Raw genomic sequence first — 115,343 nt, 5'->3', positions numbered from 1 at the left:
ATCCCCGTCTCCGCGGGGCTGAGCCCCCGCACGAGCTGCCAGTAGAGCGGCAGGACGAACATCGAACCGAAGTAGGCCGCCGTGAACAGCGCCAGCGTCGCCGTCCCTGACGCGACAGCCCGCAGCCGCAACAGCGCAACCTGGACCAGTGGGGCGCGCATCCGAGCGGCCCGGACCACGAACACCACCGCCAGCGCGAGCCCGACCAGCGCCGGCACGAGCACACCTGCCGAGGTCACAGTCCCGCGCCGCCCGCTCTCCGCCAGCCCGTAGACGAACAGCGCCAGCCCCGGCGCGACAAGCGCCAACCCTGGGACGTCGAGCCGCCCGTCAGCACTCTCAAGCGTGCCGCCCCGCTGGACGGCACCCGCGGCCGCGGTGACCGGGCGCAGGACTCGGCTCGCAAGCAGGAGCGCGGCCAGGCCCAGCGGCAGGTTGACCAGGAAGATCCACCGCCAGGAGATGTCGACCAGCCAGCCGCCCAGCGTCGGCCCGATCACCGGCCCGACGAGCACCGGCAGACCCAACAGGCCCATGGCGCGCCCGCGCCGCTCCGGCGGCGTGGCCCGTAGCACAATCGTCATCGCGACCGGGTTGACCAGGCCACCGCCGATCCCCTGCACCACCCGGAAGGCAATGAGCGCGCCGATGTTCCAGGCCAGACCGCAGAGCACCGATCCCAGCACGAACAGACTCAGGGCCGCCATGTAGACACGTCCGGAACCGAACCGTGCCACCAGCCATGCTGTCGTCGGCACGGTCACGGCAAGCGCCAGGGTGTAGCCCGTCGAAACCCACTGGATCACCGGCAGTGAGGCATCGAGATCCGCCGCCAGCGTGCGGATCGCGACATTGATGATCGTGATGTCGAGAATGACGAGCAGGCCACCGAGCACGAGCACCGTGAACACGAGCCCGGTGCGCGGCGGCCCGACCGAGCCGGATGGCGCGGATCGCCCACCCGGCTCCCCTCGGCTCCCTTCCTTTTCCCCCTTCTCTCGCGGCCCCCCTGCCTCCTGCGGTTCCCCTGCCTCTTCCAGACCCGCCAAGCCACCCGGATCACCGCTCACAACCGCGCCCTCCGTCCCACTCGGCTCTGCCGAGAGCACCACCCCGCCACCGACCACCCCACCCTCACACCTAAACCGAAGTAGAGGTCAACCCCAGCCCCTCACCCCCGGCCACACCCTCCAAAAACATGTGTGGCGGGTGAATGAGTCCATGGACTCATTCACCCGCCACACATTCAGTCAAGCGCTGATGCACTCGGGGTTTGAACACGGAGTTGGTTGGATGACCACGGCAGCCTGTGCTCGGTCACCTACCCCTTTAGCGCCCAACACCCGGTGGACGACAGCTTGAGGGATTCCGTGCCTGGACCAGGCGCTGGCCCATTCCGTCTGCCGGCAAATCCACGACTCAGAAACTATGACGTATCGACGCCAGCGACACGGCCGGCTCCTCGAATGTTTTCCTCGGCGTGATATGGGGAATCCGCCGCAGTCTCATCAGCGACCTTGAACCCGTGTGTCGACTCGGGTCGACACGGCCCCGTGTCAGCTGACGCCCGGTCAACGCGACCCCGCGTCAGCCGGCGCCTGGGTCCGCGGCAGTCGTGTCAGATGTGTCAGATGTGTCGGCGGCGTTCGCGTCGTTGCCGGCGGCTGGGTCGGTCTGGCCGCGGCGGGAGTCTCGCATCAGCGGGAACAGGACTACTTCCCGCAGCGTCGGGGCATCGGTGAGCAGGGCGATGAGGCGGTCGATGCCGATGCCGAGCCCGGACATCGGGGGCATCCCGTACTCCATCGCCTCGATGAAGTCCTCTTCCAGCATCATGGTCTCGTCGTCGCCGGCGGCGCGCAGCTCGGCCTGCTCCTCGAGGCGGCGACGCTGCTCGACCGGGTCGACGAGCTCGGAGTAGGCCTTCACCAGCTCCCAGCCGTTCACGACGACCTGGAACATGTCGAGCCGGGACGGGTCCTCGTCGCTGCGCCGGGCCAGCGGGACGAGCTCCGCCGGATGGTGCACCAGGAAACACGGCTGGACGAGGTGCGGGCGGACGGCCTTCTTGTAGAGCAGGTCGACGAGCGCCGCGTAGGAGGCCGCGTCGTCGACCTCGAGCCCCAGCTCGCTGATGCGCGCCCGCAGGGTCGGCAGATCACGGACGACCGTGAGGTCGATGCCTGTCCGCCGGGCGACCTCGGCCCGGTAGTCCAGCTCGGGCCAGTCGGCGCCGAAGTCGAGCTTCACGCCGTCGTAGGTCACCGTCCGGCTGCCGAAGACGTCGTCGAGGACGGCCAGGATCATCTCGCGGACGAAGCGCATGTTGTCGCGGTAGTCCCAGTAGGCCGCGTACCACTCGAGCATCGTGAACTCCTGCAGGTGCGAGGGGTCCATGCCCTCGTTGCGGAAGTTACGGCCGAGCTCGTAGACGCGGTCCAGGGAGCCGACGACGACCCGCTTGAGGAACGTCTCCGGCGAGATACGCAGGTAGAAGTCCTCGCCGAGGGCGTTGTGGTGGGTGACGAAGGGACGGGCGGCCGCGCCCGACGCCGCTTCCTGCAGCATCGGCGTCTCGACCTCGAGGAAGTCGTTGTCGTCGAGGAAGCGGCGGATGCGGGAGATCGTCCGGGCCCTGGTACGGAAGCGCTCCCGGGAGTCGCTGTTCACCAGCAGGTCGAGGTAGCGCCGGCGCAGCCGGGCCTCGATGTTCGACAGGCCCTGCCACTTGTCCGGCAGGGCGCGCACCGTGCGGTTCAGGACGACCAGCTCGGAGGCGCCGACGGTCTTCTCGCCACGGCGGGTGGTGTAGAGGGTTCCGGTGACGCCGACGAAGTCGCCGATCTTGACGGCGCGGGCCCACTCCTGGAAGGTCTCGACCCCGAGCTCGTCCCGGGACAGCGACACCTGGACCCGGCCGGCGCGGTCCTGGATGTGGCCGAAGACCAGCCCGCCCATGCGTCGCCAGAGCACCACCCGGCCGGCGAGGCGGACGGCCGTCCCGTCCGCGGCGGCGGCCGCGGCGGAGGCCACCGAGTCGGTGAGATACCCGGAGCGGGGACCCGCCGTGGACTCGTCCGTCGCCATGCACAACACCCTTTTGCGAGAGGCTTCCGCCCGAGAATCCCAGGCGTCTTGACGGCGCCGCGCACGTCGCAGTTCCCGCGGCCCGCGTGGTCAAGCCTACTGGCCGCCCCCGCCGCCCCCGCCGCCCACGCGCCCGCGAGGGCCCGGCCGCCCGCCCTCCACCGCCCGGACGGCCGGTGCCCCCGGAGACCAGTGCCCGCGCAGACCCGTGCGCTCAGCCGGTCTCGACGACGGCCTGGGCGAACTGGGCCTTGTACAGCCGCGCGTAGGCGCCGTCCGCCTCCAGCAGGGCGTCGTGGTCGCCCTGCTCGACGATCGCGCCGTCCTCCATGACGAGGATCGTGTCGGCGTCCCGGATGGTGGACAGCCGGTGGGCGATCACGAAGGCCGTGCGGCCGGCGCGCAGCCGGGACATCGCCCGCTGGATCAGCACCTCGGTGCGGGTGTCCACCGAGCTCGTCGCCTCGTCCAGGACGAGGATCAGCGGCTCGGCGAGGAACGCGCGCGCGATGGTGATGAGCTGCTTCTCGCCGCCGCTGACCCCGACGCCCTCGTCTTCGAGCACGGTGTCGTAGCCGTCGGGGAGCGTGCGCACGAACCGGTCGACGTGCGCGGCGCGGGCCGCCTCGACGACCTGTTCGCGGGTGGCGCCCTCGGCGCCGTAGGCGATGTTCTCCGCGATGGTGCCGCCGAACAGCCAGGTGTCCTGCAGCACCATCCCGATGGATCGCCGAAGGTCCGCCCGCGACATCTCGGCGATGTCGACGCCGTCCAGGGTGATCCGGCCCTCGGTGACCTCGTAGAAGCGCATCAACAGGTTGATCAGTGTGGTCTTTCCGGCGCCGGTGGGCCCGACGATCGCCACGGTGTGCCCCGGCTCGGCGACCAGCGACAGGTCGTCGATGAGGGGCTTGTCCGGCTCGTAGCGGAACGCGACGTGCTCGAAGGCGACCCGGCCGTGGTCCTGCTCCGGGCGGGCCGGCGCCAGCGGGTCGGGCTCCTGCTCGGGCGCGTCCAGCAGGTCGAACACCCGCTCCGCCGACGCGATCCCGGACTGCACCATGTTCCCCATGCTGGCGAGCTGCGTCAGCGGCTGGCTGAACTGTCGCGAGTACTGGATGAACGCCTGGACGTCGCCGATCGACAGCGCGCCGGAGGCCACCCGAAGGCCACCGACGACGGCCACCAGCACGTAGTTCAGGTTGCCGATGAACATCATCGCCGGCTGCATGAGACCGGAGATGGACTGGGCCCGCCAGCTCGCCTCGTAGAGGCGCTCGTTGTGCTCCCGGAAGATCTCGGCGGACTCCTCCTGCCGGCCGAACGCGCGCACCAGGGCGTGCCCGGTGTACATCTCCTCGATGTGGCCGTTGAGCCGGCCGGTCGTCTTCCACTGGCTGACGAACTGGGGCTGGGCGAACTTGCCGATCCGGGTGGTGATCACGATCGACACCGGCACCGTGACGACGGCGATCAGCGCGAGGATCCAGGAGATCCAGATCATCATGGCCAGCACGCCGATGATGGTCAGCACCGAGGCGATCATCTGGGACAGGCTCTGCTGCAGGTTCTGCCCGAGGTTGTCGATGTCGTTGGTGACCCGGCTGAGCACCTCGCCGCGCTGGCGGCGGTCGAAGTACCGCAGCGGCAGGCGGGTGATCTTCTCCTGCACATCGGCCCGCAGGTCGCTCAGCATCCGTTGCAGGGCCTTGTTCGCCAGCCGGGCCTGCAGCACCGCGCAGAGACCCGCGATGAGGTAGACGATCAGCACCACCAGCAGCACCCGGCCGATCGCGCCGAAGTCCATCCCCTCGCCGGGGGTGAAGTCGACGGAGGACAGCAGGTCGGCCTGGGTGCCGTGGCCCTCGGCACGCAGCCGCGCGACGGCCTCGGCCTTGGTCGTCCCGGCGGGCAGCCGGGAGCTGAGCAGGCCGGCGAACACCAGGTCGGTGGCGTGCCCGAGCAGCCGCGGCCCGGTGACGGTGAGGCCGATGCCGACCACGGCCAGCCCGACCGCGGGGATCAGCAGCGCGCGCTGCCGGCCCAGCAGGCGGAGCACCCGCCGGGTCGAGGCCGCGAAATCCTCGGGCTTCTCGCCCCCGGCGGCGAAGAACCGACCGGGGCCTGCCATGGGGCGGGCCCCGCCCGCGGGTGGGCGGGTCATGCCGCCTCCTCCTCGGTGAGCTGCGAGAAGACGATCTCCCGGTAGGTGTCGTTGCCCGCCAGCAGCTCGCGATGGGTCCCCGTGCCCACGACCTGGCCGTCGTCCAGCACGATGATCTGGTCGGCGTCGCGGATGGTCGCCACCCGCTGGGCGACGATCACCATCGTGGCGCCGGCTGTCTCGCGCGCGAGCGCCGCGCGCAGGGCGGCGTCGGTCGCGTAGTCGAGCGCCGAGAACGAGTCGTCGAACAGGTAGATGTCCGGACGCCGGACCAGCGCCCGGGCGATCGCGAGCCGCTGGCGCTGCCCGCCGGAGACGTTCGTCCCGCCCTGGGCGATCGGGGTGTCCAGCCCGTCGGGCATCGCCTCGACGAAGTCCCTGGCCTGGGCGATGTCCAGGGCGCGCCACAGCTCGGTGTCGGTGGCCTCGGGATCCCCGTAGCGCAGGTTGGACGCGATCGTCCCGGTGAACAGGTACGGCTTCTGCGGGACGAGGGCGACGGTCTCGGCCATCAGCTTCGGGTCGATGTCGCGGACGTCCACCCCGTCGATCAGGACGGCGCCCTCGGAGACGTCGGACAGCCTCGGGACCAGGCCGAGCAGCGTGGACTTGCCGCTGCCGGTGCTCCCGATGATCGCGGTGGTCCGCCCGGGGCGAGCGCGCACGCTGACCCCGCGCAGCACCGCCGCCTCGGCGCCCGGGTAGCTGAACATGACGTCGCGCAGCTCCAGCTCGCCGTGGCGCGGCAGCGTGCGCACCGGGTCGGCGGGCGGGCGCAGCGTCGACTCCGTCCCCAGCACCTCCTGGATGCGCTCCGCGCACACCTCGGCCCGCGGAATCATCGAGAACATGAAGGTGGCCATCATGACCGACATCAGGATCTGCATCAGGTAGCTGAGGAAGGCCGTCAGCGCCCCGATCTCCATCGCACCGTCGTCGATCCGGTGCGCGCCGAACCAGATCACGGCGATGCTCGAGACGTTCACCGCCGCCATCACCAGCGGGAACAGCAGCGCCATGATCCGACCGAAGCGCAGGGAGACGTCCGTGAGGTCGGCGTTGGCGGTGCCGAAACGGCGCTTCTCGTGGTCGTCCCGGACGAAGGCGCGGATCACCCGCAGGCCGGTGATCTGCTCGCGCAGGATGCGGTTGACCTCGTCGAGACGCTCCTGCATCTTCCGGCCCAGCGGCTGCATCCGCCGGACCAGCAGGGTGATCATCGCCGCGAGGAACGGCACGATCGCGACGAGCAGCAGCGAGAGGCCGGCGTCCTGGTGCACCGCCAGCGCGATCCCGCCCAGGCACATGATCGGCGCGGAGATCATCATGGTGAACGCCATCAGCACCAGCATCTGGATCTGCTGGACGTCGTTCGTCGCCCGGGTGATCAGGGACGGCGCGCCGAAGCGGCCGACCTCGCGGGCCGAGAACGACTGGACCTGGTCGAACACCGCGGCCCGGATGTCGCGGCCGACCCCCATCGCGGTGCGCGCACCGAAGAACACCGCCGCGGCCGAGCAGACGGCCTGCAGGAAGGTCACCCCGAGCATGATCCCGCCGAGCCGGACTATGTAACCCGTGTCGCCCGGCACCACACCGTTGTCGATGATGTCGGCATTCAGGGTCGGCAGGTAGAGCATGGCCAGGGTCGCGGTCAGCTGCAGCACGACCAGCAGCGCGATCGGCCGCGAGTAGGGGGGTAGGTGGTTCCGCAACAGCCTGGTCAGCATGTGATCTCCGTCGGCGGGTGACCCGGCCCGCGCCCGGCTCGGCTGATCCGGGTGCTGGGCGGCGCGGGGTCCTCCATTGATCCGGGTGCTGGGTGTGATCCGGTGCTCGGTGCGATCCGGTGCTCGGTGTGATCGGACGCTTGGCGTGATCGGACGCGGGTGGCGTGGGCCGTCCGTTGGCAGGTCGACCGACGCGTCGGGAAGCTGGCGATACAGCGTACCGGGGCGCACCGACCATTCCTGGCGGGCGCCGCACGATGCCCGGACCGTCATGATCGGAGATCACCGTGACTGACAGTGGGAGAGACTGCCGGTGGGAGATCGCCAGCGCCCGGCATGTTCGGCGGCGGTCGCACGCGTACCGGCCCCGGGCTTCCGACGATGGTCGGGGCCCGGGGCCGGGTGGAACTCGCTCGGCGGTGGCCGAGCGCGCATGCGCTCAGCGGCGCTCGAGCGCCCAGGACGCCGCGAAGGCCACGGCAAGTACCACACCGACGATCAGCAGACCGCCGATGATGTAGAAGCCCACCGTCTTCACCAACGCGATGAAGATCGGTAGAGCGGCGGCGAGCAGGAAGAGCCCCCGGCTGCGCACCGGGGCGTTGAACAGCGCGGCGAGCTTGCGCGGCCCGCTCTCCCGCTGGATGTTGAGCTCGTCGACCATCGACGGCATCACCCGGATCGTCGACCAGGTGAGCGCGACGAACGCGATGGCCAGGCCCCACCCGTAGAGGAACCCGACCCCCCGTCCGAACGCGTCGAACGAGGCGCCCGCACCGATCACGGTGATCGCCAACGGGATGTACCAGCCGGTCGTGCGGTCCTGCCGGGCCTGCCCCGCGAACCGGCGCGCCTGCGCGAACCGCTCGCCCCGCCGGCCACCCTCGCCCGGGTTCATGTTGACCATCGTGTTCCTCCCCTCGACGGCCCCCGTCCGTCCTGTCCCGCTGGGACCGGCCGCGTCCCCCAGGCAGCGCGGACCGTTCGCCCTCGACTGCGAGGACGCGTCCACCCAATCGTCCTGTAGGACGGCACGCCGACGCGCGCGTTCCGTCACTTTCGGAGGAACCCGCGAACGAGTGGACTTATTGCCCGTCTTGCCCGATACGGACCGTCCGGCATAGTCCGCCCGGGACGACCGGTCCCACCCGGCCGCCCGGGAGGACCCGGCCCGGCCGCCCACACCGCTGGCGCCGCCGCCTGCGGCGCCGCCGATGCGCCACCGCGTACCGTGCCACCGCGCAACGACCGACACCGCGGAACACGCCGCAAACGAGCGCAACTGCGGCCGAAGGCGCAGCACCGATCACCGAAATGGCACACGCCGGAACGGCGGAGAGAAGGCCGTCCGTGACTGCGATAGGGATTACCGGATCGGGGATGGCGCGGGAAGGGAAACCCACCATGAACCGATCTATCCGCAGAATCCGCCGCATCGTGCTGACCGTCGTCGCGGCGGCATCCCTGGGCATGCTCACGACGGCCGCGGGCTGCCAGCCCCATGAGCCGTGCCCGTATCCGCCGAACCATTACAACCACCGCTGCTGAGCAGGCTTCGGACGGGGTGGGAGGCGGTGCACCAGCATCCCGCGCCCCACCCCGTCGTCGGCGCCTGCCGGTCGGTCAGGACGCCGGGACCACCGCGGGCGGGTTCCAGGTGTTGTCCAGCGCGGCCGCCTTCGCCAGGTAGGCCGGACCATCAGATTGAACGAACCCGCGGGGGCGGGCAGCCAGTCCGTCGGCCGCCCCGCCGGACGGCTCCAGGACGGTGTCCGCCGCCGCCTGGATCTGGGCCTCACCATCCGTGACACCAGCCGCCGGCGGCTGGTCCGCGGCCAGCACCGCGGCCAGTTCGTCGAAGAACGCGGCACCCGCGTCGGACGGTGTCCGCGGATCGGGCTGGTTCGCACAGTCCGGAGCCGGCAGCAGGGGATGGGGTCAGCCCTGGGACACCGGGACTACGACGAGTTCCGCGACGTTCACGTGGGGTGGGGCGGAGGCCGACCAGGCGATGACCTCGGCGACGTCCACGTCACTCAGGGGGTTTGCGACTGACCTGCGCAACTCGGCGAGCGCCTCGCGGGAGCCAGGGAAGACCATGTCGTCGCCCAGTTCGGTCTGCACCAGGCCGGGCTCGACCGTGCGCACCCGCACCCCGCGGGGGCCCAGCTCGACGCGCAGGTGACGGGTCAGATGCTCGATGGCGGCCTTCGTCGCGTCGTAGACCGCGAAGTTCGGGAAGACCTGGTGGCCGCCGACCGAGCCGATGTGGACGAGGTCCGCGCGCCGGCCCTCCGCGGCGGCGGCCAGCAGGTCGTCGATGAACACCCGGCCCGTCCACAGCAGGCCGACCAGATTGGTGTCGATCATGCGGCGCCACTCGTCGACGTCCGCCGCGGCCCAGGGTGCGGCGAGCATCGTCCCGGCGTTGGCGACGACCAGGTCGGCGCGGCCGAGGCGCTCGTGGACCTGGTCGGCGATGCGACGCATCCCGTCCGGGTCGGTCACGTCGCCCGTGACGGGCAGGATCCGCTCGTTCTCGTCGGCCAGGGACCGCAGGCGCGCCTCCCGGCGGCCGACCGCGGCGACCACGGCGCCGTCGGCGGCGAGCCGCCGGGCGGTGGCCGCGCCGATGCCGCTCGTGGCACCGGTGACGACGGCGATCCGTCCCGTGGCGGGCATGCCAGGCAGGCCGAACATGGCGACGTGCCGGGCCGCCTCGGCGTCGTCGGGCCACTGCGGCTCCGGGCCCTGCCCCGGGGCCGCGCCCGGCCGTGAGGGCGCATGGGGGCCAGCGGGCCGGGTCTCGGTCTCGTGCTCGGTCACCAGTCGAGGGTGTCACCTTCCGCCCATGATCGCGCGCCGTGCGTTCATCCGCGAGGGTCCGTCTCCGCGTCGATGCGGTAGATCGAAACGGAACCGATGCAGCGAGGCGTCGGAAACGCGGCAAGCCCGTCGTCTCAACCACGAGGCGCGGTACAACTCTTGCGTCGCACGTTCCGAGACGGACGGATCCGGCACCGACGGAGACGATCGCGCGCGGGGGTTCCGGCTCCACGCGGCGCGAGGGCGATGACCGACGACGCACGGGAGGACACCATGCCCGCCGAACGGCAGCTCCCCTCATCGGAAGCGCGGGAGCTGATCGAGCTCACCGCCACCATGTGCGACCGCGAGCTTGCTCCGAGAGTCACAGAGTACGAGGCCGCCAGCCGCTTCCCGCGCGAGGAGTTCGCGGTGCTCGGCAAGGCCGGGCTGCTGAGCCTGCCGTACCCGGAGAGCTTCGGCGGCGGCGAGCAGCCGTACGAGGTGTACCTACAGGTGCTGGAGGAGATCTCCTACCGCTGGGCGGCCGTGGCGGTCGGGGTGAGCGTGCACGCGCTGTCCTGCTACCCGCTGGCGACCTTCGGCACCCCGGAGCAGCAGGAGGAGCACCTTCCCCGGCTGCTGTCCGGTGACCTGCTCGGCGCCTACTGCCTGTCCGAGGCGCACGCGGGGTCGGACCCGGCGGCGATGCGCGTGACGGCCACCGCCACCGACGACGGCTACCTGCTCAACGGTACGAAGGCGTGGGTGACCCACGGCGGCGCCGCCGACTTCTACACGGTCTTCGCGCGGACGTCGTCCGACACCCGCGGCGGGATCTCCTGCTTCCTCGTCGACGCGGGCACGCCCAACATCAGGTTCCACCCGCCCGAGAAGAAGATGGGGCTGACCGCGTCGCCGACGACGCAGATCAGTTTCGACGACGTCGCGGTCCCGGCGTCGCGCCTCATCGGCAAGGTGGGGCAGGGCCTGTCGATCGCGCTGTCGGCTCTCGACTCGGGCCGGCTGGGGATCGCCGCCACCGCCGTCGGGCTCGGGCAGCGCGCGCTGGACGACGCCGTCGCGTACGCGAAGGAGCGGGAGGCGTTCGGGAAGGCGATCATCGACCATCAGGGGCTCGGCTTCCTGCTGGCCGACATGGCGGCCGCCGTCGAGTCCGCGCGGGCCACCACCCTGGCCGCAGCCCGGCGCCGGGACGCCGGGCTGCAGTACGGGCGCGCCGCGTCCGTCGCAAAGCTCGTCGCAACGGACGCGGCCATGAAGGTCACCGAGGACGCCGTGCAGGTCCTCGGCGGCGCCGGCTACACCAAGGACTTCCCGGTGGAGCGGTACATGCGCGAGGCCAAGGTGATGCAGATCTTCGAGGGGACCAACCAGATCCAGCGCCTCGTCATCAGCCGCCACCTCGCCCGCGGCTGACCGGACGCGGTGGCGGGGATCGGGCAAGGACGGAACCCGCCCAGGACGACGCCTGTTGAGGACTGAGGTCACACAGACCTCACATCTGGCGTCAATACGGTGCGTCCTCGCCCTGGATCCGGAACTCACGGTTGATCGAGGTCCCAGATGCGCCGTCCGCCCCGTCTCGTCCTTGCCCTCGCCGCCGCGCCGTTCGCGGCCGCCCTTGTCGCCGGCTGCACGCAGGGTGGCGGGGCCTCCGGGACGCCCGCCACGACATCCGGGCCGGTCACCGCGTCGGGTGCCGCGCCGACGGCGGTGGCGGTGCCGGGCGACAGCTGGGAGACGGTGGACCCACGCGCGGTCGGTCTGGACCCGGCGAAGCTCGAGGACATCGCGCACGCCGCCGAGCAGGGCAAGTCCAACTGTCTGCTGGTCTCGCGCAACGGCAGGATCGCCGGCGAGTGGTACTTCAAGGGCTTCACCCCGACCACACCGCAGCCGGTCTTCTCCATAACGAAGTCGCTGACGTCCACGCTCGTCGGCATCGCGCAGGGCGACGGTGACCTGCGGCTGGACGATTCCGCCGCCACCTGGGTGCCGCAGTGGAAGGGCACACCGGCGCAGGCCGTGACCGTGCGCGACCTGGTGAGCAACGACTCCGGGCGGCAGTGGAGCACGACGATCGACTACCAGGAGCTGATCGCGGCGCCCGACCAGACCGCGTTCGCGGTCGCGCTGCGCCAGGAGCGGCCGCCCGGCGAGGTCTGGGCCTACAACAACTCGGCCATCCAGACGCTGGAGCAGGTGCTGAGCGGCGCCACCGGGCAGGAGGTCAGCGACTACGCCCGGGAGCGGGTCTTCGAGCCGCTCGGCATGGCCGACAGTCGGATGACGACCGACCGCGCCGGCAACACCCTGACGTTCATGGGCCTGCAGACGACCTGCCGGGACGTCGCCCGTCTCGGCTACCTGATGCTCGCGCACGGGGAGTGGAACGGTCAGCGGGTCGTGTCGAGCGACTGGGTCACCGAGGCCACCGGGCGGTCGTCCACGGAGATGAACGCCGCCTACGGGTACCTGTGGTGGCTCAACCGCGAGGGCGTCCTCGCCCAGCCGCTGGCGGCCTCCGACATCTCCGCGGCCGCCGACCCCACCACCCGCCACGGTCAGCTGGTGCCGACGGCGCCGGCGGACATGTACTGGGCGATCGGGCTCGGCAACCAGATCCTGCAGATCGACCCCGGGTCCGGCACGGTCGTCGTCCGGCTGGGTAGCGGGGAGGCCCGGCCGCAGCCGCCGACGTTCGGTGTCGCGGACGCCAGCCGGGTGGTCACCGAGGCCCTCGTCGCCAACTGAGCCCACCCGCGGTTCCCGGCAGCCGTGCCAGCCGGTCCCTCTGCGGTCCGCGGTCGCCCGTGGCTGTCCATGGCTGTCCATGGCCGGCGCCGGCCGGGCGGGGGCAATTCGCGGCAATCGGCGGGAAAGATCAGAATAGTCCGGAGGATCGCGGACGGACATCCGTCGCCATCCGGGTTCGCCGTTCCTGATCCATCGTGACGGCCAGTGGCCGTCGGCCTGTTTCGGTCGGGTCAGGGAAATCATCTCGACATTGATCGGACGGCCGCCGGGTTGCGACGGCGCGTTGCGACGCAAGCCCCGTTCCGGCTGGTCAAGGCCTGACGCGACGGCGTCCCGATCCTCGGGTTGTGCGGCCTTGCCGCGCATTCGGGTGCCGGGTTTCCTGATGATGCAACGTTTCGCGGCATTACGCCGATGTTCATCCGGTAAAGGGGGAAACAGGTGTGGGAACACATAGCGGGTGGCGTGCCCGCGAGCGGCGCTCACCGGCACGCGAACGGGATGGGCTCAACGTCGGACGTCCGGGCGGACCGGTTCGGGAAGACACACGGTTCGTGACGGCTGACCGTTCCGGACAGGACGAAAACGCCGGCCAGACAGCAAGCATCCACACATCACGGGCACACGGGTCGTATCATGCGCAGCGACCGGAGCGGGGGGTCGGGGAACCCGCCGGTGCCACCGTCCCCCCGTCCGGCGCATCGAGGTCGCGCCGACGAGCGGACCGGAGAGAGGATCTGCGCAGTGCCGCGAACTCGTCCTTCGGCCAGCCTGCCAGTGCAAGTCCGGGTGGTGTGTGGGTGAGCCTCGCGGGGGCGCGCCCCAAAGGGCCGCGAGCCGATTTGAAGGACGGGCCGCAGCGAATCCTCCTTACTCGTTTAAATGAACTTAACAATCCCTATCGGGTCAGCTATGAGATGGTGGCCCGGGCGCTGTGGTCCGACCCCGGTCCCACGAAGATCCAGCGCTCGCGGACGCGTGACCTGAGCCGCCAGTTCCGCGGCGAGAAGGCCATCGAATGGCGGGTGGTCGAGGTCTACGTCAACCTGCTGTTCACCGAAACCGATCCGGCGCGCGCCGCACACCTGGAGAACCTGCGTCAGCTGCACGTCCAGGCGTTCGGCGCGACCGTCGACCCCGACGGCCAGCCCACCCCCGAGCCCGAGCCACCGGCCATCGACCCGGCCTACGTCGCCGAGCTCAAGCGTCAGCTCGAGGAGTCCCGCACCCGCGCCTCGTTCGCGACCGCGCTGCTCGTGATCGTCCAGGCGGAGAACACCGCGCTGCGCGGGCGGGGGGCGTCGTTCGACTGGTTCGGCCCGGCGGCGGCCACCGCCGGCGCCCCCGGCAACGACGGCGCCGCGGCTGACACCGCGGCCGGTGGCAAGGCCGGCGGCGCGAACGGCACCGCGGTCGGCGGCACGGGCGCGCCTGGCGGCGGAGCCGGTGCGGGCGACGGGCGCGACCGGTCCGCTCGGCGAGCCCGGCCCGGATCGGACGGCGGCGGCGGCGTGTACCCGCTCATCGACCCGGCCACCGCTCCCATCGTGCGCCGGCAGGGCCATCGCGCCGGGCAGCGCCGCCGGCCGGGCTCACCGGCCGGCGCGGGTGACTCGCCGGGGCCCGGGGGAAAGACCCCCGTGTACCTCTCCGGGGCGGCGCAGGCCCCGCCGTCGACGCTGACGGCCCTCGCCCGCAACCGGTCGGTCACGGCGGCGTTGTACCGCCTCCCGACGCCCGAGCAGGCCTCCGACGACCTCGGGCTCGACATCCTCGTGGGACGGGAGAAGCGCCGCCGCGGAAGGCCACGCTGAGGGCACGGGGAGCACCTCGTCGGCGGAGCAGCATCACGGAACAGCGCCGCGGAACGGCGTCAAAGCAGTGACAGGCCGGCGGCCTGCTGCTCGAAGGCGAGCAGGTGGCGCTTGCGCTCCAGGCCGCCGCCATAGCCGGTGAGGCTGCCGTTCGCACCGATCACCCGGTGGCACGGGACGATGATGCTGATCGGGTTGCGACCGTTGGCCAGTCCCACCGCGCGTGACGCGCCCGGCTGGCTGAGGCGGCGCGCCAGCTCGCCGTACGAAATCGTCTCCGCGTACGGGATGTCGCACAGTGCCTTCCACACCTTGCGTTGGAAGTCGGTGCCGGTCGGGTTCAGCGGCAGGTCGAAGGACGTCCGGCGGCCCACGAAGTACTCGGCGAGCTGGCCGGCGGCGGCCTGGAGGGCGGCGTCTCCGGGGGCGGCTGCTCCGGAGGTGGTGGTCCCGGGGGCGGTGGTCCCGGGGGCGGCCGGGGCCGGTTCGCCGAACCAGGCCTGGTCCGGCAGGTGGCGCTGGGCGTCCAGGTAGCAGCCGACGAGCGCGCCGCCGCTCGCCACCAGCGTCAGCGGCCCGACCGGGCTCTCCACGACGGCGTGCGTGCGCTCGGCGGCGTCCGGCGGGACGGGTTGGCTGCGGGTCACAGGCGTTCCTCTCGGCGGGCGGTGGCCGGGCCGGGGTGATCCGGCGCGGGCATCCGGTTGACTGGATGGTCGAGCACCGCCCACAGGTGCTGGACGGCATAGGCCCGCCAGGGGCGCCAGGCGGCGGCATGCCGGGACAGCGCGGCGGGGGTGGCCGGCAGACCGAGCCGTTCGGCCCCTCGGCGGACACCGAGATCACCGGGCAGGAAGGCGTCCGGGTCGCCGAGGGCCCGCATCGCGATGGTCTCGAGCGTCCACGGGCCGATGCCGGGCAGGGCCGCCAGCGCGGCGCGGGTCCGTTCCCAGTCTCCGCCCGCACCCAGCTCGATCATGCCGGACGCCAGCCCGCCGACCAGCGCGGCGAAGGTCCGCCGCCGGGCGGCCGGCAGAGCGAGCCCGCGCGGCGCCCCGGCCCGGCAGCCGGCCGGGACGGCGTCCGCGAGGGCGGTGGACTCGGCGTACTCGGCGTACTCGGCGTACTCGGTGTACTCGGCGAGGTCCGCGATCTGTGGCCAGAGGTGGGTGAGGCCGCCTTCCGGATCATGGATCGGCGTGCCGACGGCCGTGACGAGCCGCGCGGCGTGGGTCCGCGCCGCCGCGACGGAGACCTGCTGTCCGAGGACTGCGCGCACCGCTAGCTCGGCCGGGTCGACGGTGCGCGGAACACGCCGGCCCGGTGCCCGCGCGACCAGCGGCGCCAGCGCCGGGTCGGCGGCGAGCTGCCCGTCGACGGCGATCGGGTCCGCGTCGAGGTCGAGCAGCCGGCGGCAGCGGCCGATGACCGGCGCGAGGTCGCGCACGTCGGTGAGGGCGAGCCGGCAGCCGATGTGGTCGGGCAGCGGCCGCAGGGCGACGATCGCGTGCCCGTGCGGCGTGCGCATCGTGCGCCGGTAGGCACCGTCCCGCCACTCCTCGACCCCGGGAACGGCCGTCGCGACGAGGTGCCCGAACAGGTTGTCGGGATACAGCGGGGCCCGGAACGGCAGCCGGACGGTCAACGTCACGGCACCGGTGGCCGCCCTCGGTACCGGCACGACGGACGGGGGCGTCGCCGGGTTGCGACGGCGTCGCAGATCGCTCGGCGCGGCGGCGAAGACCTCGCGCATGGTGTCGTTGAAGGCGCGGATGCTGTTGAAGCCGGCGGCGGTCGCGACGTCGCCCATGCTCAGGTCCGTGGTCTCGAGCAGGAGCCGGGCGGTCTGGGCGCGCTGGGCGCGGGCCAGCGCGAGCGGCCCGGCACCGAGCTCGGCTGACAGGTGCCGCTCCACCTGGCGTGCGCTGTAGCCGAGCTGACCGGCAAGCCCGGGGACACCGTCGCGGTCGACGACGCCGTCCACGATGAGCCGCATCGCGCGCGCCACGACGTCGGCGCGGTGGTTCCACTCCGGCGAGCCGGGACTCGCGTCCGGGCGGCAGCGCTTGCAGGCCCGGAACCCGGCGCGCTGGGCGGACGCGGCGGTCGGGTGGAACCGCATGTTCTCGGCCCTGGGCGGCCGCGCCGGGCAGCTCGGCCGGCAGTAGATGCCGGTGGAGGTCACCGCGACGAAGAACCACCCGTCGAACCGGGCGTCCCGCGACCGCACCACCCGCGCGCACAGCTCGGCGTCGAGATGCGGGCGGGCGGGCGCGGTGATGGGCACCCGTCCAGCATTCGCGCGCGGGAACCGCCAGGTCCAGCGAGAATCCGACACCACGGTCCGCGGCCGGGTCCGGCGGCGGCATCGACCGCGTGGCCCGACGTGGGCCAATCAGCGCGTGTGCCCCCAGCGCGGGCCCGGGTCGGTGGTCACCGCGCGGGCCGGGCGGGGGCTCGGTCAGCTGGCGGCGAAGGCGCGGCTGAGCATGGTCGCGGCGAACTCGTCGGCGGGGACCGGCTCTCCGAACAGGTGGCCCTGGCCCAGGTCCGCGCCGAACGAGCGCAGCGCCGCCGCCTGCTCCGGCTCCTCGACCCCCTCGGCGGTGACCGACAGCCGCAGCCTGCGGGCGAACTCCACGATCGCCTCCACGAGGTGGTCGTCCCGGCCGGGCTCGGTGCCCCGACCGAGCTTCTCGACGAAGAGCCCGGCGAGCTTCAGCCCGCGCACCGGCATGGTCGACAGGTAGACGAAGTTCGACCACCCGGTGCCGAAGTCGTCGATGACGATGCGGACGCCCAGGTCGTTGAGCGCGTGCAGCGCGGTGACCTGGTCGCCGCCGGAGTCCATGAGCACCGTCTCGGTCAGCTCGAGCTGGAGCCGCCGCGGCGGCAGGCCCGTCCGGTCCAGCACCTTCTCGACCGCGCCGACCAGGCCCGGCTCACGGAGCTGGCGGGCGGAGAGGTTCACGCTGATGAACATGTGCGCCGGCCAGTCACGCGCGGTCTCGCAGGCCCGTTCGAGCACCCACAGCCCGAGCTGGACGATGAAGCCGGAGTCCTCCGCGAGGGCGATGAACTCACCCGGACGGGTTGGCCCGAGGCGGGGGTGGTCCCAGCGGAGCAATGCCTCGGCCCCGGCGACCGTGCCGTGCCGGAGGTCGATGATCGGCTGGTAGGCCAGCGAGAACTCGCCTCTGTCCAGGCCCGGGCGCATCGATCGGGACATCAGGCCACGTGCGGCCTCCCGGGTGCCGCGGTCGGGGTCGAAGGCCGTCCACCGGTTCTTGCCGCCGTTCTTCGCCCAGGTCAGCGCGGCGTCGGCCGCCGCGACGAGGTCGGACGGGCTGGTGTCGGCGACCGCCATCTCGACCACACCGATGCTGCACGTCGCGGGCAGGTCGCGGCCGTCGACGCGGGCGGGCTCGCGCAGCGTGTCCAGGACCCGCCGGGCGATGCCGGTCATCTCGTCGAGCCCACCGCAGTCCGGGACGAGAATCATGAACTCGTCACCGCCCATCCGGGCCACGGTGCGCTCCGCCACGGCGATCCCGCCCAGCCGGCGGGCGACCTCGGCGAGGAGCTGGTCGCCCACCTCGTAGCCGAAACCCTCGTTGATCATTTTGAACCGGTCGAGGTCCAGACAGCACAGGCCGACCCGCGCGGACGGCGGCGCGTCCCGGAACACCGCCTGCAGCCGGTCGAGGAACTCGGCCCGGTTCGCGAGTCCGGTCAGCGGGTCGTGCTGGGCATGGAAGCGGAGCTCCTCCTGCAGGCGGCGGCGTTCGGTGATGTCCTCGAGCATCACGACGCCGAACCAGTCACCGGCCACTCCGGGCCAGGTGGTCGAGAGCGTCAGCGCCACCCAGGTCGGCGTCCCGTCGGGCCGCAGGATGCGGCATTCTCCGCGGGACCGGCCGCGCCGGGCCTCACGCCACAGCCAGCGCACCACCTCCCGGTCGGCCGGATGGACGATCTCGGGCAGCGGCCAGGCCAGCGGGGCGGTGTGCCCGCTGAGGCCGAGGATCTCCAGCGCGGCGTCGCTGGCCTCCACTATGCGCCCCGTCCGGTCGGCGACGAGCATGCCGAGGGCGGTGCCGCTGAGCACGGCGTGCAGCCTGGTCTGGGAGATCCGCCGCTCGCGCTCGGCGCGGGCCCGGGCGCCGAGGTCGACGCGACGCGCTGCGGCCTGGCCGTCCCGCGTGCGCTCCCGGAGGGTCTCGGTGTGGCCGCGGACGAGCTCGCCCAGCAGGTCCACGACCCGCTCCGTCGACGCGGCGGACACCCGGCCCGGCAGCGTGTCAGCCCGTGGCGGCCTGCGCAGCAGAGCGCCCTCGCCCGACGGCCCGGCCCCGGGAGCGGCCGCGCCGCTGTTCCCCATCGCGGCGGTCGCCGTACCCGTGGGCACCCGCCCGGCGAGCCCCTTCGCGGCGGTGGCCGTGGCGGCAGGCCCCGTCGCCGCGGGCGCACCGCCGGCGAGCCCCATCGCGGCGGTCGCCGTCGCGGCGCCCGGGTGAGCCGTGCCCGGGTGAGCCGTGCCCGGGTGAGCCGTGCCCGCCGGGCTGGTCCCGGGGCCGTCGGCCGGGCGAGCCCAGCCGCCGGTGTGGTGGGCCAGGTGCCGGCCGAACAGCCGGACGGTCCGTCCGAGGGCCTCACCGGACGTCACGTGGCCGTGGACCAGCCGCGCGCCCACGTCATAGCCGATCTCGGGCCGGAACGGCTCGGCACTCACCGCCCGGACCAGCGCCGCCGCCAGGCGTGCCAGCCAGGCGCGGGCGTCCGCGGCGGCGAGCGGAAGGAGATCGACCGCAGTGATCTCGGCGAACCACCGGTCCACCAGGTCCGCCGTCTCGGTCTCGATCGTCACCGGATACCTCAGTCCCGCCGTGGAGTACCGCTTCCGCATTGCCGGTCATTCACCGGAACTGCTCGCTTACCTCGCGTTATCATTCGGACAAAACGGTCGGATTCTCCCAACCGCCGCAAACCGTACTCCAGTCTGCACGGCCACCGCGGTCTCCAGCCCAAGCGCGCCATGGGCACGATTGCCGTCCCGCCACCGTTTGACCACTCGAGAACCGGGCATCCACCCGTCGCCACCACGCCGGGAAAGCACCATGAGGCCGGATGCCGGCACGGGTCTCCTGTGAGGAGTACCACCCCACCGGTGGCCCGAGATTCCGGTGCCATCCAAGGAAAAGAACGAGAAGGAGACACGAAGGCGCGGCCGGGGGCGGCGACGGAGCGCCTCGCCCGAGCCGAGAAGCGCGGCGTGTGCCGTGCAGGGCCGTGGTAATGCGCCGCGGGCGCCGGACGGCCCGTCCGGGGAGGTCCGTCCGGGGCTGCATATCCGGGCCGGTCCCCAGGTGGACGATGCCGGATGTCCCGGAGCAGGCGGTGGCCCCGGAGCAGCGGACACGCGAAGCAGAAGACACCGCGAAACAGAAGACACAGGGAGCCCCTGAGCGGGCGACAGGGAGGCGACCGCGCAGATGCGCATCGTACTCAACGTGATCTGGCTGGTGCTGTGTGGAGTGTGGCTGGCGATCGGCTACGCCCTCGCCGCCCTCGTCTGTTTTCTTCTCATCATCACGATTCCGTTCGGCATCGCGTCGCTGCGCATGGCGAACTACACCCTGTGGCCGTTCGGACGCCGCGTGGTCGACAAGCCGACCGCGGGAACGGCGTCACTGATCGGCAACGTTCTGTGGATCCTGCTCGCCGGATGGTGGCTGGCGCTCGGCCATCTGACGACGGGCCTCGCGCTGTGCCTGACTGTCATCGGCATCCCGCTCGGACTGGCCAACTTCAAGCTCATCCCGGTGTCCCTGATGCCGCTCGGGAAGGACATCGTCCCGGTCGACAGCCGTGACAGTGACCCCTACCTGGCCGGATACCGGTAGGCCGGCCCGTCGGTATCCGGTAGGTCAGCTGGCCGGTCGCCGGCGGGCGGTGGCGGTGTGCCGCCGAGGGCTGCCCGATGCCCGTCGGCGCGGCGTGTCTGACGACGTGTTCCGCGTCAATCGCGCCGACGCGCGGCTTCGCCCGCGCATTCCCCTTCGGTACCATCTGCGGGCTGGTGCAAGGTGCCGGGTACCAGCTCGGAATCGATCTGGGTGTATCCGAAACAACCGTCGCGGCCATCGAGGCGGGGTGGCCTGCCGTCGTTCCGATCGGCGGCTCCGCGTCCGTGCCGACAATTCCGCACATCGGCGTTCGACCTGGGCTCGGACTGGTTCGAGACCGCCGTCCACACGGCGATGCCGTCCGGGTTCGTCGTCGCGGGCGGCGTGGAACCCGTCCGGACATAGCTGCTCCTTCGGCCCGCGCCGGCGGCATGTGCCGTGTCCGGAAGGCGGACGCGGCACACCGCCGGTAACGTCGTCGCTGGCGGCTACTGGCGGCGATCGGGGCGACATCTCCGGCGAGAGGCGGGCAGATGGACGTGTACGACCATGTCACCGACCTGGTCGGTGACACGCCCCTGGTGCGGCTGACGCCGACGATCGCCGACACGGCGACACCCGTGCTCGGCAAGCTCGAGTACCTCAACCCGGGCGGCTCGGTGAAGGACCGCATCGCCCTGTCGATGGTGGCGGCGGCCGAGCGCGACGGCCGGCTCGCCCCCGGCGGGACCATCGTCGAGCCCACCAGCGGGAACACCGGTGTCGGCCTCGCCATGGTCGCCGCGCGGCGTGGCTACCGCTGCGTCTTCACCATGCCGGACAAGATCAGCGAGGAGAAGCGGGCCGTCCTGCGGGCCTACGGGTCCGAGGTGATCGTCTGCCCGACGGCCGTCGCGCCGGACGATCCCCGCTCCTACTACTCGGTCGCCCGCCGGGTGTGCAGCGAGACCCCCGGTGCCTGGAGCCCCGACCAGTACTCCAACCCCGACAACCCGGCCGCGCACGAGGCCTCCACCGGCCCGGAGATCTGGCGGGCCACCGGCGGGCGGGTGACGCACTTCGTCGCCGGCATCGGCACCGGCGGGACGATCAGCGGGACGGGCCGCCACCTCAAGGCGGTCAGCGGCGGCACCGTGCAGGTGATCGGCGCCGACCCCGAGGGCTCGGTCTACTCCGGTGGCAGCGGACGTCCCTACCTGGTCGAAGGCGTCGGCGAGGACATCTGGCCGGCGACCTACGACAAGGCCGTGGTCGACCGGGTGGAGGCCGTCAGCGACCGCGACTCGTTCCTGATGACGCGCGAGCTGGCGCGCCGGGCCGGAATCCTCGTCGGCGGCTCCTGCGGCCTGGCGGTCGTCGCCGCGCTGCGGGTCGCCCGCGAGCTCGACGCGGCCGGGACGACCGACGCCTGCGTCGTGGTCCTGCTCCCCGACTCCGGCCGCGGCTACCTGTCGAAGATCTTCAACGACGAGTGGATGTACGACAACGGCTTCCTCGACCCGCCGTCCGACGAGCCGACGGTCGCCTCGGTGCTCGCACACAAGGCCGCGCAGACGTCCGGGCCGCCGAACCTCGTCCACGTGCATCCCGACGAGACCGTCGGGGCGGCCATCTCGTACCTGCGGGAGTACGGGGTCTCGCAGATGCCGGTGGTGCGCCACGAGCCGCCGGTGCGGGCCGCGGAGGTGGCGGGCGCCGTGCTGGAGCGCGAGCTGCTCGACGCCGTCTTCGCCGACCGGGGGACGGTGGACGCGCCCGTCGCCGACCACATGTCGCCACCGCTGCCGACGGTCGGCGCCGGCGAGCCCGTCTCGGTGCTGGTGAGCGCGCTCGGCGAGAACCCGGCCGCCCTCGTCCTGGGCGAGGGGAACCCGACGGGGATCCTCACCCGGGCCGACCTGCTGGGGTTCCTCGCCGTCCGGTGAGATCCGGTGAGATCCCGCTCCGCCTCCTGAAGTCGCCGCCTGTTTGAAGTCCGGGCTCGAGTGCGAGGGTTGTGGCCATGGGTGATCGGAACGCGGGATTCGAGACCGTCGCGGTGCACGCGGGCCAGGAGCCCGACCCTGCCACCGGCGCGGTCGTCGTCCCCATCCATCCCGCGTCGACGTTCGCGCAGGACGGCGTCGGCGGGCTGCGGGCCGGCTTCGAGTACGCCCGCTCGGGCAACCCGACCCGCGCCGCGCTGGAGGCCAGCCTGACCGCGCTCGAGCGCGGGGCCGCGGCGCTCGCGTTCGCCTCCGGGCTGGCCGCCTCGGACGCGCTGCTGCGGGCCGTGTGCCGTCCCGGCAGCCACGTGGTGATCCCCGGCGACGCCTACGGCGGCACGTACCGCCTGTTCGCGCGGGTGCTGGCCGAGTGGGGCGTCGAGCACACGGCGGTCGACCTGAGCGACCCGGCCGCCGCCGTGGCCGCGATCCGGCCGGGGGCGACGGCGCTGGTGTGGTGCGAGACGCCGACCAACCCGATGCTCGCGATCGCCGACATCGCCGCGCTCGCCGCCGTCGCGCACCAGGCGGGCGCGCTGCTCGTCGTCGACAACACCTTCGCCTCGCCCTACCTGTGCCAGCCGCTGACGCTCGGCGCGGACGCGGTCGTCCACTCGACCACGAAGTACCTCGGCGGGCACAGCGACGTGGTGGGCGGGGCGGTGGTGACCGCGTCGGCGGAGCTCGCCGAGCGGGTGCGGTTCGTACAGAACGCTGCCGGGGCCGTGCCGGGGCCGTTCGACGCCTGGCTGGTGCTGCGCGGGATCAGGACCCTCGCGGTGCGGATGGACCGGCACTGCGCGAACGCGCGGGAGATCGCCGCGCTGCTCGCCGGCCACACCGCCGTGTCGGCCGTCCACTACCCGGGGCTGGCGAGCCACCCCGGCCACGACGTCGCCGCCAAGCAGATGCGTGACTTCGGCGGGATGGTCTCGTTCCAGGTCCGGGCCGGCGCGGAGGCCGCCCTCGCGGTGTGCGCCGCCACCCGGCTGTTCACCCTCGCCGAGTCGCTGGGCGGGGTGGAGTCGCTGATCGAGCATCCCGCGCGGATGACGCACGCATCGGTGGCGGGCTCACCGCTCGCCGTCCCCGACGACCTCGTACGGCTCTCCGTCGGCATCGAGGCGGCCGACGACCTGGTCGCCGACCTCGAACAGGCACTCGACTCGGCCTGACGCGCGGTTTCCCGCAAACCGCCGCTTGCCGACCCGACCCGACCGACCCGACGCCAACCCGACCCCGGCCCGGCGGTTACCCACCGGGCCGGGCTCATGAGGTGTGGGCGAAGCCAAGCACATTCCGCCGTCGCACGCGCACGGACATGGCACCACATGACGAAGGTCCCGACATTGGACCAGAGTGACGACATAGAGCTTTGTGCTCGCTACCGTCAGAGTAGCTTCTAGATCGTCTCTTTCCGGAGAATAATCATGAGATTACGTCCGGATCATCCGGGCCTCCACCGCCGTAACCGGACAACGACGCTCAGGAGTGCGGGATGGACGAAGCGGCGGACCGGCGGCTGGTCGTTGCCACCTGTGCGACCACAGCCGCACTCGCGCTGGGCGGTTCGCGTCTCATGATCTCGCCGGAGGACCGTGGCCGCGACACACTCGACCGGATCGAGACGGGCCTGCGGACCATGGCCCATCGCTGGGAGACGATGGCTCCCAGCGAGCTGGTCGAACGCCTCGATCTGATCGCCCGGCACACCGAGACGATGGCGGGTAGCCGCCAGTCGGCCGCGGTGCGCCGGGACTGGCGTCGAACGCACAGCAGAGTGCTCGTGATGTCGGCGGTGGCCCAGGGCGACAACGGCATGTCCGGGCGCGCGGTCGTGTCGGCCCGCACCGCGCTCGTGCTCGCCCGGCACGTCGGTGACGCGCCGACCGCGGCACACGCGGGCGTCGTGCTCGCCGAGCTCGCCGCCTACACGTTCGACAGTGTGGACGACGGTCTCGCGCTCGCGCTCGCGGCACGGGCGACGGCACCCAGCTCCCACACCGCGGTACTCGCGATGACCACCGAGGCCAACATCCGCGCCGGGCGCGGCGAGCCGGCCGACCGGGTGATGGCGGTGCTGCGGGAGGCCGAGGATCTCGCCCGCGAGCTGACCCCGGCGACCCAGGGCTACGCCCTCGACGGCCTGCACCCCGGCTACCTGCCGACGTTCGGCGGCGCCGCACTGATCGGCGCGGGAGCCCTCGACGAGGGACGTCAGCGACTGGCGACGGCGGTCGCCCTGTTCGACCGCTCACGCGCGCCCGGAGCGCTCGCCGCGGTGCGGCTCTACCAGGCGTCCGCCGCGGTGCACGCCGACGCGCTGGACGAGGCGCAGACCCTGGCGACCCGGGCGCTGGCGACCTCCGCGGTACGTCCCACGGCCTGGCTGACGAACGGGATCATGTCGCTCGCCGACCGGGCGCGGCGCCGCGGCGCCGACTGGACAGGGCTGGTCAACCAGGCGCGGGAATGGGCACCGGCGGCGGTGTGAGACCGCCACGGGGCAGTGGCGGCGCGCGGTGTCCGCACGGCGCGCGCGTTCCCGCGCGACGCGGACGTCGGCGCGGATGTGACGGCGCGGACCAACCAGGCGACAGCGGCCGCGACCACAGCGACCGCGATGACGACAACCAGCACAGCAAGCACCGCGGTGAACGGCGAACCGGTCAGGACATCGGCCAGCCAGGATCCCCGCGATCCGGAAGTTCCGGGGACGGAGTGTCCATTCATGCGAATGGGCGGGGGCGTCGGCACCGGCACCGCAGCCGGTGCGGAAGGCGGGCCAGCGGAAATCTGCGACAGCGAACTCAAAGACACGGCCGGGACGGTAGCGGATGCCCGACCAGCAGCTTCAGGTGACTTGATCATGTCCACAAAAGTGCAGTGGCGATCACTCAGCTTATTTTCCGCGCAGCCCCGCCTATTACCTTGATAAGTAATATGTACAACCCGTAACACCATGGTCGCACTAAAGGGCTAGTCCGTGGGCTGACTGTATCGAGTATAAACCGCCGCTGTCAGCACCGGACGCACACCATTCGCTCATCTGCTCAGGTTTCGCACACCCCCCGCGGGGCCGGATCCGCCCGAGCCCGGCGAGCGCAGCCCCACGTCGTGCGCCAACACGATCGCCCCGGCCCGGTCCCGCACCTCGAGCTTGCCGAAGATGCTGCCGACGTGCGCCTTGACCGTCCGCTCGCTGACCCGCAGCTCGATCGCTATCTCCCGGTTACTGGCCCCGCGCGCCATCGCCCGCAGCACCTGCAGCTCCCGCTCGGAGAGGCGCTCGAACCGGCGCCGGACCGCGAGATCGGCCACGGCCCCGGTGCGCAGCGCGCCGAGCAGACGTCCGCTCGCCGACGGGTCGATCCACGAGCCTCCCTCGGCGACCAGCCTGATCGCGCGCACGATGTCCTCGGCTGGCCGGTCCTTGAGGATGAAGCCCGCCGCCCCGGCCGCCATGGCGCCCCAGACGACGTCGTCGTCGCTGAACGTGGTGAGCACCAGGGCCGGCGGGTGCTCCCCCAGCCGGGCCAGGGCGCGCAGGGCGTCCACCCCGTCCATCCGGGCCATGCGGATGTCGAGCAGGATGACGTCCGGGCGGACCGCACGCACCGCCGCGACGACCTCGTCGCCGTCCGAGCGCTCGGCGACGATCTCGATACCCGGCTCCCCGCTCAGGACGAGCGCGATGCCCGCGCGGACGAGCTGCTGGTCGTCGACGAGCAGCACCCGCAGCGCGGGCCCGGCGACGCTCACCGGGGGCCACCCCCGACCGGGCCGACGGCCACCGTGGGGATCGTCGCCGTGACCTCCCAGCCGCCGTCCCGGGGTCCCGCGACGACCGACCCACCGAGCGCGTGGACCCGCTCCGCCATCCCGGCCAGGCCCATCCCGCCGCCCGGCCGCGGACCCCTTGCCGCGGGCAGGACGCCGTCACCCGGACCGGGCCGCGCGTTGCGGACGGTGACCCGGACCGAGTCGGCGAGCATCTCGACGGTGATCCACGTCGCCGTGCCGCCGGCGTGGTGCAGCACGTTGGCCAGCGCCTCCCGGACCGTCCGGAACAGCACCGAGCCCGCGGCCTGGTCGAGCCCGCCGAGCCCGCCGGTCACGGTGAGCTCGACCGCGAGCCCGCTGCGCCGGTAGCCGTCGACCAGCGCGGCCAGGTCGTGCGCGTCCGGCAGCGGCCCGCCCGAATCCCGGTCGGCGCGCAGGGAGCCGCCGGTGGCGGGTGTGTCCCCGCCGCCGAGCAGCCCGACGGCCCGGCGGATTCCCGCCAGGCTGTCCCGTCCGACCTGCTCGGCCCGGGCCAGCGCCTCGTCGGCCAGCGCGGGGTCGCGTCGCATCGTGCGCCGGGCCCCGGTGATGTTGAGCAGCGCGACGGCGAGCGAATGCGCCACCAGGTCGTGGACGTCCTGGGCGATACGCCGGCGCTCGTCCGTCGCCGCGGCAGCGACCAGCCGGTGCTGGGCCCGGGCCAGCTCGGCGGCGAGCACCGTCGTCCGGCGCAGCACCACCCCGGTCGCCGTCGCGTACAGGGCGGCGGCGCCCCAGACGATCGAGCCGGAGGAGAGGTAGCCGTCGTGCGGCGCCGCCGGCCGACGGCTGAAGTCCACGTACGACAGGGCCGAGACGGCCGCAATCATGAACAGGTTCAGCGGGGCGGATGCCGAGCGCAACGCCACCCAGGCCGAGAGGGCCACCGCGACGAGGATGGCGGTCTTCGGCGCGTCCAGCAGGATCAGCGCGGTGACCATCGCCAGGCCCAACGGCCCGGCCACCACGGGCGGCACCCGCAGGCCGCACGCTTCGGCGGCCGGCGGCGCGACCGCGAGCGCGATCAGCAACAGCGGCCACGGCTCCAGGCCCACGAGCACCGCCGAGATCAGCGCGGCGACCGCGGTCAGGCCGTAGACCGCATGGTCGGCGAGGCGCACCATCCCGGCGACCGGGTCGGTGCCGGCCTCGCCGGCCGTCACGCGCCCGGCATCCATGCCCACGAGATCCACCGTACGAGCCGCCGGCGCGCGCCGCCTCGTACCCGGGACGGCCCGCGGCCCGATGTGCCCGCCTGTCCCCGATGGCCTACTCGGTGTCATGCATCCCCTCGACGCGGGTGGCGCACCGCCGGTCAGGCCGGGCGGCCTGACCGCCCGCCTGCTCGGCGGCAGGACGGCGGTGCTCGCGCTGGGCGTTCTCGTCGCGGCCCTCGCAGTGCCCATGACAACCGCGACGACCGCGACGGCCCCACCGCCGCGACCCACGACATCGGCGGCGGACGGCGGCTCCGGGCACGAGAGCGGCCTCGCGCTACATCGGATCGTCCTGTGGGGGGACTCGCTCGCCTGGGAGGCGCGGAACTCGTTCTCCCAGGAAATGCGACAGGCCGGCGCAAATGTCATGACCAGGACTTTTGGTGGGACGGCCCCCTGCGACTGGCTGGGTGACATCACCGCCCAGCTCCGGTCGTGGCGGCCGACGGGCGCCGTGCTGGCCTTCTCGGGGAACACCGTCTCGGCCTGCATGCGCGGCCGGGACGTGCTGACCGCCTACCGGGCCGACGTCGCCGCGGCGGTCGACGCGTTGACCGCCGCCGGGGTGGACGTCCACCTCGTCGACGCGCCCGCCCGGCCGGACCAGCCGGTCAACGCGGACGGACTGACCCCGCTGGCCGGGCTGTGGCGGGAGCTCGCCGCGCACCGGGACGGCGGCGTGGCGCACCGGGACGGCGGCGTGGCGGTCGTGCCCGCCGCGCTCGCAGTGACCGCGGGCGGCCACTGGGCCCGGTACCTGCCCTGCGCCCCCGGCGAGCCCTGCGAGTCCCGGCGGCCGGGACTGCCCGCCGGGCCCGCCGGACCACCCGCGCCGGGCTCGGGAGCGGCTGTCGCGACCGATGCGACGGGCGGGCGCGCCGAGGCCGCTAAGGTGGCCCGCGGCGCGACGGCGACCGCGGGCCCGGGGTGGGTGATGGTCCGGGGGCCGGACGGCGTGCACTTCTGCCCGGTGGACACCGCCCCGATGCAGCCGTGCCCGGTGCGTTCCGCGGGTGCCGAGCGCTACGGCGCGGCGATGGCCGCACCCTTCACCCGGCGGGCGGGCGCATGATCCTCGCGGGGGCGGCGAAGACGGTGGCACCCGCCGGGACGTCGGTCGTGACGATCGAGCCAGGTCCGATCTTCACGTCGTTCCCGATCGTGATCGGCCCGATCAGGTGCGCGCCCGGCGCGATGTCGACTCGGGCGCCGATCTTCGGGACGGCATCGGGCGGGGCGTCCGTCGAGGCGTACCCGATCGTGACGCCGTGCCGGATGATCGTGTCGTCGCCGATCACGCAGTAGCGCGGGATCATGACCGCCTGGTGATGCCCGATCAGGACGCGACGTCCGATGCTGGCGTCGACGGAGATCTCGGTGCCCTGGAGGTTGCGGATGACGATGTTGTTCACGGCCTTGAAGGCGATCGTGCCGAACCTGCCGACCAGCCCGCCGCGCTCGCGGCACCACCGGCCGAACCGGTGGACGGCGAGCGCCTGGTAGCCCGGGTGCAGCCGCGACCCGTAGTGGACGTCCCTGTCCTCGCGCAACTGCGCCCGCAGCGAGAGCGGCGCGCCCCGCGACCCGGCCACGGCGGCCCGCGCCGCCGCGGGCTCCTTCGCGATGGGCTCCCCCGCAACGCGCTCTGGCACGACGGGCTCGGCTGTGCGGGGCTCAGCCGACATCGCTGAGCTCCTCGATACACACGCGCAGCTCACCGACGTTCGCGAACGAACCGAGGCGCTCGTCGGGGATCTGCACCGCGAACTCGTTCTCCACCGCGTAGATCAGGTTGATGTACGCCAGGGAGTCCCAGCCGGGCACGTCCGCCGCCGTGGTGGCGTCCGTGACGACCAGGTCGTCGTCGCTGAAGATCTCCCGGAAGACCTGGGCGAGGCGCTCCTGCACCATCAGCCGGCCACCTCCTCCATCGTCCGCGCGGATGCGCTCGCGACGGCGGCCCCACCCGCGCGAGCGTCGACGACCCGGATGAGCCCGGGCCGGTTCAGGGCGCTCGCGACCGGCAGCACCCAGCGGGTGGCCCCCGCGCCGGTGCCATCGGCGGGAGCCACACCGGGGCCACCGGCCGGGGCTGCGCGGCCGGCGTCGGCGGGAGCCGCGGGGTCCGGCCGGAAGCCCAGCCGCGGGTACAGGTCGGCCACCAGCGCGTTCTTCGCGGTCGGCAGGTAGTGCCCCCGCACGGAGGAACAGCCCAGCCGCCGGGCCTCCGCCACGATCAGCCCGGCGATCTCGTCCTCCAGCGTCCGGCCGATGACCCGGCAGCTCATCAGCCAGGTGTCGACGTCGAGGACGGCCCCGCCGGGCTCGGCGGCGCGCCGGGCGATGACGACCGCGACGAGGCCGTGGTCGGCGAACCGGTCGGCCAGCCGGACGCAGATCACCGCGGTGGACGGGTCCGCGGCCAGCTCGGCGACCTCGGCCTCCCCGCGGCGCCGGGTGGTCAGGTTGAACTGGTTGGTCTTCCCGATGAGCTGGACGACCCGGGGCAGCGTCAGCTCGTCGAGGGGTACGACGGTCGCGACCATCTCCAGTCCGCGGTGGAACTCCTCCAGCGAGGTCGCGGACGCGGCGAGCTCCGCCGCCCGGGCCCGCGCCCGGTACTGCTCCGTGCGGGCGGTGTCCTCGGTGGTCAGGGCGGCCGGTTCGAAGAACGGGTAGTCGGCGACCGCGCGCACGTAGCCGTGCGGGTCCCGCGGCAGGGCGATGACGTCCACCTCGGGCACGAGCTGGCGGACCACCTCGCGCTCGGCCGGGTTGTCGTCGACGAAGACCAGGGAGTCCAGACCGATCCCGAGGGTGCTCGCGATGCGCCGGATCTGGGTCGGCTTGTCCTCCCAGGAGGCGCTGAACATGGCGATGTCGTCCAGCCGCAGCCGCATCGCCGGGTGCCGCTCGAACGCCTCGCGCGCGTCCGCCTCGTTGTTCTTCGAGCAGACGGCGAGGATCACGCCGCGGGCACGGAGCCGGCCGATGTACTCCTGGAACGTGGAGAAAGCCTCGCCGACCGGCCCGTCCCCGAGCGCGATGCCGGCGAGGCCCTCCTCCCCGAGCACCCCGCCCCACAGCGTGTTGTCGAGGTCGAGCACCAGGCATTTACGGCTGGTGCCCAGCTGCGCGCCGAGCACCGCCGCGGTGTGACGGGCCAGCGTGGGCACGTGCGCGAGCGAGACGGCCTGCTTCGCGCGGTGCCAGTAGCGGGGGTCGAACCAGGATCGTTTGCCGACCGTGGCGGCCAGCCGCTCACAGTCGACGAAGGCGACCTGACCGCCCGCCGCCGCGCGGCCGAGCGCCGCGTTGACCGCGGCGAGCATCGACGACCGCGACCCGGGGGTGCGCAGAGCCAGGTGCCCGAGCGCCTCCGTCTCCGGGACGACGAAGGTGTGCTGGATGACCCGGGCCCCCAGCCGGGCGGTGATGATCTCCCACAGCGACGTCCACCGGCCGACCTCGGTGGCGACCGCGCGCTCGGGATCCTCGGCGAAGGCTGGCAGGGCTGCCTCGCCTTCGTGGACCGCGAGGATCACGACGTCCGGCCTGAAGCGGTACAGGCCGCTGCCCGGGTCGAGCACCTCCTGCCGGTACTGGCCGTACCCGCACTCGTACACCTCGACGGCCACACCGGCGCGCGCGGCTGCGAGCGGCAGGAGCGCCGCGAGCTGGGCGGTCGTGTAGCTGCCGAGCAGGGCGACCCGCGCCGAGCGCGCCGCGTGGCCCGCGACGGGCGACGGCACGACCGCCCCTCCCGCAGCGGCGGCCACGGCCGCCCGGGCTGGCACAGCCACTCCGGCCGACGCAGCCGCCCCGGCCGACGCAGCCGCCCCGGGTGACGTAGCCGCCCCGGGTGACACGACTGACGCGGCCGCCCCGGCCGAGACGCGGCGCAGGACGCCGGCGGCAGCCGTCCAGCAGGTCAGGTCGCCTCCGGCGTCGGTCGTGGCCAGCGCCCAGCGCATGGCGGCGACCGGATCGCCCGCCTTCTCGTAGGCGAGCGCGAGATCACGACAGAGCCCGGCAGGCGGCACCTCGGCCGCGGCTGCGGCGGCCGTCAGCTCGGCGAGCCGGTGCCGGCCCGTCCCCACGGGATCAGCCATTGATCGAACTCCTCCCCCAGGCGCCGCGCTCCGGACGCCCCCGTCCTCGAGATGCACGCACTTCAACCCTACCCTTACGTAAGGGTCTCCGGATATGCGCGGAGCGCCTCCCGGTACGACCGGGAGGCCACTGGTCGACCACGTCGACACGAATCGAACTCTTCTCGCGACTTTAGGTCGCACAGACGAGTCGTCCACAAAGCTTCCACATCACTCTGTCACCTCAGGAGACGACTCGAACGCTCCTGGCGACTTTGGTGTGTTCGCTTCGTGGCCCCCGGGCCGGAACCGGCCAGCCCCAGGGGCCGGAGCCGGTCTCCCGGCAGTTCGCGATCAACGGTGCCGACAAGTGGCACGGGCTAGGCTGGGAGCCGGATAGCAGCCGGATAGCAGCCGCGCGCCGGTGCTCGACGGGGCCCGCTCGTGACTCTCGACGGGGCGCTCTCGTGGGCGGAGTGCACACAGAAGGGCAACACCATGGCGCAGTGCCGCATCCTGAGCGTCGTCGGCAACCCGAAGCCGAACTCGCGCACGCGGGCCGTCGCCGAGGCGGTCGCGGCCCAGGTCGTGCGCGCCCTTCCGGCCGACACCGAGGCGGTGGCCGAGGTGATCGAGGTCAGCGAGCTCGGGCCGGGGCTCCTCTGCTGGGGTGACCCGGCGGTGAAGGCGGCCGTCACGTCGATGAAGGCGGCGGACGTCCTGGTCGTCGCGACGCCCACGTACAAGGCCACCTACACCGGGCTGCTCAAGCTGCTGCTGGACCAGATCGGCCAGGGCGAGCTCGCCGGGGTGCCGACGATCCCCGTGCTGGTCGCGGCCGCGCCCGAGCACGCGCTGGCGGTCGAGGTGCACCTACGACCGGTACTGGTCGAGATCGGCGCGTCCTGCCCGACCCGCGGGGTGTTCGTCCTCGACTCCGCCCTGGCCGACCTGCCCGCCCAGCTCGACGCGTGGGCCACGGGCAACATCGCGGCCGTCACCGCGCTCGTCGCGGCCCGCCGCACCGCGCCACAACCGCTCGGCTGATCCGGCCGGCCGAGCAACCACCCGCGCAGAACACCAGGATCGACCGAGGTTGGCGGCGACCACGGCCGGCGGGTGTTCCGGTTCCGCGGAACACCATGATCAACTGCGGCCGGTGGTGGCCGCGTCATCGACGGGCGGCGTGCGCAGGAGCACCGGGGACCCCGGAAACGGCCGGAAGCGATACATAATTCCCGCCGACCAGATCCACATGCACGGTGCCGAGCAACCGCGGCGGTTGAGTGACAGCCAGGACTCACCCACCCGCCACGCATCACCGGGCGACGGTCCCTGATGCATAAATTCCGTACCCGTAACGCGCCCCGGCCCCGTGTCCGTGCCGCCCGAGCCTGCCCCGGCACCGTGCCTGCGCCACCCAGGACGGGATGGAACACGGCGAGAGCTGGCCGTTACGCCGAGCTGCTTCCGGCTCTCGGCTACTTCCGACTCGGGACCAGTACCAGGGCGGCGGGAACGCCAGGAGCGCGGCGCGCCCGGCGCGACGGCTGTCAGACGCAGCGACTTGCCAGGCCCGAGAAGATGTCGCCGACCCAGACCTCCGGCAGGCCGTCGGGCGGGCGTGGGCCGACCGGGCCGCATGCCTCGTCCGTGCCAGGCGCTGGATGGCCGTGTGCCGGCACCGACCCCGGCGGCGTCGTCGGGGGCTGCTGACCAGCGCCGGAGCCCGGCCCCTGGCCGGACGGGATCCGGTTGTCGGCACCGGGAACGTCCGGGTCAGGCTGCGGCCCGGGCATGGCCGGCGGCGCCGGAGAGGCCGGCTGGACAGGAGAGGCCGGCGGGGCCGGCGCGGTCACCGGGCCGGTCGGCGACGGCGCGGTGCTCGGCGAGGCGGTCGGGGTCGGCCCGGCGCCCGGCCCGGCGGTCGGCGTCGCACCGCCCGGCGGGCCGGTCGGGCTCGCGGACGCCTGGCCGCCGCCCGGTTGCGCCCACGGATCGCCGCCGCCATCACCGACGCCGGGGCCGGGGCCGGCCGAGGTCCTGTCCGGCCACGGAGAGGCACCGCCGAGACCGGCCCTGTAGCCGTCTCCGGGAGCGGGCATGGCGGGAGCGGGAAACTGCCGGGGGGCCGCCCGCGGCAGGCCGGTCGCGGAGTCGCCGCGCTGCAGACCCGCCGGTATCTGTCCGCTCTGGTGGTCATCGCCGTCCGACTGCCGCGCGATGATCGTCGCGTCCCGGTCGCCGCCGGACGGAGCCATCGCGCCGAAGGCGGCCACAGCGGCTGTGAAGCCGACCGCCGTTACCAGGCCGGCCCCGGGCCGACTTTCGATCATTGCCCAGGCCACCCGCCCGCGCAGCAGGCCGGTGATGCCGACCAGGAGGACGGCCATGGCGACGGTGGCGACCGATCCGGCGAGAAGCACGATCACGGCCGCCTCCGCGGCGCCGCGGTTGCCCGCATCCGTCCCCCAGCCTCGCCGGTGCAGTGTCCGCGGGAACCTATCTCACCCAGAGTAAGAACTTCGACACTTTGAGGAGCGTGTCGGTGTGGGACGAACCCGACTCACCCTGGAATAGCCGGCTCACCGGGAATGGCGGTGACTCACCTGGAATGGCTCTGCCGCGGCGGTCGGGCCGCGGGCCGTGCCGCCGGCCCGGCCTTGGACGCCGCCGAGGCGACCCTCGGGTGCGCCTGCGAGCTCTGGACCCGCCGGTCACCGCCCCGTTGGTCACCGCTCCGCGGGTGGGCCGCCGCGTCGTGCGGGCGCGACTGGGTGCCTCGCGCCCGGCGGTCGGTGCTCGGCGGGCACACCGGCGGCCGGGCGGCGGTGGTGGCCCGCGGCGCGACCCGCCCGGCCGCGGGCCGGCCCGCGGTGTGCCGACCCGGCGCGGGGCGCGTCGACGAGGGCTTCGAGGAGGCCGTCGAGAGGGCCGGCGCGGCGGGCGTGCTCAGCCGCCCCTGCGAACCCGCCGGAGCGGATACGTGTGTGCCGCCTGCCGGCGCCGCGCCGGCACCGCCGGTACGGGCGGGACCGATCGCTCCGACGGGCACCGCGGTCGCGGCGCCATGCGGCCGGGACGGCGCCGCCGGACCCGACCGCGCCGGACCCGGAGCGGTCGGCGCCGCGGGCGAGTACCTGGGCCGGGTCGTCCCGGACGCCGGACCCGACACCGGACCGGTCTGGGGCCGCGCGGTGTGGACCGGCCCAGACCGCGTCGGCGTCGACGCGGTCTGGGCCGGAGCCGTCCGAGGCGGCGCGGTCTGGGCCGGGACGGCCGTCTCGTACGGGCTGGAGGGCCGGTACGGCCTGGTCGGGCTCGGCGACGGCCGCACCGTCATCGTCGGCCCCGCCGTCGGCCGGCCGGTTGTCGACCTGCCGGTGGTCGGCTTCGGTGTCGGCCTGGAGGTCGGCTTCGCCGTCGGCTGGGCCGTGGACCGCGGCCCGGCGGGCGCGTGACCGGTGCCGGTGCTGGCGGGCGGCGTCCGGCGGGGACCGGCGGGCGTGGTCGGACTGGGACTCGGCGTGCGGCTGGTGCTGGGCGACGGCGACCGGCTCGGCCCGCCGCTCCCCGTCGCCGGCACGCCCGGGCGGCCCGGCACGGTGGTGGGCTGATCCCACCCCGTCGGCCAGGACGGCCCGGACGACCCGCCCCGGGTCGGCACCGGCGGCACGGACGTGGTGCGCGGCCCGCCGGAGCCGGATGCGCCACCGGCGCCGCCCCGCGTGGCCGGCACGGGCCAGCCGGAACCGGAGCCCGACCCGGCGCCGGTGGCCGTGGCCGTCTCGGCGTCCGGATCGGGGCCGGCCGCGACCGGGCGCGAGCCGGCCGTGGCCGGTGACGGCGCGGGGTCGGGCTCCTTGACGACGAGGCCGGAGGCCTCGGGCACGTCCGGGCTGGCCGGCGGTGCGGTCGCGGCCGAGTCGGCCGGGCCGGAGAGGCGCACCGCGACCGCGCTCAGCGCGAGAACCACGGTGACGCCGGCCGCGGTGACGATTCCGGCCCGACGGCGGTCATAGATCCAGGCCCATTCGGCCACTCCTCGGACGAGCCCGAAGATGCCTGCGACGACCACCAGGGACGCCACAGCGAGAAAGAAGACGATCATCACACCCCCGGAGGCAGGCGACGCGGGCCCAGCCCAGGAGGTGGCCCGTCACCTTCCGTTACGCGAACACTACATTGCGTTTCCAGTAGCGCGAGTCTCGGACCGCTACAAACTGTCCAGAGTCAGGATAGAACGGGACGTACCGCCCAGAGTCATATCCGACGTTTGTCACACCCTCCAGGCACACTCTCCGCACACGTCTGATCGCTTACGCACGGCCACGCGATCAGGCTCCCGGCCCGGACGGCCGGCCTGGCCGGCCCCGGTCGCGGCCTCGGCCGCCCGCGTCAAGCCGGGAGGCAGGCCCGCGACCTCGTATGTCAGGCGATGCCAGCCGACGTCAGCCGACGTCAGGCGGTGGCGGGCGGGATCCGGCGCAGGATGCCCTCGAGGTCGAGCCCGGGTGGGAGGGTCCCGAAGGCCAGGCCCGCGTCCCCGCCCAACCGGGCCGCGCAGAACGCGTCGGACACCGCGGCGGGCGCGTGCCGCACCAGCAGCGAGCCCTGCAGCACGAGCGCCATCCGCTCGACGAGCCGGCGCGCGACCAGCTCGATCACCGGCGCCCCGCCAGCCCCACCCGCGCCCGCCGCCCTACTCGTGCCGGCCGCCCTACTCGTGCCGGCCGCCCTACTCGTGCCGGCCGCGCCGCCGGTGCCGGTGAGCAGGTCGTCCAGCTCAGCTCGGAGCCGACGCCACGCCGTGTCGAGCCGGCGGTCGCCACCGGCAGCCGCGTCGACCTCGGCGCCGTAGGCGGCCAGGCTCGCGGGCTCGCGGCCCAGGGCCCGCACGACGTCCAGCGCGTTGACGTTGCCGGAGCCCTCCCAGATGCCGTTGAGCGGGGCCTCGCGATAGAGCCGCGGCAGGCCCGACTCCTCCACGTACCCGTTGCCGCCGAGGCATTCGAGCGCCTCGGCGACCATGGCCGGCTGGCGCTTGCACACCCAGTACTTGGCGAGGCCGGTCGCGAGACGACGGAAGGCACGCTCGCCCTCGTCGCCGTGCTCGGCGCGGTCCACCGCGCCGGCCACGCGCATCACGAGCGCGACCGCCGCCTCCGACTCCACCGCGAGATCGGCCAGCACGTTGCGCATCAGCGGCTTGTCTATGAGCAGCGAGCCGAACGCCGAGCGGTGGCGGGTGTGATGCGTCGCCGCGACGAGCGCCGCGCGCATCCCGGAGGCCGCGCCGACAGCGGAGTCCAGCCTGGTGAGCGCGACCATCTCAATGATGGCGCGCACCCCGCGGCCCTCCGTTCCGACCAGGTGGCCCAGCGTCCGGTCGAACTCCGGCTCGGCGCTGGCGTTGCTGCGGTTGCCGAGCTTGTCCTTGAGCCGCTGGATGAGGAAGGGGTTGCGACCGCCGTCCGGCAGCACCCGCGGGACGAGCAGGCACGACAGGCCGCCCGGCGCCTGCGCCAGCACCAGGAACACGTCGTTCATCGGGGCACTGGTGAACCACTTGTGCCCGCGCAGCAGGTACGAGCCGTCCCCGGCCGGGACGGCGGTGGTCTCGTTGGCGCGGACGTCCGAGCCGCCCTGCTTCTCGGTCATCCCCATGCCGGCGAGCAGGCCGCGCTTGGACAGCGGCGGGCGCAGGCCCGGGTCGTAGACGGTGCTGGTCAGGCCGGGCAGATAGGCCGCGGCCAGGTCGGGGGCGGCCCGCAGCGCCGGTGTGACGGCGTAGGTCATCGACACCGGGCACAGATGGCCCTGCTCGACCTGCCCCCAGACGAGGAACCCGGCCGCGCGGGCCACGTGCGCGCCCGGCCGGTCGGCGGCCCACGGCGCTCCCGCCAGCCCGGCGCCCACGGCCACGCGGAGCAGCTCGTGCCAGGCCGGATGGAAGTCGACCTCGTCGACGCGGTTCCCGTACCGGTCGTGCGTGCGCAGGACGGGCGGGCACCGGTTGGCCTCGTCGCCCCATCGCTGCGCCTCGGCCGTGCCGGCGAGCCGGCCGAGACGGTGCAGGTCGTCCGCGTGACCGGCGGCGCCCTCGCGGGCCAGCGCCTCCAGCAGTGCGGGATCCTCGGCGACGTCGTGGCCGACCAGCGGCGGTGGTTGGTTGGTGACGCGATGCGTCGGGCCACCGCCGTCCGCCGTCATCCGGTGCCACCGGGCGGACGGCCCGCCGGCGCCGGGACCTGCCCGGCCACGGCGACCTGCCCGGCCACGGGGACAGGACCGGCCGAGAAGGACGGCCAGCCGCGTTCCACCGGGCACGCGCCGACACACCGCAACGCCATCGCCACCACCTCCCGGACCACCCGCTCGGCCTCGCGGCCGCCGCGGGGAAGCTCCTCGGTCATCGAGACCGGGCCGACGAGCACCTCGCCGATCGCGCCGGTGAGCGCCGCCGCCGCGACCATCGGGTCCTGTGCCGGCAGCGACCCCGCCTCGACGCCCTCGCGGACCAGAGCCGCGAACACGTCCCGGTACCGGCGGCGGAAGTCCAGGCGCTCGGCCTCCACCGCCGGGTCCGACGGTGCCACGAGCAGCGCGTAGGCGAGGCCGCGACGCGCCAGCGCCCGCCGGGTGAACAGAGCGACCGCCTGGACGAGTCGGTCGACGGGATCGCCCCCGGCCGCAGGCGCCTCGGCGGCACCCGGGGCCGTGGCATCAGGCACAGCGGCGGTCGACACAGCGGCCAGGGCGGAGATCAGGGTTGCCTCGCGGTCGGCCGCCCGCCGGAAGACCTCGACTACCAGCGCCGACTTGGACGGGAAGTGCTGGTAGACCGAGCCGACCGACATGTCCGCGGCGGCGGCGACCGCGGTGACCGACGCGCCGGCCCACCCGGCGTCCGCCACCAGGTCGGTGGCCGCGACGATCAGTCGCTCACGTGCGGCGGCCAACCGATCGTCGACTGCGGTGGTGCGACGGTAGGGCACAGAAGGAGTGAATCACCGTTCGCGCCTTCAGGCCACGGCGCGGCGCCGATTCGGCCCCTACGGACCAACCCGATCAGGCCGGTCACGCCGATCTCCTGGTCAGGCCGATCAGGCCGGTCAGGCCGATCAGGCCGATCAGGCCGATCAGGCCGATCAGGCCGATCAGGCCGATCAGGCCGATCAGGCCGAGGCGGCCCGGCGGGCGACCGCCCCGCGACCGGACGACGCGGGAAACATCAACCGACGGCACGCAAACAGAAAAAGTGCCCGGGAAAATCCCAGCCGGCATTGATGCCGGTAGAAGCCACGGACTTCCGGCGGCACGCCGGCACACCAGCGCATGCTGACTGGCAAACCGAACGCCGACCGGATACGCACAGATGTCACCGGCGCCCGCCTGCCGGCATCTCACACCCAATGCCGCCACGCGCGGGCACCATCGCCGCCGCGCCACCGCCACGGCCGCCGATATGCGGCCGCGGGATGCGTGCGCTCGTGATATACGACTTCGTGATATACGCGGTGGACGGACGGCGACTTTCCGACCCATCGTTTCTACCACAGGGCCGCTTAGCGGTGCCGGCGGCAATGCCCCGCCCCACCGCTTCACCGCCGTTTAGCCGGGCGAGCTTCCGGCCCACCGGTTGCGCAGGGTCACCCCGGCCCCCGTCGCCGGCGGGCCCGCCGGCGCCCCGCGACGACGCCACGAACAGCGCATTGCACGTCCTCCACAGGAGCCTGCCCGTGGTGACGGTGACTCCAGGAGCCCGGTACACGGAGACACAATGGTCACTGTGAGTATCACAAACAGACGCTCGGACGAATGTCAACGAGGTCGCTGTGGCCGCAGTGCCTCCGCACGGTCGCACCGGGCATCACGGCGCTACCGCGGCGCCCGCGCCGCCGCGACCGCGGGGTGATGGCGCGGGCGCAAGCAGGCGGCACCGACTCGGCCCGCACGGCGCCCCGCCCCGCCCCGGCCCGGCCCGGCGCCGGATTCGCGGCGTTCACCGGCCCGGCCGCCACCGGTATCCGGTGTATCGCCCGCGGCCGGCCATCCCCGTACCGGGCCGCCGGCCCGATTTGCCGAACCGGCCTCGAAGTGGCCGGTAACACAGCTTCCGTCGATTGACCCACCGGCCCGGCCGCGGGCGAAAGACACCCCGACACGCGCGCGACGGCGCGTCCGATTCCCACTTGGAGCAATTCGGCCGGCCGGGCCCGGCGGTGTAAGAACCACACAGGTACCCGTCGGGTGAAACAGTCCGCGGCGCAACTCGTATGCTCTTCCCCTGCCGGGATTCGACGGATCAAAACCGAATACCGTCACCAAACACGGTCCCGGCGGGGTGCCGTCGCATCGGCAGCGGCGGGGGAATGGAAACTAGCGGATGACCATGGGCGACCGGCGACACCGGATGACGCCCGGCGACCGCGCTCGGCGGCGGGTCGAGCGGCGGCGGGTCAGGCGTGAGCGCCGTTGGGTCAGGTGGTCGTTCGGCCGCGGTCGGCTGGCCGGGTGGCCGCTGGTCAGCGGACTGATCGCGATTCTCGCGCTGAGCGGGGTCGCGCTGGCCGGTGGCAGCCGCTGGCTGGCCGACATCGAACGGGACCGGCTGGCGAACCGGGTGAGTCTGATCAGCAACCTGGCCACCTGGGAGTCGACGGCCGACGACCCGGCGGGCCTGCGGGCCGTCGTCGAGCGCACCGCGTTCGACCCCAACGACAAGGCCCGCAATCACCAGCTCGCCGCCCAGTTCCAGATCACTCCGGCGGGCGACACCACGCTGCTGGTCGCGCTGCTCGACCGCGCCGGGACGCTCCTGTCGGTCCGGCCGGCTCAGGGCGCGGTGAGTCCGGAGGATCTCGGACCGGCCTGGTCGACGGCGTGGAGCGGCGGCAGCGCCGTCTCGCCGGTCTTCCCGTTCAACGGGCACGCGGCGCGGGCCACCGTCATCCCGGTCGGTGGCCCGCGGCCCTGGGCGGTCCTGGTCAGCGTGTCCACCGAGGAGTCGAAGCGGCAGCTCGGCACCGGCATGGGCACGCTCCTCCGGCTACGCGGGCAGGGCGCCGTCTCCACCATCGACGCACGTGGCATCGCTGTGGTCTCAACCGACCTCTCGCTGCCCGGGACCCGCGTGCTCGACCCCGCCGAGCTCAGCGCGGCCTGGCGCTCGACCAACCGCACCCGGGTCTGGACGACCGGCGGCGAAGACGGCTACACCCACGTCGCCGCCGCCCAGCCGGCGACCGGGTACACGACCTACCTGGTCCAGCCGACCGCGCAGCTCTACGCGGAACTACGGGAGCAGCGATCGCACCGCAACATCACCCTGCTGGTGGTGACGATGGCCGCGGTGCTCTCGATCGCGGTCGTCGGGCTGCACGAGGAGACCCGCGCCCGGCGCCGGCACGGGAAGCTGAGCTCGCTGCTGGCCGCCACCCGCGACATCGTCATGACCGTCTCGGCCGCCGGCCGGCTCGAGTACGTCAGCCCCGCCGCGGCGACCCGGCTCGGCCACGATCCCGCGGCGCTGCGCGGGCGGCCGCTGTCCGATCTGATGCGCGGTGGCGACGCGGAACGGGTCGCCGCGCTGCTCGACGAGCCGCTGCCGGCAACCGTGATGAACGTCCGGCTGCTGTCCGCCGCCGGGCACGAGCACTGGTTCGACGTGTCGGCCCGGCGCCTCGCCGACGAGACGGGCTCGCCACGGGCGATCCTGACCTTCCACTCGATCGAGCGGCGCAAGTCCCTGCTCGACCAGCTCGGGTTCCAGGCCGGGCACGACCTGCTCACCGGGCTGGCGAACCGGGCGACCTTCGACGAACGGCTCGCCGGCGCCCTCGGCCACCAGCCGGCCGGCGGCGCGCTCGCCCTGCTGTACATCGACCTGGACCACTTCAAACCGATCAACGACACCTACGGGCACGCGGCCGGCGACCGGGTGCTGACCGTCGTGGCGAGCCGCCTCACCGGCACGGTCGGCGCCGGGATCGCGGCCGGGCCCGACGCCGACGCCGGGGCCGGGGCCGGGAGCACCGTCAGCCGGTTCGGCGGCGACGAGTTCGGCATCCTGCTGCCCGGGGCGGACGAGACCGCCGCGGGCGCGATCGCCGCCCGTGTCGTCGCCGCGCTCGGCGAGCCGATCGACCTGGACGAGACCCGCGTGACGGTCGCGGCCAGCGTCGGGGTCGCCGTCGCCCGCGGGACGTGCCGTCCCGAACAGCTGCTGCGGGCCGCCGACCAGGCGATGTACCAGGCGAAGGCGGCCGGCCGGGCCCGGTACTCGATCGGCGTGGTGGCGGAGGCGGAGCCCGACCCGTCCGAGGCGGTCGCGCCCACTCCCCCGATGACACCGGCGGCGCCCCAGGCGCCCGGGACGCCGGCCACGGGGAGCCCGTCCGTCTCGCCCCCGCCCGCCGCGCGCCCGTCCTCGCGGCGTCTGTCAGTCGCGCACCCGTCCGCCCGACGACTGTCGGTCCGACGACTGTCGGTCCGGCGGCTGTCAGTCCGGCGGCCGTCGCCGCGGCGGCCGTCCGTCCGGCGCCGAGGGGGTACTCGCCCGCCCGCTCCGCTGCGGCACCGGCTCGCGGCGGCGATCCCGTCAGCGACCGTCGTCGTGGTGCTGCTGGGGACCGTGACCGCCGGGCTCGCGATGGAGACCACGGCGCGTGACAGGGCTCAGAAGCAGCGGATCGACGCCGGCGTCGAGCTCGTCACCCACGTCGCCGAGTACGCCCATGCCCTGAGCGACCCCGGGCGCCTCACCGGGGTCGTCTCGGAGATGCCCTGGCCGCTCGGGAACCCCGCCGCGCTGACCGAGGTGTTGCGGGTCATGGGGACCTCGGCCGTTGCCGGCCCGGGCTCGCTGCTGGCCGTCGTCGCTCCCGATGGCCGGCCGATGGCGACCGAGCCGCCCGGTACGCCCGTGCCGATACCCGTCGGCGACGATCTCTGGTTCGACGCCAGCCGCAAAGGGGCGCTCACCCCGATGATCCTCGTCAACGGCCGCTCCCGGATCTGCTCCATCGTGCCGATCCTGCGCGGCGGGTCCGCGGCGGCGCAGCTACTGCTGTGCCCGACGAACGTGCTGCCCGCCGCCCGGACGCTGCGCTCCATGAACGGCCTGTCCGGGGATCTCGGCCGAGGCGGCATCTCCGTGCTCGACGTGCGCGGCCGGGCGGTGCTGTCCTGGGACGAGGCGCTGGTCGGCAGGACGCTGGTCGAACCGGCCGACCTCGAGCAGGTCCGCGACGGCACACCCGGCCTGGTGCGCTCGGCGAGCCGGCCGGACACGATCGCCGTCGCCACGGCGATCCCGGGCGGCGGATACGTCCTGCTGGACCAGACCGCCGACCTGTTCCAGCTGAGCCTGCTGGAGTACCGCTCGATCGGCGACGGGCTGCTCTTCGGGATCATCGGCGTCACCGTCATCGGGCTGGCCGTGGCCAACCGGCGCCGGGAGCGCGCGGTGCGCCAGGACTTCGAGCAGCTCGACATGCTGCTGCACGGCGCGCACGACATCGTCATCCTCCTCGACCGGAGCGGCCGGCTGGATTTCGTCAGTTCCGCGGCGGAACCGCTGCTCGGCCGGGACAGCCAGGAGATGCTCGGCCACGACCTGCTGCGATACGTGCACCCGGAGGACCGGGCGGCGGTCCGCGAGTTCCTCGCCGGCCCGGCCGGCGAGGCGGCGGACGGCCGGGCGCTGCAGGACATCCGGCTCGAGGCACGCGACGGCAGCCACCGCTGGTTCGACATCGAGGCGACGGCCTGCGCCCCGCGGCCGCCGGCCGCCCGCGCCCGGGGCCCGGTGCTGACCTGCCGGGAGATCGGGGAACGGCGCGGCCTCACCGAGCAGCTGCGCCGGCGGGCCCGGCACGACCCGCTCACCGGGCTGCCCAACCGGGCCGCGCTGGCCGAGCACCTCGACGCGGTCGCGCGGCGCAGGACAGCGTACGCGGTCCTGCTCGTCGACCTGGACTATTTCAAGCCGGTCAACGACAGCTTCGGCCACGAGGTGGGCGATCATGTGCTGCGGGTGACCGCCACGCGCATCCGCCGGGTCCTGACCGGCGGCGGCGCCGGTAGCGGTAGCGGTAGCGGAGACGGTGCCGGCGGCGGCACTGGCAGCGCCAGCGGCGACACTGACGGCGGGGTCGACGCCAGCGGCGACAACAGCCCGCGCCAGCCTGATACGGCGCCCGTTCCCGGCGGTGCCGCGGGCGCCGGGGAGCGGCCCCGTTTCCGCCGCCGCCCGTCGTCCTGGTTCGGCGGCGGCCTGGGTGGATCATGGAACCTGCCGGAGCAGGGTGAGGTCTTCCGGGTGGGCGGCGACGAGTTCGTCGCGGTGCTGGCCGGCCCCGCCACCGCGCTCGCGGGCGGGCTGGACGTCGAGGCCGTGGCCCGGCAGACCGCCGACCAGATCACCGCGATCGTCCGGGAGCCGATTCACGCGGGCGGGCGGCTGGTGACGGTGGGCGCCACGGTGGGCGTCGCGCTGTCGCGGGGGGCGGCCGCTCCGGAGGCCGTCCTGCGCCTCGCGGACGCGGCGATGTATCAGGCGAAGCGGTCCAGGCCTGACGGCCGCCCTCCGGGCGAGCCGCTGCGCACCTCCCCGCCCGCCAGGCCGCTGCGCGCCCCCGGCACCGAGCCAGCCCCCGTCACCGAGGCCGCAACGCCAGCGGACACCGAGGCCGAGCACGCGTTGTGACGAAAACCCGGAACATCGGAAATGCAACTTCGCCGGTTGCGCCGTCCGGTGTCAGGGTCGTGCCGTATGGTGGCGCCGTTCGGGCTGACAGGCGGCGAGATGGCCCCGGTTCGGGGCGACCGAGGTGGCGTGTGCGGAACCCATGCGGAGGCGAGATGCGCACCCACGGCCGGCCACGAGCGCTCGTCGTCGACGACCAGGAGATGATCCGGCTGCTGGCGGCCCGGGTGCTGTGTGACGGCGGCTGGTCCGTCGAGACGGCGGGCGGCGTCGCCGAGGCGCTCGCCCTGCGGCCGCTCGGCTTCGACGCGCTGGTCATCGACACGCGGCTCGGCGCCGAGCGGGGCACCGAGCTGCTCGCCGCCCTGCGGCTCGACGATCCGCTGGTGCCGCGCCGGTGCCTCATCCTCAGCGGCGCGTCCACCGACCCGGCGCCGGACGACGTCGCCGTGCTGCTCAAGCCGTTCCGGGCGGACGACCTGCTCGACGCGGTGAACAGGCTCTCGGGCCGGCCCACGGTCGACGATGACCCGCCGGGCGGTGGGCGCCAGCGGCGGACCGGATGACCCAGTCCGGGACGGCCGGCGACGCACGTGTCGCCGACCGTCTGATGTTCCTCATGATCGCGCTCCAGGAGCGCGCGAACCGGGCCCTCGTCGAGGAGCTGCACGACGGGCCGATGCAGGAGCTCACCGGCATCCTGCTGTCGCTGGCGAGCCTGCGCCGGAGCCTGCCGGCCGAGGCCGCCGCGCAGATCACCCAGATCGAGACCCGCCTGCGCGACGCCGCCGCCGCGCTGCACCGGCCCCAGCCGCCGTTCCGCCCCGGCAACGGCCCCCGGCAGATGCTCGAGCTCGGCCTGACCCAGCGGGTGGAGGGGGTCCTCGTCGACCGGCTCTACACCAGCCTGGACATCGACGTCGCCCCGCCCGCGCTCGCGGAGGTCGCTGTCGTGCTGGCGACCGTCCAGCTCCTGCTGCAGGAGAGCGACCCGCTGGAGCGCCCGGCGCGTGCGCTGGTGGCGGTGCGGAGCAGTGCCGAGCATGTCGAGCTGGCCCTGCGGGTCGCCTACGCCGACGGCTTCCGCCCCGACGCCGCGACGGCGGGCCGGCTGGAGCGGCTGCGGCAGGTCGCGGACGTCCTCGGCGCCCGGCTGAGCCCGGACGCGGTCACCAGCGCGTGGTCCGCGGCGGTGCGGCTGCCGCGGGCGCCGTCCCAGGCGGGCGGGTAGGCACCGTCAGTTGTCGCGGGGCCAGGGCGGCGCACCGAGCGGGGGGAAGGGACCGCCGGGGGCATCCAGCGCCTCCCGCACCTTCGACAGCAGCACCCGCTCGGAGAACGGCTTGGTCAGCAGGGCAAGCCCCGGGGCGAGCGTCCCGTTCTGGGCGAGCACGGGCTGGGCGTACCCGGACATGTAGAGGACGCGCAGGTCCCGCCGCTGCTGGCGGATCCGCTCGGCGACCTCGCTGCCGAGCAGCTGCGGCATGACCACGTCGGTCAGCAGCAGGTGGATCTCCTCCCGCGTCGTCGACGCCAGCGAGATCGCCTCGGGCCCGCTCGCCGCGATGATCACCTGGTAGCCGTTGCGGGCAAGGATGCGACGGGTGAGCTCGCGCATGGCCGGCTCGTCCTCGACCACCATGATCGTCTCGCCGCCGAACAGCTCACCGTCGGCGAGCTGCTCCTCGGCCGCCGGGACGGCGCCGTCGACGGCCGGCAGCAGCGCGCTGACGGTGGTGCCGACGTTGACCGTCGACAGGATCTCCACGTGCCCGCCCGCCTGGGTGACGATCCCGTAGACGGTGGCCAGGCCGAGCCCGGAGCCCTCGCCCTTCGTCTTGGTCGTGAAGAACGGCTCGAACGCGCGCGCGGCGACCTCCGGCGACATGCCCGTCCCGCTGTCGCTGACCCGCAGGTGCACGAAGCGCCCGCCGCGCAGCCCCGGGCGGGCGGCCGCCGTCTCGTCGTCGATGCTCACGTTCGAGGTGTCGATGGTGAGCGTGCCGCCACCGGGCATCGCGTCCCGCGCGTTGACGGCGAGGTTCACCAGCACCTGCTCGATCTGGCCCACGTCGGCCAGCACCGTCCACAGGCCCGGGTGGGCGGAGGTGTGCAGCTCCACATGCTCGCCGAGGGTGCGCCGCAGCAACTGCTCCATGTCGTGGACGACCCCGTTGAGGTCCAGCGGGCGCGGCTGGACCACCTCGCGCCGACCGAAGGCGAGCAGCTGATGGGTGAGCTGGGCGGCCCGGTCGGCCGCCCGCTGGACCTGCTCGATGTCGCGGCGGGCGGACTCCCACCGGCCGCCCTGGTCCCTGGCGGCGGTTCCGACGACCTCACCGACGAAGGCCGTGTAGTTGATGATCACTGCGAGCAGATTGTTGAAGTCGTGTGCCACGCCGCCGGCGAGTTGGCCGAGGCTCTCCAGCCGCTGCGACTGGTGCAGCTGTACCTCGAGCCGTTCCCGCTCCGCCTGGGCCCGCAGCCGCTCGCGCTCCGCCTGCGCCTCCAGCCGGTCGGTGACGTCCCGGATCGCGGCCGAGACGAGCAGCCCGTCCTCGGTCTCCAGCGCGGACAGGGAGATCTCGGCGGGGAACTCCGTGCCGTCCCGGCGGCGCGCGGCGAGCTGCATCCCCGCGCCCATCGGCCGCGGCCGCGGATCGTCGAAGTAGCGGGTGCGGTGCCGCGGGTGCAGGTGCCGCACCGACTCGGGGACGAGGATCTCCATCGGTTGCCCGACGAGCTCGTCCCGGTCGTACCCGAAGAGCCGCTCGGCCTGCGCGTTCACCAGCGCGATCCGCCCGTCCGGGCGCACGCCGACGATCGCGTCCGGCGCCGCCTCCAGCAGGCCGCGGAACATGGCCTCGGCCCGCTTGCGGCTCGTCACGTCCCGGATCGCGGCCGTGACGAAGATGCCCTCGGCGGTCTGGACGGCCGACAGCGAGATCTCGGCGGGGAACTCCGTGCCGTCCCGGCGGCGCGCGGCGAGCTCCACGCCCGCGCCCATCGGCCGCGGCCGCGGGTCGGAGAGGTACGCGCCGCGGCGGGCCGGGTGCGCCCCGCGCAACGCCTCCGGGACGAGGATCTCCATCGGTTGCCCGACGAGCTCGTCCCGGTCGTACCCGAAGAGCCGCTCGGCCTGCGCGTTCACCAGCGCGATCCGCCCGTCCGGGCGCACGCCGACGATCGCGTCCGGCGCGGCGTCCAGCAGACTGCCGGGCGGCACGTCGGCATAGCCCGCCAACGACTACCCCCAGATCGTGAACGACGTGTCACGCAATGACACATGGTAGCCCGGAGGGCGCGGGACGTTCGACCGCAAACGGGTATCAGTCGGACCGCGCCACGATCATGTCAGCAGGTGCCGAGGTCAGCGTGCCCAGGTGCCCGGGAACCGGTGGCACGGTCAGGATCTGAGATCCCGGCAGAGAGCCCGGCCAGCCCCGCCCCGACGATCACGACGTCGACGGTCTCCACACTACCTCCGAAGATCCGGGTGGCCGCGGGACTCCCACGGCCGTGTCACGCTACGTCACGGCCGACACGGGATCGGTGTGCGCAGTCGGCCTGTCCCCCGGGGCATTCCCGGTTCCGGGACTCTCGAGCCCGTGCTGGGACGGCACCGCCGGCTCCGCGGGTACCGCCGGCTCCGCGGGCGCTGATGACTGCGTGGGCACGACCGGCTCCGCGGGCACGACCGCCGGAGGCACCACCGAGACACCCGGGGACACAGCCGAGACCTCCGCGGACCCCGCGGATGCGGCCGGCCGCGGGGCCACGGACGGCCGGAACCCGAGGCTCACCAGGGCGGGCTGCTCCGGCACCGGGCGACGGCGGCCGACGAGCAGCACCGCGCCCGCGACCAGGGCGCCGCCCACGATGCCGTCCAGCCAGAAGTGGTTGGCGGTCAGCACGACCACGGCGACGGTCGCCAGCGGCTGGATCACCGCGAGCCAGCGCATCCGGTGGCGCAGGATGGTGACCACCGCCCACGCCTCGAGGATCGCCCACCCCACGTGCAGACTGGGCATCGCGGCGTACTGGTTGGCGACCCCGCCGCTGCCCTTCCCGTACGGTGACGGCCCGAAGAGCATGCCGGTGTCGACCAGGCCGACCGACGAGTCGACCCGTGGCAGGAAACGCGGCGGCGCGAGCGGGTAGAGCAGGTGGATCCCCAGGCCGGCGCCCGTCGCCAGGATGATCACGTTGCGGACTCGGCGCCAGTGGTCGCGGTGCCGGGCGAACACCCACACCAGCAGCAGGATGGCCGCCGGGAAGTGGACGCCGACGTAGTACCAGTTCGCCCCGTGCGGCAGCCACTGGTGCGCCAGCGCGACGCCCTGCAGCGAGGCCTCGTCGGGCAGGCGCAGGAACCGCTCCAGCCGCCAGACGTCAACAGCGTGCCCGAGTGCGTCGGGCTCGCGGCCGGTAGCCAGGTGCCGGCTCAGGCTGTAGCCGACGTAGAGCAGCCCGAGCAGGATGACCTGGCCCACCGTGTAGGCGAGCAGGCCGAGCCGCACTCCCGCCCACCGCGGGCGCACCCGCTCGAAGGCGTGCGAGGGCCACGACCCGACGCGGGCGAGCCGGGCCACGGCCCCCGCCCCGGCGGGCGGCGCGTCACCCAGGCCGTGCGCCGCGCCGGCGGGCGGCGCGGCGGCGCGGCGCGCGGACGCGGCGGCTGGTGGTGGCGCGAAGGGAATCAGCCCAGGCAACGCCACCGGTACGGCCGCGGGTCGCTGCCGTGGCAGCGCGGCCGAAGGAGCCCCGACCATGTTTCCCTCCTCGTCGACGCGTTCCGGACCCGCCACAAGGACGGGCCCACCGCACCGGACGTGACACCCGGCAGCCGCCCCCGTGGACCAACACTCGGCAAACCAACGCCACACGGCAACCGATTTCGCTCGGCGACCGTTACCGCCGGACGACCGATGACGCTGGGCACCACGGACACGACGCCCTGAGTGTCGCCGACAGGTCCGACAATTCCCGGGCGCCGCCGTCCCCGGCTGTGCGCGGCCTCGACGGGCGTGGGCCGCGACCTGTCCGAGTGTCGGCGTTTCGGCCCGGAAAGGCAGTGGTGCCAGCCCCCCGATCGCGATGGGGTCACCGCCCCCGGCCTTGGTACGGCTCGTTCGGGCCCAGCGGGTGGCCCCGGCGCGCCCGGCAGGCGCCGAGGGCCGACCTAAGCCGCGAAAGCCCAGCCCAGGACCCTGCCGGGCCCCTGCGAGCCGTCGCCGGTGGGGGCAGTCGGCCCACCGAGGTGGTGCCAGCACCCCCGCGCGGGTGACCCTGGCCTGCTGGCGACGGTGTAGGCGAACCGGGCTGAATGGAGCCATGGCGCGCAACGGCACGGCGGGCGACACCACACCAGGCCACGAACCAGGCAGCCACCGACCAACGGACGAGACCGGGAGCACCGGAGCGATCACCGTGCTGCTCGCCGACGACAACCTGATCGTCCGGGAGGGCGTGCGGGCGCTGCTCTCCCGCGTCGCCGACATCGTGGTCATCGGTGTCGCCGCTGACCACGACGAGCTGGTCCGCGCAGCCGCGCGGCTGCGCCCCAGGGTCGTCGTCACCGACATCCGGATGCCGCCGGACTTCACCGACGAGGGGGTCCGGGCGGCCCAGCGCATCCGGGCGGCGAGCCCGGCGACAGGCATCGTGCTGCTCTCCCAGTACGACGAGCCCGACTACGCGATCACGCTGCTGCGTGACGGCCTGTCCGGCTACGCCTACCTGCTCAAGGAGCGGGTCGCCGACCCCGACCTGCTGGCGCGCGCCATCCGCGAGGTCGCCGGCGGCGGCTCCATGCTGGACCCGGACATCGTCGCCGCGGTGATGACGCCCGTCCGCGAGGCCGGGACGCTGACCCGCGAGCAGGAGGAGCTGCTGCGCGACGTCGCCCACGGGCGCCCCGTGGCCGCCATCGCCGCCGACCACGGCGACACCCCGGCCGCCGTCAACGCGGCGATCGACGCGCTGCTGCTGCGGCTCGCGCAGGGCGCGAGCTCGGGCCAGGCCGGCGCGCTGCGCCGCCTGCGCATGCTGCACGAGGCGCTGATGAAGCGCGAGGAACAGGACGTCGCCCTGACCAGGCTGCTCCCCAGCGGCCTGGCGCAGAAGCTGCGCGACGACGCCACCGCCGCGAGCCGCGCCGAACGCCTCGTCGTCACCGTGCTCATGTCGGACGTCCGCGGCTACTCGGGCATCGCGCAGCGCACCGACCCGATGGTGCTGGCGCACCAGCTCGACGAGCACCGCCGGGAGATGAACGCGGCGATCCTCGCCGAGGGCGGCACCGTCCTGCAGTACGCCGGGGACGCGGTGATCGCTGTCTTCGGCGCGCCGGACCCGACCAGCGACCACCGCGAGCGTGCGGTGCGCGCCGCGGCCGCGATGCACCGGCGCCAGCGCGGCCTGGACGAGCGGTGGACCAGGCGCCGTCTGGAGCCGTTCGGGCTGGGCGTCGGGGTCTCCACCGGCGAGGTCGCGGCGGCCCTGCTGGGCTGCGACGCGCACCGGGAGTACACGCTGGTCGGGGACACGATGAACCTCGCGCAGCGGCTCCAGTCGATGGCGGAGGCGGGTGTCACGATCGTGAGCGCCGCGACCGCGGCGGCGCTGCCCGCCGACGTCGTCGTCCCCCTCGACCCGCGGCCGGTGAAGGGGCGGGTCGGGGAAGTCCGGGCCTACCGCGTCATCGCCGGCGGCGCCTCCGCCCCCATCCCCGTTCCCGTCTCCGTCCCCACTCCCGTCGTTCCGGCTCCCGTCGTTCCGGCTCCCGTCGTTCCGGCGCCTGCCCTCACCGCGCCTGCCTTCACCGGGCCGGCGCTCACCGGGCCTGCCCTCACCGCGCCGGTCCCGCGGCCGCGCCGCCGCCGTCTGCTGGCCCGCTCCGCCGCCTGAGCGCCGGGCACGAGCCCCGCCCGATGGAAAATGGGCCCCGGAACGCAGGCCGGGGCCGCCGGGGAGATCCCCGGCTGATCGGGAGGGTCGTGATGACCGCGATGACTCAGCCGGAGCAGGCGGACGCGGGCAGGGGGGTCGCCGTCGTGACCGGGGGCAGCCGGGGCATCGGTGCCGCCTGCGCCCGTCTGCTGGCGCGGGCCGGGTGGACGGTCTGCGTCACCTACCGTTCGGACGAGGCCGCCGCGCAGGAGGTTGTCCGGGAGTGCGACGCCGCCGCGCGGGCCCTCGGCACGCCGGCCGGGGCCGCCGCCGTCGCCGCGGACCTGGCCGATCCGGCGCAGATCCCCGGGGTCTTCACCGCGGCCGACCGCCTCGGCCCGCTCACCGTCCTGGTGAACAACGCCGGGATCGTCGACCGCCAGATGCGGGTGGACGAGATGACCGCCGGCCGGCTGACCCGGATGTTCACCGTCAACACGGTCTCGTCGATCCTGTGCGCCGGGGAGGCCGTCCGCAGGATGTCGACCCGGCACGGCGGCGCCGGCGGGTCGATCGTCAACATGTCGTCGGCGGCGGCCAGGCTCGGCAGCCCGGGGCTGTACGTCGACTACGCGGCGAGCAAGGGCGCGATCGACACGTTGACGCTCGGCCTGGCCAGGGAGGTCGCGGGCGAGGGCGTGCGGGTCAACGCGGTGCGCCCGGGGATCATCGCGACCGACATCCACATCAGCAGCGGGGAGCCGCAGCGGCCCGCCCGGATGGCGGGCAGCATCCCGATCGGCCGTGCGGGCACCGCCGACGAGGTCGCCCAGGCCGTGGCCTGGCTGTGCTCGCCGGCCGCGTCCTACACGACCGGCGCGATCCTGGACGTCGCCGGCGGCCGCTGAACGAAGGCTGAACGGAGGCCGAACAGGCGCGGCTACCGGGCCGACGGGGGCCGGAACATGACCAGGGCGGTGGGGTTCCGGCGGGCGTAGCGCAGGGCCGCCCGCTCGCAGGAGCCGCTGACCCACTCCAGCGTCCAGTCGACGTTCACCAGGCCCACGACGTCGGCGACGCGCTGCTGGAACTCGTCGTCGACCTCCTGTTCGGCGCTGCGGGAGGCGTAGGCGACGCCCTCCATGCCGAAGGCTCCGTACATCCCGGCCGACCACCGGGCCCATCGCGTCCATCGGTCACGCACGGCGACCACGACTAAGCGGGAACCCATCCGCGCCGCGAGCTCCGCCGCGAGCAGGACATCGGCGAGATCTCCGGCGTCACCCGCGCGTAGGCCCACGATCACATGACTTCCCGACGTTGTCCGCGCGGCAAGTCGACGTCCCTCAGCCTGCTCCACGGTTCCTCCTCCGCCGGCGCCGTCCCGGTCGAGTTACCGCCGAGGATGGTGGCCACGATTGTGATGGGAAACACCAGAAAGGGGAAGTACCGAAGAGACCTGATTTTGTCGAACGCTCGTGGTTCACGCATCCGGCCCGCCATCTCTTCGGTCGCCCGCACGCGGCGACCTGCCCGTACCACGTGATCCGGGTGCCGTCCTCCTCTTTCTGCCCCGTCCCGATCGCTCGTACGCGGACCAGTCGCGGCCGGTCGCCGCGGAGCCGAGAATCCTGAGATCCGGGACGCGCGCGCCGAGCTCACCCTGCGGGCACGCACCGTCCGTCCGGGTATGTCATCGCCGGTCGCACGAAGGCGGGAAACAGATGTCGGTATTGGACAGATTCCGCCTCGACGGCAGGGTCGCCATCGTCACCGGGGCCTCGTCGGGGATCGGCGTCGGCTTCGCCCGCGGGCTCGCCCAGGCCGGCGCGGACGTCACTCTCGGTGCCCGGCGCACCGACCGGCTCGCCGCGACCGCCGCGCTGGTCGAGGCGGAGGGCCGCCGGGCCGTCGCCGTCGGCACCGACGTGGCCGACCCGGAGTCGTGCCGGAACCTCGTCACGGCCGCCATGGACACCTTCGGGCGGGTCGACATCCTGGTCAACAACGCCGGGATCGGTTCGGCCCACCCGGCGCTGCGGGAGACCCCGGAGCAGTTCCGCTCGGTCATCGACGTCAACCTCAACGGCTGCTACTGGATGGCCCAGGCCGCCGCGGCCGTCATGCGGCCGGGCAGCAGCATCATCAACATCTCCAGCGTGCTCGGCCTGACGACGGCCGGCCTCCCGCAGGCCGCCTATTCGGCCAGCAAGGCGGCCCTGCTCGGGCTGACCCGCGACCTCGCCCAGCAGTGGACGGGCCGGCGCGGGATCCGCGTGAACGCCCTGGCGCCCGGGTTCTTCGAGTCCGAGATGACCGATCAGTACCGGCCCGGGTATCTGGAGAGCCAGTCGGCACGGATCCTCGCCGGCCGCTTCGGCGACCCTGAGGAGCTGACCGCCGCGCTGATCTTCCTGGCCTCCGACGCCGGCGGCTACGTCACCGGGCAGACCCTCGTCGTGGACGGCGGCGTCTCCATCACCTGACCGCGCTGCTCAGGGAGCCGGTCAGGTCTCCAACGGCATGAGCTCGCGGGCGAACCCGTCGAGGAACTCCGGCCAGCCGGCGGAGTCGATCAGCGGGTACACGACGAACTTGCTCACCCCGGCGTCCACGTACCGGGCGACGAGCTCGCGCGCCTGAGCCCACCCGCGCGGGACGAGGTCGGCGGGGTCGCGCCCGGGGCGCCGCCCCCGCAGTGCCACCGCCGTCGCCGCGGGGACCTCACCGAACGCGATCCGCAGGCTCAGCCCATGGTGCTCCGGATCGACCTCGCGCCCGGCCTCCGCGGCGGCCGCGTTGATCACGGCGATGCCCGCGGCGGCCTCGACGGGGTCGACCAGGCTCGCCAGCCAGCCGTCCCCGTAGTGGCCGATACGGCGCAGCGCGGCCGGCGCCGCCCCGCCGAGCCAGATGTCGAGCGGACGGGCCGGGCGGTCCCCGATCCCGATGTCGGTGACGTCGAAGAACTCGCCGTGGAAGGTCACCGTCTCCTCGGCGAGCATCCGGCGCAGGAGCTGGAGCGCCTCGTCGAACACCGCGCCGCGCCGCCCGGCCGGCACCGGGAACGCGTCACGCTCGGCCGGACGGGCCGGCCCGAGCCCGAGCACCGGCAGGACCCGCCGCGGCGCCAGCGCGGCCATGGTGGCCAGCTGCTTGGCCAGCAGGACGGGGTTGCGTCCGGGGAGGACGGCGACCCCGGTGCCGACCTTGATCGAGCTGGTGCGGCCCAGGGCATACGCCATGCCGGCGAGCGGGTCGACGCTCGCGGCGGAGAGCTGCTCGGAAAGCCACAACGAATCCACACCGAGTGCCTCGGCCGTGTCGACCCGGGCGGCGAACTCCCGGCCGGGGACGGCGGCGAACCCGACACCGATGCGAACCTTCATACGGTCAGCCTAGGTCGAAGCGCTCCACGGGGCCCCGAGCCGAGTGTCCCGGGTAGCCCCCCTGCCCCGGCGAGACAGGCAAATCGGGGCATTGACCCCAGCGGGAATCCCGGAGGACCGTCGTCTGATGGGCGACGTCGGCAAGCCGGAACGCATCGTCGAGGACGAACCGATCGGGTTCCCGGACGAGGAGCCACTGACGGCTCCCGCGCCGGTCCCCGCACCACCGGCCACCGCACCACCGGTACCGGCCGAACCGGAGAAGGAGCCGGCCCCCACCGGGCAGGCGGGGCAGGACGGCCGCGTGCCGATCCCACGGTGAGCCTGCTCGGGTGGCGCCAGTGGGCGGTCGACTCCGACGGCCTGCTGCGCCCCGCCTGGACCCCCTGGTCACCGTTCCCGCCCGGGTTCCTGCTGTGGCGCCCGGACGGCCTGACCGAGGCGCACTGCCTGCGCACCGACGACTCCGGGCAGGAGCAGCACGACCGCCTGCCGGGCGACGACTGCGTGTGCGGCCTCTACGCCTGGCGTGATCCGTCCCTGCTGGTGACGGCGCGGCTGCCCCGGTGGACGAGATGTCCCTGCGTGATCGGCGTGGCGCGGCTCGGCGGGCGGGTGATCGTCGCCGAGCGCGGCTACCGGGCGCAGCTGGGCTACCCGGCCGCGGTGTTCGACCCCCGCGGCATCGTCTCGCCCCGGTACGCGGTCGCGCGTTACCGCAGGTGGCCGGCCCTGGTCGCCGAGTGGCACGCCGCCGGGCCCCGCGGCGGCGAGCAGGCCGGCGCACACCCTGACGAGACGGGCGAGTAGCCCGATGACCGATGGGCGCGACCCGGGAGCGCCCACCGAGGAACGGTCACCCCACGTGACTTCGGCATGGCCGATACCTGAACGGGGGTAGCCAGAAGTGTCTTTGCGCCCGTAGAACGTCACACGTGGCGACAAAGATCGCGCGCCGGCCGACTAGGGTCAGATCTGCACACAACGGCACGATGCGGGCATAACCGGGTCTGGTCACGATAGATCGCTCCCGGGTCGGGGGCGCGCCCGGCCCCGAGTGGCGCGACGGCGCGCAGCGAGGGGGAACCGTGCGGACAACCGGCACCGCGGCGGATCCCGCTGACCCCGCCGAGCCGGGCGACCCCCTCCCCGCTGATCCCGTCCCCGCTGATCCCGTCCCCGCCGGTGCGCGGCGGGACGGGCCGCGGCCGAGTCACCGGCACCGACGTCAGCGGCGCCGCCGGCGCCCGCTGGGCCGCGCGGGCCTGGTCCCGGCGGCGGTCCTCGCGGGGTACCTCGCGCTCGCCGTCGCCGTCTTCCGTGCCGCGTGGGCCGATCCCGGCGGCGTGGTCTACGGCTACAGCGACTCGGTGCTGTTCGCGTGGTACCTGGGCTGGGTCCCGCACGCCCTGTCCGCAGGCATCGACCCGTTCGTCACCTCGTACCTGAACGCCCCGACCGGCACGAACATCCTGTGGAGCACGCCCGTCCCGCTGCTCGGGCTGGTGACCGCGCCGGTGACCGCGCTGTTCGGCCCCGTCGTCTCACTCACCCTGCTGCTGACACTGGCGCCGGCGCTCTCCGCGTTCGCCCTGTTCTGGGTGCTGCGGCGCTGGGTGCCGGCGCCGCCGGCCGCCGGCGCCGGCCTGCTCTACGGCTTCGGCCCGTACATGATCGGCGAGTCGTACGGGCACCTGCATCTCACCTTCGCGGTCTTCCCGCCGCTGCTGCTGCTCCTGCTCGACGACCTGATCGTGCGCCGGCGCCCACCGGGGCGCACCGGCGTGCTGCTCGGCCTGGCGGTCGCCGCCCAGGCCATGATCAGCGAAGAGGTCCTGGCCACCGCCGCGCTGCTCGGCGCGCTCGGGCTCGCCATCGCCGGGCTGGCCCACCGCGCCGCCGTCCGCGCGCGGGCGGGCGCGCTGCTGCGGGGCCTGGCGGCCTGCGGCACGACGGCCGGGGCGCTGCTCGCCTGGCCGCTGTCCGCGCAGTTCCTCGGCGACCAGCGGGTCCACGGCAACATCCAGCCGCACAACGTCGCGGTGTCCGATCTGCTGACCTTCGTCACACCGACCCCGGCCCAGCGGATCGCACCCGACGTGGCGCTGCGGCACAGCCTGCGCTTCACCGGCAACGCGGTCGAGGTGACCGGCTACCTCGGGCTTCCCCTGCTGCTCGGGGTGGCCGCGGTCGCCATCCGGTTCCGCCGCGAGCCGCTGGTGGCGGTGTTCGCCCCGCTCGGCGCGGTGACGGCGCTGCTCTCCCTGGGCGGCCACCTGCACGTGGACGGACGGGTCACCGGCATCCGCCTGCCCTGGCTGCCGTTGGAGAACCTCCCGGTGATCAGCAGCGCGCTCCCGTCCCGGCTCGCGCTGTACCTGGCGATGTCCGTGGCGATCGTCCTCGCGGTGGGCCTGACCCGCGTCGCCGCGTCCACCCGGTTCCCGCGGCCGGTCACCCGGGCCGGGCTCGTGCTGCTCACCGCGGTGATGCTGGCGCCGCTCGTGCCGCGCAGCCACGTGGCGACACCGGCCGCCACGCCCGCCTTCTTCACCGGCGACGCCGTCCGCGCGGTTCCCGAGGGATCGACGGCGCTGGTGCTGCCCTACCCCTATCCGGCCCGCACCGAGGCGATGCTCTGGCAGGCCGAGGCGGGCTACCGGTTCCGGCTCCCGGGCTGCTACTGCACCGTCCCGGGGCCGGACGGGCGCGCCGTCTTCAACGCGTGGACCGACCCGCTCAACGGCGCGCTGGTCGCGGTCGAGCAGGGCCGGTCGGACGCGGCGGCCGTGCTGGCCGATCCCGCCGTGCAGGCCGCCTTCGACCGGCTCGCGCCCGCCGCGGTGATCCTCGGCCCGAGCGCGAACCGGGACGAGCTCGCCCGGCTGGTGACCGGCCTGGCCGGCGCCGGGCCGGCGGACGTCGACGGGGTCCAGCTGTGGCTGACAGCGCCCTGATCACCACCTTGTGATCACCATTGGCGCCCCGGTATGTCCGGGATGTCCCATCAGTGCGACGCGCTGTGACCAGGTGTCCGGTGTTCGACACCCAAAGCGCGGGACAGGACCCGGACCCGGCTGTTGACTGCCGGTTAATCGCCGGTCGATAGCCTGCGGCGCAACGTTTCGGCGTCCGGTTCGGACGTGTCCGCTCCGGACAGTGTCGGGTACGGACGGTCGTTCTCCGGAGACAACTCGCGGCGTCCCCGGAAATCGCGTGGCCGCCGGCCACGCCGGGCGGGCGCCCGCCGTTGTTCGGCGACGAACAGTACGCGGAGGACGACGGACGGCGCGATTTCGGGTCGTCGCGGGCTCAGCAGACGCGATCGGACGCGGAAGGACGAGGGTTGCCCACGGAATCCAGGCTCGGCCGGTCGGGGCACGGCCAGTCGGGCGCAACGCTGACGACCCTGCAGCGGGCCACGGTCGTCGGCCTTGTGGCGCTCTCCGCCGCGGTGGCGGTCGGCCTCGGCCTGACCGCCCGCGACGACCCGCCGGGCACGGCCTGGCCACCGGAGCGGCAGGCGACGTCCTGCCACGACGTGAAGATCTTCACCGGCCAGGTGGGATCGCCCTACAACCGGTTCGCGCGGGTGCTGCGCACCCGGCTGCAGGCCGCGCCCGAGCACTGGGACGTCGAGGTCGTCCCGACCGGCGGCTCCGCGGAGAACATCTACCACCTGGAGGAACAGCAGTACCGGACGTGCTCGCTGGCGCTGGCCCAGCTCGGCACGACCGTGGACGCCGGGTCGGCGGTCAACCAGTTCTCGCCCCAGCGGGGCGGCCACCTCGTCGAGGGGCTGCGCACGCTCGGGCCCGCCCACGACGACCTCCTCCACGTGATCGTCCGCGCACCCGGGAGCAGCCCGCCCGGCACCGGCGCGGACGTGCGAACCTTCACCGACCTCTGCGACCGGGCCATCGCCGCCGGGCCGGCGGCCTCGGGCACCCGCCAGATCGGCACCGTGCTCCTCCGCGTCGGCCTGCCGGGCACGTGCACCCCCCGGCTGGAGGACTCCTCCATCGACGACGGGCTGCGGCTGCTGGTCGCCGGTGCGGTGGACGCGGTCTTCTGGGCCGGCGGCGCCGGCACCGAGCGCATCCGGACCGAGCTCGCCAATGGCGTGAAACTCCAGGTCCTCGACCTGGCGCAGTTCCGCGACGCGATCGCGGCGGACTGGGAGAAGGTCTACCACCCGCCTGGGCGGTACTTCCCCGGCACGGTCTTCCCACCCGGGCACCTCGGGCCACGGGACTACCCGGGGATGACCGACGTGGACACCGTCTCGCTGCCCAACGGCGTCCTGGCACACGAACAGGCCGACCCGGCGCTGGTCCGGCGGGCGACGGCCGACCTCTTCGGCGATCCGGCCGAGTACGAGCGGGCCCTGTGGGGCGACAACCCCGCCGGCCGACGCGTCCCGGACGCGCTGACCGTCTACGAGAGCCCGTTGTTCTGCTACGTCCCGCTGCATCCGGCGGCCGCCGAGTACTACCGGCTGCGCTTCGACCGCGGACCCGGCTGTGGCCGGTAGCGGCGCGGTGGCGACGGTAGCCGGTAGCGGCGCGGTGGCAGCGGCCCGGCTCCGGCCGCGCGGAGGTGGGCCGTGCTGCGCCCGCTGACCGACTCCGACCCCCGCGTCATCGGCCCCTACCGGCTGTACAACCGGATCGGCACCGGCGGGATGGGCATCGTCTACCTCGGGTTCAGCCCCGACGACCAGCCGGTCGCGGTGAAGGTCCCGAACCCGCAGCACGCGACCGACCCGGAGTTCCGCGCCCGGTTCCGGGCGGAGGTGTCGGCGGCGCGGGGCGTGCTCGGCCCCACGGTCGCCCGCGTCATCAACGCCGAGGTGAACGGCCCGCAGCCATGGCTGGCCACCGAGTACGTGCAGGGCCCGAGCCTGAACGCGGCGGTGAACGACGGCTGCCCGCTGGTCGACCGCCAGCTCGACACGCTCGCCGTCGGGCTGGCCCAGGCGCTCGTCGCCATCCACCAGGCCGGCGTGGTGCACCGCGACCTCAAACCGGCGAACATCGTGATGTCCTGGTCCGGCCCGAAGGTCATCGACTTCGGGGTGGCCCGCTCCGCCGACTACAGCGGCTACACCCGGGCCGGCGAGGTCGTCGGCACCGTCGCCTGGATGGCACCGGAGCAGATCCGCGGGCACACCGCGGGACCCGCGGCGGACGTCCACGCCTGGGCCCTCTGCGTCGGGTTCGCCGCGACCGGCCGCCGGCTCTTCCGCGGCGACACCCAGGAGATCGTGGCGCTACAGATCAGCTCAGCGCGGCCCGACCTGAGCGACATCCCCGAGCGCCTGCTCCGACCGGTGCTCGCCGCCCTGGACAAGTCACCGCACGACCGCCCCGACGCCCACGCCCTCCTCACAATGCTGACCGGAGACGGCCTGCGCGCGGAGCTGGCCGGCGAACGTCGGACAGCCAGCGAACGTCGGATGGCCGGCGCCGGCCCCGAGGCGGACGCCGACGCGACCCGGGCGACGACCTCGATCGGGGCGGGCACGAATCCGCCCCCTGTCATCGCGCACGTTCCCGACCCCCCCGGTCGCCCCGGCCCACCCGCCACTCCCACCTCATCCGGTTCCGCGGTGCCAGCCGGCTCCCCCAGCCAGCCAAGCTCCCCCAGCCAGCCCGGCTCCGACTGGCAGCGGGATCCTGTCGAACGACCGAGCTCCGCGACGCTGCCGGTGCGGTTCCTTCTGCTGTTGCTGGCCGCGGTGGGCCTGGCGGGCGCCGCCCTGCTCGGGGCCGCCGCGGCCGGTGTCGCGGCCGGCGTCACCGGGCCGGTCGGCGCGGGCGGGGTCGCCACGGCCTGCGCCCACGCGCTCGCCCCGGCCCGCGGACGGCGCGCCCTCATCACGGTTCTCGCGGCCGCCGTCGGCGCGGCGGGCGGTCTCGTGCTCGCCCGGCTCGCGGGCTTCGGCGCACCGCTACCCGTCCTGACCGAAATCGCGACGGCCTGCCTGCTGGCGAGCGCCGTAGCAGTCGTGATGGCGGGCCCGCCCGGCACCCCACACAAGATGCCCTCGCCTCCAGGCGACCCACCGAGCATCGAGGGTCCGTCTGAAACCGCGGTTCCTGAACCGGAGCGGCGGCCGAGGTAGCTACCGATCAGGAAGTCCTGTCTCCCGGACTGCGTCCCTGATGGCTGTCTCCGACTCGCCACTCGACGAACACCTCGCCGAGGTACTCCTTGGTCTGGTCGGTCAGATAGCCCCGGGCGTCCTCACCGAGTGGCCTCAGCGCGTGTGTGAGAACTTCCGAATGCAGCCCGGGTGCCGGGCAGATGAATACGGCCAGGATGCGCAGGGCACGAAGAAGATCTTCGTTGGTCAGCAGGCTCAACGGCGGCACGGCGTTCTTCAGCGCCTCGAAGAGAGCCGACCAGACCCTGTCCACCACCAGAGCCATGATTCTTCCGGTGACCTGATCGCGAGGCCCCTGCATGGACGAGCTCATCACCGCGCGGGTGATGATGTCTCGTGCTCTCTCCTGGACGCTGTCCACCACGCCATCAGCTGCCTCGATGACCTGGATGATTCCGACGATCAGGTCGCACCATCCGTGATCTGCCAGCTGACGCCGCACAGCCACGGGATCAAGGCCGGAGCCCTTCGCGGCCTCGTCGATCGCGCCCCGAATCTCCGGCCAGAGGTCCCGGGTCAGTAGCTTGGCGACCGCCTCGATCTGATCGACATCGGGCCCGGGGCCACCTGGCTCGTCGACCCCGCGGTCCCGGCACTTCCGATCTCCTTGGCTACTCTCGGCGACACCGTCCGCGACGTCGACAACGCATATCTTCGCGACCGTGAGGCGATTACCTTTGGTCCCCTTGAGGATTGTTCTCCCCGGGATCCTTACTAGTCCGCTTCCAAGTTCATCGCGCCGCCGCTCCCGCCCCTCCCGAGGTGCGCGGCTCATCGCGATGTGACCGCTCACGCCATGCAAGGAGCCGCCACATTTCCCGCATTCACAGGAAGAATTTTTTGCGTTCTCGCATCGATGGTCATGCTTGAACTCGCCCACGACTCAATCACCTCGGCTGATCGGGGTCAGGAACGGATTCGCCGCGGATGAAACTCTGGCGCGGTGCGAGCAGCGCTCATCTCGGCGGGCGGTGGAGGACGGACACACTCGGAGTGGAGCGCTTCGCCGCCCCGTCGGGGGCGCTTGACCGCCCGGAATCCCAGATGACCGGATCACCCAGCAGCACAGAGCCCAGCGAGCGCTTTGAGTAGAAATCGGCCATTCGCCGGTGTCACGACCGACCGAGGCATATCCCACTTCCACCATACATACCGATCATCCCCAGGTTCGGGGATTCACCACTAACGCCGGAGGACGCGCCCGCACCGACCGGGAAATCGCGGGAGAAATGTCCTGTTCTTGCGCCTGTGCAAGAACTGTGTGACGGACGATGTCGTGCGGGCCTGGCTGAACAACCGCGGTGGCAGCGGCTCCCCGTGGACCTACCTCGGTCAGGTCGCCACAGGAGCCGCGTCACGGGACGAGGTGCGCTTCGCCGACCTCAACGGGGACCACCGCGACGACTACCTCACCGTCGACAACGCCGGCGTGGTGAACGCCTGGACCAACAACGGCCTGACCCGCAAGGGATAGCGCCCACTCGCGGGCCGACCGGCAGCACCTCAGAATCCGGCCGGCCCGCGCGCGGCAGCCCGCCGGGCCTTCGTTGGTACGGTGCTGGGGATGTCGGCTACCTATCGCGAGTACCAGCCGCCGGCCGGTCTGAGGCCTGTGGCGGCCTGCACGTGGGAGCACGAGTCGGACGAGGACCACACACAGCTGGTGGTGCCCGACGGTTGCATGGACCTGATCTGGTTGTCCGAGCGGGAGCTGGTGATCGTCGGCGCCGACACGGGTCCTCGCGGGGTGAGCCTGCCGGGGCACGCCCGGTCGTCGGGCATTCGCCTGCGCTGCTCCGCGGCCGGCGCGGTTGTGGGGGTGCCGGCGTCGGAGCTGCGCGACCGGCAGGTCGACGCGGCGTCCGTGTGGGGTGAGCAGGCTGTGGGACTACAGCAGGCTCTCCCCGTCGCCGCACCCGCGCGGCGGCTGGAGCTGCTGGCCGACGCGGTCGGCCGACGCGACGCACAACCGGATGTTCTGGTGTCCGCGGCCGCACGCGGGCTCGCCCTGCCAGGCGCCCGCGTCGCGGGCGTCGCCGCCGAGCTGGGGGTCAGCGAGCGCCAGCTCCACCGCCGCACTCTCGCCGCTGTGGGCTACGGGCCCAAGATGCTCGCCCGGGTCGCCCGGCTGCGCCGTCTGGTGGGGCTCCGCGACGATTCGCTGTCGTCCCGCGCGTTGCGGGCCGGCTACGCGAGCCAGGCGCACATGAACGACGAGGTACGTCGGCTGACGGGCAGCACACCGGTCCGATTTCTGAAAGACGCCGCGCTGAGCACTGCCTAGCGTGGCGGCCATGCCTGTTGACGTCGAGTCCGCCGAGCGGTTCATGCTGGCCAACGCCCGCCTGCTGGATCGTCACCTGCTGGCCGTGCTGCTGCACGACGCTCCCGTGACGCCCGTCCTCGACGCGTTGCGTGCCTACCGAAACCCCGACGGCGGCTTCGGTCACGCGCTCGAGCCCGACGTCCGCGCCCCCGGCAGCGAACCGGCCGCCACGCTGCACGCGCTGAAGGTGATCACCGCGCTCGGTGAGCTCGCCCATCCGATGGTCGCCGAGGCCGCCGCCTGGATCGCGACCATCGCGGATCCAGATGGTGGCGTTCCGTTCGTCCTGCCCGCCGCCGCGGCGTATCCGCACGCGCCCTGGATGGTGCCCACCGAGGGCGGGTCGCAGCTCACGTTCGGGATCGCGGGTGCGCTGTGGCAGGCGGGTTCCCACGAACCCTGGCTGCGGCGCGCGACCGAGTGGTGCTGGGCGACGTTGAAGAGCCCGGACGAGCTGAGCGGCTACCTGCTGAAGTTCGCCCTCGGCTTTCTCGACCAGGTTCCCGAGCCGGCCCGCGCCGCCGCGGTGATCGAGGATCTGCGCCCCCGGATCGAGCCTGACGGCTCCATCTCTGTTCCCGGCGGAACCGAGAACGAGCGGATCACCCCTCTCGCCCTGTCGCCGAAGCCAGGCGGGCGCAGCCGTGCTCTCTTCACGGACGACCAGATCCAGGCTGATCTCGACCTCCTGGAAAAGGGACAGCGCGACGACGGCGGCTGGACGTTCGACTGGCTCGGCTGGTCACCGGGACAGTCCGTCGAGTGGCGCGGTCTCGTCACGCTGCAAGCGCTGGAGACGCTCACCGCGCACGGCCGGATCACGCTGCCCCGCGCCGTCTGACAGCTGAGCGGCAGGCCACGCCACACAGGTCAGCCCGCTCGACGTGATGACTGCATCAATCTATCGTTGATGCATGCTTTATCCCACTCCGGCCCTCGGGCCCGCCGACGATCAGGTGCTCGGCGAGATCGACGGCCTGCGGGATGCGCTGCGGCACCAGATCCAGACCACATCGCCGAAACGGACTGACGGGCTCCGGAAGTTCCTGACCGCCGACGCCGTCGCGGCCTCGAACTCCATCGAGGGTTTCAAGGTGTCCACGATCGACGTCCAGGATCTGATGACCGGCGAGCGGGATGTCGAAGTCTCAGACGAGAACCGCGAGGAGACTCTCGCCTATCAGCGGATGATGACGTATATCCAGACGCTCCACGACGCCGAGGACTTCAGCTACAGCAAAGGGCTGCTCAACGCGCTGCACTGGATGCTGCAGGGTCACCGGCACACCGTGCGCAAGCCGGCCGGGCAGTGGCGCCGGGGCCCGGTCTACGTCACCGACGCCCGCGACCCCAGCATCGCGGCCTATACAGCCCCGGGCGCCGAGGGCGTCCCCGCGCTGATGAACGAGCTCATCGGCTGGCTCAACGCCGCCGACGGCGCCCATCCGCTGGTACGGGCAGCAATGGCTCACCTGCACCTGGTGTCCATCCACCCCTGGGCTGACGGGAACGGCCGGATGTCCCGTTCGCTGCAGACGCTCATGATCGCCCGCGAAGGTGTCCTGGCCCCGGAGTTCTCGTCCGTCGAGGCGTGGCTCGGCCGGCCCGGTAACACCTGGGAGTACTACCGCGAACTCAGCGACCGGGGCGCGACGTACCTTCCCGACCAGGACGTCTCCAGCTGGATCCGGTTCAGTCTGACCGCCTACCACCAGCAGGCCCAGACCGTTCAGGGCCGGCTCGACCGCTCCGGGCGGGTATGGGGGGCGCTCGCGGAATTCACCGAGAGCACCGGTCTGGACGAGCGTGTGGTGAGCGCCCTGCACGATGTGGCCATGGCCGGGCGGGTCCGCCGCTCACGCTACGAGCAGGCCGAGGGCCTGAGCCTGCAGCAGGCGCAACGCGACCTGCGCGACCTCACGACCGCCCAGGTCCTGGAACCGGTCGGCCGAACCCGGGCCCGCTATTACCGGGCGGGCTCCCGCTTCCCTCAGTCGGCGCTTGACATCGCGGGCACGCCCATGACGTTGCGAAATCCGTACACCAGCTGACGAGCGACCCGCGGGCCGGCCGTGGCCACCCGCCGGCCGTGGCGACCGGCCGCTGTGGTCCGCCGCCGCGATGTCAAGGCCGCGAGATGTCTACGATGTGTCCTCGCGTCCCGGTCCGGGCGCCGGCCTGAGATGCTGACTCCGGGCGATGGGTGCGGCCGAGGGGGTCAGGTGGCGGTCGGTCCGGATGGCGCACGGGTCGTGGCCGGTCGTTACCGGCTGGTGGCACGGCTCGGAGCCGGTGCGATGGGAACCGTCTGGCGCGCCTTCGACCAGGTCCTGGAGACCGAGGCGGCGCTCAAGGAGATCGAGTTCGCCGGTGGCGTGCCCGACTACGAGCGCGCCGAACGGGTCGAGCGGGCGCTGCGCGAGGCGCGGCACGCCGCCAAGCTGCGCGGCCACCCGCATGTGGTGACCATCCTGGACGTCGTCCTCGAGGACGGCCTGCCGTGGATCGTGATGGAGCTCGTCCCGTCCCGGTCGCTGTTCGAGGTGGTGCGCGACGACGGGCCGATGCCGGTGCCGGAGGTCGCCCGGATCGGCATCGCGATGATCGACGCGCTGCTCGCCGCCCGCGCCCAGGGAATCGTGCACCGGGACGTGAAACCGTCCAACGTTCTGATCGGCACGGACGGACGCGTGGTGCTCACCGACTTCGGAATCGCCACCGGCGACGGCGATCCGACTCTCACCGTGACCGGAGTACTCGGCACCCCGCTGTACATGGCGCCCGAGCGGCTGAACAACGCTCCGGCCACCTTCGAGGCCGACATGTTCAGTCTCGGGGGGACGCTGTACTTCGCCGTCGAGGGCCGCCCGCCGTTCGAGCGGGAGAGTTTCGGCGCGATGCTCGCCTCGGTGCTGCTGCACCCGCCGACGCCGATGCGGCTCGCCGGTCCGCTGGCGGACGTCCTGACCGGACTGCTGGAGAAGGAGCCGGAGCGACGGCTGCCGGCCGGAGCCGCCCGGTCGATGCTCGACACACTGATCAGGAGCGGGCTGGCCGCGGGCGGCGGTGGTGGCGGCGGAGGCGGAGGCGGCTCGCCCGCCGGCAGCGCGACCGCGACCGGTACCGCCGTCCTCGGGAACCGGGGCGGCCGTCCGGTCGTGCGCGCGGACGGGCTGGGCTGGCAGGCCCGCGCGGGCGATGCGGGCGGCCAGGGCGGCGTCGGATCCTGGCGGGTGCCGGGCACGCTGGAGGGCGAGCCGGAGTTCGGCAGCGGTCAGTTCCGACCGACCGGCCCGGCCGGGGAAGTGCCCCGCGTCGATCCCGAGGCCCCGACGACCCTCGCCGGCCTTCCGCCCGTCCATCCCGGCGGACCCGCCGCCTCCGAGACCGACTGGCACGACGGGAACGACGAGGCGGCGGGCCACGATGACGCAGCGGGCCGCGGCGACGCGGACGGGCCGGTCGGCGCGCCGCCGCCGCCGGCCGGGGTCTCCGTCGTCGAGCAGGACGGCGCGCTGCTGATCACCTGGGAGCCCTCGCCGGGCGCCGAGACCTACCGGGTGATCCGGGTCGTCCCGGATCACTCCTCCGACGGCGGGCGGCGGGAGCGCAGTCTCGGCAACACCACCGCGACCGAGCTGTTCGACGCCGGGGTACCCAAGGGTGTCCAGGTGTGGCACGAGGTCGTCGCGATCGGGCCGAGCGCCGGCGGCGGTGCCCGGTCGGCGCCCGCCCGAAGCGCCGCCCGGGTGGTGCTGCCGCCGGTGACCGCGCTGCGCGCCGACATGACGGACGACGCCGTCGCGCTGTCCTGGCGTCCCGTGCCCGGCCGCGACGAGGTGATCATCGAGCGGACGCACGACGAGACGTCCTCGATGCGCGGGGCGATGCGCCGGTACCGCGGCTTCGGCGGGGCCTTCGTCGACAGCGACGTACAGGCGGGCGCGGTCTACCGCTACCGCGTGTGGGTGGCGGCGGGCGAGGAGTCGGACGGGCTGCGCCCGTCGGCCTGCGCCGAGGTCACCGCCCGCGTGATCGCCAGGCCGCGCGCCGTCGTCGACCTCGAAGCGCGCGAGACTCTCGGCGGCACCGTGCTGCGCTGGACGACCGTGCCCGGATCGGTGGTCCGCGTGTACGCGACCCAGGCTCCCGAGCAGGCGGGCCTGGCCGGGACCGGCCCGTTCGGGCCGGTGGACCGCGAGGTCGGCCTCGGTTCCCTGGAGGGCCGGGCCCGCCTCGTCGGCGAGAGCCGGCGGGGCCGGCTGGTCGACCGCGACGGCACCGGCACCGGCACCGGCACCGTGGTCTACACCCCGGTGAGCATCGCGGAGAACCGGGCGGTGATCGGCGCCGCCGTCACCCACACCGCCCCGTGAGCTGTCGGGGCGCGATGCGAGCATGGCCGCCGTGAACATCTCCACCTCCGAGATCGACGCCCGCGAGAACGACAGCGCCGAGCACGGCGAGCAGGGCAGCGACAGCGACAGGATCGACAGCGACGGCCTTGGCAGCCATGGCCTTGACGGCGATGGCCTTGGCGGCGACGAGCCCTCGACCGACGAGCAGGGCACCCGGCCCGCGTACGGGTACACCGAGATCGACTCCGCCGGCGCCCGCGCCGCGAACCGGCACTACTGGGATTCCGAAGCCCCCTCCTACTACGCCGAGCACGGCGACTTCCTGGGCGACGTCGACTTCTGCTGGAGCCCGGAGGGGCTGCGCGAGTCCGAGGCGCGGCTGCTCGGGGACGTGGCCGGCCGGGTGGTCCTGGAGGTCGGCTGCGGCGGGGCGCAGTGCTCGCGGTGGCTGGCCGGGCAGGGCGCGACCGTCGTCGCCACCGACCTGTCGGCGGGCCAGCTCGCGCAGGCGCGCGCGCTGAACGACCGCACCGGAGTGTCGGTTCCGCTGTTCCAGGCCGACGCGATCATGCTGCCGGTGCGCTCGGAGAGCGTCGACATCGCCTGTTCGGCGTTCGGCGCCGTCCCGTTCGTCACCGACAGCGCGGCACTGATGCGGGAGGTTGCCCGGGCCCTGCGGCCCGGGGGCCGCTGGGTCTTCTCGACCACCCACCCCTTCGTGTGGTGCCTGCCGGACGCCCCCGACGCCAACGGGCTAGTCGTCTTCCACAGTTACTTCGACCGCCGGGCGTACACGGAGCACTCCGAGACCGGCGAGCCGACCTACATAGAGGCACACCGGACGATGGGCGACCGCGTACGCGAGATCATCGCTGCCGGCCTGGTACTACTCGACGTCATCGAGCCGGAATGGCCTGAGGGTCACAACCGGGTGTGGGGCCAGTGGGGACCCCTTCGGGGGCAGTTCGTTCCGTCGACGTCGATCTTCGTCACGGCCAAGCCGGGCTGACGGCGACCGACCTTCGGGCCATCCGTGGTCTCGCTCACCGCGACCGCCGGCGGTCGACCCGCGAGATCCCGCCTACGGTGGGAACAGGTCGACGCGACGCCCCACTGCACGGGCGCCGGGAGGTGATCGCCATGCGTGATACGCCAAAAAGCCAGTCGGCCCAGTACTTGCGGGCCTCGATGTACGAGGTGCTCGGGATCGCACCCACGGCTTCGGACGAGGAGGTCCATGCCGCCTATCGGCGCGTGGTGAAACGCGCCCATCCGGACGCCGGCGGATCCCAACGCGCGTTCCTCCGGGTGAACGCGGCGTACCGGGTGTTGAGCGACCCCGGTATGCGGCGAGCCCACGATCTGTGGCTCGCCCATCTGCTCGACGCATATGACCAGCCGGGACGCTCCGGCGGCGCGCGCCCGCCCGGCGGGCGGGCCGCGCCCGGCGGGCGCCACCCCGCCGACGGGCGTCCCGGATCCGACGGACGAACGAACCCGGGCGGGCGCACGTCGCCCGGCGGGCAGGCGGACAACCCCGGACGGGGGGCTTCCGGCAATCGGGGCACCTCGGATGACCCGGCATCCCCCTCGGGGGGTGCCGCCCCGGGCCGGCGGGGAGCGTCCGGCCGGGCCTCCGATCAGAGGGGGCCCGGCAAGGGCACGGACTCCGCCAGCGGATGGGGCGAGGCCGGTGGCTGGGCCGCCACCGGTGGCTGGGGCGATGCCACTGCCGCTCCCCTACCCGAGGATGGCCGGGCGTCCGGCGGGCGGGGCAACCCGGACCGGCGGGCGCATCCGGGGCCGCGCGGGGCGTCCGGCGGGCGGCGACGCTCGCGCCGGCGCCCACCAGCCGACGCCGCCGAGTGGGTCGTGGGGCCCGACCAGGCCATGACACCGGACGGCGGCCCAGCCGGGCCGCCCCCGCACGAGGCGCCCGGCGGGGCCGAGACCTGGGCCACCTGGCCGGACGAGGACTACCCCACGCGGGGTCCCGGCCGGCGGGCACGGCGCAGGTACCTGGTCTCGATGGCGCTGTGCCTGGCCCTGTTCGTGCTGGCGGGCGCGGTGGTGCGGCTCTACTCCGTCCCGGTGGCGATGGGCATGATGCTGGCCTCGATGGTGATCCCGCCGGTGGCGGTCCTCGCGGTCAACGCCGCACGCCGCCGCTGACACGATTCCCCGTCAGCGGCCGCTCACCGGCTCGGGAGCCGAGTCCGGCGCGGAGTCGGGCGCCGGGCTCGGCTCCTGCCTCCGTGCCGGACTCGGCTCGACGCTCGTCTCCGGAAGCCGGGTGCGGCTCGCCCACGCCGACCGGGAGGACATCACCGGTCTCCAGCAGGGTCTTCAGGCTGGAGACCAGCGGTGGCCAGCCCTCCCCGATCCAACCTCGTGCTCTCGCCCCATGCCCCCGCCCGCGCTCCCGCCCTGGACTCCCACATCGGCACCCCTCGTCGGACGGTGCCGAAATCGCAGGTGTTATCGGCATGGTTCGGGGAATCCCTGCAACAGGTCGACGAACGGACAATGCGACCCCATGCAGGAGAACACCCGGGAACGAGCCGAAGGAGAAGGCGATGAGGTTGCTGCCCAGGATTCGCCGCGAGGCCCGACGCGACGTCAACAAGGCCGACCGTGCGGGAGCCCGCGGGCTTCGGCGGCTCCGCCGGCGCTCGCGCAGCCACGGGACGACCACCACCAGCTATTGATCGGCCGCCCCGGAACAGAAATACGCAATAACAGGGTGGGGCGCGACACCGGACGTCCGGTGTCGCGCCCCACCCTGTTCGGCTGGTAACGCGCACGGCACCGCAATCATCCGCGACCGGCACCCACCAGACCGATCCGCGACAAACATGATCGATACACGTCATACATCAACGCAACACGGATTAATCCCACGGTCGACACAACGCCCAAGCCTGGGCGACAGGGTGCTTTTCGGCACGGTTATGGTTGGCCCCGCACTTGCCGTTGGGGGCCGACCGTGTATCACGCGTTTCGCACCGCCGGACGTGCCGCGTCCAGGCGACGTCGGCGGTCCGGGGTTCCGGCGTGCGCGGCACTCGCGCTCACCGCCGTCCTCGGTCTCGCCTCAGCTTGCTCAAGTGACGCGGTCGCGTCCAGCTTCACCCCCGCGCCGCATGCCACAAGAGTGCCACCGTCAGTCGCTCCGGACCCGCTCCCGCCGCTGAGCAGCTTCATCACCCAGGCGGACGGCAGCCGGGTCTCGACCGTCAGCGCGGACTACCTCTTCGACGCCAACAGCGCCGACCTACGGCCCGAGGCCGCCACCGCGCTCGCCGGGATCGTTCCCCAGATCCGCGAGCACGACGGCCGCGTCGAGGTCGTCGGGTACAGCGACGGTCTCGGGTCCACGGAACACAACCTCGACCTCTCCCGCCGGCGCGCGGTGGCCGTCCAGGCCTACCTGACGAGCCAGGACATCCCGGCCTCGCTGCTCGAGGTCGTGGCCAAGGGCGAACAGGGCGCCACCGACGGGGTCGCGGACGCCAGCCGGCGCCGAGTGGAGATCGTGCTGCGATGACCGTGACGACAGCGACCACGACACCGGCGTCCCGGTCGGGGAACAGCGCGGCAGGGAACGCTGGGGACACCGCGGGGCCACCGCCGGGGACGTCCCGCCGCCGGGCCAGGGCGGGACGCCCGCGCGCCCGCGGAGCCGGTCTGCTCGCCGCCGCGCTGCTCACCCTGCCGCTGCTGACGTCCTGCGACGCGATGGACACGATGCTCGGGAAAGCGGCCGACGGCCCGCTCGACTGCACCCGCTACCAGGAGGACGCGCCCAAGGGCGGCGCCCCGCTGCTGATGCTCTACCTGGACGTCTCCGACAACTCACCGGAGAACGCCAGCCGTATCTCCGAGGGCCTGCGCCCCTATTTCGACGCCGCGCTGCGGGAGGGCCAGTACATCCGCCTCGTCGCCAGTGGCGGCGGGGACGCCGGACTGACCTCTTCGGACTGCCTCGACGGCGGAGCCGTCTTCAGGATCGACCGGAACAACGACACCCGGGAGGCGAAGGACCGCACCGCGGCGACCGACGCGCTCACCGAGGAGGTCGACCACATCGTGCAGGGCGAGCAGGTCCGCCCCACCGGCAGCGTCACCGGCCTGCTCTCCGGCGTCAACGACGAGATCGCCACGCTGCGGGCGGCGCCCGGCGTCGAGATCGGCGCGGTCACCGTCGTGGTCTGGAGCGATCTGCTCGGTACCGGTCAGGCCTCCGACTGCCTCAACGTGGACGGGAAGAAGGCGTCCGTCCAGATCGCGGAGGCCATGGTGCGCCGCTGCTTCTCCCCGGAGACCCAGCAGCTCACACCGATCGCGAACAGCAAGGTCCGCTTCATCGGCGTGAACGAGGGAGCGGCGACCAGGCCTCAGCAGGACATCGCCCGCTATCTCAAGGGCGAGCTGTGCCGACGGATCAGCAGTGACTGCGGCTGACGCCGCCCCCATCGCCCAACTGGGGGGTGCGCCGAGCCCGGGGATCGTAGCCACGCCCTCCACCGGGACGCACACCGCCGGACCACATACCGGCGGAACGCACACCGCGGTGCCGCGAATGCCCGTGGCCGACGCAACCGCGAGGAGACGACCCATGGGCCTGCTGTTCGAGCCCGAGGACCAACATTTCAGCCCGGCTCTCATGCGGTCGACCGTAGTGATCGTGACCTGCCTCGCCCTGCTCGCCGTCCTGGAGACCTGGGTCTGGCTGACCCTGTCGTCGCCGTTCGCCCGGGTGTCCGTCACCGGGTCGATGATCGTGACCGCGGTCAGCTTCTTCATCGCCGGCAACACCTTCCGCCTGCGCGACATCCGTCGCCGGGTCGGCAACCGCGCCCGCGCCGGCCGGATCGCCCCCATCGACGCGCTGTCAAGCCTGCCGCCGCGGGAGACCATCGCCCGCCGCTTCCTGCTCGGCGCGATCGGCGCCGTCGTCGGTGTCGGCACCCTCGTCCTGACCATGGTCTTCGCCGGTGACGAGACGGAGGGCGCCCGCGAGGCCATGGTCGCCTCGGTGCTCGGGATCGTCTGCGCGATGCTCTGTTTCGTGGGGGGAACCTTTGCCCGCCCGATCGACTGACGTTTTCCCGCCGCCGACCGCCGCAATCGTCGCCCGCGGAAAGGGCTGTTCTCCGCCCGGCCATCTTCCGCACCTCGGATGTTCGTTTTCGCCGGTCGGCCGCCTGTCCTCACCACCCGCGCTCACGCTTGCTCCTTCGCTGGCGGGTACGCTTGACCGCCCGCCTTCGCGGGTCGCCTTCACGGCCCGCCCTAATCGACTCACGACATCCCCGGCTACCCGACATCCCCGGATACCCGACCGCCCCGGCTTCACGTCCGTCCCAGGTTTCAAGGCCGTCCTGTTTTCTGAATTCTGAGGCTGACCGGACTCGACGAGGCCGTCCAGACCATCGAGGCCATCCGAACGAAGAGGCCGCCCGAACGAAGACACGGAAAGAGGGACCCTCAGGTGCTGCGCAGGGGAAATCGGCCGGGCCGTCTAGCCAAGCAGCTCATCCGTCAGGTCGGGGACGCCGACATCGCGCTGGCGGGGGCCGAGACCCGCCCCAAGGTCCTGAAGAGCCTGGAAGAAGCGGAGATCCAGGAGGTCCGCGCGGCCGTCCGCGCGGACGCCCGGACTCTGGAGGAGCTGATCGCCGAGCTCCGCATGGAGATCGACTCCAGGGCCGAGCGACGGGAACGCCGGACCGAACTGATCAAGAACAAGGTCGAGCAGGGCCGGCTCTGGCGCAGCGTCGGCATCCAGGAACGCATCCCGCAGATGCAGTTCGCGCCGGCCGTCCGCCACCTCATCCTGCTGGTGCTCGCCTCCCTCGACTTCTTCGTCTTCGCCGACGCCTACGGCGTGCTCACCGACGCCGCGGACTACGGCGTCAGCTGGTTCCTGGGCGGCATCCTGGGCATCGCGGTCTTCATCGCCGGGATGGTGCTCGCCCACGCGATCAAAAGCGCGATCCTGGCCCGGGCCCAGATCCAGCTCCTGAAGGCCGCGGACGTCGGCGAGGTCAAGATGGACCAGGAGGTCCGCGAACAGCTCGTCACCACCAGGACGTCGGCCCTCGCCCTCACCCTGACCTCGACGATCTTCCTGCTCCTGTCGATCGCGGGTGTGCTGGTGCGGATCCAGGGCGCGTCCGGCGACGGCGGCGACGGCCCGGCGATCCTCTTCACCGCGCTGATCCCGCTGGTGGCGGTGGCCGTGGAGCTCTACCTGCACGACCCGACCGAGCGCGACGAGCCGATGCCCAACGTCGTCGACCGTCGCCTGGAACGACGCCTCGCCAAGGCGGAACGGCGGCTGCGGATCGTCGCCGCGCAGGTCGAGGCCAAGGTCGCGAAAATCGAGAAGCTGTACCGGGTGGAGGAGACCATCCTCGACGTCGAGCAGCGCGACATGGGCATGCGCCACACCACCGACCTGGTCCTCGGCGGCGGTCACCAGATCCCGACCGTCGCGACGAACGGCCGCTCCGCCGAAGTCGACCGGGATCAGCTCGAGAAGACCATCAAGATGGCCCGCCGTTCCTGAATCCATCCTCCTCCGGCGGGCCCACCAGGCCCGGTGGCCCCGGTCGACGATCTCGGAGACGGGAGCCGCCCGGGGCCGTTTCCCGCGATCCACGAACGCGCGTGCCGGTCGGTGCCACCCGGCTGGGCCCGTTGACGTCCAGGCATGATGGACTGGACTGCGTGGACCAGATGTTCTCCGTGGACGAGGCCCGTGCCCTCATGCCCGAAATCCACGAACGCGCCGCCGAGTTCGTCGCACGGCGGGCGGACCTCACCGAGCTGAGCGCCGCGCTGGCGGATGGCGCGTCGTCCCCCAAAGGGGGACTCGCCGAGATGAAAGCCCTGCAGGCCTGGCTGTCCGAAGCGCTGGCCTGGTTCCCCGCCCGCGGCATCCAGGTCAAGGGCGCCGCCCCGCTACTGATCGATTTCCCCGCCATCCTCGAGGGCGAGAACGTGCTGCTGTGCTGGATCGAGGGCGAGCCGGATCTCGCCTGGTACCACCGGGCCGACCTTGGCTTCGCCGGCCGCCGCCCCCTTCCCAGCTGACCCAATATCCCCACCGCTCCAGATGTGTGGCGGGTGGGTGAGTCCATGGACTCACCCACCCGCCACACATTCTTTCGGACGGCCTGAAAGCCTCGAGTTCGGGGGGTTTGGCAGCTGGGGCAGGGGTGGTAGAGGGCGGTCCAGCCGCGAGAGCGCAGGGCCTGGGCGATGGCCGCCGCTACGCGGCAGGGATCATTCAGGACAATGAAACCGGGGAATCGCAGGACGAGAAGGCCTCGGGTCTGCAGGCTGTTGCCGCGGTCCATGTCATCCCACCACTGGCGGGCCTCGGTATGACTGAGCCGATCGAGACGAGCTGAACGATTCCCGCGGTCGTGGTGTGCCTGGCGCCGCCGGAACCGGCAGGCCGTGCGCCCTCCCGAGCTCCTCCTGACCGAGAGGGCGGTCAGGAGTCCGAGGACGTCGGGAGGGGGTTCGGGGAGCGGCGGGAGTCGATCCAGGCGTCCACCACTGCCCAGTTCATGGTCAACCAGTCCGCGCGCTCCGTTCCGGTGGGCGGCAGCTCGTCCGCGGGGAACCACCACCAGCGCAGCTCCATCGGGGCCGTCAACGGCAGGGCCTGCCAGACGAGGCCCGGCGTGACCAGGAGGTCCAGCCCCGTGTGGGCGACCACGGCCGTTCCCCCCACGGTTCGCGCGTCCAGCGCGGCGAGCACGCCGGCGGGGCGGGGCGGCAGCACGTGGGCGAGGTTCTCGGCCACCGCGGCCCGGCTCGACTGGCCGCGCAGCCGCAGCCCGCGGATCACCCGCCGGCGGCGCCGCGCGGTGAAGTTCGCCCCCTCGGGAAAGATGACGAGGGCATCGCGGGACGTCAGTCTGGTGGCCAGGTCGTGAACCCGAGCGGGTGCCGTCGGGTCGGCGCCCTCCGTGCGCAGGAAGCAGGCATCCAGCCGGCCGAGCAGGATGTCGATCGCCGGGTCGAGCTGAAGGCTCGCCAGGAGCACGACCCGCGGCGTGCGCTGGTAGCGGTCGAGCAGCAGATGGACCAGCGCGAAGGAGTCACCGACCCCGGCGTGCCTGCTGGCGACCAGGACGGGGCGGCCGGCGCAGTCCACAGTGCCCGCCGGCGGTTCGCGGACGGTCAGGCGGAACGCGACCAGCCGCCCGGCGGCAGTGACGACAAACCGCAGGACGCCGCGCAGCAGCCGCAGGTTGACCTTCTCCCACCTGGCGCGGAGCAGCGGCCGGGCCAGCCACAACCCGAAGCCGCTCACGATCACAACGGCCTCGGCGGCGAGGTAGGCCCCGGCCAGGGCCGCCACCCGGGACAGCCGTAGCCGGCGGTCGACGGGCGCGCTGAGCAGGCCGAGCAGAGTCACCAGGACACCGAGCACCGCGCCGCCCACCGCGACCGGGATGAACAGGGGATCGATCACGAGGCGGCGGATCGCCCTTGGTGGCACTCTCACGCCTCACGCCCCGAACGATCGCCGTCGCTGTTCACGACAAGGCCACGGCGAGGCTCGGGGGCGACGCTTCGGCCGCGGTCGGGATCCGGTCGAGGGCCGCGGTCACCGTCGGGGGCGCGGCCCGGCGTGGCCGGGGTCTTCGCGGCGCCCAGGCCTCGGGTGCCGGGGGCCGCCAGGAGGTCGAGGTAGTCGGCTGTGGCCTGGCGGGCGCGTTCGATCCGGCGGCGGACCCCGGAGGGGGACCGGTATCGCAGCCCGACCAGTGGTACTCCGGTGGCGTCACCGATCGGCAGCAGGTGGACGGCGACATCCGCCGGCAGGGCGGCCATCGCGTCGGCGAAGCCGCGGCGGCGGGCGATCTCGAAGGCCACGAGGCCGGCCTCCCACGGCCAGCGGCCGGGGCGCAGCGGCCGCTCGATCCGCCCGACGTGCAGGACGTAGACCGTTCGCGCGCCCAGCGTCACCGCCCGGCCCACGGGAGTGCTGTCGATGAGGCCGCCGTCGACGAAGTGCTCGTCCCCGATCTTGACCGGGGGTAGCAGCGCGGGCACCGCGCACGACGCCAGGACGGCGTCGACGAGCGGGCCGCGGTCGAACCAGTGCGCGGCCGCACGTTCGACGCTGGCCGCCACGCACTGGAAGGGCACCGCCAGCCGCTCGAAGGAGGACGGCAGGTTCGCCTTCAGTATCCGGCGCAGCGGCGCGTTCGAGTGCAGGTAGCCGTGCTGGACGACGGTGGCCAGCCGTTTGGCCGGCCCGCCGGCGAAGACGTCCGAGCTGCCCAGGTCGGCCCACAGCTCGGTCAGCCGCCCGATCGCGGCTCTGGACGGGTCGGCGGCGACCACGGCACCGTTGATGGCGCCCACGGAGGTCCCGACGACCAGGTCGGGGCGGACGCCCGCGGCCAGGAGCGCGTCGAGCATTCCCACCTCGGCGGCGCCCAGGACGCCGCCGCCGCCGAGCACGAACGCGACCGGCCCCGGCTGTTTCTCGGGCGGAATACTGGTCACCGCAGCCTGCTACCCCGCCGAACCAGCCCGGAACCCGATGGTCCGGCGGCGTCTGCGCCCCCCTGTGGCCTCCTCATCCCCGGCCGTCCGGGACGGGCGGCGGGCGGAGAACAATGGCCGTCATGCGCACGCTCACCGAGGACGACATCCTCACCGAGGATGACCTGGACGAGATCGTCATCGAGGCCGCGGGCGACGGCCGCCACCAGCAGGCCGCGGCACAGTTCGAGGATCTCGCCGCGCGGCCTGAGCTCCACGGCCAGGTCAGCGCGTCGATGCTGCTGGTCCACGCCGGCGGCCAGTACGGCCTCGCCGACGACTGGGACGAGGCGGTGCGCTGCTACCGCGCTGCCGTGGTCGCCAACGACACAGCGGCCGCCGGTTCGGTGGCCGCCGCGGCGGCGGCCGCCATGGCGGCGGATGACGCGGCGGATGACGCGGCAGCCGGCGTGGCGGACATCGACCCGCGGGTCTGGCTGCATGACGCGCTCGTGCGCAAGGGCGACGAGGCCGAGGCCACGACGCTGCGCGCCGAGATCAAGTCGAGCCGCTCCACGAATCCGGATGTGTACGCGGCGGTGGCGGAGACACTCGCGGAGCACGGCCGGCAGCAGGAGGCGCTCACCTGGTTCACGATGGGCTTCCACCGCTGCCAGGACGCGGATATCCCGGTCTACATGCTCCACCTGCTGCTGATCGGGCGCCGCGCGATACGCAGGAACCTCGGCTTCCCGCCGGACGAGCTGGACGAGATCGCCGACGCCTACGTCGACCACCTGGAGGCCACCGACAACCTCGCTTGACCCGATCAGGCCTCCCACAACATCGCCCGACCTGGTCAGGTGTCTGGCAGTTTCCCCGGGCTCGATCAGGTGTCCGGGAGGAGGACGGGGCGCAGGGCGTCGAGCACCGCGGCGTCCTCGATGGTGGAGGGGATCGCCGGTGAGCGGCCGTCGGCCAGTTCGCGCATGGTGCGGCGCAGGATCTTGCCGGAGCGGGTCTTCGGGAGGGCGGCGACGACGTCCACCCGTTGCATCGAGGCGACCGGCCCGATCTCGGCGCGGACCCGCGCGACGAGCTCGGCGGCCAGTACGTCCGGCGTGATCTCCGTTCCGCTCTTCATCACCACGAGCCCGCGGGGCACCTGGCCCTTGAACGGGTCGGCGACGCCGACGACGGCGCACTCCGCCACCGCCGGGTGGGCCGCCAGCACCGCCTCCATCGATCCGGTGGAGAGCCGGTGCCCGGCCACGTTGATGACGTCGTCGGTGCGGCCCAGGACGAACAGGTAGCCGTCGTCGTCCACGTAGCCGCCGTCGCCGGTCAGGTAGTACCCGTCGAAGGCCGAGAGGTACGAGGCGACGTAACGCTCGTCGTCCTCCCACAGCGTCGGCAGCGAGCCGGGCGGCAGCGGCAGGCGGATGCAGATGGCGCCCTCGGTGCCGCGCGGGACCTCCTCGCCCGCCGCGTCCAGGACCCGCACGTCGTATCCCGGCATCGGCACCGACGGGCTCCCCGCCTTGAGCGGCAGCGGCTCCAGCCCGAGCGGCGCCGCGCAGATCGGCCATCCCGTCTCGGTCTGCCACCAGTTGTCGACGACGGGCAGGCCGAGCGCGCCCGAGGCCCATTCGTAGGTGGCCGGGTCCAGCCGCTCGCCGGCCAGGAACAGCGCCCGCAGGGTGGTGCGGTCGTACCGGCCGACGAGCTCGGCCGCCGGGTCCTCCTTCTTGATCGCGCGGATCGCGGTGGGCGCGGTGAACAGCACGTTCACCCCGTGGTCGGCGATCACCCGCCAGAAGGCCCCGGCGTCGGGGGTGCCGACCGGTTTCCCCTCGTAGAGCACCGTCGTGGCGCCGACCAGCAGCGGCGCGTAGACCGTGTACGAGTGGCCGACCGCCCAGCCGATGTCGGAGGCCGCCCACATCACGTCCCCCGGCCCGATGCCGTACACGTTGCGCATCGACCAGGACATCGCCACCGCGTGGCCGCCGTTGTCCCGGACGATGCCCTTCGGCCGCCCGGTCGTCCCGGAGGTGTAGAGGATGTACAGCGGGTCGGTGGCCGCGACGGGCACCGGGGCCAGCGGGGGCGCGGAGCCGACGAGGGCGTCCCAGTCGTGGTCGCGGCCGGTCACGAGATCACAGCGGTGCTGCTCGCGCTGCACGATGAGGCACCCGGCCGGCTTGTGGACGGCCAGCTCGATCGCCGCGTCCATCATCGGCTTGTAGGGGACGAGCCGCGTCGGCTCGATGCCACAGGACGCGCTGACCACGACCTTCGGGCGGGCGTCGTCCATGCGGGCGGCGAGTTCCGGGGCGGCGAACCCGCCGAAGACCACCGAGTGGACGGCGCCGAGGCGGGCGCACGCCAGCATCGCCACGACCGCCTCGGGGATCATCGGCAGGTAGACGATGACACGGTCGCCGCGGCCGACTCCGAGCGAGGCGAGCGCGCCGGCGGCCCGGGCCACCTCGTCGGTGAGCTGCGCGAACGTGTACCGGCGGGACGTCCCGGTGACCGGTGAGTCGTAGACCAGGGCGAGCGCGTCCCCGCGACCGGCGGCGACGTGCCGGTCCAGGGCGTTGGCGCAGGTGTTCAGCTCGGCGTCGGGGAACCAGCGGTAGAACGGCGGTGCGCTCGCGTCGAGAATCCGCTCCGGGGGACGGGTCCACTCGACCTCCCGCGCGGCCGCGGCCCAGAAGGCCTCGGGGTCGGTCCGCTCCTGCTCGTACGCCCGCCGGTATGCGCCCATGCCTGCCATCCTCCCGTTCCACGGCGGGCCGTCCAGGCACTTCGGCGCCAACGGCGCCGTCGCCGGCCGAGCCCTGATGGGGAGAGCCGAGCCCGACGGGGAAAGCGGAGCCCTGGTGGGAAGACGGGCACCGGTGGGGCGGTTGGCGCAAGGGTGAGCCTGATGAGACCGGTGCCGCTGTCCGTCCTCGACCTGGTGCCGGTGGGCACGGGTGTCTCCGCCGGCGAGGCCGTGCGGGGCAGCCTTGAGCTGGCCCGGCGGGCCGAGGATCTCGGCTTCACCCGCTACTGGCTGGCCGAGCACCACGGCATGCCGGGCATCGCCAGTTCCGCGACGACCATCCTGATGGGCCAGGTGGCCGCGGCGACGTCCACCATCAGGGTTGGCTCGGGTGGGGTGATGCTGCCCAACCATGCCCCGCTCACGATCGCCGAGCAGTTCGGGACCCTGGGCGCGTTCTTCCCCGGCCGCATCGACCTCGGCATCGGCCGTGCGCCCGGCACCGACCAGAACACCGCGCGTGCCCTGCGCCGCGGCCCGGGGTCGATGTCCGCGGACGACTTCCCCGACCAGCTCGCCGAGCTGACGACCTTCCTCTCCGGTGGGTCGTTCCCCGGTGGGCACCCACTGCGCGGTGTGGAGGCGTACCCGCGGGCGGAGACACCGCCGATCTGGCTGCTCGGCTCGAGCGGCTACAGCGCCCAGGTCGCCGGAATCCTCGGCCTGCCGTTCGCGTTCGCGCACCATTTCAGCTCCGCCGGCACGCTGCCCGCGCTGCGGCTGTACCGCGACTCGTTCCGGCCGTCGCCCGGGCGGGAGCGCCCGTACGCGATGGTCGCCGCCGGTGTCCTGTGCGCCGAGGACGACGAGCGGGCCCAGTGGCTCGCCGGGCCCACCCGCCTGACGATGCTGCGCCTGCGGATGGGACGGCCCGGCGCCTTCCCCACGCCCGAGGAGGCCGCCGCCCACCCCTGGACGCCGCAGGAGCGCGATGTGGCGGAGGCGGCGACGTCCTCGCACATCGTGGGCGGCCCGGAGACCGTGCGGGACGGTCTGAACGCCCTGCTCGAGGCGACCGAGGCCGACGAGCTCATGATTGTCACGAACGTGCACTCGAACGCCGACCGGATCCGCTCCTACGAGCTGGTCGCCCGGCTGGCGCTGGCGGAGCAGGACGGCGAGCAGGTCACCCGTGCCCGCGCGGCCGGAGCGTCCGGGCGGTGATCCCCGCGACCAGCCCCCTGCCCAGCAGGCGGGACGCGTTCGAGGTCAGGTAGTTCAGCCGGCCGTCGATCACGTAGGGCAGGCCGCGGTCGAGGCCGCGGAAGGCGGCCGAGACGACCTCGTCGGTGGTGCGCAGCCGTCCACCGGCGCTCATCCGCCGGCCGAGGACCTCGAAGAAGTTCGTGTCGGTCGGCCCCGGGCACACCGCCAGCACCCGGATTCCGCGCGACCGGTACTCCGCCCACAGCGCGATCGAGAAGGACAACACGAAGGCCTTCGACGCCCCGTACACAGCCATGTACGGGACGGCCTGGAACCCCGACGTCGACGACACGTTGACGACGGTGCCCCGCCCCCGTTCGACCATCGCCGGCAGGAGCAGGTGCGTCACCCGTTCGACCGCGACGACGTCCACCATGACCTCGCGGTGGTCACGGTCGGCGGGCAGCTCCTCGTACCGGCCGTAGGTGCCGAACCCGGCGTTGTTCACCAGGACGTCGATCTCGCGCCCGGTCGCCCGGACCTGTTCGACGAGCAGGTCCGGGCCGTCCTCCCGGGCGAGGTCGACCGGGACCGTCCACACCCGCACCCCGTGCAGCGCGCGCAGTCGCTCGCCCACCGGCCGCAGTTTCTCCTCGGACGGCGCGGCGAGCACGAGATCGGCCCCGCGTGCCGCGAGCGCCTCGGCGAACGCGGCCCCGATCCCCGACGAGGCCCCCGTGACCAGTGCGGTCCGGTTCCGGAAGTCGGTCACGAAAGCGGTGCTCCTCAGGTCGGCGGCAATCGGCGACGTGCGGGGACGGACTGGCCGCGCCTGACCTCGACGGTGCGGGGCACCGCGGTCGCTGACGAAACGACCGGCCAGCGCGGGCCGGCGGTGACGTTACAGCGGGGCTAGTCGGCGACGGCCAGCAGGCCCCGCTCGGTCACCGCCGCCACCGACAGCGTGCGGTATCCGACCTCGTCGAACAGGACGGTGATGCGGTCGCCGTCCTCCTTCATCACCTGGCCGGGCCCCCACCGCACATGGCGGACGGCCAGCCCGGCCGGAAACGGCGAGACCTCCGCCGTGGCCTCGTTGTCGCCCACCGGCGCCGGGGAACCGGCGGCGGCCGCGGCCCCGCCCTCGCCGCCCGGCACCCGCTGCCCGGGCAGACGGGACCGGCACACGTCACAGTTCCCGCAGGCCGCGGGGGACGTGTCGCCGAAGTAGGCGAGCAGGTAACGCCGCCGGCAGTCGCGGGTCTCCGCGTACCCGCGCATCATGTCGACCCGCGACCGCTCGAACTCGACCCGTGCCGCGGCCAGTTCGACGGCACGGCGCGCGGCCTGCTCGGGCTCCGGCGCACCGGCACTGCGCTCGATGCGGCCGTCGTCGTGGACGGTGACCGCGTCGGCCCGTTCGAGCAGGTCCACCATGCGGGTCAGCGCGGTGTCGCCGACCCCGGCGGCGTCGGCCAGGGCACGCGCGCTCACCGGTTCCTCGGCGTGGCCGAGCAGCACGGCGACGCGGCGCAGGGCGGTCTCGTCCGGGCGTGACGAGGCGAAGAAGCGACGCAGGCCCAGGTCCTCGGGCCGGTAGAACAGGACCGCGACCGCCGGCTGGCCGTCGCGGCCGGCGCGCCCGATCTCCTGGTAGTAGGAGTCGATCGAGTCGGCCACCTCGGCGTGGATCACGAACCTGACGTTGGGCTTGTCGATGCCCATGCCGAACGCGGTCGTCGCCACGACGACGTCGCACCGGTCGGCCATGAAGTCCTCCTCGACCTCACGGCGGCGCGCCGCGCGTAGCCCGGCGTGGTACGCGCTCGCGGTGAGCCCGAGGTCCGCGAGCTCGGCGGCGAGATCCTCGGCGCCACGCCGGGTCGCCGTGTAGACCAGGCCGGGCTTGGTCTCGGCGGCGATCCGCTCGACCAGCCGGGCCTTCTTCTCGTCGTCGTCGACGAACGACTCGACACTCAGGGTGATCTCCGGGCGGTCGAAGCCGCGGACGATCTCCGCCGGATCCTCGAGCCGCAGGCGCTCGGCTATCTCCCGGCGCACCGGCGGCGACGCGGTGGCCGTCAGCGCGACGACCACCGGATGGCCGAGGTCGTCGATCACCTGGCCCAGGCGGGCGTAGTCGGGGCGGAAGTCGTGGCCCCAGCTGGAGATGCAGTGTGCCTCGTCCACGACGAACAGGGAGGGCCGCGCCTCGCGAAGCGCCTCCCGGACGTCGTCGCGGGCGAGCTGCTCAGGAGCAAGGAACAGGAACTCGGCCCGGCCGTGGCGGACGGCGTCGATCGCCGCGAGCGCCGCGCCGCGCCCGCTCTGCGAGTTCGCCGCCACCGCGGGCGCGTCAGCGTCAGGCTGACCGGCACCGGACTGGCCGGCGTCGGGTCTGGCGGCGGTCCCGGGGCCGGCGGGCACCGCGTCCAGCAGGCCGCCCAGGCGTTCGGTGAGCCCGCGCACCTGGTCACGCTGCAGCGCGATGAGCGGCGAGACGACCACGGTCGGCCCCGCGGTGAGCAGGGCCGGAATCTGGTAAACGGCCGACTTGCCACCCCCGGTCGGCAGGACGCACAGCGTGTCCCGGCCGGCGGTGACGGCCCGCATCGCCTCGAGCTGGCCGGGGCGCAGCTCGGCGAACCCGAAGCCCTCCCGGGCCACCGCCCGCAGCAGGTCGTCCAGCTCTGTGTGTTCCTCTGCGTGTTCCTCGTGTTCCTCGTGTTCCTCGTGGTGTTCGTGGTGTTCGTGGTGTTCCTCGTCGTCCCGCGGCGGATCGGGGCGGGCGGTGTCCGCCACCACCGCCTCGGCCGCCACCGCCTCCTCAGGCATGGGAGGAGGCGGTGGCGTGGGAGGCGGGGCGGGGCTATCGCGGTTGCGGCGTTGCAGCGGCAGACGGCGCAACCAGCCCGCCAACCGGGTGCGTGCCGGATCGTGACCATTCATGGTGCGCTCGGAGTACCCGTTCCCGGGACGTTCGCACACACCGGACCACCGGACCAGGATCGCTCGTGAGCCGCCCGCTCGGCGGCTCAGCCCGGCTCAGCCGATGAAGGCTCTGACCTGACTGGCCACGGTGTTGTCGTCGTGCAGCTCGGAATGGCCGAGGCAGCCGGCGGCGGTGTTCGTGGCACCCGAGAGGGCGACGCTGGAATCCGGATTGATGACGTCGTCGCAGGACGACCACCACGTACGGTAGTTGACCGCGCCCGGCGTCTCGTCACCGGAGTTCAGGGTGTTCAGGAAGGACGAGCCAGGGCTCATCTCCGAGCAGGCCGTGTAGAGCCATCCGCACAGGGTCGCGGTGCTGGTCCCGTGGTTCGGGCCACCCAGCGACACGAAGTCGTCGACGACGGACGTCCCGCCGAGGTTCTTGAGGTAATAGCGCGAGGACAGCGCCCCCATGGAGTGGGTGACGAGGTCCACCTTGGCCGCGCCGGTCGCGCTGCGCACGGAGGAGATTGTGGCGGCCAGCTGGTTCGCGGTCGTCACGTTCGACTGGTGCGAATCGTAGGTGAACACGACCAGGTCGGACGAGGACCAGCCGTTGGCCTGGAAGTCGGCGACCATGTCGGTCCAGGTGGATGTCGATCCGTTGAATCCGTAGACGAAGATGACGGGTTCATGTGTCGCCGCGGAGGCGGCGGTCGACGTGCCCAGCAAAGCTGCGGCGGCGACCGCGAGAGCGCCAAGGATCCTGGCCGCTCTGGACATGGGAACTCCTGTCGTTGCGGGGTCAGCGCAGCAAGCCTCGCACCCCCGCGGGGAGCTCCCTTTGAATCCGTGGGACGTTCACCAACGGTTGCCGTCACGGCCAACCAGCCGTTGAGGCGGCACCGCCGCGGAAATCCTCGTGGAATTCCCGCGTAATTCGCACCGAACCCGGAGAACAATATGCTCTCGCCGAATCAGGAGACCTTTTGGGCCGGTCGCATCACGATGTCGGTCACCTCGACGCGACGCGGCAGCTCCACGACCGAGAGCACCATCGCCGCGACGTCCTCGGGCTGCATGAGGGCCTCGGGATCCCAGTCCCGACCCTCCGTCTCGAAGATCTTCCGTTGCATCGCGGTGGCCGTCCGACCAGGCAGGATGGTGCAGACCCGCGGCCCCTTCGGCCCCAGCTCGCCGCGCAGGCTGTCCGCGATCGCGCGCAGCGCGTGCTTCGTCGCGGCGTACTGGCCGACCTCCGGGCTCGCCGACAGGCCCTGGGTGGAGTTGACGAAGATGATGTCGCCCAGCGTGCGAGTGAGATCGGGTAGCAGCAGCTGGGTCAGCGCATACGGGGCCCGCAGGTTGACCGCGTACTGATCGTCAAGGTCGGCGAGACTCGCCATCGTCATCGGACCACTGTGGTAGACACCGGCCGAGTGGACCAGCACGGAGATCTCCCCGAGCTCCGCCCGGGCCGTCTCGACGAGCCGCTCCCGGCCGTCGGCGTCGGTGATCTCGGTGGCGAAGACGCGCAGGTCGACCCGGCCGGCGGCGGCCGTGCGCGCGAGTTGGGACAATGCCGCGCCGTCCCGCCCCGTGGCCAGGACGGATGCCCCGGCGGCGGCGAGGTCGAGCGCGATCGCGTGACCGATGCCGCTGGAGGCACCGGTCACCACGGCCGCCCGGCCCGTCAGGCGACCCGGGGGCGAGAAAACTCCGTTGAGCGGCAACCGCACCATGGGAGACGAACAACCCTTACGTTAGTGGAAGGTTCAGCCAACCTCACCCTACGACGAAACTCGCGACGCTGGTCCAACAGGCCCGCCGTGCCACGCGACGGAGTCGGAATCCCCTGGCGACAGGGGCGACGAGGGTGACGAGCCGTGCGCTGACGGCTCCAGCGGAGCCGCCGGAGATGCAGCCGGTGACGGAGCCGGCGGAATTGACGGCGTGAGCATCGTCCGCAGGGCCGCCCGGTCTGTCTTGAGCATGCTGGTGAGCGGGATCGCCGGGACGATCCGCACCTCACGCGGGTACCGTAGCGGCCCGAGCCGCTCCCGCCCGAACCGGACAAGTGCCTCCGCCGAGACGTCCGCGCCCGGGCCGAGCTGGACGAACGCGACGATCTCCTCGCCGAGCCGGCGGTCGGGGCGGCCCACCACGGCCACCTCGGCGACGTCCGGGTGCTCCCGCAGCGCGTCCTCGACGTCCCGCGGGTAGATGTTGAACCCGCCGCGGATGATCAGATCCTTCATCCGGTCGACGAGGTACAGGAAGCCGTCCCGGTCAAGGTGGCCGACGTCGCCGGTGTGCAGCCATCCGGCGCGGACCGCCTGCGCGGTCGCCGCGGGATCACGCCAGTAGCCCAGCATGACGCCCGGTCCGCGCACGCAGATCTCCCCGACCGGCGAACCACCCGCTCCCCCGGGCGGGCCATCATGGTCGCCGTCGGTGGCGTTCAGGGCCTCGATCCGGAGCTCGACGCCGGGTGCCGGGCGGCCGACGCTGCCCAGCCGGGTCCGCCCCGGTGGCATCACCGTGACGATCGCCGACGCCTCGGTGCAGCCGTAGCCCTCCACGAGCTCGACCCCGGGCAGCCGGCGCGCCCATTCGTCGGCCACCTCGCGCGGCAGCGCCGAGCTCCCGGAGACCACCTGGCGCAGCGCCGACAGGTCGTAGCCGTCGAGATCCTGGTCCAGGATCATCCGGGCCATGGCGGGGACGATCGCCGTCTGCGCCACCTGGTGCTCCACCACCAGCTCCAGGAACCGGACGGGCTCGAACCAGCGCATCAGGACAGCCGTCGCCGGCGTCTCGGCGTAGGTGGCCATGACGCTCACGGTCATCCCGTAGACATGCGACATCGGCAGGGGCAGCAGGCCGGGCAGGCCCTCGCCCAGCCGCATCGAGTGCACCGCCCACGCGGCCGCCGAGACGTTGTCATGGGAGAGCACCACGCCCCGGGCGCGCCCCGTCGTCCCCCCGGTGTAGAGCAGCGCGGCCATACCGGACGGGTCGACGTCCACCAGGTCGGACTCGGCCGGGGACTCCAGCTCGGCGAACAGCAGCACCGGTGGCCCGGCGCGGTCGGCGGGCGCGGGTTCGGCCTGCTCGGCCAGCACGACGGCACGCAGCGCGGGCAGGCCCCGGGCCGCCGCGCGGACCTTGTCCAGGAAGTCCGGGGTGGTCACGACGAACGAGGCGGCGCTGTCGGCCAGCACGTGACGCAGGTCCGTCTCCCCGAGCAGGAACAGCACCGGCGTGACGGCCGCGCCGGCCCACCAGGCCGCCTGGTAGGTGATGCCGACCTCGGGACAGTTCGCCATGCAGACCGCGACCCTGTCCCCCGGCGCGAGCCCGGCCGCGCGCAGCCCGCCGGCCAGGCGCCGGGCCCGGGCCGCGAGCTGCGCGGCCGTCCAGCGCTGCTCCTCGAAGATCAGCGGACCGGTGCCGCCGGTCCGCTCGATGGACAGCTCGGCCAGCCGGCCGAGGCTCGTGCCCGAGGGCACCGCCGTGGGCGTGGACGCGATCATTCGGTAGGAACGATCATTCGGTGGACACCGTCATCCGGCTGACACGGTCATTCGGCGGCCTGCCCTCTCTCCGCGGGACGCGACACGGAGAGCACATCGTCCCTCGCCAACAGCGACTAGGCCAGACGAGACCACGCACCGAAACACGAGCACCGCCGACGGGCGAGTGTCAGGAGCCGATCAGGTCCGAGATCCGTCCGAGGTCCGTGATCTCGCCGTCCTGCACCTTGTACAGGTAGACGGTCGAGCGCTTGAGCTCGCCGTTCTCCTCGAACTCGATCTTCCTGGTGAGGCCGTCCCAGCTGACGGTGCGGAAGGCCCGCGCGACGGACTCCCGGCTGATGTCATTCCCGAGCCGCTTCAGGACGTCGACGACGGCCCAGGTGGCGTCGTAGGCCTCCCCCGAGTAGGTCCCGGGCAACGCCCCGCCGTTGACGTCCTTGTAGGAGGCCACGAACTCCTTCGCCGCCGGGTCGGTGTCGACGTCGCTGCAGGCGCACGAGAAGTAGGCGCCCTCGGCGGCAGCCGCGCCCGTCCGCGTGACGAAGTCCGGGTCGCGGGTCGCGTCCCCGCCCATGACGGTGCCCGTGAAGCCACCGTCCTCGAGCGCCTTGTTGAGCAGCGCGAAGTCGGCGTACTGACCGGAGTAGAAGAGTACGTCCGGCGCCTCGACGATGATCTTCGCTGCCTCGCGGGTGTAGTCCCGGGCCGGGTCGACGCCGCCGTGGACGACGTCGACGCCGTCGGAGAACAGCTCCGCCTCCAGCGCGGTGGACAGGCCGATGCCGTACTCGCTGCGGTCGTCGACCGAGTACACCTTCCCCGCGTCGAGGACGGTGGAGATGTAGTCGGCCGCGGCCCGGCCCTGCACGGAGTCGGGGGCGACGACCCGGTAGAAGGTGGTGAAGCCGAGGTCGGTGAGCGCCGGGGCGGTGGCGGACGGGCTGACCGAGAGCAGGCCGGCCTCGCTGTAGAACGGCTCGCTGGCCTCCGTCGCGTCCGAGAGCATCGGGCCGATGACGGCCACCGCGTCGGAGTCGTCGATGAGCCTGCGCGCGGCGGCCGGCGCCCGCTCGGGTGACCCGCCGTCGTCGGAGGAGACGAGCTCGACCCGGAACGGCAGGCTGGCGTCCGCGTTGATCTCCTCGATCGCCGTGCGCACCCCGTAGAGGGCGTTGACGCCCAGCTGCTCGTCGTCGCCCGACAGCACGCCCTGGAACCCGATGGTGACTGTCCGGCGGCGGTCACCGGACGAGGAGACACCGTCACCGCTGCAGGCCGCGACGATCATCACCGTCATGGCGGCGGCGACGATCGCACCCAGGGCCGGTCGCCTGATCATGCTGTCTCTCCTCCGGTTTCACCGCCGCCCGCGGGCAGTCCGGCACCTGATTCTCGACGGCGAGCCGAGGGGGAGGTCCGGCTGCGGCCCGGAGTCCACGGAGCCCGTCCCACCCGCCGCCGAGATGTCGCAGACCCAGTCCTACGCGACGTCGACCTGCTACATGGCACGAACGGCCCGATCGGGCCGCACGCCCGGGCCCCACGCCCGGGCCGGGCGGTCAGGCCGGGCGGGGCTCCCAGCCGGGAGGGCTGGTGCCCAGCGAGGCGGGCGCCATCGTCCAGGCCGGTGCCCGGCCGTCGACCGTTCCCGGTGGGGCCACGTAGGAGAGCTCCCCGAACTCGCTGCGCAGGCGCCGGCAGAACTCCTCCGCGTCGGCCCGGGTCGGGTCCGGGGCTGCGAGGGTGTCATGGTGGCCGAGGCTCTGCAACCACCGGCCGGTCTGGGCCAGCGAGACCCGCACCTGCCAGCTGCCGCCCTCCACCGCGCGCCGGGCCAGCGCCGACAGCACGCCGTGCGCCGCCAGATACCCGGTCGCGTGGTCGAGAGCCTGGGCGGGCAGCGGACGGGGCTCCTCCTCCCCACTGGCCTCGGCCTCCGCCCACGAGATGCCCGACGCCGTCTGGACCAGGCTGTCAAAGCCCCGCAGGCCGCTCCACGGCCCGCTCCGGCCGTAGGCGCTGATCGTCGCGACGACGATCCCCGGGCGCAGGCGCGCCAGCGCGTCCGGACCGAAGCCCAGCCTGTCCAGGGCGCGCGGGCGGTACGCCTGGAGCACGACGTCCGCCGTCGAGACGAGCTCCTGCAGTCGGCGGGCGTCCGCGGCGACGCGCAGGTTCAGAAAGGTGTTGCGCTTGCCGAACCCGGTGTCCATCAGCGCCGACCGGACCTCCGGCAGATGCGCGGCGCCGACCCGCAACACCTCGGCGCCGTGGGCGGCCAGCGTCCGCCCGCAGACCGGGCCGGCGATGACCCGCGTCATGTCCACCACGCGGATGCCCTCGGCCGGCAGGTCCGCCGGCTCGGGCCGCAGCGCGGGGGCGTCCCCGATCCGCTCGGTCTCCAGCACGGGCAGCTCGGCGACGGCCTTGGCCTGCCGGTGCGCCCGCCACTCGTCCTCGTCGCGCGCCATCGTGGCGCACATCCCCATCGCCTGGAGCTCGAGCTCGAGGGACTCGGCCTCGAAACGGGCCACCGACCGCCCGACCGCCGCCCGGTCGTTCGGCGTGTCGAGCAGTTCCAGAATGCCGTTGCGATGATGCGGGAAGTTGCAGTGCAGCTGGATCCACCGGTCGTCGGCCGTCCGGTAGTGGCCCGAGATCGGGTCCCAGGGGTTGGGCAGCGGACGTCCGTCGAGCCGCAGGTACCGCTCGCTACGGAAGGCCGCGCTGGCGTGCCGGGTGTCAACGGTGACCGCCGGCTGGGACGGGCTCCCGTTGCGCGCGGCCAGTAACCGGCCCGCGCCGACGGACGCGGCGGCGACGCTGGCCGTCGCAATGGTTGTCACCCGGTAAAGGCTCGGCAGGACGTCCGGGGGGCCGGTCACGGTCAGGCGTTCGGTGACTCCCGGTTCGTCGACGAGCGTCGCGACCTGGGCGGCGATCATCGAGTTGTCGGACATATCCCCATCCTGTAAAGCGGATCACGCGTGTCGCCTGATGTGTCACCGGACGAACCGTCCGGGCTACTCCCGCCCCCAGACCATGTCCCAGAGTGAGGCTTATGTGACGGACAGCATTGCACACCCACGCCATCACGTGCACGCGACACCGCTTTCAGGCACGTCAAACCACCCGACCAAGTGCCCACCAACCCCCGGACACCGGACGGGCACCGCGACCGGAAGCCCGGAACCCGCTCACCGGCCCGCGCTCACCGGCATTCACTGAACCACCACGGCCGGGCCCCGACGGGACCGGGGCCGGCAAGCCGGACGGCCGAACGCCTCAGGAGGCGGACGGCAGGAACGGGCGCAGCCGACCGACCGGCATCCCGCCACCGAGCACCGCGGGAGCGGCCAGGGCGTCGAGCCTGCCGGCGTCCAGGCCCACGGCGGCGCCCGGGCCCGGGGTGGGGTCGAGCGCGCCGATGCGGCGCAGCGCGGTGACCAGGACCGGCATAGCCGCGCGCTGGGAGCCGTCCTCGATCTTGACCGCCACCGCGTACCCCGCCGCCGTCGCCGCGACGGTGACCCCCTCGGCGCCGTCCTTCGCGATGATCCACGGGGCGGCGAGCATCAGCTCCGTGTCCGGTCGCCCCGGACCGCCGACGAGGGCCGGGAAGGCCCGCATCGCCGCCGCGACGCGCTGCCGAGGCGAGCGCGGGCCGGCGGCGGCGAGCGCGATCTCGCGCATCCCGCGGGCGAGGCCGAGCAGCGGGATACCGAACAGCGGAGCACCGCAGCCGTCCACCGCGGTGGCCGTGATCGTGGCACCGGTGAGCTCCTCGATCACGGCCCGGATCCGGCGCTGCAGCGGATGCGCCGGGTCGGTGTAGCCGGCCACCGGCCACCCGGCCGCGACGCAGGTGGCGATCATCCCGGCGTGCTTGCCGGAGCAGTTCATCAACAGCCGTTCGGGCCCGCCGCCGGCTGCCAGGTGCCGCTCGTGGGCGAGCCGCCCGATGGGGAGGTCGGCGGGGCAGGCCAGGGCGTCCTCGCCGCGCCCGGCCGCCGCGAGCACGGCCCGCACGGCCGCCAGCTGCTCGGGCTCACCGCTGTGCGAGGAGGACACGATCGCCAGCAGCTCGGACGGGATTCCGCCGCCCCACTCGGAGGCGGCCCCGCAGTCGGGATCGCCGCAGTCGGGATCGCCGACGCCGGAGGCGGGATCGCCCGCACCGGAAACGGCGGCAGGGCGGGAAGCGGCGCCGGCACCGGAGCCGAACGCCGCGTCGAGCCCGGCGAGCAGCATCCCGACGGCCTGCATCGGCTTCACCGTGGACCGCGGGGAGATCACCGCGGTCGGGTCGCCGACCGACAGCACCACCGCGCCGGCCGGGTCCAGCCCGACGACGGTCCCCCTGATCCGGCTCTCGACCAGAACCGTGGTCATCCCGGTGGCGGTGTCGGTGTCGCGGTCGGTGGCGGTGGCGCGCTCGATCCACGCGACCACCGGCGGGGCCACGCCTCCCCCGGACTCGCTCATGATCCGAAATCGTTCATGATCGCGAATCCGTCATGCACATCAGGGTATGCGCGCTCCCCGCCGCCGCCCGGGACCCGCACCCGAGCGATCCACCCGGCCGGCGGTCACAGCTCCATCAGTTGCCTTTTCCAACTAACTACGCGCACACTGGGAACACCAGTGAGTTTGGTTTTCGAACTCACTCCTGGAGAAGGAGCCTCCGATGCGTGACGCCGTCGTCGTCGAAGCGGTGCGGTCCCCGATCGGGCGGGGACGCGCCAGCGGCAGCCTCGCCCCCGTCCACCCCATCGACCTGCTGGCGCACAGCATCTCCGCGGCCGTCGAGCGGTCCGGCGTCGATCCGGCGCTGATCGACGACGTCATCGCCGGCTGCGTGACCCAGAGCGGGGAGCAGGCCGCGAACATCGCCCGCTGGGCGACCCTGGCCGCCGGACTGCCCGAGTCGGTGCCCGGGACCACCGTCGACCGCCAGTGCGGCTCGTCCCAGCAGGCCGTCCACTTCGCCGCGCAGGGCGTCATCGCCGGCGCCTACGACATGGTTCTGGCCTGCGGTGTCGAGTCGATGGGGCGGGTCCCGATGGGCTCCGCGACGCTCCCCGGAGACAGCCACGGCACCCGGATCAACGCCCGCTACCCGGACGGGCTGATCTCGCAGGGCATCAGCGCCGAGCTGATCGGCGCGCGGCGGGGCCTCGGCCGTGCCGAGATGGACGAGTTCGCCCTCGCCAGCCACCAGCGCGCCGCCGCCGCGGCCCGGGACGGCCTGTTCACCCCGGAGATCGCGCCGGTGAAGGTCACCGGGCCGGACGGGTCGGTCGTCGAGTTCTCCGCCGACGAGGGCATCCGCCCGGCATCGAGCACGCAGGCCCTCGCGGGTCTGCGCCCGGCCTTCTACGACGAGGCCACCGCCGCGCGTTTCCCGGAGATCGGCTGGAACGTGACGGCCGGCAACGCCTCGCAGATCAGCGACGGCTCCGCCGCGCTGCTGATCACCACCTCGGAGCGGGCCCGCGAACTGGGGCTGCGCCCGCTCGCCCGGCTGCACAGCTTCGCCGTCGTCGGCGACGACCCGTTCCTGATGCTGCGCGGCGTCATCCCCGCCACCCGCCGGGTGCTGGAGCGCTCGGGCCTGAGCCTGGACGACATCGACCTGTTCGAGGTGAACGAGGCCTTCGCCGCGGTCGTGCTGGACTGGCGCGCCGAGATCGGCGCACCGGCGGAGAAGGTCAACGCCCGGGGCGGCGCGATCGCGCTCGGCCACCCGCTCGGCGCCAGCGGCGCCCGGATCATGACGACCCTCGTGCACGCGCTGCACCAGACCGGCGGCCGGTTCGGGCTGCAGACGATGTGCGAGGCGGGCGGCCTCGCGAACGCGACCATCATCGAGCGCCTCTGATCAGGCACCCCGGACAGGTGCACGCTCCGGGTGGGCGATCGGCCGGCGCCGCGGCCGATCGCCGGCCTATCCTTGGCCGGTGCCCGCATACGAGTACCGATGCCGTGTCTGCGACGCGTCCTTCGAGGTCCGCCGCGGAATGAACAGTGACACGACCGCACCGGCGCCCTGCCCTGCCGGCCACGCCGAGACTTCACGGGTCTTCTCCGCGGTCGCGGTGAGCCGCGGCGCATCCGCGCCCGCGATGGCCACGGCGCCGGCCACCGGAGGCGGAGGCGGAGGCGCATGCTGCGGCGGCGGCTGCTGCGGCTGACAGCCACACCACCGCAAGCAGGATCGGGGCCCGGCAGGCGAGCCAGGCCCCGATCGGGCCGACCGAAACAATGTGTGGCGGCTGAGAGTGTTCATGGACTCACTCAGCCGCCACGGTTGTGCTGGAAGGGCCGTGGGTGGCGCTCACGCCAGGGGTGAGCGCCGTCCCGGCTAAGGATGAGCGTCGTCGCGCGGGCGGGTCGTGCGGACGGCGGGCTGCGGGCCGCGGCGCGTGCGTGCGGCTCGGCTACGGGTGCCGACATCCACCTGGCGGTCGCGTTGACCACCGACGGCGGCCGCGCGCTCAGCGTTGAGCCGCCTGGTGATGATCTGCAGGGTCTCGTCGCGCTCCCGCTCGTCGAGGCCGTCCGCCAATGTTGCCAGCAGGTCGGAGGATCCCGGCCCGCACACACCGCCCAAGGTCCCAGCCATGGCTGTCCCCTACCCACCTCTGCGGTCCGGCACGCCTTGGCATGACGGTTTGCGCGCCATCCCAACTACGGAAAGTAATTAACAGCCCCGCCGGTGAGTGGGCCATGGCCAGCCGCTGGCGGCTGGTCACCGGCTCGCCACTGGTCGCCGACCAGCCGCCAGCGGCCCACTAGTCGCCGGCCGGCCGGTCGCGCCGTGCCCGGCGCTGGACGCGGCGGGCTGTCGTACCGCCCGTCCGTGCCAGCCCGCGGGCTGCCCGGGCGGCCTCCCGTCGGCCGACGGCGGCGGCGCGGCGGGCACCGGCCCGGATCTCCTCGGTCGGGACCCGCCAGTCGACGCCTGGACGGCCGAGCACCAGCCCCGTCGCGGCGATCAGCGTCCAGAATCCGAAGACGGCCCCCACCGCGAACAGGTCCAGCGCGCCGACCAGTGCCGAGGCGACGAGCAGAACACCCGCGCCGACAAGCCCGAAGGCGACCGGATGCGCGCCCACCCACCCGGACACCCCGTTCCCGCGCCGCGCGGCCGCGGACCGGGCCGGAGCCGGGCGACCCGAAACCCGGCGAGCCGAAGCCGCGCCAGCCGTGACCGGGCGAGCCGTGACCGGGCGAGCCGAAGCTTGTCGGGCCGGTGCCTGACGGACCGGTGCCCCACCAGCCGAAGCGGGGCGAGCCGGAGCCTGACGGGCCGGTGCGGGCGCACGCGCGCCCTCCGCGTCGACGGGGTCGGGGCGCACGCCGATCGGGCTGGGTACCTGCGGGCCGCCGAAGGGCCGGCGCCGCTGGCGGGAGCGTCGTTCCAGGACAGGACCATCCATGCCAGCGTCTGTGCCCGTGCTCCGGAGCGTCATGCCTGCCTCGCCCACCGATGTGCCCCCTCACCCGCGACGTTCCTCACCCCGGTTCCCGGTTTACGGCACCAGCGCCCCGCACCCGCGGCTCGCCCGCGTGCCCCGTCCGGCGCGGGCTCAGTACCGGTGCGACTCGACGTGTGCGTCGTCGCGCAACGCGCGCCAGAGCTGGCCCAGCGAGGTGAACTGGACCCCCTCGGGCGCCGCGCGGACCTCGTCGACCACCCGGTCCGGCGCGTGCTGGTGGCGCAGGTGGTCCATCACCTCGTTCCGCTCGGCGGGGAAGACCGCACGCCCGAGCCAGCGGGCCAGCTCCGAACGTTCCTCGACGTCCACCGTCGTCATCCCGGGCGGAGCACTGCCGAGGACGCCGGCGCTGTCCGGGCGGGAGGCGAGCGCGGGGGCGTCCTCGCCAGGCGGTTCCGGTGACCTCCATTCCTCTGCTCGGGTGTCCCTGCGCGCGCGGACGATGCCCGCGACCTCGTGGGCCATCAGCTCGTCGCGCTTGGGCCCGTGCTTGGCGCTGCCACGATCCATCGACATGCGGCGTCCTCTTTCCTCGTGATGCCTTCGTCGCGTTCCTCGTGAAGCCCTCAGGCCCCTAGTACCCGAAACGCGAGGGAAGGTGCCTAGACGGAGGCCGGAACCGCCGCGGCCGGGTCGAGCCGGGCGCTCACCTCGTACAGCGCGAACGCCTTCCCGATCACCGGACGGGCCACGTTGCGCACCGGGACACCACCGGCCGTCCGTCCCTTCTCCGTCCCCCCGTGGGCGTGCCCGTGCAGTGCCAGCTGGGCGCCGCCGGCGTCCACCGCCTCCGCCAGGTGGTAGCTGCCGAGGAAGGGGAAGATCTCCGGCCGCTCGCCCGCGAGGGTGTCGGGGACGGGCGCGTAATGAGTGAGAGCTACCCGCACGTCGCACTCCAGGCCCTCCAGGGCGGCTCGCAGACCCGCGCTCACCTCCTTGGTGTGCCGGACGAACGCCTTCATCTGCGGCTCCCCGAAGTCGCTGCCGCTGGCGCCCGCGAAGCCTCCACCGAAGCCCTTGACCCCGGCGACGCCGAGGCAGCACCCGCCGGCCCGAACCAGCGCCACGGAGCCCTCGAGCACCTCGACACCGGCCTGCCCCAGTACGGCGGCCACCTCGTCGGCCTGATCGCTGTGGTGGTCGTGGTTGCCGAGGACGGCGATCACCGGGATCTCCGACGTCGCGAGCTCGCCCGCGGCGACCTCGGCCTCGGACACCCGTCCGTGCTGGGTCAGGTCACCGGCGACGAGGAGGACGTCGGCCAGGTCGCCGATCCCGGCCAGGCAGGGCGCGAAGGACCCACGCGAGTCGGTGCCCAGGTGGATGTCCCCGACCGCGGCGATCCGGATCACGACACACTCTCCATCGTCGATGGTGAATCGCGCTTCGACACGACGACGTCGTTGCGGACGGGCCGGCCGGGCACGGCGTCGGCCAGCACCGCGTCGACCGCGCGGCGGCGGGCCTCGGTGGCCACCTCCCCGCGCACGGTGATCCCCTCCGGGCCGACGGCGACGTCCAGGCCGAGCTCGGCGACCCGCGGATCCTCCGCCAGGCGCTCGTGCAGGTCACCGGCCAGGTACTCCGCCGGCTCGGTGACGTCCAGGACGGCGACCGGCGCGGCGGCGCCCACGGCACCCACCCCGTCCACGGCATCCACGGCGCGTGCGGCGCGCGGCGGGGTGACGACGTGCGGTGGGATCAGCTTCAGCCGGGTGGCGACCAGCAGCGCGGCCTCGGCGAACGGCGACTCGGCGGTGGCCCGGCGAACCTGCTCCCAGTCGACCTGCTCGCGCATCGCGCGGATCATGGGGATCACGCGACCGAGGTCGCAGTACCGCTCGTCGAGGGCGAGCAGGGTCATCTCGAACCAGTCGGTGGCGTCGAGGACGGGCATCCGGACCGAGTCGACGGACATCTCGCTCGAGCGGGCCAGCATCTCGTCGGTGACCGCCCGCCCGACCGGGTGATGGATCAGGTCGACCAGGACGTCACCGTCGAAGACCTTGGTCAGCCAGTCCTCGGGCGGGTCCACCGGGCGCAGCCCACCGGCGCAGAGAACCTCCACGGCACGCGGGACGTCCGCCTCGCGGAGCATGAAGTCCACGTCGTGCACGGGCTCCGGCCCGCCGCGGGCCCAGCACGCGTAACTGCCGCCGAGCGCGAAGGGGATCTCCGCCTCTTTCAGCGTCACGGCGACACGTTTGAGACTTTCCCGCAGACCGCGGGGCGCATCATCCATGACCATCGGGGTACCCGCGCCGATCGTCCTGACTCCCCGAAGGCCGCATCCGGTGCCGGGACCCCCCGCATCGGGCGGCGCGCGGGCGCATCACCGCCAATTCGGACACAACAGCGCGGCAGCACCTCAGTGACAGAGCCGGCCCCATGTCGTGTTCACGACACGTACGCACACGGTCTTCCGGCGGCGGCAACTGCACACGGCCGACGCCGTTCCACCGCCTACCGCTTCCGCGGAACGCCGGTCGGAAGGCACTCCGGCGCCCGCGTCCGGGCCGTTGTTCACGGCCGAGACGAAGAAGTGCGCCTTGTTGTTCCCGCGCGGGACGGGCGTGACGTACGCATCCCTCAGAGCGAGGAGTGTACGCACCATCCGGTAGCCGCCGACGACATTTCCCGACATAGGTCCCGCGGACATATGCACTCCCGCAGTCGCCACACGCCGCCGCGCTGCGCCGGAGCGTGCTTTGAAGCCGCTGGTCCCGCGCTTCGGCAACGGCCCTGACGGGCTACGCCGAGCTGTCGGCGATGACACTGTCGGGCCAGTGGAAACTGTCCATCCGGCATAGCTCGGCCCGTGCGACGGCGCGGTCGACGCGGGCGGTGAGACCCCAGGGACACCACGAGAGACACGCGGCGCGGCGACCGATGACCGGCCGGCGGATATCTTTCGGCGAGTAGTGATGTTTTGACGCATGCCGGATGAGTTACCCGTTCCGGGGGGTCGTCCTGGCTCGATTCCTCCGGCTTGCCGGCAACGGGCGTAGAGATGCGAGATGATGACCAACGCGAAGCCCTGCCGTCGCGCGCTCGAACGTCCCCGCCCTCCAGCCCGGAATGGAACGAAGCCCTGACCCCGCCCGCACGAACCGAGCATGTGACCATCGAAACCGGTGAGGACGCCGTGAACCAGCGATACCCGGGACCGAGACGGCCGGCCGAGGAGACCGACCCCGGCCGCGCGCGGCCCGTAGCAGACCTGTCGACACACCCCGGACAGCTTGCCCGCCGTCTGCAGCAGGTCACATATCAACTGTGGACCGCCACTGTGTCCACCGAGACAACCCCGCCACAGTTCGTGGTTCTCAACAGCCTGCTCGCCGACCCCGACATCGACCAGCGCACGCTGGGCGAACGGGCGTCGCTGGACCGCTCCACCGTCGCCGACGTGGTCGCGCGACTGGTGCAGCGGGGGCTGATCCGCCGCGTGCGCGATCCCCGTGACGGCCGCCGCAACGTACTGCGGCTCACGCAGCGCGGCGAATCGACGCACAGCCACGTCGCTGGGCGGGTGGAGCGGATGAACGACCTCCTGCTCTCCCCGCTCTCGGCGGACGAACGCACCGCCCTGCTCTCCATGCTGACGCGGATCGTCGAGTCCGTGCCGGCGATCTCGGCGGCCGAGGGGAACGCCGCCGTCTGACGGCAGGATCGGCCTCACCACCGACAAGATCCGATCAGCACCGGATCCAGCTACTAAAAGTAGTGAGGCCAACACCCATCACCTAGGTTGAGAGGGGTCCACCCCTCCGATCAGGCCCAGGCGATGGGAATGATGTCCCGCAGACGCTCCGCACGCGGCCCGCGCCGCGGCCCGCCTCGCCCGGCGGGCCGTTCCGGGCCGGCGGGAGCCGCGGAACGCCACGAGTCACCGCCGGCGGCGGGTCACAACGACCCGCCGCCGGCGCGGCACGACCCGCCGCAGGCGCGGCTCCTGGTGGCGGCGGTCTGCGTTCTGGCGATGGCGGCGCTGGGCCTCGGGCTCTTCTCCGATGTCCTGACCCGGCACGTCCTGACCCTCGGCGCTGGCCGGGCCGGTGGCCCGCCGCCCGCGGGCAGCGCCGGGGGACCACCCACGCGGGACGCCACGGCGGAAGAGGCGGAACAGCCCCCCTGGGGCGCTGCGGCCGGTCAGCGGCCGGGGCCGGTGTGGCCACCGCGGGCCGGCAGCCCGTCCGATGCCGGGGACACGACCGAGCTCACCCTGACCTTCAGCGGCGACCTGGTCCTCGGCCCGTCCAGCGCCCGCGCGGCGCTGGCACCGCTCGGCAGCCTGTTGTCCTCCGCCGACCTCGCGATCTGCCGCGGGCCGGCTCCCACCGCCCACCCGGAGGTCATCGCCGAGGCCCTGCGGCGGGTGGGCTTCGGCGCGTGCGCCACCGCGTCCGGCCGGGCGGCCCGGCTGGGCGGTGCCGGGGTGCGCGGCCTGCTGGACGCCCTCGACGGCGCGGCGATCGACCACAGCGGCACGGCCCGCGAGCCGCTGGACGCCGCCACCCTGTCGCTGCTGCCCGTGCGCGGCGGGCAGATCTCGCTGCTGTCCTACACCGAGGACGCCGGCACCGACCCCGCTCCCGGCTCACCCGGAGCGGACCCGCCCGGCTGGACGGTCAACGAGCTGGACCCGGCGCGGATCCTGCGGGACGCCGCCCGCGCCCGCCAGGCCGGCGCCGACCTCGTCGTGGTCGCGCTGTCCTGGGCCCCCGACCAGGCCGAATCCGCGCGGAGCGCGCCGACGGAAACGGCGCCGACGCAGCGGCAGCGGATGACCGCGCGCGAGCTGCTCCACTCCCCACTCGTTGACCTGGTCGTGGGCACCGGCACCGGCACGGTGCGGCCGGTCGAACGCGTCGACGGCAAGTACGTCGCCTACGGGACGGGCTCGATCACCGTCCCGGCAGCGGGCGGCCCCAGCGGCGGTGCCGGTGGCGTCCCCGGCGGCGGCCCTGGCAGGGAAGCAGGCGCCGAACCGGGCGTGGACGCCGCCGGGCGGGACCGGGAGCGGGACGGCGCGCTCCTGCACGCCCGGGTACGGCGCACGGCGCTCGGCTGGGTGGTCGTCGGTCTCACCTACAGCCCGACCTGGACGGGGCCGGACGGCGTCGTCCGCCCGGTAGCGGACGCCCTCGACGACCCGGGCACGTCCGAGGCGGCACGGGCCGAACTGACGGTGTCCTGGCTGCGCACCGTGGCCGCGCTGACCTCGCTGGGACAGGTCGACGGGGTCCGTCCGGAACGGGTGCCGCGCCAGCCCGGGGCCGGTGCCTGACGCCCGGTGCCGATCGACTTCCTCCGCATCCGGCCCGACATCGGAGTGAGCAGTTACTTTGGCCTCCAAGCTGTCGAATCTGGACCGCAGTACCGCTACCGTCTGATCTCATCGTCCACCCGACCCACGACGGCGCCGGTTCCACAGGCACCCGAAGCCGGGCACCCACAACCGATCACCTACACCCGATGGTCCGAACCGGTCCGGACCGGCCGGTCCCCTCCTGGGAGGCAGTACCCGTGACCTCGCCCGACACCGCGGCGCTCATATTCAGAATCATCGTCGGCCTCACGCTGGTCGCCCACGGCTACAACCACGTCTTCGGGCCCGGCGGGATCCAGGGCACCGCGGGCTGGTTCTCGAGCATGGGCCTGCGGCCCGGCATCGTGCATGCCTGGACGTCCGGCCTGGTGGAGATCGCGGCCGGCTTCGGGCTCGCCTTCGGCTTCCTGAACTCGTTCAGCGCCGGTGCGATCATGGGGACGATGGTGGTCGCCGGGATCACCGCGCACCGCAAGAACGGCTTCTTCATCTTCAAGCCGGGCCAGGGCTACGAGTACGTGCTCATGATCGCGGTCCTGTGCCTGGGAATCGCCATCCTCGGCCCGGGCAAGGCCTCGCTCGACCACGCGATCGGGATCGACGACGACCTCAACGGCTGGGTGGGCGCGATCATCGCCCTCGTGCTGGGAGTCGGCGGCTCGGTTGGCCTCCTTGTGACCTCGTGGCGCCCGAACAAGCCGGCATCCACGACGCCGGCGTCCTGACCCGCGACCGCCTGACCCGCGACCACCCGAGCCGCGGCCGCCGAGCGGGCCGCGCCACGGACCGGACGACGGATCGCACCACCCGGGTCATGGCGGGCACGGCGGGGTAGGCCCACCCCCGTGTACCTGTTCGCCGACCGGCGCGAGGCCGGCGCGCTGCTGGCGGACCGGCTCGCCGGCTCCGCCGCGGGCGTACTCGTCCTGGGCCTGCCCCGGGGCGGCGTGCCGGTCGCCGCCGAGGTCGCGAGCCGGCTCGGCGCCGAACTGGACGCGCTGACCGTGCGCAAGCTCGGCGCGCCCGGCCAGCCCGAGTACGCCATCGGGGCGATCGCGAGCGGCGGGATCCGCATCGTGAACGAGCCCGCGGTGCTCCGGCTCGGGCTGGCCCCCGACGTCGTCGACGCCATCGCGGACAGCGAGGGGCACGAGCTCGCGCGCCGCGAGCACGCGTACCGCGGTGACCGGCCGCCACCCGCGGTCGCCGGCCGCGAGGTGATCGTCGTCGACGACGGCCTCGCGACCGGCGCGACCATGGTCGCGGCCGTGCGGGCGATGCGCTCGGCCGGCGCGGCGCGGGTGACCGCCGCCGTACCGGTCGCCTCGGGTCAGGGGGCGCAGACCCTGCGGCCAGAGGTCGACGCCCTCGTCTGCCTGGCCGTCCCCGACGGCTTCATGGCCGTCGGCCCGTACTACCGCGACTTCGGCGCCACCACGGACGACGAGGTCCGCGGGCTCCTCTCCCCCGTGTGACGCCTCCGGATCGCGGCGGTGGTCGCGGTACTAACCCGCGACGCCCGCGGCGCGGCGGCGGCCGGCCCGCGTCCGCCGCGGGTCCGGGCTGCCCGCGTCGGGGAACCGGCGCAGGTACTCGCGCTCCAGTTCCAGCATCCGCTGGGTGTGGGTCTCGAATGCGTCCTCGCTCCCGGCCAGGAACGTGTCGTGCCTGGTCAGGTGCAGATGCCGTACTTCACGGACGAGGTCGGAGTCGGAGAGTTCGGGCGCGGGAATTCCCTCGGGGCGGTGGGTCATGAAGGACCACTACCCCGTGCGGACGCCTCTCCCACTCCCCCGATGCGCTTCGCGCTCACGCCGGGGCACCACCGGGCAACAGGTCCGGCCCCGGCACCGGTGGGACGGGATCGGGCAGCGGGCTGGGCGGGACGGGATCCGGGTCGGGGCCGGGCGGCACCGGATCGGGCCCCGGGCCCGGCGGCACCGGGTCCGGGCCCGGGCCGGGCGGCACCGGATCGGGAACCGGGCTGGGCGGGACGGGGTCGGGCCCCGGGCCGGGCGGCGTCACCGCGCGCCAGATCAACCCCGGACCCGCTGCCACGACACCACCCCCGGCACCACCCGTGGCGGCTCCGGCGGCGCCACCTTGGGCTCCGCCCGCGGCTACGCCCCCGCCGTCATCCGGTCCGACGTCCACCCTGTTGATCAACCCCATGCTCCTGGTCCACATGGTCGGAACCTCCTCGTCTCCGCATGGCCCAGACCCGCTCGCCGCGCGCCGGCGTCTGGTGATCTCTCTCGTCGCCTACCCGCGTCACCGCGGGGCACACCCCCGCGCTGCCGGTCCGTGATCGCGCGGCCACCCGTCGGCCACCGGTCAGCCACCCGTCGGCCACCGCGGCTTCCCCCCGGCCCGACCGGTCGCGCCATGACGTCGGACGGCCACGCCCAGCGGTCACGGACATCCCTGGTGGGACGCGCCCGGCGGCCCGTGGGCGACCGTCGCTACGATTCCCGGGATGCTTCGGCCATCTCCGGACAACTCACCTTGATCAACAGGTCGGACGCCCGACCGGCGGTGAGGGATCACCTCTGTCCGGTTACGTAGGCCTGCGACGTCGACGGGGAGGGTGCCGGTGGTGGAGCCGATCCTCGCGATCGACTACGGCACCTACAGCGCGTCCGCGGCGCTGGTCGTCGACGGCAAGGTGGCCACGGTCCGGGAACCCGCGAGCGGCGCCGCCGGCTGGCCGGCCTCCGTGTTCGCCGACGGCGAGCTGCTGGTGGTCGGCACCCTCGCCGAGCGCCGCAAGCGGATCTGGCCCGCGGCCTACCGCGGCGGGGTCAAACGTGACCTGACCAGGAACGCCGCCGTCACCCTGGACGGCCGCGCCCACCAGCCGGCCGCGCTGGTCACCGCGGTGCTGGCGGCGCTGCGCGCCGAGGCCGAGGTCCAGCTCGCCGGGGAGGCGCTGCGCCGGGCGGTCGTGACCGTGCCGGCCAGCTACGACCCGGCCGGGCCGCTGCGGCGGACGATGATCCGGGCCGCCGAGGAGGCCGGCTTCGTCGACGTCGACCTGCTCGCCGAACCAGTCGCCGCAGCCTGGGCGCCGATGGGCCCCGCCGGCCCGCAGCCCGGCAACCTCGTCCTCGTCTACGACCTCGGCGGCGGGACGTTCGAGGCGGCCCTGGTGGTGGTCGGCGAGGACGGCCGCCACGAGCTGCTCGGGCACGCCAGCCTGCACGACTGCGGCGGGCGTGACTTCGACCAGCTGCTTTTCGACGAGATCCTCGGCCACTACGGGCCGGGCCTCGAGCCGCTGCTCAACCCGACCGGCGTCGGCGAGGTGTTCCAGACCGCCGCCAGCCGGACCCGCCACGAGCTGCTCGACTTCGCCCGCGCGGTGAAGCACCAGCTCACGGATGTCGCCTTCGTCGAGGACGTCTTCAGCCCCGCCGGCCTGCTCGTCAGCCTGGAACGGGACCGGTTCGACAAGCTCGCCTCCCCGACCCTGGCCCGGACGATGGCCTGCTGCCAGCACCTGCTGGAGAGCACCGGCATCAGCCCGGGGCAGCTCGACGGCGTGCTGCCGGTCGGCGGCTCGTCGCGGATGCCGGTGGTCACCGAGATCCTCGCCGGCCGGCTCGGCGTCGGCACCGACTGGCCGCACCAGCACGTGTTCACCGCCCCGGAGCCGGACCAGGCCGTCGTGCTCGGCGCGGCCTCCTGGGCGGCGACGGTCTCGACCCGGCGCACCGTCGCCGCACGGCCCGACCCGGTGGTGCGCCCGGCCCGCTGGGACATTCCCGGCGGGCGGGCCACGATGGTCCGCTGGCTGGTCGAACCCGGGGCCCGCTTCGACGCCGGGGCGGTGCTCGCCCGCGTCCGGCTGACCGACGGCGCGCTGTTCGACCTGGCCGCCGAGGGTCCGGGCAGCCTCGTGGAGACCCACGCCGAGCCGGGTTCGGCCGTGCGCGACGTCGACTGGCTGGCCACGACGCTGCCGTCCGGCCCCGCGCCGGCCGGCTCGGCCCGGCCCGCCGACCTGCGCGGATTCGAGCGCAGCAACCGACCGTCCCGCAACGTCGAGGTGACGACGCGGGTGACGCTGACCGGGCACGAACGCGACGTCACCTCCGCCGCGTTCTCCCCCGACGGCCGGCTGCTCGCCACCACCAGCAAGGACGGCACCCGGCTGTGGGACACGACCACCGGCCGCACCGTCGGACGGCTGAGCGGGCGCAAGATCTCCGCAGTGCACGGCTGTGCGTTCTCCCCGGACGGCGACCTGCTCGCGACCACCGGCAGCGACAAGACCGCGCGGATCTGGGAGATCGCGACCGAGCGGCTGGCCCTCACCCTGGCCGGCCACAAAGGCCCCGTCTACGGCTGCGCGTTCTCCCCGGACGGCCGCCTGCTCGCGACGGTCAGCACGGACCGCACGGTCAAGCTGTGGGGGGTCTCGACCGGAACCAACATCGCCACGCTGACCGGGCACCGCGGCTCGGTGTACGGGTGCGCGTTCTCCCCGGACGGCCGGCTCCTCGTCACCGCGGGCGCCGAGTCGACCCTGCTCTGGGACGTCACGATCGGCGAGACGATCACGAGCCTGGCCGGGCACACCAACTTCGCGAACGGCTGCTCGTTCTCCCCCGACGGCCTGCTGCTGGCCACGACCAGCAACGACGGCACCCGTCTCACCGACACCCCGACCGGGACGACCACACTCACCCTGCCCGGCTCGGCGCAGAGCTGCGCGTTCTCCCCGGACGGCGTCCTGCTGGCGACGGCGAGCACCGACGACACCGCCCGACTGTGGGACGTCGCCACCGGGACGGCGGTGGCGACGCTGACCGGTCACAGCAGCACCGTCATGGCCTGCGCGTTCGCGCCCTACGGCCTGCTGCTGGCCACCACCAGCACGGACAAGACCGCCCGGCTGTGGGACATCACCTACACGCCGGACTCGGCGCGCTGACCGGGCTGCGCACCCGGATCTCACGCATCCGATGACCTGGGGCTTTACTCCCGATCATCCGGCTATAGCCTCCCCTCGGCAGTTTTGGTCCGAGGTTGTGGAGGAACAGGCGTGTTCGGGTGGCGGAAGGTCGTCAGTAGTGGTCGCGGTGTCGTCGAGCCCCCGACGCGGCTGATCACTCCGGGGCTGCGGGGCTTCAAGCAGTTCCTGATGCGGGGCAACATCGTCGACCTGGCCATCGCGGTGGTCGTCGGCACGGCGTTCACGGCCGTCGTTCAGTCGCTGGTGAAGAACATCCTCACGCCGTTGATCGCCGCGATCGGCGGCGAGCCGGACTTCTCCAGCCTGACGTTCACCATCAACGACAGCAAGTTCAGGTACGGGACGTTCATCAACGATGTGATCGCGTTCATCGTTGTCGCGGCGGTGATCTACTTCGTGATCGTCCTGCCGCTCGCCAAGGCGAACGAGATGCGCCAGCGTGGCGAGGAACCGGAGCCGCAGGAGGAGCCGGCGATCAGCGACGAGGCGAAGCTGCTCACCGAGATCCGCGACCTGCTCGCGGCGAACAACAACCCCGCCGCCGCGCCGCTGGCCGGCCAGCCGCCGCAGTACGGCTGACGGACAGCGGTCGGACGGCCGACCTGCCGGGCCGGGCTCGCCGTGGGCCCAGCCCGGCGGCCTCGGACCCGGGGCTCCAGTCGCCGGTCACTCGAACCCCGGGCGCCACGCGCCGGACGGGCGCCTCAGCCGAGGCGCCGGTCAGGCGTCGAAGCCGGGCTGGTCGCTCGGGCACTCCAGGTCGAGATCCGCGGCGACGGCGCTCGGGACGATGCCACAGCCGACCTCGTAGCTGCCGATCTGGATCAGCTCCCACCCCGAGTCGCCACGGTGCAGGACGCCCTCGGCCCGGTCGACCTCGTCCGTGACGGGCACGAGCTCGACCCAGGCCCAGCTCTGGTCGCTGCGGGCGAGGACGGTGCCCGTGACCCGGTAGCTCTCCGGCGGGACGGCGGACGTGAGGGCGCTGCTCCGGACCGCGTTCACGATCACCGACGACTCCTGCGCCGAGGGCACCACGGTGCCGGGCCCGCCGACGCTCGCCGTGACCACGCCGACCCGCTGCGCGGGCACCGGCGGCGCGACCGAGGTGGACCCCGACACCGCGAACGCCGTGCCGACCGTGACGGCGCCGGCGGCCACGACCGTGGCGGCGGTGACAGCGGGACGCACGGCACGCCGGTGGCCACCGGGGCGGGTGGACCGGCGCGGCGAGGCAGGACTGCGGTGGCGGGCCATGGGGTGCACGTACCCAGTCTGCGCAGATGAACCCACCAAATCGAGCGAGTTACCGGTCAGGCTGCCGACAGACCACATCCCACCCACTGCACGCATATGATCACGTTGCGGTGCAAGGGATGCCAGTACCACCAGATGCGACATGCCACCTGGTGGACCGGGGTGAGGACACCATCCGGCCCACCCTCGGCCCGGCTCAGCAACACGGCTCAGCGGCCCGGCCCGGCTCAGCGGTGCCGGCCGCGGGCGGCGTCCGCGGGCCGGATGCGGTACGCGGCCACGGCGGCGGCGAGCAGCCACAGCGGCGCCAGCAGGCCCGCCGAGTAGGCAGCCCGACCGGCAGGGTGGCGCCGATCGATATGCCGGACAGCGCCACGCTCACGGCCCCGAACCAGCGCGGCGGCAGCGGCGGCGAGCACGACACCCCACCAGGCGGCGTACTGCATCTGGCTGACCAGCACGCTGAACACCTCGACGTCGGCCGGCGTGTAGAAGTTGTCGTCGATGCCGCCGGGCACCCCACCGGCGAGCACGTGCCTGAGGCCGAAGGCGAAGATCAGGCAGGCGGCCGCCGCGCCGAAGGCCGTCCGCATCACCGGCACGGCGAGGCTGTCCGGCGCCCGGCGCCCGGCGGCCCAGCGCCCGGGTGAAACCGGCGGCGAACACGATCAGCGCCGCGACGGCCACGAACCCCAGCGAGGCCCCGGCCCTGATGACGGACCCGTGCTCACCCGCCTCGCGGTAGATTGCGTCCGTCCCGGCCTGCGTGATCCCCTCGTCCGGGTCCCAGCCGAGGACGAACGAGCCGAGCGCCCCGAGGACGGCCGCCGCCGCGCCCGCCAGCGGCCAGCGCCCATCGGAGCGACGCGGGCGGCCGTGCAGATCGAAGGTGTCCGGGGAGTCGTAACGGTCCCGGTCAGCACGGTCCCGGTCGACATCGGACGGGTTCCAGGTGTGCATTCGTGGGTCTCCTGCTCCTCGGTCGGTCCGCACCGCCCGTGGCCGCGGCACATTCGCCAGGAATGCCGCGAGACGGGGCAGATGGTCGCGGTCACGATCCGGGAGCGGAGCGTCGCGCGGCGAGCCTGGCACCCTGCGGGAACGGGTGAGGCCACCACCACCCGCACCGGCTGGGTGCCCGCCTACCGCGCGGCGCAGCCGTCGGGTGAAATGGTCAGTTCCCCGGGCCATCGGGGCGGCAGGGGCGGGGCGTCCGGATCACGGGGCGCGGGGTGTGAAGGAGCGCGGTTGCCGTGTCGGAATCGCCGGGGTCGCCGGAGCCGTCCAGGTCGTCAGAACCGCCCCGGTCGTCGGAGTTGCCGGAGTTGCCGGGGTCGCCGGGCACGGGTTCGGAGGAGCCCGCCGTCCGGTTACGGTCGGTGTACCGCACCTTCGATGCCGAGACCGCCCCGGTGCACGCGCTGCGGGGCGCCAGCCTGACCGTGGCCCGCGGTGAGTTCGTCGCGGTGATGGGGCCGTCCGGCAGCGGCAAGTCGACTCTGCTGAACGTCGTCGCCGGGCTCGAGCGGGTCGACGACGGGTCGGTCACCGTCGCCGGCATCGCGCTGACCGCGCTGTCCGAGGCCGACCTCGCCCGACTGCGCCGCCACCACGTCGGGATGGTGTTCCAGTTCTTCCACCTGCTCGAGGCGATGTCCGTGGCGGACAACGTCGTGCTGGCGGCCCGGCTGTCGGGGGCGGGCCGGCGGGCCGCCGTCCGGCGTGGGCATGACCTGCTCGACCTGCTCGGGCTGCTCGAGCGGGCTGACTCGATGCCGGGCACGCTCTCCGGAGGCCAGCGCCAGCGCCTGGCGATCGCCCGCGCGCTCGCGAACGAGCCGACCGTGCTGCTCGCCGACGAGCCGACCGGAGCGCTCGACTCCGCCGGCGCCGCCGAGGTCCTCGATCTGTTCACCCGGCTACACGAGCGCGGGCAGACCATCCTGATGGTCACCCACGACCCGCAGGTCGCGGCCGGCGCACAGCGGATCGTCACCATGCGCGACGGTCGCGTCTCCACCAGCGCGAGCGGCGGTGCCGGTGCCGGCACAGGTGCGGCCGGCGTCGCCGGTGCCGGCGGCGCCACGGTTGCGGCCGGCGTCGCCGGTGCGGGCGGCGCCACGGTTGCGGGCGGCGGCGCCGGCCGTGGGCGGGCCGAGGTGTCGGCGTGACCCACCCGCGGCGCCAGCTCCTCACCGCGGCGGCCCTGGCCGGGGCCGCGGTGACCGCCGCGTGCGCCGCCCCACGGCTGCTCGGCGCCGGAACGCCGCCATGGTCCGCCCCGCTGGCCGTGGACGCCGTCCTGCTCACCGCCGGGGTGGCCGCCGGCTGGGCGCCCCACGCGCGGCGCCGTTCCGAACGCGTTCTGACCATCGCCGCCGACCTCGCCTGCCTCGCCGCGATCGCGGCGGTGGGCCTCGCGGGCGCGCTGGCCACCCTCGGGCACCGCCCGCCGGACGGCGGCGAGAGCTTCACCGGCCCGGTCCTGATCGCGGCGGCCCTCGCCGCCGTCCTGGCCGCCGGGGCGCGGGCCCGGACGGCGGCGCTCGTCCGGCACGCCGTGCGGGGCGCCCGGTACGCGCCCGACGACGTCCTGCGGACCTTCGGCGAGGACGCGAGCCGCGGGACCAGCCTGGACGAGGCGCTGGCCGGGCTGGGTGACGCCCTGCGGCGCAGCCTCTCCCTGCAGCGGGTGGAGATCTGGACCGGCGCGGCCGGGCGCCTCACCGCCGCCGTCGTGACGCCGGAGAGCCCACCCCCGGCCGCTCCGGACGCCGGTGGGCAGGACGCCGGTAGGCCCACCGCGGGCGGTTCCGGTACTGCGGGCGGTCCCGGTGCCACCGCCGACGGGCCCGCCGAGGTCGGCTCGACGATCGCCCTCACCGCCGGTGATCTCATCGTGCTCGCGCGGACCAGGGTGGCGGGGCCCGGGTGGCTGTCGCTGTGGGTCCCCCAGCTCGCCCGCCGGTACCTGGACACCCAGGTACGGGTCGTCCCCGCCCGCGCCGGCGGCGCCCTGCTCGGGATGCTCGTCGCCCAGCGGCCACCGGAGGCCCCCCGGTTCTCCGAGGCCGAGGACCGGATGCTCGCCGAACTCGGGACACGGGTCGGCACCGTCCTGCACAACCGCCAGCTCGACGCCAACCTGCGCGACGCGCTCACCGACCTGCGGCACGCCAACGAAGAGCTGCGCGGCTCCAGGGCCCGCCTGGTCGCCACCGCGGACGCCGAGCGGCGCCGGATCGAGCGCGATCTCCACGACGGGGCGCAGCAGCAGCTGGTCTCGCTCGCCGTCGGCCTCCGGCTGGTCCGCGACCTCATCTCGGACGGTGACTCGGACGGCAGCGGCTCGCACGACAGCGGCTCGAACGACGGCGGCTCGAACGACGGCGACGGGTCCGGGCCCGGCGCGCCGGAACGCGACGAGGACCTGGCCGCCGCCGACGAGCTGCTCACCGCCATGGCCGAGCAGGTGACCGAGACGATCACCGAGGTCCGCAACCTCGCGCACGGCATCTACCCGCCGCTGCTGCGGTCCTCGGGCCTGACCGAGGCGCTGCGGGCCGCCGGGCAGCGTTCCACGGTGGGCGTGACGGTGCGGGCCGACGACATCGGCCGCTACCCCCCGGACGTCGAGGCCGCCGTCTACTTCTGCTGCCTGGAGGCGTTGCAGAACGCGGCCAAGCACGCCCCCGGCAGCTCGGTGGAGGTGACGCTCGGCGAGCGGGAGGGGTCGCTCACCTTCGCCGTGTGGGACGACGGCGCCGGCTTCGAACCGGAGAGCTCCGCACGTGGCCACGGCATGACGAACATGGCGGACCGCATCGGCGCGATCGGCGGCACGCTGCGCTGGGAGTCGTCCCCCGGCTCCGGGACGGGCGTCATCGGCGTCGTGCCCGTGGGTGGCGGCTGATGGCCGTCCTCGGCGCGATCGGGATGATCGCGCGCAGTGAGCTGCGGCGGCGGTGGGCGGCACTGGTCGCCCTCGGCGTGCTCATCGGCATGGTCGTCGCCGTGGTCGCCGGGACGGCGGCGCTCGTCCGGCGCACCGCCACGGCGCACGACCGACTCGAGCGTGCCTCCTCGGTCGCGGACCTCCAGGTGAGCTACTTCAGCGACGACCCGGAGCTGGCCCGCAGGGTGGCCGCCATCCCGGGGGTCGCGCAGGCGTGGGCGGGCGTCGGGATGGTCGGGCGGCTGGAGGACCAGCCGTCGCTGGCCTACATCGGCATCATCGGCGGCCCGGCCGATCACCGCGGCCTGTACGAGCCCGTGGTGGTCCGTGGGCACGGGTATGACCCGGCCGCGCCGGACGAGGCCGTCCTCGACGAGCGGGCGGCCGCCCGGTGGGGGGTGGGCGTCGGCGACACGCTGCGGCTGCGGCTGCTGACGCCGTCGGACTTCCTCAGCTTCGACACCGGTTTCGGCACCCCGGGCGGGCCCGTCCTGAAACTGACGATCACCGGCCTGACCAGGATGGCCAGCGAGAACGCCCGGCAGATGCCGCTGGCTGTCAGCCCAGCGCTGGCAAGCCGGCTCGATCCCGTCTCCACCGCGGTCATGCTGCGGCTCGAGCCCGGCCCGCGGACCGTCGCGGCCGTCAGCACGGCGCTGCGGCGGCTGGGAGACGGCCTGGCGCGCGACCCGCTGGCCGGGGAGTTCCCCGCGCTGCAGGTGTCCCGGCCGGCGACCGACGGCGACGCCCGCATCGCCGCGACCCAGCGCGTCCTCGTCACCGGGCTGGTCGTCTTCGCCGCCGTCGTCGGCGTCGCCGGCCTCGCCGCCGCCGGGCAGGCGTTCTACCGCCACCACGCGGCGAGCGCGCACGCCCAGCGCATCGAGGCGGTGCTCGGCCTGACCGGGCTGGGCCGCGCCGGCGCGCGGACGCTGGCGGCGCTGCCCGCCGCCGGGCTGGCCGGGGTGACCGCCGCCGCGGGCCCCCTCATCGCGGGCCTGCTGGAACCGCTCGGGCCGCTCGCCTGGGTGGAGCCCCACCCGGGCTACGCGCCGCACGTCGCGCTGGTGTGCGGCGCCGGAGCGGCGGGCCTGCTCATCACCCTCCTGCTCGCCGGCGGCACCGCGGCCCGAACCGGACGTCGCCCGGCAGACCCGGGACCTCTCGTGCCCCGCCTGGGCATGGCCGCCCTGGCGGCCGGGGCCTTCGGGCCGGCGGCCCGGTTCGGCTCGTCGGCCGTGTCACCCCTGCCGGCCGCGTCGTCCCTGTCACCGGTCGGCTCGGCGGCGGCATCGGCGGCGACGGGCCAGGGTGGGGCCGGATCCCCGCTGGCCCGCGGCGCGGCCTGCATGCGCGGCCCGGTCTGGCTGTGGATCGGAACCGCGTTCGCGCTCGGGCGCCGCCGGGACCGCTCGCCGGCCACCCGCCGGCCCGCCGTCGCGGGCGCGGCCATCGGGGTGACCGGGCTGGTCGCCGCCGCGACGATCGCCGCCGGCATGAACCGCCTGGTCGACGAGCCGCAGCGGTACGGATGGAACGCGGATCTGGAGATCACCGACGCGCGCCCGGAGATCGTCAACCGGCTCGCGGCCGACCCCCGGGTCGCCGCCGTCAGCATGCTCGACGCCTCGACCGCGACCATCGAGGTCGACGCCGGGGGCCGGGCGTTGCGGGCGCCGGACCCCATCCAGGGCGACGGCCCGGGCGACGCCGGCCCCGGGGCGATCGGGCGGGGGGACACCAGCCCCGGCGAGGACGTCGCCGTCTACTCCCTCGCGCCGAAGGCGACCACGCGCGCCGGCCCGGTGACGTCCACCGGGGCGGTGGGATGGACGATCTTCGAGGGTGTGGTGCCGCGGGGCCCGAACGAGGTCGTCCTCGGCCCGCGGGCCGCCCAGCGGTTCGACCTCGGGGTGGGCAACACGGTGAGCGTGGCGGCGAACGACGGCGGGCACGCCGTGCTCACCGTCGTCGGCATCGGGATCGGCCCCGTCCCCGGCGGGGAGCGGCTCGGCGAGAGCATGCTCGTCGAGCCGGCCACGCTCGCCCGGGTCCAGCGGACGCAGCCGCTGCGCAGCGCGCTCGTCCGCGCCGTCGACCCGGTGAACCCGGTGAACCTCGCCGCCGCGCTGGGCACCGAGTACGAGCTGGACGTCGGCCGCCCGCCGACCGAGATCGCCAACCTGGGCGGCATCGGCCGGCTCCCGGCCCTGCTCCAGACCGTGCTCGCCGCGCTGGCCGTGGCCGCCGCGGGTCACGCCGCCGGAACCACCTGGCGGCGCCGCCACGGCGAGCTCGCGATCCTGCGCACCCTCGGCTTCACACCGTCCCAGACGGCCCGCATCCCGCTGACGACCTCGTGCGTGAGCGCGGCGCTGGCCGTCGCCGTCGGTATCCCGGCCGGCATGTTGATCGGACGTCTGGTCTGGTGGGAGATCGCGACCGCGACCGGGGTGTCCGCCGACCTGGCGATACCCGTGCGGGTGCTCGCCGTGCTCCCGCCGGCCGCGATCGCCGTCGGCCTGCTCGTCGCCGCCCTGCCCGCCTGGCGCGCGTGGCGGCTGCTGCCGGGGGCCGTCCTGCGCGGGGAGTGACCACCCCCCGCACGGGCCAGCCCCGGCTATCGGGGGCTATCGGGGCGGATCGGACGGCGGCGTGCGCCGGCTCCAGATCTCGCGTAGGACGCTCGGCGCCAGGTCCTCCTTGCACAGGTAGTCCAGCCCGCTGGCCGCGACGGCCGCCGGCAGGTCCGTCCGCCCGTACGTCGAGCACAGGACGACGACCGTGTCGGGCGCGTCCTCGCGGATGCGCGCGCCGGCGACCACGCCGTCGATACCGGGCAGGTTGACGTCCATGAGCACCAGGTCAGGGCGCAGCTCGGCGGCGGCGGTAAGCGCGTCCTCGCCCGTCTCGGCCTCACCGGCGAGGACGAAACCGGCGGCACGGCGCAGGACCGCGCGCACGGCGAGCCGGAAGGGCCGCTGGTCGTCAACGACCAGCACGGAGACCGCCGGAGGGGAGCTCATGGACACAGTCTCGCCGTGCGGCTCACGGTGCCCAAGGGTGCGACCATGTCATCAGGTCGGTGTGGCTACCTTCCCCGTCGACCCGCTTGCGGGGCGATGCCCCGAGTGCAGGTAGAGCAGGACGGCCTTCACCCGCCGGTTCAGGTCGGGCTCGTCGGTCAGGCCGAGCTTCGCGAAGATCGAGTTGCTGTGCTTCTCCACCGCCCGTTCGGACAGGACGAGCGTCCCGGCGATCGCCGCGTTGCTCCAGCCCTGGGCCATGTGGCTCAGCACCTCCCGCTCGCGCGGGGTCAGCCGGTCCAGCTCGGTGTGCTGGCGGCGCGCGTTCGCCGCGACCAGCCCCTCCACCACCGCCGGGTCGATCACCGACTCCCCGGCCGCGACCGCGCGGATGGCCCGCAGCAGGTCGTCCACGCCGGCCACCCGCTCCTTGAGCAGGTACGCCCGCCCGGACGAGCCGCCCTCGAGCAACGCGAGGGCGTAGGTGGCCTCGGCGTGCTGACTGAGGACGACGACGCCGACCGCCGGGCGCTCCCGCCGCAGCCACCCGGCGACCTTGATGCCCTCGTCCGAACGGGACGGCGGCATCCTGATGTCGGTCACCACCACGTCCGGATCGTGGTCGCGCACCGCCTGTTCCAGGGACGGCCGATCGGTCGCCGTGCCGACGAGCTCCAGGCCGTCCGCACGCTCGATCAGCGTTGCCAGACCATGCCGGAGCAGGGCGTTGTCCTCAGCGAGGACTACACGAACGGCCATTGGTCCACTGTAGGCGCGGCTTGACACCCGTAGCGGGCCACACGGACACGATGACGTCGTCCCGACGACACCCGCCGGGACAGGCCCGGGGCAGGGGTTCGGGGTCGGGTCGATGACGCGGCCACCGCGGGCCACGGTTGATCATGATGTTCCAGAACTAGGCGGCGGTGGCCACGGCCGTGCCGGTCTCGGTGCCGCCCCGCCCACCCTCCAGCCGGGTGGCTGACGGGACGAGGGCGGTCTGCCGCGCGAGCGGGGCTGCCATACCAGGCAACGGCGGCACCGGGGCGGCCCCGCCCTGGACGGTGGGGTCCGTCCCGCCCGACGCCGTGCCCTGTCCCGGCGGCGAGCCGGGGAACGCGCCCCCGCCCAGCCCGCCGCGCCCCGTCAGGCCGCCCGCTCCGCCCGGCGGCTGGCCCTGACTCTGGCCCTGACCCTGGCCCTGACTCGGAATCTGGCCCTGGGTCTGCCCCTGGCCCTGGCCGGTGGCCTCCTCGACGATCGCGGTCGCGGTCGCGGTGGCCGTCGACGGGGTGCCGTCGGCCGGATCGTCATCGGGCACGGTCGCGGTGACCCCGACGGTGTCACCGACGTCGACGTCGCCGATCCCACCCGTGCCGCCGTCCACGAGCGTTTCGTCCGTGACCGTGTAGGTCGCGGTGAAGCCGTCCGTACTGCGCACCGTGACGGCGGTGGGCTGCACTGTCGTGACCTCGCCGGACTGGGTCCGGACGGTCGTGTAGCCGCCGGAGCGGTCCGCGGTGACGTACTCCCCGTGCAGCGAACCGGTGCCGGTGCCGCCCGCCGTCACCGCCGATCCGGCCGGGTTCATGGCCTGGAACGGCCCGCCGCGCAGGCCGCCGGGGCCGCCGCCGGCTCCGTCCGAGCCGAGGCTGCTGGCGTTGACCGCGGCCGCCGCGCCGACGGCGAGAGCGAGCGCGATGGCTCCGGCCACGGCCGTCCGGCCCAGGCTCCACCGGGGCAGCGCACCCGAGGCCACCCGCGGCGGCGGGCTCACGCCGGGCACCGGCGCGCCGGGAGAGGCAGCCGCCCGGGACGAGGCCTCGCCCGGGGCCGACCCCGACCCCGACCCCGGCCCCGGCGACGGCGGCGGCGGCCCGCTCCAGGCCGGCGACCCGGTCCAGCCGGGCGTTTGGGAAGCCCCGCTTCCAGCCGCGTGGCTCCCGGTCGCCTGCGGCGCCGGCCATGTGCCCGCCTGCGGCGGCCCGTTCGTCGACGGCGGCTGGGGATTCCCTCCCGCCGGTGACGGGGGCGCCCCGCTCGACGGCGAGGACTCGGGCGGGTCGTCGGGCCCG

The 115,343-nt window shown here is 73.5% G+C and carries 95 protein-coding genes (1 of these 95 only partly in view); 48 read left to right on the top strand and 47 right to left on the bottom strand.

Going from position 1 to position 115,343, the window contains the following annotated elements; translation table 11 throughout:
- From E0504_RS14175 to E0504_RS14150, 5 genes are all read right to left on the bottom strand, one after another.
- Nucleotides 1-911, bottom strand: partial view of a DHA2 family efflux MFS transporter permease subunit gene (locus E0504_RS14175; protein ID WP_373693900.1) — the 5' portion only. 688 nt of this gene lie to the left of the window's left edge; 911 of the gene's 1,599 nt are visible here — the first part of the coding sequence; the start codon lies at nucleotides 909-911; the stop codon falls past the left edge of the window.
- 676 nt (nucleotides 912-1,587) lie between these two features.
- Nucleotides 1,588-3,087: a lysine--tRNA ligase gene (lysS, locus tag E0504_RS14170; protein ID WP_112108957.1), complete on the bottom strand. Its 1,500-nt coding sequence runs from the start codon at nucleotides 3,085-3,087 to the stop codon at nucleotides 1,588-1,590.
- 214 nt (nucleotides 3,088-3,301) lie between these two features.
- Nucleotides 3,302-5,251 (bottom strand): ABC transporter ATP-binding protein, encoded by a 1,950-nt coding sequence (locus E0504_RS14160; RefSeq protein WP_131624723.1) that lies wholly within the window; start codon nucleotides 5,249-5,251, stop codon nucleotides 3,302-3,304.
- On the bottom strand, nucleotides 5,248-6,981 hold the full coding sequence (locus E0504_RS14155) for an ABC transporter ATP-binding protein (RefSeq protein WP_112106554.1): 1,734 nt from the start codon (nucleotides 6,979-6,981) through the stop codon (nucleotides 5,248-5,250). The genes E0504_RS14160 and E0504_RS14155 overlap by 4 nt, the downstream gene beginning before the upstream one ends.
- A 439-nt stretch (nucleotides 6,982-7,420) precedes the next feature.
- Entirely contained in the window at nucleotides 7,421-7,888 is a 468-nt protein-coding gene (locus E0504_RS14150; protein ID WP_071064106.1) for a hypothetical protein, read from the bottom strand.
- A 497-nt stretch (nucleotides 7,889-8,385) separates the two neighbouring features.
- On the opposite strand from E0504_RS14150, the gene E0504_RS50370 reads away from it, so the two are divergent.
- The gene (locus tag E0504_RS50370) at nucleotides 8,386-8,529 is read left to right on the top strand and encodes a hypothetical protein (RefSeq protein ID WP_165938512.1); all 144 of its coding nucleotides are present in this window, start codon (nucleotides 8,386-8,388) and stop codon (nucleotides 8,527-8,529) included.
- Nucleotides 8,530-8,604: 75 nt separating this feature from the next.
- Here E0504_RS50370 and E0504_RS52065 read toward each other — a convergent pair whose 3' ends face one another.
- Together E0504_RS52065 and E0504_RS14140 are read right to left on the bottom strand one after the other, a co-directional pair.
- Complete coding sequence (locus E0504_RS52065) at nucleotides 8,605-8,823, bottom strand: hypothetical protein (protein ID WP_235014030.1); 219 nt, start codon at nucleotides 8,821-8,823, stop codon at nucleotides 8,605-8,607.
- A 96-nt stretch (nucleotides 8,824-8,919) separates the two neighbouring features.
- Complete coding sequence (locus E0504_RS14140; protein WP_083391051.1) at nucleotides 8,920-9,807, bottom strand: SDR family oxidoreductase; 888 nt, start codon at nucleotides 9,805-9,807, stop codon at nucleotides 8,920-8,922.
- 273 nt (nucleotides 9,808-10,080) lie between these two features.
- Between E0504_RS14140 and E0504_RS14135 the strand changes: the two genes are divergently transcribed.
- From E0504_RS14135 to E0504_RS14125, 3 genes are all read left to right on the top strand, one after another.
- Complete coding sequence (locus tag E0504_RS14135; RefSeq protein WP_020463826.1) at nucleotides 10,081-11,226, top strand: acyl-CoA dehydrogenase family protein; 1,146 nt, start codon at nucleotides 10,081-10,083, stop codon at nucleotides 11,224-11,226.
- A gap of 147 nt (nucleotides 11,227-11,373) precedes the next feature.
- Entirely contained in the window at nucleotides 11,374-12,564 is a 1,191-nt protein-coding gene (locus tag E0504_RS14130) for a serine hydrolase (protein WP_131624721.1), read from the top strand.
- A 920-nt stretch (nucleotides 12,565-13,484) separates the two neighbouring features.
- Nucleotides 13,485-14,381: a hypothetical protein gene (locus E0504_RS14125; RefSeq protein WP_071064102.1), complete on the top strand. Its 897-nt coding sequence runs from the start codon at nucleotides 13,485-13,487 to the stop codon at nucleotides 14,379-14,381.
- A 59-nt stretch (nucleotides 14,382-14,440) separates the two neighbouring features.
- Here the strand turns inward: E0504_RS14125 and E0504_RS14120 are convergent, their stop codons facing one another.
- From E0504_RS14120 to E0504_RS14110, 3 genes are all read right to left on the bottom strand, one after another.
- Nucleotides 14,441-15,028 carry a methylated-DNA--[protein]-cysteine S-methyltransferase gene (locus E0504_RS14120; protein ID WP_131624719.1) on the bottom strand — a complete coding sequence of 196 codons (588 nt, stop codon included), beginning with the start codon at nucleotides 15,026-15,028 and terminating at the stop codon, nucleotides 14,441-14,443.
- Entirely contained in the window at nucleotides 15,025-16,668 is a 1,644-nt protein-coding gene (locus E0504_RS14115) for a DNA-3-methyladenine glycosylase 2 family protein (RefSeq protein WP_131624717.1), read from the bottom strand. The genes E0504_RS14120 and E0504_RS14115 overlap by 4 nt, the downstream gene beginning before the upstream one ends.
- A 174-nt stretch (nucleotides 16,669-16,842) precedes the next feature.
- Entirely contained in the window at nucleotides 16,843-19,287 is a 2,445-nt protein-coding gene (locus E0504_RS14110; RefSeq protein WP_112106100.1) for a bifunctional diguanylate cyclase/phosphodiesterase, read from the bottom strand.
- Nucleotides 19,288-19,873: 586 nt separating this feature from the next.
- Between E0504_RS14110 and E0504_RS14105 the strand changes: the two genes are divergently transcribed.
- From E0504_RS14105 to E0504_RS14085, 4 genes are all read left to right on the top strand, one after another.
- Nucleotides 19,874-20,284, top strand: a complete 411-nt coding sequence (locus E0504_RS14105) for a YccF domain-containing protein (protein ID WP_071064095.1) — start codon at nucleotides 19,874-19,876, stop codon at nucleotides 20,282-20,284.
- A gap of 536 nt (nucleotides 20,285-20,820) precedes the next feature.
- Nucleotides 20,821-22,212, top strand: coding sequence for a cystathionine beta-synthase (locus E0504_RS14095; RefSeq protein ID WP_071064093.1), 1,392 nt, complete (start codon nucleotides 20,821-20,823; stop codon nucleotides 22,210-22,212).
- A gap of 77 nt (nucleotides 22,213-22,289) precedes the next feature.
- Complete coding sequence (locus E0504_RS14090; protein ID WP_112106103.1) at nucleotides 22,290-23,447, top strand: cystathionine gamma-synthase; 1,158 nt, start codon at nucleotides 22,290-22,292, stop codon at nucleotides 23,445-23,447.
- Between the two features lie 323 nt (nucleotides 23,448-23,770).
- Nucleotides 23,771-24,766, top strand: coding sequence for a hypothetical protein (locus tag E0504_RS14085; RefSeq protein WP_112106104.1), 996 nt, complete (start codon nucleotides 23,771-23,773; stop codon nucleotides 24,764-24,766).
- A gap of 551 nt (nucleotides 24,767-25,317) precedes the next feature.
- Here the strand turns inward: E0504_RS14085 and E0504_RS14080 are convergent.
- Together E0504_RS14080 and E0504_RS14075 are read right to left on the bottom strand one after the other, a co-directional pair.
- Nucleotides 25,318-26,034 carry a response regulator transcription factor gene (locus tag E0504_RS14080; RefSeq protein ID WP_112106105.1) on the bottom strand — a complete coding sequence of 239 codons (717 nt, stop codon included), beginning with the start codon at nucleotides 26,032-26,034 and terminating at the stop codon, nucleotides 25,318-25,320.
- Nucleotides 26,031-27,272, bottom strand: coding sequence for a sensor histidine kinase (locus tag E0504_RS14075; RefSeq protein ID WP_131624713.1), 1,242 nt, complete (start codon nucleotides 27,270-27,272; stop codon nucleotides 26,031-26,033). The genes E0504_RS14080 and E0504_RS14075 overlap by 4 nt, the downstream gene beginning before the upstream one ends.
- A gap of 103 nt (nucleotides 27,273-27,375) precedes the next feature.
- On the opposite strand from E0504_RS14075, the gene E0504_RS14070 reads away from it, so the two are divergent.
- Entirely contained in the window at nucleotides 27,376-28,383 is a 1,008-nt protein-coding gene (locus E0504_RS14070; protein WP_112106106.1) for a hypothetical protein, read from the top strand.
- Here the strand turns inward: E0504_RS14070 and E0504_RS14065 are convergent.
- Genes E0504_RS14065 through E0504_RS14055 form a run of 3 tightly spaced genes read right to left on the bottom strand, consistent with a single transcriptional unit; the run spans nucleotide 28,361 to nucleotide 31,423 of the window.
- The gene (locus E0504_RS14065) at nucleotides 28,361-28,996 is read right to left on the bottom strand and encodes a serine O-acetyltransferase (protein WP_243657507.1); all 636 of its coding nucleotides are present in this window, start codon (nucleotides 28,994-28,996) and stop codon (nucleotides 28,361-28,363) included. The two genes, E0504_RS14070 and E0504_RS14065, sit on opposite strands and share 23 nt — an antisense overlap.
- The gene (locus E0504_RS14060) at nucleotides 28,986-29,222 is read right to left on the bottom strand and encodes an acyl carrier protein (RefSeq protein WP_020463840.1); all 237 of its coding nucleotides are present in this window, start codon (nucleotides 29,220-29,222) and stop codon (nucleotides 28,986-28,988) included. Before E0504_RS14060 ends, E0504_RS14065 begins: the two co-directional genes overlap by 11 nt.
- Nucleotides 29,222-31,423, bottom strand: a complete 2,202-nt coding sequence (locus tag E0504_RS14055) for an HAD family hydrolase (RefSeq protein WP_131624711.1) — start codon at nucleotides 31,421-31,423, stop codon at nucleotides 29,222-29,224. The genes E0504_RS14060 and E0504_RS14055 overlap by 1 nt, the downstream gene beginning before the upstream one ends.
- Before the next feature lie 477 nt (nucleotides 31,424-31,900).
- Between E0504_RS14055 and E0504_RS14050 the strand changes: the two genes are divergently transcribed.
- On the top strand, nucleotides 31,901-32,449 hold the full coding sequence (locus E0504_RS14050; RefSeq protein ID WP_112106123.1) for an NAD(P)H-dependent oxidoreductase: 549 nt from the start codon (nucleotides 31,901-31,903) through the stop codon (nucleotides 32,447-32,449).
- Nucleotides 32,450-32,955: 506 nt separating this feature from the next.
- Here the strand turns inward: E0504_RS14050 and E0504_RS14045 are convergent.
- Nucleotides 32,956-33,834 (bottom strand): hypothetical protein, encoded by an 879-nt coding sequence (locus E0504_RS14045; RefSeq protein WP_112106108.1) that lies wholly within the window; start codon nucleotides 33,832-33,834, stop codon nucleotides 32,956-32,958.
- Nucleotides 33,835-34,002: 168 nt separating this feature from the next.
- Here E0504_RS14045 and E0504_RS14040 point away from each other — a divergent pair, with 168 nt between their 5' ends.
- Nucleotides 34,003-34,863: a hypothetical protein gene (locus E0504_RS14040; protein WP_131624709.1), complete on the top strand. Its 861-nt coding sequence runs from the start codon at nucleotides 34,003-34,005 to the stop codon at nucleotides 34,861-34,863.
- Between the two features lie 1,000 nt (nucleotides 34,864-35,863).
- Here E0504_RS14040 and E0504_RS14035 read toward each other — a convergent pair.
- The 3 genes from E0504_RS14035 to E0504_RS14025 all read right to left on the bottom strand — a co-directional run bounded on the left by E0504_RS14035 (nucleotide 35,864) and on the right by E0504_RS14025 (nucleotide 38,827).
- Nucleotides 35,864-37,615 (bottom strand): acyl-CoA dehydrogenase family protein, encoded by a 1,752-nt coding sequence (locus E0504_RS14035; RefSeq protein WP_131624707.1) that lies wholly within the window; start codon nucleotides 37,613-37,615, stop codon nucleotides 35,864-35,866.
- Entirely contained in the window at nucleotides 37,612-38,400 is a 789-nt protein-coding gene (locus E0504_RS14030) for a TetR/AcrR family transcriptional regulator (RefSeq protein WP_112106112.1), read from the bottom strand. Before E0504_RS14030 ends, E0504_RS14035 begins: the two co-directional genes overlap by 4 nt.
- An 82-nt stretch (nucleotides 38,401-38,482) precedes the next feature.
- The gene (locus tag E0504_RS14025) at nucleotides 38,483-38,827 is read right to left on the bottom strand and encodes a hypothetical protein (protein WP_131624705.1); all 345 of its coding nucleotides are present in this window, start codon (nucleotides 38,825-38,827) and stop codon (nucleotides 38,483-38,485) included.
- Nucleotides 38,828-39,791: 964 nt separating this feature from the next.
- Between E0504_RS14025 and E0504_RS14020 the strand changes: the two genes are divergently transcribed.
- From E0504_RS14020 to E0504_RS14010, 3 genes are all read left to right on the top strand, one after another.
- Complete coding sequence (locus tag E0504_RS14020) at nucleotides 39,792-44,114, top strand: diguanylate cyclase domain-containing protein (protein ID WP_131624704.1); 4,323 nt, start codon at nucleotides 39,792-39,794, stop codon at nucleotides 44,112-44,114.
- Nucleotides 44,115-44,269: 155 nt separating this feature from the next.
- Nucleotides 44,270-44,680 carry a response regulator gene (locus E0504_RS14015; RefSeq protein ID WP_071064067.1) on the top strand — a complete coding sequence of 137 codons (411 nt, stop codon included), beginning with the start codon at nucleotides 44,270-44,272 and terminating at the stop codon, nucleotides 44,678-44,680.
- Complete coding sequence (locus E0504_RS14010) at nucleotides 44,677-45,345, top strand: histidine kinase (protein ID WP_112106113.1); 669 nt, start codon at nucleotides 44,677-44,679, stop codon at nucleotides 45,343-45,345. Before E0504_RS14015 ends, E0504_RS14010 begins: the two co-directional genes overlap by 4 nt.
- 6 nt (nucleotides 45,346-45,351) lie before the next feature.
- On the opposite strand, the gene E0504_RS14005 is transcribed toward E0504_RS14010, so the two are convergent.
- Together E0504_RS14005 and E0504_RS14000 are read right to left on the bottom strand one after the other, a co-directional pair.
- Complete coding sequence (locus tag E0504_RS14005) at nucleotides 45,352-47,358, bottom strand: PAS domain-containing sensor histidine kinase (protein ID WP_112106114.1); 2,007 nt, start codon at nucleotides 47,356-47,358, stop codon at nucleotides 45,352-45,354.
- A 283-nt stretch (nucleotides 47,359-47,641) separates the two neighbouring features.
- Entirely contained in the window at nucleotides 47,642-48,886 is a 1,245-nt protein-coding gene (locus tag E0504_RS14000) for a phosphatase PAP2 family protein (protein ID WP_112106124.1), read from the bottom strand.
- A 562-nt stretch (nucleotides 48,887-49,448) separates the two neighbouring features.
- On the opposite strand from E0504_RS14000, the gene E0504_RS13995 reads away from it, so the two are divergent.
- Both E0504_RS13995 and E0504_RS13990 read left to right on the top strand, forming a co-directional pair.
- Entirely contained in the window at nucleotides 49,449-51,023 is a 1,575-nt protein-coding gene (locus tag E0504_RS13995) for an adenylate/guanylate cyclase domain-containing protein (protein WP_131624702.1), read from the top strand.
- 101 nt (nucleotides 51,024-51,124) lie between these two features.
- Entirely contained in the window at nucleotides 51,125-51,913 is a 789-nt protein-coding gene (locus E0504_RS13990) for an SDR family oxidoreductase (RefSeq protein ID WP_112106126.1), read from the top strand.
- A gap of 32 nt (nucleotides 51,914-51,945) precedes the next feature.
- Here E0504_RS13990 and E0504_RS13985 read toward each other — a convergent pair whose 3' ends face one another.
- Nucleotides 51,946-52,365: a hypothetical protein gene (locus E0504_RS13985; RefSeq protein ID WP_198541328.1), complete on the bottom strand. Its 420-nt coding sequence runs from the start codon at nucleotides 52,363-52,365 to the stop codon at nucleotides 51,946-51,948.
- Nucleotides 52,366-52,729: 364 nt separating this feature from the next.
- Here E0504_RS13985 and E0504_RS13980 point away from each other — a divergent pair, with 364 nt between their 5' ends.
- The gene (locus E0504_RS13980) at nucleotides 52,730-53,491 is read left to right on the top strand and encodes an SDR family NAD(P)-dependent oxidoreductase (protein WP_112106116.1); all 762 of its coding nucleotides are present in this window, start codon (nucleotides 52,730-52,732) and stop codon (nucleotides 53,489-53,491) included.
- A 21-nt stretch (nucleotides 53,492-53,512) separates the two neighbouring features.
- On the opposite strand, the gene E0504_RS13975 is transcribed toward E0504_RS13980, so the two are convergent.
- Nucleotides 53,513-54,394 carry a TIGR03854 family LLM class F420-dependent oxidoreductase gene (locus tag E0504_RS13975; RefSeq protein ID WP_112106117.1) on the bottom strand — a complete coding sequence of 294 codons (882 nt, stop codon included), beginning with the start codon at nucleotides 54,392-54,394 and terminating at the stop codon, nucleotides 53,513-53,515.
- Nucleotides 54,395-54,521: 127 nt separating this feature from the next.
- Here E0504_RS13975 and E0504_RS13970 point away from each other — a divergent pair, with 127 nt between their 5' ends.
- The 5 genes from E0504_RS13970 (at nucleotide 54,522) to E0504_RS13950 (ending at nucleotide 60,521) form a co-directional block, all read left to right on the top strand.
- Nucleotides 54,522-54,716: a hypothetical protein gene (locus tag E0504_RS13970; RefSeq protein WP_112106118.1), complete on the top strand. Its 195-nt coding sequence runs from the start codon at nucleotides 54,522-54,524 to the stop codon at nucleotides 54,714-54,716.
- Nucleotides 54,713-55,204, top strand: coding sequence for a hypothetical protein (locus tag E0504_RS13965; RefSeq protein WP_112106119.1), 492 nt, complete (start codon nucleotides 54,713-54,715; stop codon nucleotides 55,202-55,204). Before E0504_RS13970 ends, E0504_RS13965 begins: the two co-directional genes overlap by 4 nt.
- A gap of 278 nt (nucleotides 55,205-55,482) precedes the next feature.
- Nucleotides 55,483-57,351: a hypothetical protein gene (locus E0504_RS13960; RefSeq protein WP_112106120.1), complete on the top strand. Its 1,869-nt coding sequence runs from the start codon at nucleotides 55,483-55,485 to the stop codon at nucleotides 57,349-57,351.
- Nucleotides 57,352-57,740: 389 nt separating this feature from the next.
- A complete protein-coding gene (locus E0504_RS13955; RefSeq protein WP_112106127.1) occupies nucleotides 57,741-58,928 on the top strand; it encodes a TAXI family TRAP transporter solute-binding subunit in 1,188 nt (395 codons plus the stop codon).
- A gap of 72 nt (nucleotides 58,929-59,000) precedes the next feature.
- Nucleotides 59,001-60,521, top strand: a complete 1,521-nt coding sequence (locus E0504_RS13950) for a serine/threonine-protein kinase (RefSeq protein ID WP_131624700.1) — start codon at nucleotides 59,001-59,003, stop codon at nucleotides 60,519-60,521.
- Nucleotides 60,522-60,528: 7 nt separating this feature from the next.
- On the opposite strand, the gene E0504_RS13945 is transcribed toward E0504_RS13950, so the two are convergent.
- Entirely contained in the window at nucleotides 60,529-61,443 is a 915-nt protein-coding gene (locus E0504_RS13945) for a hypothetical protein (RefSeq protein ID WP_131624698.1), read from the bottom strand.
- Between the two features lie 381 nt (nucleotides 61,444-61,824).
- Between E0504_RS13945 and E0504_RS13940 the strand changes: the two genes are divergently transcribed.
- The 13 genes from E0504_RS13940 to E0504_RS13885 all read left to right on the top strand — a co-directional run bounded on the left by E0504_RS13940 (nucleotide 61,825) and on the right by E0504_RS13885 (nucleotide 74,348).
- Nucleotides 61,825-62,037 carry a hypothetical protein gene (locus E0504_RS13940; protein ID WP_071065982.1) on the top strand — a complete coding sequence of 71 codons (213 nt, stop codon included), beginning with the start codon at nucleotides 61,825-61,827 and terminating at the stop codon, nucleotides 62,035-62,037.
- Between the two features lie 90 nt (nucleotides 62,038-62,127).
- Entirely contained in the window at nucleotides 62,128-62,847 is a 720-nt protein-coding gene (locus E0504_RS13935) for a helix-turn-helix domain-containing protein (protein ID WP_112105701.1), read from the top strand.
- A gap of 10 nt (nucleotides 62,848-62,857) precedes the next feature.
- Complete coding sequence (locus tag E0504_RS13930) at nucleotides 62,858-63,730, top strand: hypothetical protein (RefSeq protein WP_112105705.1); 873 nt, start codon at nucleotides 62,858-62,860, stop codon at nucleotides 63,728-63,730.
- A gap of 73 nt (nucleotides 63,731-63,803) precedes the next feature.
- Nucleotides 63,804-64,940: a Fic family protein gene (locus tag E0504_RS13925; RefSeq protein WP_112105700.1), complete on the top strand. Its 1,137-nt coding sequence runs from the start codon at nucleotides 63,804-63,806 to the stop codon at nucleotides 64,938-64,940.
- Between the two features lie 171 nt (nucleotides 64,941-65,111).
- Nucleotides 65,112-67,265 (top strand): serine/threonine-protein kinase, encoded by a 2,154-nt coding sequence (locus E0504_RS13920; protein ID WP_131624697.1) that lies wholly within the window; start codon nucleotides 65,112-65,114, stop codon nucleotides 67,263-67,265.
- Nucleotides 67,266-67,287: 22 nt separating this feature from the next.
- Nucleotides 67,288-68,256: a class I SAM-dependent methyltransferase gene (locus E0504_RS13915; RefSeq protein ID WP_131624695.1), complete on the top strand. Its 969-nt coding sequence runs from the start codon at nucleotides 67,288-67,290 to the stop codon at nucleotides 68,254-68,256.
- 131 nt (nucleotides 68,257-68,387) lie between these two features.
- Nucleotides 68,388-69,419: a DnaJ domain-containing protein gene (locus E0504_RS13910; RefSeq protein ID WP_112105704.1), complete on the top strand. Its 1,032-nt coding sequence runs from the start codon at nucleotides 68,388-68,390 to the stop codon at nucleotides 69,417-69,419.
- Between the two features lie 404 nt (nucleotides 69,420-69,823).
- Nucleotides 69,824-69,955, top strand: a complete 132-nt coding sequence (locus E0504_RS53450) for a hypothetical protein (RefSeq protein ID WP_275078515.1) — start codon at nucleotides 69,824-69,826, stop codon at nucleotides 69,953-69,955.
- A 446-nt stretch (nucleotides 69,956-70,401) separates the two neighbouring features.
- The gene (locus E0504_RS13905) at nucleotides 70,402-70,794 is read left to right on the top strand and encodes an OmpA family protein (protein ID WP_235013848.1); all 393 of its coding nucleotides are present in this window, start codon (nucleotides 70,402-70,404) and stop codon (nucleotides 70,792-70,794) included.
- On the top strand, nucleotides 70,791-71,711 hold the full coding sequence (locus tag E0504_RS13900) for a hypothetical protein (protein WP_112105696.1): 921 nt from the start codon (nucleotides 70,791-70,793) through the stop codon (nucleotides 71,709-71,711). The genes E0504_RS13905 and E0504_RS13900 overlap by 4 nt, the downstream gene beginning before the upstream one ends.
- 154 nt (nucleotides 71,712-71,865) lie before the next feature.
- Nucleotides 71,866-72,351 carry a hypothetical protein gene (locus E0504_RS13895; RefSeq protein ID WP_071065975.1) on the top strand — a complete coding sequence of 162 codons (486 nt, stop codon included), beginning with the start codon at nucleotides 71,866-71,868 and terminating at the stop codon, nucleotides 72,349-72,351.
- A 390-nt stretch (nucleotides 72,352-72,741) separates the two neighbouring features.
- Nucleotides 72,742-73,821, top strand: coding sequence for a hypothetical protein (locus tag E0504_RS13890; protein WP_018500353.1), 1,080 nt, complete (start codon nucleotides 72,742-72,744; stop codon nucleotides 73,819-73,821).
- Nucleotides 73,822-73,922: 101 nt separating this feature from the next.
- Nucleotides 73,923-74,348: a DUF2203 domain-containing protein gene (locus tag E0504_RS13885; RefSeq protein ID WP_071065973.1), complete on the top strand. Its 426-nt coding sequence runs from the start codon at nucleotides 73,923-73,925 to the stop codon at nucleotides 74,346-74,348.
- Nucleotides 74,349-74,754: 406 nt separating this feature from the next.
- On the opposite strand, the gene E0504_RS13880 is transcribed toward E0504_RS13885, so the two are convergent.
- Nucleotides 74,755-75,777 carry a 1-acyl-sn-glycerol-3-phosphate acyltransferase gene (locus E0504_RS13880; RefSeq protein ID WP_131624693.1) on the bottom strand — a complete coding sequence of 341 codons (1,023 nt, stop codon included), beginning with the start codon at nucleotides 75,775-75,777 and terminating at the stop codon, nucleotides 74,755-74,757.
- Entirely contained in the window at nucleotides 75,774-76,700 is a 927-nt protein-coding gene (locus tag E0504_RS13875; RefSeq protein WP_235013849.1) for a patatin-like phospholipase family protein, read from the bottom strand. The genes E0504_RS13880 and E0504_RS13875 overlap by 4 nt, the downstream gene beginning before the upstream one ends.
- A gap of 200 nt (nucleotides 76,701-76,900) precedes the next feature.
- Here E0504_RS13875 and E0504_RS13870 point away from each other — a divergent pair, with 200 nt between their 5' ends.
- Complete coding sequence (locus E0504_RS13870) at nucleotides 76,901-77,590, top strand: hypothetical protein (protein ID WP_131624691.1); 690 nt, start codon at nucleotides 76,901-76,903, stop codon at nucleotides 77,588-77,590.
- Between the two features lie 65 nt (nucleotides 77,591-77,655).
- Here the strand turns inward: E0504_RS13870 and E0504_RS13865 are convergent, their stop codons facing one another.
- Nucleotides 77,656-79,539 (bottom strand): AMP-binding protein, encoded by a 1,884-nt coding sequence (locus E0504_RS13865; RefSeq protein WP_112105694.1) that lies wholly within the window; start codon nucleotides 79,537-79,539, stop codon nucleotides 77,656-77,658.
- Between the two features lie 162 nt (nucleotides 79,540-79,701).
- On the opposite strand from E0504_RS13865, the gene E0504_RS13860 reads away from it, so the two are divergent.
- Nucleotides 79,702-80,763 carry an LLM class flavin-dependent oxidoreductase gene (locus tag E0504_RS13860; protein WP_165938511.1) on the top strand — a complete coding sequence of 354 codons (1,062 nt, stop codon included), beginning with the start codon at nucleotides 79,702-79,704 and terminating at the stop codon, nucleotides 80,761-80,763.
- On the opposite strand, the gene E0504_RS13855 is transcribed toward E0504_RS13860, so the two are convergent.
- The 8 genes from E0504_RS13855 to E0504_RS13820 all read right to left on the bottom strand — a co-directional run bounded on the left by E0504_RS13855 (nucleotide 80,726) and on the right by E0504_RS13820 (nucleotide 91,703).
- The gene (locus tag E0504_RS13855; RefSeq protein WP_112105692.1) at nucleotides 80,726-81,517 is read right to left on the bottom strand and encodes an SDR family oxidoreductase; all 792 of its coding nucleotides are present in this window, start codon (nucleotides 81,515-81,517) and stop codon (nucleotides 80,726-80,728) included. The two genes, E0504_RS13860 and E0504_RS13855, sit on opposite strands and share 38 nt — an antisense overlap.
- Nucleotides 81,518-81,657: 140 nt before the next feature.
- Entirely contained in the window at nucleotides 81,658-83,580 is a 1,923-nt protein-coding gene (locus tag E0504_RS13850) for an ATP-dependent DNA helicase RecQ (RefSeq protein WP_131624689.1), read from the bottom strand.
- Nucleotides 83,581-83,790: 210 nt separating this feature from the next.
- On the bottom strand, nucleotides 83,791-84,462 hold the full coding sequence (locus E0504_RS13845) for a triacylglycerol lipase (protein WP_071065968.1): 672 nt from the start codon (nucleotides 84,460-84,462) through the stop codon (nucleotides 83,791-83,793).
- Nucleotides 84,463-84,656: 194 nt separating this feature from the next.
- A complete protein-coding gene (locus tag E0504_RS13840) occupies nucleotides 84,657-85,421 on the bottom strand; it encodes an SDR family oxidoreductase (protein ID WP_020463881.1) in 765 nt (254 codons plus the stop codon).
- A 48-nt stretch (nucleotides 85,422-85,469) separates the two neighbouring features.
- The gene (locus E0504_RS13835) at nucleotides 85,470-87,215 is read right to left on the bottom strand and encodes a class I adenylate-forming enzyme family protein (protein WP_112105690.1); all 1,746 of its coding nucleotides are present in this window, start codon (nucleotides 87,213-87,215) and stop codon (nucleotides 85,470-85,472) included.
- Nucleotides 87,216-87,384: 169 nt separating this feature from the next.
- On the bottom strand, nucleotides 87,385-88,557 hold the full coding sequence (locus E0504_RS13830) for a branched-chain amino acid ABC transporter substrate-binding protein (RefSeq protein ID WP_112105689.1): 1,173 nt from the start codon (nucleotides 88,555-88,557) through the stop codon (nucleotides 87,385-87,387).
- A 220-nt stretch (nucleotides 88,558-88,777) separates the two neighbouring features.
- Nucleotides 88,778-90,178 carry a CoA transferase gene (locus E0504_RS13825; RefSeq protein WP_112105688.1) on the bottom strand — a complete coding sequence of 467 codons (1,401 nt, stop codon included), beginning with the start codon at nucleotides 90,176-90,178 and terminating at the stop codon, nucleotides 88,778-88,780.
- Nucleotides 90,179-90,503: 325 nt separating this feature from the next.
- The gene (locus E0504_RS13820; protein WP_112105687.1) at nucleotides 90,504-91,703 is read right to left on the bottom strand and encodes an asparaginase; all 1,200 of its coding nucleotides are present in this window, start codon (nucleotides 91,701-91,703) and stop codon (nucleotides 90,504-90,506) included.
- Nucleotides 91,704-91,905: 202 nt separating this feature from the next.
- Here E0504_RS13820 and E0504_RS13815 point away from each other — a divergent pair, with 202 nt between their 5' ends.
- Together E0504_RS13815 and E0504_RS13810 are read left to right on the top strand one after the other, a co-directional pair.
- Nucleotides 91,906-93,099 (top strand): thiolase family protein, encoded by a 1,194-nt coding sequence (locus E0504_RS13815; RefSeq protein WP_112105686.1) that lies wholly within the window; start codon nucleotides 91,906-91,908, stop codon nucleotides 93,097-93,099.
- A 79-nt stretch (nucleotides 93,100-93,178) separates the two neighbouring features.
- On the top strand, nucleotides 93,179-93,412 hold the full coding sequence (locus E0504_RS13810; protein WP_112105685.1) for a zinc ribbon domain-containing protein: 234 nt from the start codon (nucleotides 93,179-93,181) through the stop codon (nucleotides 93,410-93,412).
- Between the two features lie 170 nt (nucleotides 93,413-93,582).
- Here the strand turns inward: E0504_RS13810 and E0504_RS13805 are convergent, their stop codons facing one another.
- The 5 genes from E0504_RS13805 to E0504_RS13785 all read right to left on the bottom strand — a co-directional run bounded on the left by E0504_RS13805 (nucleotide 93,583) and on the right by E0504_RS13785 (nucleotide 96,914).
- Nucleotides 93,583-93,843, bottom strand: coding sequence for a hypothetical protein (locus E0504_RS13805; protein ID WP_112105684.1), 261 nt, complete (start codon nucleotides 93,841-93,843; stop codon nucleotides 93,583-93,585).
- A gap of 169 nt (nucleotides 93,844-94,012) precedes the next feature.
- Nucleotides 94,013-94,336 (bottom strand): hypothetical protein, encoded by a 324-nt coding sequence (locus E0504_RS52060; protein ID WP_235013846.1) that lies wholly within the window; start codon nucleotides 94,334-94,336, stop codon nucleotides 94,013-94,015.
- 474 nt (nucleotides 94,337-94,810) lie between these two features.
- On the bottom strand, nucleotides 94,811-95,236 hold the full coding sequence (locus E0504_RS13795) for a DUF2795 domain-containing protein (protein ID WP_071065959.1): 426 nt from the start codon (nucleotides 95,234-95,236) through the stop codon (nucleotides 94,811-94,813).
- A gap of 86 nt (nucleotides 95,237-95,322) precedes the next feature.
- Nucleotides 95,323-96,072, bottom strand: coding sequence for a metallophosphoesterase (locus tag E0504_RS13790; protein WP_071065958.1), 750 nt, complete (start codon nucleotides 96,070-96,072; stop codon nucleotides 95,323-95,325).
- Nucleotides 96,069-96,914 carry a phospholipid-binding protein gene (locus E0504_RS13785; protein ID WP_338045502.1) on the bottom strand — a complete coding sequence of 282 codons (846 nt, stop codon included), beginning with the start codon at nucleotides 96,912-96,914 and terminating at the stop codon, nucleotides 96,069-96,071. Before E0504_RS13785 ends, E0504_RS13790 begins: the two co-directional genes overlap by 4 nt.
- A 924-nt stretch (nucleotides 96,915-97,838) precedes the next feature.
- On the opposite strand from E0504_RS13785, the gene E0504_RS13780 reads away from it, so the two are divergent.
- The 4 genes from E0504_RS13780 to E0504_RS13765 all read left to right on the top strand — a co-directional run bounded on the left by E0504_RS13780 (nucleotide 97,839) and on the right by E0504_RS13765 (nucleotide 101,527).
- Nucleotides 97,839-98,384: a MarR family winged helix-turn-helix transcriptional regulator gene (locus E0504_RS13780; RefSeq protein WP_018500376.1), complete on the top strand. Its 546-nt coding sequence runs from the start codon at nucleotides 97,839-97,841 to the stop codon at nucleotides 98,382-98,384.
- 129 nt (nucleotides 98,385-98,513) lie between these two features.
- On the top strand, nucleotides 98,514-100,010 hold the full coding sequence (locus tag E0504_RS13775) for a CapA family protein (RefSeq protein ID WP_235013845.1): 1,497 nt from the start codon (nucleotides 98,514-98,516) through the stop codon (nucleotides 100,008-100,010).
- A gap of 239 nt (nucleotides 100,011-100,249) precedes the next feature.
- A complete protein-coding gene (locus E0504_RS13770) occupies nucleotides 100,250-100,777 on the top strand; it encodes a DoxX family protein (protein WP_112105703.1) in 528 nt (175 codons plus the stop codon).
- A gap of 120 nt (nucleotides 100,778-100,897) precedes the next feature.
- Nucleotides 100,898-101,527, top strand: coding sequence for a phosphoribosyltransferase (locus E0504_RS13765; protein ID WP_112105681.1), 630 nt, complete (start codon nucleotides 100,898-100,900; stop codon nucleotides 101,525-101,527).
- A gap of 30 nt (nucleotides 101,528-101,557) precedes the next feature.
- Here E0504_RS13765 and E0504_RS13760 read toward each other — a convergent pair whose 3' ends face one another.
- Entirely contained in the window at nucleotides 101,558-101,806 is a 249-nt protein-coding gene (locus E0504_RS13760; protein ID WP_071065954.1) for a DUF6158 family protein, read from the bottom strand.
- A gap of 55 nt (nucleotides 101,807-101,861) precedes the next feature.
- Nucleotides 101,862-102,110, bottom strand: coding sequence for a hypothetical protein (locus tag E0504_RS13755; RefSeq protein WP_207912529.1), 249 nt, complete (start codon nucleotides 102,108-102,110; stop codon nucleotides 101,862-101,864).
- Between the two features lie 535 nt (nucleotides 102,111-102,645).
- Here E0504_RS13755 and E0504_RS13750 point away from each other — a divergent pair.
- A complete protein-coding gene (locus E0504_RS13750) occupies nucleotides 102,646-104,988 on the top strand; it encodes an Hsp70 family protein (protein WP_112104773.1) in 2,343 nt (780 codons plus the stop codon).
- A 111-nt stretch (nucleotides 104,989-105,099) separates the two neighbouring features.
- Nucleotides 105,100-105,609 (top strand): large conductance mechanosensitive channel protein MscL, encoded by a 510-nt coding sequence (mscL, locus tag E0504_RS13745; RefSeq protein ID WP_200835148.1) that lies wholly within the window; start codon nucleotides 105,100-105,102, stop codon nucleotides 105,607-105,609.
- A gap of 141 nt (nucleotides 105,610-105,750) precedes the next feature.
- Here mscL and E0504_RS13740 read toward each other — a convergent pair whose 3' ends face one another.
- Together E0504_RS13740 and E0504_RS51290 are read right to left on the bottom strand one after the other, a co-directional pair.
- A complete protein-coding gene (locus E0504_RS13740) occupies nucleotides 105,751-106,287 on the bottom strand; it encodes a hypothetical protein (RefSeq protein ID WP_020463898.1) in 537 nt (178 codons plus the stop codon).
- A gap of 227 nt (nucleotides 106,288-106,514) precedes the next feature.
- Nucleotides 106,515-106,880 carry a hypothetical protein gene (locus E0504_RS51290; protein ID WP_207912528.1) on the bottom strand — a complete coding sequence of 122 codons (366 nt, stop codon included), beginning with the start codon at nucleotides 106,878-106,880 and terminating at the stop codon, nucleotides 106,515-106,517.
- A gap of 786 nt (nucleotides 106,881-107,666) precedes the next feature.
- Here E0504_RS51290 and E0504_RS13730 point away from each other — a divergent pair.
- Genes E0504_RS13730 through E0504_RS13720 form a run of 3 tightly spaced genes read left to right on the top strand, consistent with a single transcriptional unit; the run spans nucleotide 107,667 to nucleotide 112,836 of the window.
- Complete coding sequence (locus tag E0504_RS13730; protein ID WP_241831864.1) at nucleotides 107,667-108,458, top strand: ABC transporter ATP-binding protein; 792 nt, start codon at nucleotides 107,667-107,669, stop codon at nucleotides 108,456-108,458.
- Entirely contained in the window at nucleotides 108,455-110,200 is a 1,746-nt protein-coding gene (locus E0504_RS13725; RefSeq protein WP_112104774.1) for a GAF domain-containing sensor histidine kinase, read from the top strand. The genes E0504_RS13730 and E0504_RS13725 overlap by 4 nt, the downstream gene beginning before the upstream one ends.
- The gene (locus tag E0504_RS13720) at nucleotides 110,200-112,836 is read left to right on the top strand and encodes an ABC transporter permease (RefSeq protein WP_112104775.1); all 2,637 of its coding nucleotides are present in this window, start codon (nucleotides 110,200-110,202) and stop codon (nucleotides 112,834-112,836) included. Before E0504_RS13725 ends, E0504_RS13720 begins: the two co-directional genes overlap by 1 nt.
- A 36-nt stretch (nucleotides 112,837-112,872) precedes the next feature.
- Here the strand turns inward: E0504_RS13720 and E0504_RS13715 are convergent, their stop codons facing one another.
- The 3 genes from E0504_RS13715 to E0504_RS50365 all read right to left on the bottom strand — a co-directional run bounded on the left by E0504_RS13715 (nucleotide 112,873) and on the right by E0504_RS50365 (nucleotide 114,982).
- Complete coding sequence (locus tag E0504_RS13715) at nucleotides 112,873-113,268, bottom strand: response regulator transcription factor (RefSeq protein ID WP_020463902.1); 396 nt, start codon at nucleotides 113,266-113,268, stop codon at nucleotides 112,873-112,875.
- 51 nt (nucleotides 113,269-113,319) lie between these two features.
- The gene (locus tag E0504_RS13710) at nucleotides 113,320-114,027 is read right to left on the bottom strand and encodes a response regulator transcription factor (RefSeq protein WP_018500389.1); all 708 of its coding nucleotides are present in this window, start codon (nucleotides 114,025-114,027) and stop codon (nucleotides 113,320-113,322) included.
- Between the two features lie 157 nt (nucleotides 114,028-114,184).
- The gene (locus E0504_RS50365) at nucleotides 114,185-114,982 is read right to left on the bottom strand and encodes a hypothetical protein (protein ID WP_165938509.1); all 798 of its coding nucleotides are present in this window, start codon (nucleotides 114,980-114,982) and stop codon (nucleotides 114,185-114,187) included.
- Between the last annotated feature and the right edge of the window lie 361 nt (nucleotides 114,983-115,343).

The sequence above is a fragment of the Parafrankia sp. BMG5.11 genome, assembly GCF_004337455.1.
Note: the sequence above shows the minus strand (reverse complement) of the source record. Positions and strands in the feature narration are given on the sequence as shown.

What these genes read in the sequence shown, in the direction of transcription:
- lysS (WP_112108957.1), bottom strand. Translation starts at nt 3,087, where the DNA reads ATGGCGACGGACGAGTCCACGGCGGGTCCCCGCTCCGGGTATCTCACC.
- E0504_RS14160 (WP_131624723.1), bottom strand. Translation starts at nt 5,251, where the DNA reads ATGACCCGCCCACCCGCGGGCGGGGCCCGCCCCATGGCAGGCCCCGGT.
- E0504_RS14155 (WP_112106554.1), bottom strand. Translation starts at nt 6,981, where the DNA reads ATGCTGACCAGGCTGTTGCGGAACCACCTACCCCCCTACTCGCGGCCG.
- E0504_RS14150 (WP_071064106.1), bottom strand. Translation starts at nt 7,888, where the DNA reads ATGGTCAACATGAACCCGGGCGAGGGTGGCCGGCGGGGCGAGCGGTTC.
- E0504_RS50370 (WP_165938512.1), top strand. Translation starts at nt 8,386, where the DNA reads ATGAACCGATCTATCCGCAGAATCCGCCGCATCGTGCTGACCGTCGTC.
- E0504_RS14135 (WP_020463826.1), top strand. Translation starts at nt 10,081, where the DNA reads ATGCCCGCCGAACGGCAGCTCCCCTCATCGGAAGCGCGGGAGCTGATC.
- E0504_RS14130 (WP_131624721.1), top strand. Translation starts at nt 11,374, where the DNA reads ATGCGCCGTCCGCCCCGTCTCGTCCTTGCCCTCGCCGCCGCGCCGTTC.
- E0504_RS14125 (WP_071064102.1), top strand. Translation starts at nt 13,485, where the DNA reads ATGGTGGCCCGGGCGCTGTGGTCCGACCCCGGTCCCACGAAGATCCAG.
- E0504_RS14110 (WP_112106100.1), bottom strand. Translation starts at nt 19,287, where the DNA reads ATGCGGAAGCGGTACTCCACGGCGGGACTGAGGTATCCGGTGACGATC.
- E0504_RS14105 (WP_071064095.1), top strand. Translation starts at nt 19,874, where the DNA reads ATGCGCATCGTACTCAACGTGATCTGGCTGGTGCTGTGTGGAGTGTGG.
- E0504_RS14095 (WP_071064093.1), top strand. Translation starts at nt 20,821, where the DNA reads ATGGACGTGTACGACCATGTCACCGACCTGGTCGGTGACACGCCCCTG.
- E0504_RS14090 (WP_112106103.1), top strand. Translation starts at nt 22,290, where the DNA reads ATGGGTGATCGGAACGCGGGATTCGAGACCGTCGCGGTGCACGCGGGC.
- E0504_RS14085 (WP_112106104.1), top strand. Translation starts at nt 23,771, where the DNA reads ATGGACGAAGCGGCGGACCGGCGGCTGGTCGTTGCCACCTGTGCGACC.
- E0504_RS14075 (WP_131624713.1), bottom strand. Translation starts at nt 27,272, where the DNA reads ATGGATGCCGGGCGCGTGACGGCCGGCGAGGCCGGCACCGACCCGGTC.
- E0504_RS14070 (WP_112106106.1), top strand. Translation starts at nt 27,376, where the DNA reads ATGCATCCCCTCGACGCGGGTGGCGCACCGCCGGTCAGGCCGGGCGGC.
- E0504_RS14065 (WP_243657507.1), bottom strand. Translation starts at nt 28,996, where the DNA reads ATGTCGGCTGAGCCCCGCACAGCCGAGCCCGTCGTGCCAGAGCGCGTT.
- E0504_RS14060 (WP_020463840.1), bottom strand. Translation starts at nt 29,222, where the DNA reads ATGGTGCAGGAGCGCCTCGCCCAGGTCTTCCGGGAGATCTTCAGCGAC.
- E0504_RS14055 (WP_131624711.1), bottom strand. Translation starts at nt 31,423, where the DNA reads ATGGCTGATCCCGTGGGGACGGGCCGGCACCGGCTCGCCGAGCTGACG.
- E0504_RS14050 (WP_112106123.1), top strand. Translation starts at nt 31,901, where the DNA reads ATGGCGCAGTGCCGCATCCTGAGCGTCGTCGGCAACCCGAAGCCGAAC.
- E0504_RS14035 (WP_131624707.1), bottom strand. Translation starts at nt 37,615, where the DNA reads ATGACGGCGGACGGCGGTGGCCCGACGCATCGCGTCACCAACCAACCA.
- E0504_RS14020 (WP_131624704.1), top strand. Translation starts at nt 39,792, where the DNA reads ATGACCATGGGCGACCGGCGACACCGGATGACGCCCGGCGACCGCGCT.
- E0504_RS14015 (WP_071064067.1), top strand. Translation starts at nt 44,270, where the DNA reads ATGCGCACCCACGGCCGGCCACGAGCGCTCGTCGTCGACGACCAGGAG.
- E0504_RS14010 (WP_112106113.1), top strand. Translation starts at nt 44,677, where the DNA reads ATGACCCAGTCCGGGACGGCCGGCGACGCACGTGTCGCCGACCGTCTG.
- E0504_RS14000 (WP_112106124.1), bottom strand. Translation starts at nt 48,886, where the DNA reads ATGGTCGGGGCTCCTTCGGCCGCGCTGCCACGGCAGCGACCCGCGGCC.
- E0504_RS13995 (WP_131624702.1), top strand. Translation starts at nt 49,449, where the DNA reads ATGGCGCGCAACGGCACGGCGGGCGACACCACACCAGGCCACGAACCA.
- E0504_RS13990 (WP_112106126.1), top strand. Translation starts at nt 51,125, where the DNA reads ATGACTCAGCCGGAGCAGGCGGACGCGGGCAGGGGGGTCGCCGTCGTG.
- E0504_RS13980 (WP_112106116.1), top strand. Translation starts at nt 52,730, where the DNA reads ATGTCGGTATTGGACAGATTCCGCCTCGACGGCAGGGTCGCCATCGTC.
- E0504_RS13975 (WP_112106117.1), bottom strand. Translation starts at nt 54,394, where the DNA reads ATGAAGGTTCGCATCGGTGTCGGGTTCGCCGCCGTCCCCGGCCGGGAG.
- E0504_RS13970 (WP_112106118.1), top strand. Translation starts at nt 54,522, where the DNA reads ATGGGCGACGTCGGCAAGCCGGAACGCATCGTCGAGGACGAACCGATC.
- E0504_RS13935 (WP_112105701.1), top strand. Translation starts at nt 62,128, where the DNA reads ATGTCGGCTACCTATCGCGAGTACCAGCCGCCGGCCGGTCTGAGGCCT.
- E0504_RS13930 (WP_112105705.1), top strand. Translation starts at nt 62,858, where the DNA reads ATGCCTGTTGACGTCGAGTCCGCCGAGCGGTTCATGCTGGCCAACGCC.
- E0504_RS13925 (WP_112105700.1), top strand. Translation starts at nt 63,804, where the DNA reads ATGCTTTATCCCACTCCGGCCCTCGGGCCCGCCGACGATCAGGTGCTC.
- E0504_RS13915 (WP_131624695.1), top strand. Translation starts at nt 67,288, where the DNA reads ATGGCCGCCGTGAACATCTCCACCTCCGAGATCGACGCCCGCGAGAAC.
- E0504_RS13910 (WP_112105704.1), top strand. Translation starts at nt 68,388, where the DNA reads ATGCGTGATACGCCAAAAAGCCAGTCGGCCCAGTACTTGCGGGCCTCG.
- E0504_RS53450 (WP_275078515.1), top strand. Translation starts at nt 69,824, where the DNA reads ATGAGGTTGCTGCCCAGGATTCGCCGCGAGGCCCGACGCGACGTCAAC.
- E0504_RS13900 (WP_112105696.1), top strand. Translation starts at nt 70,791, where the DNA reads ATGACCGTGACGACAGCGACCACGACACCGGCGTCCCGGTCGGGGAAC.
- E0504_RS13895 (WP_071065975.1), top strand. Translation starts at nt 71,866, where the DNA reads ATGGGCCTGCTGTTCGAGCCCGAGGACCAACATTTCAGCCCGGCTCTC.
- E0504_RS13875 (WP_235013849.1), bottom strand. Translation starts at nt 76,700, where the DNA reads ATGCTCGACGCGCTCCTGGCCGCGGGCGTCCGCCCCGACCTGGTCGTC.
- E0504_RS13870 (WP_131624691.1), top strand. Translation starts at nt 76,901, where the DNA reads ATGGCCGTCATGCGCACGCTCACCGAGGACGACATCCTCACCGAGGAT.
- E0504_RS13865 (WP_112105694.1), bottom strand. Translation starts at nt 79,539, where the DNA reads ATGGGCGCATACCGGCGGGCGTACGAGCAGGAGCGGACCGACCCCGAG.
- E0504_RS13860 (WP_165938511.1), top strand. Translation starts at nt 79,702, where the DNA reads ATGAGACCGGTGCCGCTGTCCGTCCTCGACCTGGTGCCGGTGGGCACG.
- E0504_RS13850 (WP_131624689.1), bottom strand. Translation starts at nt 83,580, where the DNA reads ATGCCTGAGGAGGCGGTGGCGGCCGAGGCGGTGGTGGCGGACACCGCC.
- E0504_RS13845 (WP_071065968.1), bottom strand. Translation starts at nt 84,462, where the DNA reads ATGTCCAGAGCGGCCAGGATCCTTGGCGCTCTCGCGGTCGCCGCCGCA.
- E0504_RS13840 (WP_020463881.1), bottom strand. Translation starts at nt 85,421, where the DNA reads ATGGTGCGGTTGCCGCTCAACGGAGTTTTCTCGCCCCCGGGTCGCCTG.
- E0504_RS13835 (WP_112105690.1), bottom strand. Translation starts at nt 87,215, where the DNA reads ATGATCGCGTCCACGCCCACGGCGGTGCCCTCGGGCACGAGCCTCGGC.
- E0504_RS13830 (WP_112105689.1), bottom strand. Translation starts at nt 88,557, where the DNA reads ATGATCAGGCGACCGGCCCTGGGTGCGATCGTCGCCGCCGCCATGACG.
- E0504_RS13825 (WP_112105688.1), bottom strand. Translation starts at nt 90,178, where the DNA reads ATGTCCGACAACTCGATGATCGCCGCCCAGGTCGCGACGCTCGTCGAC.
- E0504_RS13820 (WP_112105687.1), bottom strand. Translation starts at nt 91,703, where the DNA reads ATGAGCGAGTCCGGGGGAGGCGTGGCCCCGCCGGTGGTCGCGTGGATC.
- E0504_RS13815 (WP_112105686.1), top strand. Translation starts at nt 91,906, where the DNA reads ATGCGTGACGCCGTCGTCGTCGAAGCGGTGCGGTCCCCGATCGGGCGG.
- E0504_RS13805 (WP_112105684.1), bottom strand. Translation starts at nt 93,843, where the DNA reads ATGGCTGGGACCTTGGGCGGTGTGTGCGGGCCGGGATCCTCCGACCTG.
- E0504_RS13795 (WP_071065959.1), bottom strand. Translation starts at nt 95,236, where the DNA reads ATGTCGATGGATCGTGGCAGCGCCAAGCACGGGCCCAAGCGCGACGAG.
- E0504_RS13775 (WP_235013845.1), top strand. Translation starts at nt 98,514, where the DNA reads ATGATGTCCCGCAGACGCTCCGCACGCGGCCCGCGCCGCGGCCCGCCT.
- E0504_RS13760 (WP_071065954.1), bottom strand. Translation starts at nt 101,806, where the DNA reads ATGACCCACCGCCCCGAGGGAATTCCCGCGCCCGAACTCTCCGACTCC.
- E0504_RS13740 (WP_020463898.1), bottom strand. Translation starts at nt 106,287, where the DNA reads ATGGCCCGCCACCGCAGTCCTGCCTCGCCGCGCCGGTCCACCCGCCCC.
- E0504_RS51290 (WP_207912528.1), bottom strand. Translation starts at nt 106,880, where the DNA reads ATGCGGACGGCCTTCGGCGCGGCGGCCGCCTGCCTGATCTTCGCCTTC.
- E0504_RS13720 (WP_112104775.1), top strand. Translation starts at nt 110,200, where the DNA reads ATGGCCGTCCTCGGCGCGATCGGGATGATCGCGCGCAGTGAGCTGCGG.
- E0504_RS13715 (WP_020463902.1), bottom strand. Translation starts at nt 113,268, where the DNA reads ATGAGCTCCCCTCCGGCGGTCTCCGTGCTGGTCGTTGACGACCAGCGG.
- E0504_RS13710 (WP_018500389.1), bottom strand. Translation starts at nt 114,027, where the DNA reads ATGGCCGTTCGTGTAGTCCTCGCTGAGGACAACGCCCTGCTCCGGCAT.